This is a genomic window from Hylemonella sp. P2_B10 (assembly GCF_056404875.1).
In genome coordinates this window covers 897243-994854 of the sequence record NZ_JBFUDE010000002.1, presented here as the reverse complement: position 1 = coordinate 994854, position 97612 = coordinate 897243, and the positions used below count along the sequence as shown (strand labels likewise).

At 66.0% G+C, this 97612-nt stretch carries 93 protein-coding genes, 2 tRNA genes and 1 pseudogene (1 of these 96 running past the window's edge); 60 read left to right on the top strand and 36 right to left on the bottom strand.

Annotated features, from left to right (window positions below):
- Together AC1DX2_RS12465 and AC1DX2_RS12460 are read right to left on the bottom strand one after the other, a co-directional pair.
- Positions 1 to 809: pseudogene (locus AC1DX2_RS12465) on the bottom strand (hypothetical protein); the annotation flags it as partial.
- A 192-nt stretch (positions 810 to 1001) separates the two neighbouring features.
- Positions 1002 to 1373, bottom strand: coding sequence for a hypothetical protein (locus tag AC1DX2_RS12460; RefSeq protein WP_477196653.1), 372 nt, complete (start codon positions 1371 to 1373; stop codon positions 1002 to 1004).
- 238 nt (positions 1374 to 1611) lie between these two features.
- Between AC1DX2_RS12460 and ylqF the strand changes: the two genes are divergently transcribed.
- A complete protein-coding gene (ylqF, locus tag AC1DX2_RS12455) occupies positions 1612 to 2568 on the top strand; it encodes a ribosome biogenesis GTPase YlqF (protein WP_477196652.1) in 957 nt (318 codons plus the stop codon).
- On the opposite strand, the gene AC1DX2_RS12450 is transcribed toward ylqF, so the two are convergent.
- Positions 2565 to 2855 (bottom strand): 2Fe-2S iron-sulfur cluster-binding protein, encoded by a 291-nt coding sequence (locus AC1DX2_RS12450; protein WP_477196651.1) that lies wholly within the window; start codon positions 2853 to 2855, stop codon positions 2565 to 2567. The two genes, ylqF and AC1DX2_RS12450, sit on opposite strands and share 4 nt — an antisense overlap.
- Positions 2856 to 2975: 120 nt before the next feature.
- Here AC1DX2_RS12450 and AC1DX2_RS12445 point away from each other — a divergent pair, with 120 nt between their 5' ends.
- The gene (locus AC1DX2_RS12445) at positions 2976 to 3371 is read left to right on the top strand and encodes an MAPEG family protein (protein ID WP_477196650.1); all 396 of its coding nucleotides are present in this window, start codon (positions 2976 to 2978) and stop codon (positions 3369 to 3371) included.
- A gap of 23 nt (positions 3372 to 3394) precedes the next feature.
- Here the strand turns inward: AC1DX2_RS12445 and AC1DX2_RS12440 are convergent, their stop codons facing one another.
- Positions 3395 to 5605 carry a DUF6600 domain-containing protein gene (locus AC1DX2_RS12440; RefSeq protein ID WP_477196649.1) on the bottom strand — a complete coding sequence of 737 codons (2211 nt, stop codon included), beginning with the start codon at positions 5603 to 5605 and terminating at the stop codon, positions 3395 to 3397.
- A gap of 196 nt (positions 5606 to 5801) precedes the next feature.
- Between AC1DX2_RS12440 and AC1DX2_RS12435 the strand changes: the two genes are divergently transcribed.
- The 3 genes from AC1DX2_RS12435 (at position 5802) to AC1DX2_RS12425 (ending at position 7673) form a co-directional block, all read left to right on the top strand.
- A complete protein-coding gene (locus AC1DX2_RS12435) occupies positions 5802 to 6002 on the top strand; it encodes a hypothetical protein (protein ID WP_477196648.1) in 201 nt (66 codons plus the stop codon).
- Positions 6003 to 6141: 139 nt separating this feature from the next.
- Positions 6142 to 6534 (top strand): YXWGXW repeat-containing protein, encoded by a 393-nt coding sequence (locus tag AC1DX2_RS12430; protein ID WP_477196647.1) that lies wholly within the window; start codon positions 6142 to 6144, stop codon positions 6532 to 6534.
- Positions 6535 to 6722: 188 nt separating this feature from the next.
- The gene (locus AC1DX2_RS12425) at positions 6723 to 7673 is read left to right on the top strand and encodes a Bug family tripartite tricarboxylate transporter substrate binding protein (RefSeq protein WP_477196646.1); all 951 of its coding nucleotides are present in this window, start codon (positions 6723 to 6725) and stop codon (positions 7671 to 7673) included.
- A 140-nt stretch (positions 7674 to 7813) separates the two neighbouring features.
- Here the strand turns inward: AC1DX2_RS12425 and AC1DX2_RS12420 are convergent.
- Positions 7814 to 7898 (bottom strand) — tRNA-Leu (locus tag AC1DX2_RS12420).
- Positions 7899 to 7953: 55 nt separating this feature from the next.
- Here AC1DX2_RS12420 and cysM point away from each other — a divergent pair.
- The 3 genes from cysM to AC1DX2_RS12405 all read left to right on the top strand — a co-directional run bounded on the left by cysM (position 7954) and on the right by AC1DX2_RS12405 (position 9722).
- A complete protein-coding gene (gene cysM, locus AC1DX2_RS12415; protein ID WP_477196645.1) occupies positions 7954 to 8856 on the top strand; it encodes a cysteine synthase CysM in 903 nt (300 codons plus the stop codon).
- Between the two features lie 17 nt (positions 8857 to 8873).
- Complete coding sequence (locus AC1DX2_RS12410; protein WP_477196644.1) at positions 8874 to 9404, top strand: NUDIX hydrolase; 531 nt, start codon at positions 8874 to 8876, stop codon at positions 9402 to 9404.
- Between the two features lie 90 nt (positions 9405 to 9494).
- Positions 9495 to 9722 carry a sulfurtransferase TusA family protein gene (locus AC1DX2_RS12405; protein WP_477196643.1) on the top strand — a complete coding sequence of 76 codons (228 nt, stop codon included), beginning with the start codon at positions 9495 to 9497 and terminating at the stop codon, positions 9720 to 9722.
- Positions 9723 to 9801: 79 nt separating this feature from the next.
- Here the strand turns inward: AC1DX2_RS12405 and AC1DX2_RS12400 are convergent, their stop codons facing one another.
- Complete coding sequence (locus AC1DX2_RS12400; protein ID WP_477196642.1) at positions 9802 to 12723, bottom strand: valine--tRNA ligase; 2922 nt, start codon at positions 12721 to 12723, stop codon at positions 9802 to 9804.
- Between the two features lie 369 nt (positions 12724 to 13092).
- Between AC1DX2_RS12400 and AC1DX2_RS12395 the strand changes: the two genes are divergently transcribed.
- Positions 13093 to 13257 (top strand): hypothetical protein, encoded by a 165-nt coding sequence (locus AC1DX2_RS12395; RefSeq protein ID WP_477196641.1) that lies wholly within the window; start codon positions 13093 to 13095, stop codon positions 13255 to 13257.
- A 127-nt stretch (positions 13258 to 13384) separates the two neighbouring features.
- Here the strand turns inward: AC1DX2_RS12395 and AC1DX2_RS12390 are convergent, their stop codons facing one another.
- Genes AC1DX2_RS12390 through AC1DX2_RS12375 form a run of 4 tightly spaced genes read right to left on the bottom strand, consistent with a single transcriptional unit; the run spans position 13385 to position 17565 of the window.
- The gene (locus tag AC1DX2_RS12390; RefSeq protein ID WP_477196640.1) at positions 13385 to 14938 is read right to left on the bottom strand and encodes a hypothetical protein; all 1554 of its coding nucleotides are present in this window, start codon (positions 14936 to 14938) and stop codon (positions 13385 to 13387) included.
- Positions 14939 to 14946: 8 nt separating this feature from the next.
- Positions 14947 to 15162 (bottom strand): DUF2783 domain-containing protein, encoded by a 216-nt coding sequence (locus AC1DX2_RS12385; RefSeq protein WP_477196639.1) that lies wholly within the window; start codon positions 15160 to 15162, stop codon positions 14947 to 14949.
- Positions 15163 to 15204: 42 nt separating this feature from the next.
- Complete coding sequence (locus AC1DX2_RS12380) at positions 15205 to 16923, bottom strand: FAD-dependent monooxygenase (RefSeq protein ID WP_477196638.1); 1719 nt, start codon at positions 16921 to 16923, stop codon at positions 15205 to 15207.
- Positions 16924 to 16935: 12 nt separating this feature from the next.
- Positions 16936 to 17565, bottom strand: a complete 630-nt coding sequence (locus AC1DX2_RS12375) for a VOC family protein (RefSeq protein WP_477196637.1) — start codon at positions 17563 to 17565, stop codon at positions 16936 to 16938.
- A gap of 284 nt (positions 17566 to 17849) precedes the next feature.
- Between AC1DX2_RS12375 and AC1DX2_RS12370 the strand changes: the two genes are divergently transcribed.
- From AC1DX2_RS12370 to AC1DX2_RS12325, 10 genes are all read left to right on the top strand, one after another.
- On the top strand, positions 17850 to 18272 hold the full coding sequence (locus AC1DX2_RS12370; protein WP_477196636.1) for a rubrerythrin family protein: 423 nt from the start codon (positions 17850 to 17852) through the stop codon (positions 18270 to 18272).
- A 142-nt stretch (positions 18273 to 18414) separates the two neighbouring features.
- On the top strand, positions 18415 to 19767 hold the full coding sequence (locus AC1DX2_RS12365; protein ID WP_477196635.1) for a (Fe-S)-binding protein: 1353 nt from the start codon (positions 18415 to 18417) through the stop codon (positions 19765 to 19767).
- Positions 19768 to 19794: 27 nt separating this feature from the next.
- Entirely contained in the window at positions 19795 to 20370 is a 576-nt protein-coding gene (locus AC1DX2_RS12360) for a DUF3501 family protein (RefSeq protein ID WP_477196634.1), read from the top strand.
- 67 nt (positions 20371 to 20437) lie between these two features.
- Complete coding sequence (gene yaaA / locus AC1DX2_RS12355) at positions 20438 to 21211, top strand: peroxide stress protein YaaA (protein WP_477196633.1); 774 nt, start codon at positions 20438 to 20440, stop codon at positions 21209 to 21211.
- A gap of 29 nt (positions 21212 to 21240) precedes the next feature.
- On the top strand, positions 21241 to 22092 hold the full coding sequence (locus AC1DX2_RS12350) for a 2OG-Fe(II) oxygenase (RefSeq protein WP_477196683.1): 852 nt from the start codon (positions 21241 to 21243) through the stop codon (positions 22090 to 22092).
- 13 nt (positions 22093 to 22105) lie between these two features.
- On the top strand, positions 22106 to 23014 hold the full coding sequence (locus AC1DX2_RS12345) for an alpha/beta fold hydrolase (protein WP_477196632.1): 909 nt from the start codon (positions 22106 to 22108) through the stop codon (positions 23012 to 23014).
- Entirely contained in the window at positions 23011 to 23856 is an 846-nt protein-coding gene (gene queF, locus AC1DX2_RS12340; RefSeq protein WP_477196631.1) for an NADPH-dependent 7-cyano-7-deazaguanine reductase QueF, read from the top strand. The genes AC1DX2_RS12345 and queF overlap by 4 nt, the downstream gene beginning before the upstream one ends.
- Positions 23857 to 23877: 21 nt before the next feature.
- Complete coding sequence (locus AC1DX2_RS12335) at positions 23878 to 24714, top strand: phytanoyl-CoA dioxygenase family protein (protein WP_477196630.1); 837 nt, start codon at positions 23878 to 23880, stop codon at positions 24712 to 24714.
- A 376-nt stretch (positions 24715 to 25090) separates the two neighbouring features.
- The gene (locus AC1DX2_RS12330) at positions 25091 to 25624 is read left to right on the top strand and encodes a chemotaxis protein CheW (protein WP_477196629.1); all 534 of its coding nucleotides are present in this window, start codon (positions 25091 to 25093) and stop codon (positions 25622 to 25624) included.
- A 10-nt stretch (positions 25625 to 25634) separates the two neighbouring features.
- Complete coding sequence (locus AC1DX2_RS12325) at positions 25635 to 27419, top strand: methyl-accepting chemotaxis protein (protein ID WP_477196628.1); 1785 nt, start codon at positions 25635 to 25637, stop codon at positions 27417 to 27419.
- A 77-nt stretch (positions 27420 to 27496) separates the two neighbouring features.
- On the opposite strand, the gene AC1DX2_RS12320 is transcribed toward AC1DX2_RS12325, so the two are convergent.
- From AC1DX2_RS12320 to AC1DX2_RS12310, 3 genes are read right to left on the bottom strand one after another with little or no spacing between them, the layout of a single operon-like run.
- On the bottom strand, positions 27497 to 28453 hold the full coding sequence (locus tag AC1DX2_RS12320) for a LysR family transcriptional regulator (RefSeq protein WP_477196627.1): 957 nt from the start codon (positions 28451 to 28453) through the stop codon (positions 27497 to 27499).
- A gap of 22 nt (positions 28454 to 28475) precedes the next feature.
- Positions 28476 to 30068, bottom strand: a complete 1593-nt coding sequence (locus tag AC1DX2_RS12315) for a sensor histidine kinase (protein ID WP_477196626.1) — start codon at positions 30066 to 30068, stop codon at positions 28476 to 28478.
- A gap of 55 nt (positions 30069 to 30123) precedes the next feature.
- Positions 30124 to 30621: a hypothetical protein gene (locus tag AC1DX2_RS12310; protein WP_477196625.1), complete on the bottom strand. Its 498-nt coding sequence runs from the start codon at positions 30619 to 30621 to the stop codon at positions 30124 to 30126.
- 85 nt (positions 30622 to 30706) lie between these two features.
- Here AC1DX2_RS12310 and AC1DX2_RS12305 point away from each other — a divergent pair, with 85 nt between their 5' ends.
- The 24 genes from AC1DX2_RS12305 (at position 30707) to AC1DX2_RS12190 (ending at position 53329) form a co-directional block, all read left to right on the top strand.
- Positions 30707 to 31882, top strand: coding sequence for a pyridoxal phosphate-dependent aminotransferase (locus AC1DX2_RS12305; protein WP_477196624.1), 1176 nt, complete (start codon positions 30707 to 30709; stop codon positions 31880 to 31882).
- Between the two features lie 207 nt (positions 31883 to 32089).
- Entirely contained in the window at positions 32090 to 32356 is a 267-nt protein-coding gene (rpsO, locus tag AC1DX2_RS12300) for a 30S ribosomal protein S15 (RefSeq protein WP_477196623.1), read from the top strand.
- Between the two features lie 226 nt (positions 32357 to 32582).
- The gene (gene pnp / locus AC1DX2_RS12295) at positions 32583 to 34700 is read left to right on the top strand and encodes a polyribonucleotide nucleotidyltransferase (protein WP_477196622.1); all 2118 of its coding nucleotides are present in this window, start codon (positions 32583 to 32585) and stop codon (positions 34698 to 34700) included.
- 8 nt (positions 34701 to 34708) lie between these two features.
- Positions 34709 to 35728: an NAD(P)H-quinone oxidoreductase gene (locus tag AC1DX2_RS12290; RefSeq protein ID WP_477196621.1), complete on the top strand. Its 1020-nt coding sequence runs from the start codon at positions 34709 to 34711 to the stop codon at positions 35726 to 35728.
- Complete coding sequence (gene tpiA, locus AC1DX2_RS12285) at positions 35725 to 36474, top strand: triose-phosphate isomerase (RefSeq protein ID WP_477196620.1); 750 nt, start codon at positions 35725 to 35727, stop codon at positions 36472 to 36474. Before AC1DX2_RS12290 ends, tpiA begins: the two co-directional genes overlap by 4 nt.
- A 38-nt stretch (positions 36475 to 36512) precedes the next feature.
- Complete coding sequence (gene secG, locus AC1DX2_RS12280) at positions 36513 to 36902, top strand: preprotein translocase subunit SecG (RefSeq protein ID WP_477196619.1); 390 nt, start codon at positions 36513 to 36515, stop codon at positions 36900 to 36902.
- Positions 36903 to 37090: 188 nt separating this feature from the next.
- A tRNA-Leu gene (locus AC1DX2_RS12275) sits at positions 37091 to 37175 on the top strand.
- Between the two features lie 59 nt (positions 37176 to 37234).
- Positions 37235 to 37594, top strand: coding sequence for an NADH-quinone oxidoreductase subunit A (locus AC1DX2_RS12270; protein ID WP_477196618.1), 360 nt, complete (start codon positions 37235 to 37237; stop codon positions 37592 to 37594).
- Between the two features lie 12 nt (positions 37595 to 37606).
- Positions 37607 to 38083 (top strand): NuoB/complex I 20 kDa subunit family protein, encoded by a 477-nt coding sequence (locus AC1DX2_RS12265; RefSeq protein WP_477196617.1) that lies wholly within the window; start codon positions 37607 to 37609, stop codon positions 38081 to 38083.
- 13 nt (positions 38084 to 38096) lie between these two features.
- Positions 38097 to 38705, top strand: a complete 609-nt coding sequence (locus tag AC1DX2_RS12260; RefSeq protein WP_477196616.1) for an NADH-quinone oxidoreductase subunit C — start codon at positions 38097 to 38099, stop codon at positions 38703 to 38705.
- 28 nt (positions 38706 to 38733) lie between these two features.
- The gene (locus tag AC1DX2_RS12255) at positions 38734 to 39987 is read left to right on the top strand and encodes an NADH-quinone oxidoreductase subunit D (RefSeq protein ID WP_477196615.1); all 1254 of its coding nucleotides are present in this window, start codon (positions 38734 to 38736) and stop codon (positions 39985 to 39987) included.
- Entirely contained in the window at positions 39984 to 40478 is a 495-nt protein-coding gene (gene nuoE / locus AC1DX2_RS12250; RefSeq protein ID WP_477196614.1) for an NADH-quinone oxidoreductase subunit NuoE, read from the top strand. The genes AC1DX2_RS12255 and nuoE overlap by 4 nt, the downstream gene beginning before the upstream one ends.
- Positions 40478 to 41857, top strand: a complete 1380-nt coding sequence (nuoF, locus tag AC1DX2_RS12245) for an NADH-quinone oxidoreductase subunit NuoF (RefSeq protein WP_477196682.1) — start codon at positions 40478 to 40480, stop codon at positions 41855 to 41857. The genes nuoE and nuoF overlap by 1 nt, the downstream gene beginning before the upstream one ends.
- 15 nt (positions 41858 to 41872) lie before the next feature.
- Positions 41873 to 44020: an NADH-quinone oxidoreductase subunit NuoG gene (nuoG, locus tag AC1DX2_RS12240; protein WP_477196613.1), complete on the top strand. Its 2148-nt coding sequence runs from the start codon at positions 41873 to 41875 to the stop codon at positions 44018 to 44020.
- The gene (gene nuoH, locus AC1DX2_RS12235) at positions 44017 to 45093 is read left to right on the top strand and encodes an NADH-quinone oxidoreductase subunit NuoH (protein ID WP_477196612.1); all 1077 of its coding nucleotides are present in this window, start codon (positions 44017 to 44019) and stop codon (positions 45091 to 45093) included. Before nuoG ends, nuoH begins: the two co-directional genes overlap by 4 nt.
- A gap of 11 nt (positions 45094 to 45104) precedes the next feature.
- Positions 45105 to 45623: an NADH-quinone oxidoreductase subunit NuoI gene (nuoI, locus tag AC1DX2_RS12230; RefSeq protein WP_477196611.1), complete on the top strand. Its 519-nt coding sequence runs from the start codon at positions 45105 to 45107 to the stop codon at positions 45621 to 45623.
- A 39-nt stretch (positions 45624 to 45662) separates the two neighbouring features.
- The gene (locus AC1DX2_RS12225) at positions 45663 to 46364 is read left to right on the top strand and encodes an NADH-quinone oxidoreductase subunit J (RefSeq protein ID WP_477196610.1); all 702 of its coding nucleotides are present in this window, start codon (positions 45663 to 45665) and stop codon (positions 46362 to 46364) included.
- On the top strand, positions 46361 to 46669 hold the full coding sequence (gene nuoK, locus AC1DX2_RS12220) for an NADH-quinone oxidoreductase subunit NuoK (protein WP_477196609.1): 309 nt from the start codon (positions 46361 to 46363) through the stop codon (positions 46667 to 46669). Before AC1DX2_RS12225 ends, nuoK begins: the two co-directional genes overlap by 4 nt.
- 7 nt (positions 46670 to 46676) lie before the next feature.
- On the top strand, positions 46677 to 48740 hold the full coding sequence (nuoL, locus tag AC1DX2_RS12215) for an NADH-quinone oxidoreductase subunit L (RefSeq protein WP_477196608.1): 2064 nt from the start codon (positions 46677 to 46679) through the stop codon (positions 48738 to 48740).
- Between the two features lie 18 nt (positions 48741 to 48758).
- Positions 48759 to 50234, top strand: a complete 1476-nt coding sequence (locus AC1DX2_RS12210; RefSeq protein ID WP_477196607.1) for an NADH-quinone oxidoreductase subunit M — start codon at positions 48759 to 48761, stop codon at positions 50232 to 50234.
- Positions 50235 to 50250: 16 nt separating this feature from the next.
- Positions 50251 to 51738, top strand: a complete 1488-nt coding sequence (gene nuoN, locus AC1DX2_RS12205; RefSeq protein WP_477196606.1) for an NADH-quinone oxidoreductase subunit NuoN — start codon at positions 50251 to 50253, stop codon at positions 51736 to 51738.
- 47 nt (positions 51739 to 51785) lie between these two features.
- Positions 51786 to 52091: a DUF2818 family protein gene (locus AC1DX2_RS12200; protein WP_477196605.1), complete on the top strand. Its 306-nt coding sequence runs from the start codon at positions 51786 to 51788 to the stop codon at positions 52089 to 52091.
- Positions 52092 to 52172: 81 nt separating this feature from the next.
- Entirely contained in the window at positions 52173 to 52634 is a 462-nt protein-coding gene (locus tag AC1DX2_RS12195; RefSeq protein ID WP_477196604.1) for a DUF1178 family protein, read from the top strand.
- 164 nt (positions 52635 to 52798) lie between these two features.
- Positions 52799 to 53329 carry a hypothetical protein gene (locus tag AC1DX2_RS12190; RefSeq protein ID WP_477196603.1) on the top strand — a complete coding sequence of 177 codons (531 nt, stop codon included), beginning with the start codon at positions 52799 to 52801 and terminating at the stop codon, positions 53327 to 53329.
- Positions 53330 to 53446: 117 nt separating this feature from the next.
- On the opposite strand, the gene AC1DX2_RS12185 is transcribed toward AC1DX2_RS12190, so the two are convergent.
- The 7 genes from AC1DX2_RS12185 to AC1DX2_RS12155 form a co-directional block, all read right to left on the bottom strand.
- Positions 53447 to 54790 carry a Glu/Leu/Phe/Val family dehydrogenase gene (locus AC1DX2_RS12185; RefSeq protein ID WP_477196602.1) on the bottom strand — a complete coding sequence of 448 codons (1344 nt, stop codon included), beginning with the start codon at positions 54788 to 54790 and terminating at the stop codon, positions 53447 to 53449.
- A gap of 275 nt (positions 54791 to 55065) precedes the next feature.
- Entirely contained in the window at positions 55066 to 55485 is a 420-nt protein-coding gene (locus AC1DX2_RS12180; protein WP_477196601.1) for a hypothetical protein, read from the bottom strand.
- 30 nt (positions 55486 to 55515) lie between these two features.
- Positions 55516 to 55710 carry a hypothetical protein gene (locus AC1DX2_RS12175; protein ID WP_477196600.1) on the bottom strand — a complete coding sequence of 65 codons (195 nt, stop codon included), beginning with the start codon at positions 55708 to 55710 and terminating at the stop codon, positions 55516 to 55518.
- Between the two features lie 131 nt (positions 55711 to 55841).
- On the bottom strand, positions 55842 to 57623 hold the full coding sequence (locus tag AC1DX2_RS12170) for an ABC transporter transmembrane domain-containing protein (RefSeq protein ID WP_477196599.1): 1782 nt from the start codon (positions 57621 to 57623) through the stop codon (positions 55842 to 55844).
- Positions 57624 to 57707: 84 nt separating this feature from the next.
- Entirely contained in the window at positions 57708 to 58766 is a 1059-nt protein-coding gene (locus tag AC1DX2_RS12165; RefSeq protein WP_477196598.1) for a lipocalin-like domain-containing protein, read from the bottom strand.
- Positions 58767 to 58906: 140 nt separating this feature from the next.
- Positions 58907 to 59620, bottom strand: a complete 714-nt coding sequence (locus AC1DX2_RS12160; protein WP_477196681.1) for an Hpt domain-containing protein — start codon at positions 59618 to 59620, stop codon at positions 58907 to 58909.
- A 20-nt stretch (positions 59621 to 59640) separates the two neighbouring features.
- Positions 59641 to 60315: a response regulator gene (locus AC1DX2_RS12155; RefSeq protein WP_477196597.1), complete on the bottom strand. Its 675-nt coding sequence runs from the start codon at positions 60313 to 60315 to the stop codon at positions 59641 to 59643.
- Between the two features lie 127 nt (positions 60316 to 60442).
- On the opposite strand from AC1DX2_RS12155, the gene AC1DX2_RS12150 reads away from it, so the two are divergent.
- The 9 genes from AC1DX2_RS12150 (at position 60443) to AC1DX2_RS12110 (ending at position 68631) form a co-directional block, all read left to right on the top strand.
- Complete coding sequence (locus tag AC1DX2_RS12150; RefSeq protein ID WP_477196596.1) at positions 60443 to 60808, top strand: response regulator transcription factor; 366 nt, start codon at positions 60443 to 60445, stop codon at positions 60806 to 60808.
- Positions 60805 to 61581: an HD-GYP domain-containing protein gene (locus AC1DX2_RS12145; protein ID WP_477196595.1), complete on the top strand. Its 777-nt coding sequence runs from the start codon at positions 60805 to 60807 to the stop codon at positions 61579 to 61581. Before AC1DX2_RS12150 ends, AC1DX2_RS12145 begins: the two co-directional genes overlap by 4 nt.
- Before the next feature lie 33 nt (positions 61582 to 61614).
- Positions 61615 to 62424, top strand: a complete 810-nt coding sequence (locus tag AC1DX2_RS12140) for an ABC transporter substrate-binding protein (RefSeq protein WP_477196594.1) — start codon at positions 61615 to 61617, stop codon at positions 62422 to 62424.
- Positions 62425 to 62440: 16 nt separating this feature from the next.
- On the top strand, positions 62441 to 64951 hold the full coding sequence (locus tag AC1DX2_RS12135) for a sensor histidine kinase (protein WP_477196680.1): 2511 nt from the start codon (positions 62441 to 62443) through the stop codon (positions 64949 to 64951).
- Positions 64952 to 64978: 27 nt separating this feature from the next.
- Complete coding sequence (locus AC1DX2_RS12130) at positions 64979 to 65533, top strand: DUF1697 domain-containing protein (RefSeq protein WP_477196593.1); 555 nt, start codon at positions 64979 to 64981, stop codon at positions 65531 to 65533.
- A gap of 174 nt (positions 65534 to 65707) precedes the next feature.
- The gene (locus tag AC1DX2_RS12125; RefSeq protein ID WP_477196592.1) at positions 65708 to 66502 is read left to right on the top strand and encodes a transporter substrate-binding domain-containing protein; all 795 of its coding nucleotides are present in this window, start codon (positions 65708 to 65710) and stop codon (positions 66500 to 66502) included.
- 50 nt (positions 66503 to 66552) lie between these two features.
- Positions 66553 to 67215, top strand: a complete 663-nt coding sequence (locus tag AC1DX2_RS12120) for an amino acid ABC transporter permease (RefSeq protein WP_477196591.1) — start codon at positions 66553 to 66555, stop codon at positions 67213 to 67215.
- A gap of 17 nt (positions 67216 to 67232) precedes the next feature.
- Positions 67233 to 67886: an amino acid ABC transporter permease gene (locus AC1DX2_RS12115; RefSeq protein WP_477196590.1), complete on the top strand. Its 654-nt coding sequence runs from the start codon at positions 67233 to 67235 to the stop codon at positions 67884 to 67886.
- On the top strand, positions 67870 to 68631 hold the full coding sequence (locus tag AC1DX2_RS12110) for an amino acid ABC transporter ATP-binding protein (protein WP_477196589.1): 762 nt from the start codon (positions 67870 to 67872) through the stop codon (positions 68629 to 68631). The genes AC1DX2_RS12115 and AC1DX2_RS12110 overlap by 17 nt, the downstream gene beginning before the upstream one ends.
- Positions 68632 to 68639: 8 nt before the next feature.
- Here AC1DX2_RS12110 and AC1DX2_RS12105 read toward each other — a convergent pair whose 3' ends face one another.
- From AC1DX2_RS12105 to AC1DX2_RS12090, 4 genes are read right to left on the bottom strand one after another with little or no spacing between them, the layout of a single operon-like run.
- A complete protein-coding gene (locus AC1DX2_RS12105; RefSeq protein WP_477196588.1) occupies positions 68640 to 71261 on the bottom strand; it encodes an FtsX-like permease family protein in 2622 nt (873 codons plus the stop codon).
- 25 nt (positions 71262 to 71286) lie between these two features.
- Entirely contained in the window at positions 71287 to 71979 is a 693-nt protein-coding gene (locus AC1DX2_RS12100) for an ABC transporter ATP-binding protein (RefSeq protein ID WP_477196587.1), read from the bottom strand.
- Complete coding sequence (miaA, locus tag AC1DX2_RS12095; RefSeq protein WP_477196586.1) at positions 71976 to 72941, bottom strand: tRNA (adenosine(37)-N6)-dimethylallyltransferase MiaA; 966 nt, start codon at positions 72939 to 72941, stop codon at positions 71976 to 71978. Before miaA ends, AC1DX2_RS12100 begins: the two co-directional genes overlap by 4 nt.
- On the bottom strand, positions 72922 to 74184 hold the full coding sequence (locus AC1DX2_RS12090) for a multidrug effflux MFS transporter (RefSeq protein WP_477196585.1): 1263 nt from the start codon (positions 74182 to 74184) through the stop codon (positions 72922 to 72924). Before AC1DX2_RS12090 ends, miaA begins: the two co-directional genes overlap by 20 nt.
- An 88-nt stretch (positions 74185 to 74272) precedes the next feature.
- On the opposite strand from AC1DX2_RS12090, the gene AC1DX2_RS12085 reads away from it, so the two are divergent.
- From AC1DX2_RS12085 to AC1DX2_RS12075, 3 genes are all read left to right on the top strand, one after another.
- Positions 74273 to 75256: an LLM class flavin-dependent oxidoreductase gene (locus AC1DX2_RS12085; protein WP_477196584.1), complete on the top strand. Its 984-nt coding sequence runs from the start codon at positions 74273 to 74275 to the stop codon at positions 75254 to 75256.
- A 61-nt stretch (positions 75257 to 75317) separates the two neighbouring features.
- The gene (locus tag AC1DX2_RS12080) at positions 75318 to 76907 is read left to right on the top strand and encodes an alpha/beta hydrolase family protein (protein WP_477196583.1); all 1590 of its coding nucleotides are present in this window, start codon (positions 75318 to 75320) and stop codon (positions 76905 to 76907) included.
- A gap of 71 nt (positions 76908 to 76978) precedes the next feature.
- Entirely contained in the window at positions 76979 to 78505 is a 1527-nt protein-coding gene (locus tag AC1DX2_RS12075; protein WP_477196582.1) for a methyl-accepting chemotaxis protein, read from the top strand.
- A gap of 329 nt (positions 78506 to 78834) precedes the next feature.
- On the opposite strand, the gene mutL is transcribed toward AC1DX2_RS12075, so the two are convergent.
- Positions 78835 to 80808 carry a DNA mismatch repair endonuclease MutL gene (gene mutL / locus AC1DX2_RS12070; protein ID WP_477196581.1) on the bottom strand — a complete coding sequence of 658 codons (1974 nt, stop codon included), beginning with the start codon at positions 80806 to 80808 and terminating at the stop codon, positions 78835 to 78837.
- Between the two features lie 70 nt (positions 80809 to 80878).
- On the opposite strand from mutL, the gene AC1DX2_RS12065 reads away from it, so the two are divergent.
- Positions 80879 to 81526, top strand: a complete 648-nt coding sequence (locus tag AC1DX2_RS12065) for a DedA family protein (protein WP_477196580.1) — start codon at positions 80879 to 80881, stop codon at positions 81524 to 81526.
- 84 nt (positions 81527 to 81610) lie between these two features.
- Here AC1DX2_RS12065 and AC1DX2_RS12060 read toward each other — a convergent pair whose 3' ends face one another.
- Together AC1DX2_RS12060 and tsaE are read right to left on the bottom strand one after the other, a co-directional pair.
- Positions 81611 to 83068 carry an N-acetylmuramoyl-L-alanine amidase gene (locus tag AC1DX2_RS12060; protein ID WP_477196579.1) on the bottom strand — a complete coding sequence of 486 codons (1458 nt, stop codon included), beginning with the start codon at positions 83066 to 83068 and terminating at the stop codon, positions 81611 to 81613.
- Positions 83065 to 83580: a tRNA (adenosine(37)-N6)-threonylcarbamoyltransferase complex ATPase subunit type 1 TsaE gene (gene tsaE, locus AC1DX2_RS12055; protein ID WP_477196578.1), complete on the bottom strand. Its 516-nt coding sequence runs from the start codon at positions 83578 to 83580 to the stop codon at positions 83065 to 83067. Before tsaE ends, AC1DX2_RS12060 begins: the two co-directional genes overlap by 4 nt.
- A gap of 275 nt (positions 83581 to 83855) precedes the next feature.
- On the opposite strand from tsaE, the gene queG reads away from it, so the two are divergent.
- The gene (queG, locus tag AC1DX2_RS12050; protein WP_477196679.1) at positions 83856 to 84917 is read left to right on the top strand and encodes a tRNA epoxyqueuosine(34) reductase QueG; all 1062 of its coding nucleotides are present in this window, start codon (positions 83856 to 83858) and stop codon (positions 84915 to 84917) included.
- Between the two features lie 76 nt (positions 84918 to 84993).
- Here queG and AC1DX2_RS12045 read toward each other — a convergent pair whose 3' ends face one another.
- Together AC1DX2_RS12045 and AC1DX2_RS12040 are read right to left on the bottom strand one after the other, a co-directional pair.
- Entirely contained in the window at positions 84994 to 85464 is a 471-nt protein-coding gene (locus AC1DX2_RS12045) for a YybH family protein (RefSeq protein ID WP_477196577.1), read from the bottom strand.
- Positions 85465 to 85615: 151 nt separating this feature from the next.
- Positions 85616 to 86518, bottom strand: a complete 903-nt coding sequence (locus AC1DX2_RS12040) for an AEC family transporter (protein WP_477196678.1) — start codon at positions 86516 to 86518, stop codon at positions 85616 to 85618.
- Between the two features lie 182 nt (positions 86519 to 86700).
- On the opposite strand from AC1DX2_RS12040, the gene AC1DX2_RS12035 reads away from it, so the two are divergent.
- Both AC1DX2_RS12035 and xerD read left to right on the top strand, forming a co-directional pair.
- Complete coding sequence (locus AC1DX2_RS12035) at positions 86701 to 87663, top strand: tripartite tricarboxylate transporter substrate binding protein BugE (protein ID WP_477196576.1); 963 nt, start codon at positions 86701 to 86703, stop codon at positions 87661 to 87663.
- On the top strand, positions 87663 to 88568 hold the full coding sequence (gene xerD / locus AC1DX2_RS12030; protein WP_477196575.1) for a site-specific tyrosine recombinase XerD: 906 nt from the start codon (positions 87663 to 87665) through the stop codon (positions 88566 to 88568). The genes AC1DX2_RS12035 and xerD overlap by 1 nt, the downstream gene beginning before the upstream one ends.
- On the opposite strand, the gene AC1DX2_RS12025 is transcribed toward xerD, so the two are convergent.
- From AC1DX2_RS12025 to AC1DX2_RS12015, 3 genes are all read right to left on the bottom strand, one after another.
- Entirely contained in the window at positions 88565 to 90427 is a 1863-nt protein-coding gene (locus tag AC1DX2_RS12025) for an Ig-like domain-containing protein (RefSeq protein WP_477196574.1), read from the bottom strand. The two genes, xerD and AC1DX2_RS12025, sit on opposite strands and share 4 nt — an antisense overlap.
- A 173-nt stretch (positions 90428 to 90600) precedes the next feature.
- A complete protein-coding gene (locus tag AC1DX2_RS12020; protein WP_477196573.1) occupies positions 90601 to 91365 on the bottom strand; it encodes an SDR family NAD(P)-dependent oxidoreductase in 765 nt (254 codons plus the stop codon).
- A 43-nt stretch (positions 91366 to 91408) separates the two neighbouring features.
- Positions 91409 to 92977 carry a class I adenylate-forming enzyme family protein gene (locus AC1DX2_RS12015; protein ID WP_477196572.1) on the bottom strand — a complete coding sequence of 523 codons (1569 nt, stop codon included), beginning with the start codon at positions 92975 to 92977 and terminating at the stop codon, positions 91409 to 91411.
- 34 nt (positions 92978 to 93011) lie between these two features.
- Between AC1DX2_RS12015 and greB the strand changes: the two genes are divergently transcribed.
- Complete coding sequence (gene greB / locus AC1DX2_RS12010) at positions 93012 to 93566, top strand: transcription elongation factor GreB (protein ID WP_477196571.1); 555 nt, start codon at positions 93012 to 93014, stop codon at positions 93564 to 93566.
- A 310-nt stretch (positions 93567 to 93876) separates the two neighbouring features.
- Here the strand turns inward: greB and AC1DX2_RS12005 are convergent, their stop codons facing one another.
- The 4 genes from AC1DX2_RS12005 to AC1DX2_RS11990 form a co-directional block, all read right to left on the bottom strand.
- A complete protein-coding gene (locus AC1DX2_RS12005; protein WP_477196677.1) occupies positions 93877 to 96099 on the bottom strand; it encodes a RelA/SpoT family protein in 2223 nt (740 codons plus the stop codon).
- A gap of 224 nt (positions 96100 to 96323) precedes the next feature.
- Positions 96324 to 96527, bottom strand: coding sequence for a DNA-directed RNA polymerase subunit omega (rpoZ, locus tag AC1DX2_RS12000; RefSeq protein ID WP_477196570.1), 204 nt, complete (start codon positions 96525 to 96527; stop codon positions 96324 to 96326).
- Between the two features lie 58 nt (positions 96528 to 96585).
- Positions 96586 to 97206, bottom strand: a complete 621-nt coding sequence (gmk, locus tag AC1DX2_RS11995) for a guanylate kinase (RefSeq protein WP_477196569.1) — start codon at positions 97204 to 97206, stop codon at positions 96586 to 96588.
- Between the two features lie 30 nt (positions 97207 to 97236).
- Positions 97237 to 97612: the 3' portion of a YicC/YloC family endoribonuclease gene (locus tag AC1DX2_RS11990; RefSeq protein WP_477196568.1), read on the bottom strand. The gene runs 542 nt beyond the window's last position; 376 of the gene's 918 nt are visible here — the last part of the coding sequence; its start codon lies off the right edge, out of view — the gene reads right to left on this strand; the stop codon is at positions 97237 to 97239.

Below are 97612 nucleotides of genomic sequence, written 5' to 3'. Positions count from 1 at the left end.
GCCGGCGTGGGTGCCACCGCGGTGGCCGGCGAAGGCGCGGCTGCCGGGACCGGTGCCGGCGCAGCCGGGGCGGGCGCAGGGGGGGCCGGGGCCGGTGCAGGTGCCGGTGGTGCGGGAACCGGTGCCGGGGCGGGCGGTGCCGGCACAGGGGCGGGTGCCGGCGGGGCGGGCACGGGTGCTGGAGGCGCAGGTACCGGTGCGGGTGCTGGCGGTGCAGGAACGGGAGCCGGTGGGGCCGGCACAGGCGCGGGGGCGGGTGCAGGGGGAGCAGGCACCGGCGCGGGTGCTGGCGGGGCTGGCACGGGCGGCGGCGGTGGTGCCGGCACGGGCACTGGCGCGGGTGTGGGCGAGGGTGCGGGCGGGGCTGGCGGCTCAGGCGGCGGCACCGGCTCGGGCGGCGGTGGCAAGGGCACCGGCTTGGGCGGCTCCACCTTCGGCGGGCGGGTTTCCTGCACGATCACCGGCGGCGGTGGCAGCGGTTGGGGTTCGGGCTTGGGCTCGGGGGGCTGGATGGGTGCGGGCTTTTGCACCACGTCGATCGCCCGCGTGGGCAGCACTGGCGTCACCGGCGCCGGTTCGCGCAGCGGTGGCGTGGTGGCGGGCGTGGTTACCGGCGCGCCCGGCGGCTTGTCCGGAATGCGGGTGATGGGCGCCAGGAATTGGTAGACCACCTGGCGCGCGGTGTGCACCGCCGGCACGGCCTGCAGGATGGCCCACAGCAGTGCGATGTGGAACACGCCGGTGCTCACCAGCGCCGGCATGGACATGCGCGGTGGGGGCGGCAGCGTGTTCGACAGCGGATCTATCATCGTCGTGGAGATCGTCGCAAAGGGCCAGACCGCAGGGGCACCCTGTGGGCGCCTCCTCCTGTGTCGGCAGCAGTGTAACCCTGGCCTGCGACTTCTCCTCACCCCGCTTGTGCAGGGTGTAACAGCAACCTGACCACGGCCGGGGCCGGGCCACGCCTTCCGCTCAGAGGGCGTGGCCGACCCCGGCGCGGTTCAGCGCATGGCGACCATCAGCTTGTCGAACTGGCGCACCGCCACCTGGTTGCCGTCCTCGCTGAACTCCAGCGTGGCGCCCGGTGCTGCATTGAAGCGCCCGGCCGCCGTGGCCTGCAACTGGTGGGCCGCCTGCTTGTTCAACTGGCTGTAGTAGCGTGTGCCGCGTTGCCACACCTTCATCACATCGCCCGAGTCAAAGCGGTAGGTGCCCACGTAGTTGTCAAACTCGTGGGGCGCCAGCTTGTACTCGGTTTTCCCTCTCACTTCCACCTGCGTGATACCAGCGTCGGCGCTCTGCGGAGCCGCTTGGGCGCTGGAAAAGCCGCTCAAGGCGGCGGCTGTCAGAATGGCCCAATAGGATGTGCGCATGATGTCTTACTCCAATGACGTTGACTGAACTGGGTACACGGCCGGCATCAGCGGGTTGTCTGTTGTTCGATGCCGGTGCCGCCACGTTAGCGGTGCGCAGTGACCTGCGGGTGGGTCGAGTGACCATCCCACGGCATCGGGTGATGAACGGCGGGGCCGGTGTCAGCGCGCGAACACCGGCCTGCTAAGCTCAGGCGGTTGTTGTTGCGAAAAAAGACAAGAGAAAGACTTCCACCCCATGGCCATCCAATGGTTTCCCGGTCACATGCATGCGACCAAGAAGGCCATCACCGAGCGCGTCAAGGACATCGACGTGGTGATCGAGCTGCTGGACGCCCGCCTGCCCGGCTCCAGCGCCAACCCGCTGCTGGCCGAGCTGACCAGCGGCCGCCCGTCGCTGAAGGTGCTGAACAAGCAGGATCTGGCCGATGCCGCGCGCACGGAGCTGTGGCTGGCCCACTACAACGCGCTGGCGGACACCCGCGCCATCGCGCTGGATGCTGGTGCGACTGCGCCGGCCAAGGCGCTGATCGCCGGCTGCCAGCAGTTGGCACCCAAGCGGGGTGGCATGGCCAAACCCATGCGGGTGCTGATCTGCGGCATCCCCAACGTCGGCAAGTCCACGCTGATCAACACGCTGACCGGCCGGCGCGCCGCCAAGACCGGCGACGAGGCCGGCATCACCAAGCTGGAGCAGCGCATCACGCTGGCCGACGACTTCTACCTGTATGACACGCCAGGCATGCTGTGGCCGCGCATCATCGTGCCGCAAAGTGGCTACAACCTGGCCGCCAGCGGCGCCGTGGGTCGCAATGCCTACGATGACCAGGAGGTGGCGCTGGAGCTGGTGGAGTACCTGGCGCGCCACTACGCCGCACTGCTGCAGGAGCGCTACAAGCTCAAGGCGGTGGAAGGCCAAAAAAGCGAACAGTTGTTGGCCGACATTGGCCGCAAGCGCGGCGCCTTGCGCAGCGGCGCGTCGGTGGACCTGCACAAGGCCGCCGAGGTGTTGATTGCCGATTTCCGCACCGCCAAGCTGGGCCGCCTGACGCTTGAGACGCCGGACGAATACGCCCAGTGGCTGGCTGCCGGCCAGGCGCAGGACGCGCTGCGCCAGGTGAAGAAGGACGCGATTGCGCTGGACCGCAAGGTGCGCTTCAAGCAGATCCCGCGCCCGCCGAGGGAAGAAAGCTAGCCGATCACTTCCAGGTCTGAGCAGGGATAGGCCACGCAGGGCAGGATGTAGCCCTCCTGCTTTTCCTCCGCGCTCAGGCCCGGCCATTCGATCTCATAGCGCACCTGGCCGCTGGCCAATTGGGCGATGCAGGTGCGGCAGTTGCCGTTGCGGCAGGAGCTGGGCCAATCGACCCCGCCCATTTCCAAAGCCACCAGCACCGGCTGGTCGGGCCAGGTGTCCACCTGCATGTCGCGCTGGGGCAGTTTGGCGATGAATTGGTCGGGCAGGGCAGTGGCTTGGCTCATGCCTGATTTATACCCGGTGTCGGACCAACGCTGCTGCGCTGCGGCACAGGAAACGCTGGCGTGCGGAGATGGCACCGCCTAGACTGCGGCCACCCAAACCGTCACTTCGGAGCGCACACCATGAACTCGCCCTTCGCCATGCTCGCCGCCACCACCGTGCTGACCTGGCTCAGCCTGATGGCGGCCAGCCTGGTTCGGGTCCAGGCGTGGACGCCACAAGGCCTGCTGCTGGCCTTTGGCAACCGCGACAACCTGCCGCCCGCCACGCCGCTGGCCGGCCGCGCCCAGCGCTGCGCGGCCAATACGCTGGAGAACTTTGTGCTGTTCGCGGGGCTGCTGCTGGCGGCGCAACTCAAAGGCGGCGATGCGGGGCAGGTGCTGCTGGGCGCCACATTGTTTTTCTGGTCGCGGTTGATCTACATCCCGGTCTACTACGCCGGCATCATCTACCTGCGCACCGCCGTCTGGACGGTCGGTGCGGTGGGCATGGTGCTGATCCTGCTGACCTTGTTTTAGTCAACGCGTCGGCTCGCGGCGGCTCAGCTCCTGTTCTTGTCGTCCTGCGCGCGGCGGCGTTCTTCCTCGATCTTGCGCTCGGCGCCGGGATTCGGGCGCGGGCTGGGCTCGGTGCGTGCCGGCGCGGGCGCCGGTGCCGGCGCTTGTACCGCCGGCCGCTGAGGGGCTGCCTGTTGCGGCGCGGGCTGCGCAGGGGCCGGCTGGGCACTGCGGGTGGGTGCCTCGGGCGGCGTCACCCGGGCGCGGGGTTGCGGCTGCGGTTCAGGCGCCCGCTGGGCCTCCGGTTGGCGCTGCTGCGGGGCCTCACGGGCAGGCGCTTCGCGTTGGGGTGTGTCTGTCTGGTTGCGCCGTTCACGGTCCATGCCACGGCGTTCGACCGGGGGCGGTGATGGCTCCACAGGGCGCACAGCAGGTGGCGCAGCTTCCAGGGGCCGGTTGATCGGCATGTCTGCGCGCGGCCGGGCAGGCTGGGGCTGTGGTTGGGCCTGCGTGGGCGGCGGTGCCATCGGGCCGACCACAGGGGGTTGTGGCTGCGGCTGAGGTGCCACCTGGTTTTGCGGCGCGCGCTCACGCTCGTCGGGCCGGCCGCGCCGCGAGCGGTCGTTGTCGGCACTGGGAGCGGGACTGGCCGGGTTGCCCTGGAGGACCGCAGTCGGTTGCCGCGGCGCTGGCCCCGGGCCGGTAGCAGCGGGCGCGACGGGGCCGACCGGTCCGACGAGGGGCGCCGCTGTTGCCGGGCCTGGTGCCGGGCCGGTGGTGGGCGCTGCGGTGGCAGGTGCGTTGGGCGCAGGCCGGTGGGCGGCGCCCGGCCATGCCATGGCGGGCGGTGGGGTGCGTGTCACCACCGGGCGCTCGCGCACGGATTCGGGGGGCTGCGGCCGGTGCCCGCCACCTTGCCCTGGCCCGGCACCACGGGGTGGCGCCACCGGCGGGGGCGCCCCCACCTGGCCCTGGGCCGCCACTTCTGGCGACACGCGCATGATGCCGCGCGTGGGCCCGTGCGCCTGGCCGAAAGCCGTGGCCGGCAACGCCGCCACGGCACCCGGCACGCGCCGGTTCACATACACCGTGTTGGCGGGATTGGGGTGGTCGTAATGGTTGCTGATCTGCGTCACGTTGATGTGCGTGTTGCTGGTGTTGACACGGGTGAAGTAACCCCGGCTGCTGTGGTAGGGCGGCCGGTACACATCACGCGGCCCCAGCGGGAACCAGGCCACGCCCGGGCCGCCTACGCCCACACGCAGCCCTGAGCCGCCAATGAAGGCCACCAGCGCCGGTGCGTACACCGGCCGCACATGGCGCGGCCCCGGCACCCAGCACCAATGGCCACGCAAGGAGACCCAACGGCCGTAATGCGAGGGTGCGAAGCCCCAGGGTGCGTTGTCCACCCAGGTCCAGCCCCACGGCCGCACCCAGACCCAGCGGCCGTCGTGGTAGGGCGCCCAATCCACCGCCACGCGGGTGGGGGTCCACACATTGCCGTACTCGGGGTCCTGGCGCCAGCTGCCATAGGCGTCCAGCTCCTGGTAGCCGATCACCACCGGTGACACGTAGCGCGCCGAAGCCGAGCGCGTCAGCGCGCGCTCGCGCTCGTTGGACCAGCGGTCGAAATCGGTCTCTGCCGGCAGCGCTGACAGCAGGTAATTGCTCAGGTTGTTGCCGACAAAGCGGTAGGACTGGCCGGGTTTGACCAGGTAGGCACCGCCCTCGCCGGTGACTTCGGCTTCGCCGCTGCGCACCGCCACCGAGGTGGCGCCGCTGGCGTCCACGCTGATGCGGTAGCTGCCGGCCTGGCGCAGCGTAACGGCCAGGTTGGGTGTGTCGATTTCAACCAGCTCGCCTTGCAGCAACTCACGCACCGCCAGGTTCACGGTGCCCTGGGCCAGCTGGAACTGGGCCACGCGTTCGCCCAGGTTCAGGATGTTCAGGCTGGTCTGGCCGTCCACCCGCAGCGCGGCGCTGCCGGTGTCCAGTTCGGCGCGGGCGGCGTTGTCGGTCCACAGCTTGTCGCCCTGGGTCAGCGGGCGGTTGACGTCGGCGTTGGTCCACTCGTCATCGCCGGCGGGGGAGAAGCTGACCATGCCGGTGGCCAGGCTCAGGCGTGCCACGCGGTCGGGCGGGTCGTCCTGGGCGTGGGCGGGCAGCGCCGCCATGCACAGTGCCAGCACGGGCAGCAACAGGGCCTGGCGCAGCAGGCGGACGGGACGGGAGGCGCGCGGGTTCCAAGACGTCATGACGGCTTCCTGAGTGTGACCAGGGTTTAACGCCCCATGTTAGGGCGCCGATGACAGTCGCGCCCAGGGGTTTACGCCCTGTTACCTGCGCAAGAAAACTGAAAGGAACTGAAAAGAACGGGACTGCGCCTGAGCTGCCGCGCGGGTCACAGTCCTGTGACAGTTTTCGGTGCGACCGGACCTAAGCTTGGCACCCATGGAACTCGTACCGCACTACATCTGGAACATGCCGTCGCGGTTGACAGGCAAGGACACCTGGCAGACCCGCGACAAGCTCACCGCCGAGCAGGCCCTGGCCTGCAACCCGGACGCCTGGCCGGTGTACCGGTCGGTGGAGTTGCGGCCGGTTGGCCGCAGTGGGGCGCCGGCTTCCAGGGCAGCGCACGCGTTCAGCTGAACTCTTGCGCCACCCAGGCGCGGCAACGCGTGCGCTGGCGCACAGACGCCGCGTGAACGGTGGCCCTAACCTGTGCAGCGTGATCGAGGTGGATTTGCTGAAATCTGCTCCGCACGCTCCAATTTACAAGGGGTCTTTCATGCGCGCTCTCTCACTGCTCCGTCCGTCCCTGTTGGCCGCCGCCATGGCCATCGCAGCCCTGGGGGCCGTCACCTTGCCCACCAGCGCCAGTGCCCAGGTGGGTGTGTATTTCGATGTTGCGCCGCCGCCGCCGCGCCACGAAGTGGTGCCAGCGCCGCGGCGCGGCTATGTGTGGGCACCGGGTTACTGGGACTTGAAAGGCCGCCGTCACGTCTGGCGGCCGGGCCATTGGGAGCGTGTGCGGCGCGGCTACCACTACGCCGAACCGACGTGGGCGCAGCGTGATGGCCGCTGGTACCTGGAGCGTGGCCGCTGGGCCCGCGGCGACCGTGACGGTGACGGTGTGCCCAACGCGGTGGACCGCCGGCCCAACGACCCGACACGGCGCTGAGGCCGACTGCAGCGCGGGTAGCCGCGCCTGAGTTGTGGTTCAACACCAAGGGCCTGCAGATGTCCATCTGCGGGCCCTTTTTCTTTGCCCGTGCCTTGATGAATCTGCTTGCCAATCCTTGACGTCGTGTTGGCTTATGCTTTCAGTCCATCCTGTCGACAAGGGGTAACGTGCGCAGAAGACATTTCATGGGTCTGGTTTCGGCCTTGACTGGCCTGGCCGGCCCCGGCGCATTCGCAGCCACCCCGGCCTACCCGGTGAAGCCGATCCGGTTGTTGGTTCCGTATGCGCCGGGTGGCGCCGGCGACATCGTGGCGCGCCTGGTGGCGAAGCAACTGGGCGAGCGCATGGGCCAACCGGTGATCGTGGACAACCGGCCCGGCCCCCTGGTCGCGATGGCCACGGTGGCCAGGGCACCGGCCGATGGTTACACCCTGGTGATGACCACCAGTGGCACGGCCCTGAGCTCGGTGCTGTTCAAGGCAGTACCGTATGACTTGATGGGCGACTTCATCCACGTCTCGACACTGGCCTCGTTTGACCTCGTGCTGCTGACCGGCAGCCAGTCAGGCTTGCAGTCCGCGGCGCAGGTGCTGGCCTATGCCAAGGCCAATCCGGGCCAGTTGAACATCGCCACCATCCAGCCGGGCAGCACGCAGCACCTGGCGGCGGAGTTGTTCAAGGCCATGGCCGGCATCAGCGCTGTCGTCGTGCCCTACAAGTCCACCGCCGATGTGGTCCTGGCCTTGCGCTCTGGGCAGGTGCAAGTGGCGCTGGAGATCCTGCCGCCGGTGCTGGGTCAAATCGCCGGCCAGGAGATCAAGGCTTTGGCGTTGACCTCAGCACACCGGTTTGCGGGCTTGCCCGATGTGCCGACCTTGGCCGAAGGCGCCGTCCCGGGCTTTGATGCCAGCTCGTGGAATGGCATCAGCGTGCCCGGCAAGACGCCGCCGGCCATCGTGTCACGGCTGGCCACCGACATCAAGGCGGTGATGGGCATGCCCGACGTGCAACAGACGCTGCATGCCATGGGCATGGTGGCGCGGGCCAGCTCGCCCGATCAAATGGCGGCACATGTGAAGGCCGAGGTTGCGAAGTGGAAGGGCGTGATCGACAAAGCGGGCATCCCATTTCAATGACGACGAACGACTGCTGGAGCCGCTCGGCCTGGCAAAGACCCGACGGGGTCGCCGGGACGGCCCAGGTGGTACAGTCTTTTTGCGGAAAGCGTGCGAAATGGGAAACGGACAGGCTACGCAAGGCGTAGCGGCAAAAGAGGTGGTGCCCGGGGCCGGACTCGAACCGGCACGCCTTGCGGCGGGGGATTTTGAGTCCCCTACGTCTACCAATTTCATCACCCGGGCATCGTTCGCGCACGGAGCGCGAAAGACGAAAATTATCGCACAGATCACAGCAGCCATGAAATACCAGAGCATTGAAGACGTCATTGGAAAAACCCCGCTGGTGGCCTTGCAGCGCATCGCCGCGCAGGACAACGCCGCGCGCGGCAACGTGATCCTGGGCAAGCTGGAGGGCAACAACCCGGCCGGCTCGGTGAAGGACAGGCCGGCCGTGTCCATGATCAAGCGCGCGCAGGAGCGTGGCGACATCAAGCCGGGCGACACGCTGATCGAGGCCACGTCGGGCAATACCGGCATCGCGCTGGCCATGGCGGCGGCCATCAAGGGCTACCGCATGGTGTTGATCATGCCGGAAGACCTGTCGGTGGAGCGCGCCCAGACCATGAAGGCCTTTGGCGCTGAGCTGATCCTGACGCCCAAGAGCGGCGGCATGGAGTACGCGCGCGACCTGGCCGAGCAGATGCAAAAGGACGGCAAGGGCCGGGTGCTGGACCAGTTCGCCAACGCGGATAACCCGCGCATCCACTACGAGACCACCGGCCCCGAGATCTGGGCCGACACCGGCGGGCGCGTGACCCACTTTGTCAGCGCCATGGGCACCACCGGCACCATCACCGGGGTGTCGAAGTTCTTGAAAGAGAAGAACCCGGACGTGCGCATCATCGGCGCCCAGCCCAGCGAGGGCTCGCGCATCCCCGGCATTCGCAAGTGGCCGCAGGAATACCTGCCCAAGATTTACGACGCGAGCCGGGTGGATGACCTGGTGCTGGTCAGCCAGGCCGATGCCGAGGAGACTTGCCGCCGCCTGGCGCGCGAAGAGGGCATCTTCGGCGGCATCTCGGCCGCCGGCGCTTGCTGGGTGGCGCTGCAACTGGCCAAGACGGTGGAGAACGCGACCATCGTCTTCGTGGTCTGCGACCGCGGCGACCGCTACCTGTCCACCGGCGTGTTCCCCGCCTGAGGCCACCAGGAGTGGACATGACACACGAATTCAAGTTCTGCCCCAACTGCGCCAACCCGCTGGAGTTCATCGCCCGGCTGGAGGACGGCGGCGAGAAGGAGCGCCTGCGCTGCGTGGCCTGCGGCTACACGCACTGGAACAACCCCACGCCGGTGCTGGCGGCGGTGATCGAATACCAGGGCCAGATACTGCTGGCGCGCAACGCCGCCTGGCCGGGCAAGATGTACGCGCTGATCACCGGCTTCATGGAGGCCGGTGAGACGCCGCAAGAGGGCATAGCGCGTGAGATTCTTGAGGAGACCAGCCTGCGCACAGATGCGCTGGACCTGATCGGCGTCTACGACTTCCAGCGCATGAACCAGATCATCATCGCCTACCACGCGGTGTGCAGCGGCGAGGTCAGCCTGTCGCCCGAGCTGGCCGATTACCGGCTCTACACGCCCGAGACCGTCAAGTGCTGGCCCGCCGGCACGGGCTATGCGCTGGCCGACTGGCTGAAGTCGCGCGGGTACACGCCGCAATTCGTGGAATTCCCCAAGCGAGCCTGATACCTTGCGGGACAGACCGTAGCGAAGCGGAGCTCTGTCTTCAACACGTTGATGGCGGCGGCCTTAGAATCCGGCAACCGAGGAAACACCATGAACATCGACCAAGAAATCGACACCCGCGGCCTGAACTGCCCGTTGCCCATCCTGAAGGCCAAGAAGGCGCTGGCGGCCATGCAAAGCGGCCAGACGCTGAAGGTGGTGGCCACCGACGCCGGCTCGGTGCGCGATTTCCAGGCGTTTGCCAAGCAGACCGGCAACGAACTGGTGGACCAGCAGACCATTGGCAACGAGTTCGTGCACGTGATGCGCCGGCGCTAAGCTGCCTTTCCGCTCAGGCAGCGGTCAAGCAAAAAAGGGCTACGGCATGCCGTAGCCCTTTTGCTTTGGGCGAGAGTGCTCAGCCCAGGCGGTTCAACTGCTCTTTAAGCTTCGCCAGTGTGGCTTCAAAATCCGCCAGCCTCTTGCGCTCCTGGTCAAGCACGGCCGGAGGCGCCTTGGCCACGAAAGCTTCATTTGACAACTTGGCCTTGCACTTGGCTATCTCACCTTCGATGCGCGCAATCTCTTTGGTTACTCGGGCTTTTTCGGCGGCCTTGTCGACCTCAACGTACAAGCACAAGCGCGTCTCGCCGACCACGGCGACCGGGGCTGTCTCAGCGGCAGCCGCCCAGGCTGCCTCCTCGTCAAACACCTTGACCTCGCTGAGCTTGGCAAGCGCTTGCAGCACCGCGCCGGAGTCTTTCAGAAACTGCCCTTCGGCCGCGCTGGCCGCGACTGCATACAGCGGCAGCTTGATGGCCGGCGAAACCTTCATCTCACCCCGCAGGTTGCGGCAAGCATCCACCAACTGCTTCAACTTGTTGATCTTGGCAATGGCGCTTTCGTCGATCTTCTCTGGCTGGCTGACCGGGTACTTGGCCACGCTGATGGAAGTATCCGGGCCACCCAGACCCGCGACGGGGGCTACCGTCTGCCACAAATCCTCGGTGATGAAGGGAATCAGCGGGTGGGCCAGCCGCAGGATGGCTTCCAGCGTGCGGATCAGCGTGCGGCGGGTGGCGCGTTGCGCGGCATCGTCGCCGGTCTGGATCTGCACCTTGGCGATTTCCAGGTACCAGTCGCAGAACTCGTCCCACACGAACTGGTAGATGGTGTTGGCCACATTGTCCAGGCGGAAGTCAGCGAAGCCCTGGGCCACCTCGGCCTCGGTCTTTTGCAGCAGCGATGAGATCCAGCGGTCGGCCGCGCTGAAGCGCATGTAACCATGGAACGGCCCGCCTGGCTGGCATTCATCCTTGGTGTGCTCTTTCAGGCCGCAGTCGTTGCCTTCGCAATTCATCAGCACAAAGCGGGTGGCGTTCCACAGCTTGTTGCAGAAATTGCGGTAGCCCTCGCAGCGCTTGGTGTCGAAGTTGATGTTGCGGCCCAGGCTGGCGTAGCTGGCCATGGTGAAGCGCAATGCATCGGCACCGTAGGCCGGCATGCCGGTGGGGAATTCCTTGCGCACGCGCGCTGCCACCTTGGGTGCGGTCTCGGGCTTGCGCAGGCCCACGGTGGATTTTTTCACCAGCGTTTCGATGTCCACGCCGTCCATCAGGTCCACCGGGTCCAGCACGTTGCCCTCGGACTTGCTCATCTTCTTGCCTTCGCTGTCGCGCACCATGCCGTGGATGTACACGGTCTTGAACGGCACGCGCCCGGTGAAGTGCGTTGTCATCATGATCATCCGCGCCACCCAGAAGAAGATGATCTCGTAGCCCGTCACCAGCACGCTGGACGGCAGGTACAGGTCCATGTCTTCCGTCGGCTTCTCACCGGCTTTCCAGCCGAGCGTGGAGAAGGGCACCAGGGCAGACGAGTACCAGGTGTCCAGCACGTCCTCGTCGCGCGTCAGCGTCTTGCCGGGCGCCTTGGCCTGCGCCTGCGCCTCGCTCTCGGCCACGTAGACCTTGCCGTCCTCGTCGTACCAGGCCGGGATCTGGTGGCCCCACCACAGCTGGCGGCTGATGCACCAGTCCTGGATGTTGTTCATCCACTGGTTGTAGGTGTTGACCCAGTTCTCGGGCACGAACTTCACGTCGCCGCTGGCCACCGCATCCACCGCTTTCTGCGCGATGGATTTGCCCGTGGGGTCTTGCGGGCTGACCTTGGTGGTGGCGACGAACCATTGGTCGGTCAACATCGGCTCCACCACCTGGCCGGTGCGGGCGCACACCGGCACCATGTGCTTGTGTGGCACGGCTTTTTCCAGGAAGCCCTGAGCCTCCAGGTCGGCCAACACCGCCTTGCGGGCGACGTAGCGGTCCATGCCACGGTAGGCCACCGGGCCGTTGTCGTTGATCTTCGCGTCCAGCGTGAAGATGGTGATCATCGGCAGGTTGTGCCGTTGTGCGCAGGCGTAGTCGTTGAAATCGTGCGCGCCGGTGATCTTGACGCAGCCGCTGCCGAATTCGCGGTCCACGAAGTCGTCGGCGATGATGGGAATCTGCCGGTCGCACAGCGGCAGGTCCACCATCTTGCCGATCAGGTGCTTGTAACGGTCGTCTTCCGGGTGTACGGCCAGCGCGCCGTCGGCCAGCATGGTTTCGGGCCGGGTGGTGGCGATGTGCATGCCGCGCATCTCGCTGCCGTCAGCGGCCTTCTGCGGGCCGTCGCTGAACGGGTACAGGATGTGCCACATGTGGCCGTCGCGCTCTTCGCTTTCCACCTCCAGGTCGGAGACGGCGCTTTTCAGCACCGGGTCCCAGTTGACCAGGCGCTTGCCACGGTAGATCAGGCCTTGCTCGTACAGCTGCACGAAGGTAGCCGTCACCGTGGCGGACAGCTTGTCGTCCATGGTGAAGTACTCGCGCTCCCAGTCCACGCTGGCGCCCATGCGGCGCATCTGTTGTGTGATGGTGTCGCCGGACTGCTTCTTCCACTCCCACACCTTGCTGACGAAGTTGGGTCGGCCAAGGTCGTAGCGGCTCAGCTTCTGGTCCTGCAACTGGCGTTCCACCACGATCTGGGTGGCGATGCCGGCGTGGTCGGTGCCCGGTACCCACACCGTGTTGTGGCCCAGCATGCGGTGGTAGCGCGTCAGCGAGTCCATGATGGTCTGGTTGAACGCGTGGCCCATGTGCAGCGTGCCGGTCACATTGGGCGGCGGCAGCTGGATCGCGAACGAAGGCTGATCGGCCTTGGCCGCATGCGTGCCCCGGTGGCCCGCCGCGCCATAGCCGCGCTGCTCCCATACCGGGCCCCAGTGGGCTTCCAGGGCGGCGGGTTCAAACGACTTGGACAGGCTGTTCAGGCCGGGTTGTTGCAGTGGGTCGGTCATGGTCTCTAGCGAGGGGTCGGTCAGGGCCTTTATGGGCAACTGACGGGCATGCCGCCAGCCTTCTCAAGCGAGGCCGGAAGCGGTTTATCGGGCCGGGAAGCTTCCATTTTATTCGACGACCACCGGTGAACCTGGCCGGTACGGATTTGTCCTACAGAGGAACGCGACTTATACGCGCAGACGGCAGCGTTGACCAAGCCTACATTCAGTCCCACGGTGAAGCGAAGTGTTGGTTGCAAGTCACCTTCAATTGCTTCCAGATGTCTCCGAACTCATTGGTTGAAACACCTGGACACAAGTGGTGACAGCACCGGCCCCGCATCGCCGATGCTTGCAACCGTGAACTCACGAAAAGGAAAAGGACGTCGTATGAAGCGCTTCGCAGTTTTCTCGCTGGCCATGGGCCTGTTCATGGCCCTGGGCATCACTGCTTGCAGCGGCAACACGGTGGACAGCGCCCTGGCGTTCAGCGCGGCGATGGAAGCCAGTGATGCGCCGGCGGGCAATTCGCCTTTGACCAAAGCCATGCCTTAGCCACGCGGATGGTCCCGCGTTTGGCGTCCCTGTGGGGCGCATCCCGCCGCCCTGCGTAAGCCTGTCGTTCCACTGACGTCGGTGACGCAATGGAGCTGTATATGGAAACAGCTGCGCCGCCGCTTGTTCAGGCCGTGTGCTTTGTCCCTTTGCCCGGCGCCAGAAACCCCATCATCGCCGCCAGCGGCAGCGCCGAGCGCGGCAGGTAGCCCATGCGCCACAGACCACCATGGTTGGCGGCGGCGCTGAACTGCTCCAGCGGGTGCGCCAGCGGGGTGGCCGGGTTGGCCACGCTGCCGGCGTAGCGCAGGTCGTGCACCCACATGGCGGCCATCAACGCGTTGGTGGTTTCGGGCGCGAACACCTCAATGCCAAAGCGGTGCGCGCCGTCAAAGCCGGCCTTCAGCGCCGCGTTCTTGGTGACGGACGTGGTGGTGGTGGATGGTGCCACATTAAAGCTGACGCGTTGCCCCTGTGCCCGCGCCACCAGCGCGCGCCATTGCTGCAGCCGCTTGGCCAGCGCGTAGTTGGGACCTTGCTCCACCACGAGCGCGTCCACCAGGCCATAGCGGCGGCCCTGGTCGCCGGTGATCAGCTCGGTGATGTGCGGGCGCAGCCAGCGCCCGGCGCTCAAGGCGCGCACCGGCGACAGCGCGGTCTGGCGCAAGGTGCTGCGCTGTGCATAGCGCAGCATCACGGCGTTGGCGATGCTTTCGGGCACGACGAAGATGTCGGTGGGCGTGGCCATGAACATGCGGCCGGTGTCGCCCTTGGCGGCGCTGACGGTCTGGGCAATGGCGTCCATGGCCAGTACCACGCGCACATGGCGCTCGCCGTCCAGGTAGGCCAGCGCGGCAATGTCCAGCGTGGGCGCAATGCCGGCCAGCCAGGCGGCGATGTCGGGTGTATCGGTCAATAGGTTGGCGCCGGCATGTTCCTGCCAGTCGGCCGGCTTGCCGGCTGACTTGCCGTGCGGTATGGGGGCCAGCAGCCGGGCGTTGCCCTGGTCCACCAGCGTGGTGATCTTCTTCCACGCCGCGGTGTTGGGCAGGTCCACCGCCACCAGGTTGGCGCGCCATTTGGCCAGCCAGGCCAGGGGGCCGGCTTCGGAGCCGGCGCCCAGCAGCACCAGGTGGCGGTCTGACAAATCCAGCCACTGCGGGTTGTCCAGCACGCGCAGCAGCGCCTGGGCATGTCCGGGCTCCACCACGCCCTGCTCCTGCCAGCGGGCGATCACATCGCGCAGTGCATTGCCTTGCAGCAGTTGGCCGCGGTAGGGTAAAGCCCAGGGCTGTACCTTGGCCGGGCCGCGGCCCTTGTGCTCATGGGTGGCCAGGCGGCGCTGCGGCGTCGCCATGGCAGCGGCCAACTCCAGTGGCTGCTTGCCGCGCACGAAATGCAACTGGCGCCAGGCCTCGTCCAGCCCCGCCTGGGCGCTGGCGACGGCGAACGCCGCATTGGCCGCACCGGCGGCGCTGAGCGCGCGCAGATGCTGCGGGTAGCCGCGCCGCCAATTGCCCTCAGCCGCCAGCGCCTGCTGGGCGGCTTCCAGCTCGGGTGTGCTGCCGGCTTCCAGCGCGGCGCCGAAGATGGCCTTGGCGGTGCGCGTGGTGCTGTGGGCGGCACCCCCCTCGCGCGGGTACTGGATGCCTTCGGTGGCGGCGGGGCTGCTTGGGGCCATGGCCGGGCTCAGGCGGCAGTGGTGCTGTCTGCTGCTGCCGGCGGCAATTTGGCGGCGGCGTCCACACATTGCTTCAACACACCGGCATCGCCCACCTGGTTGGCCAACAGCAGGATCAGCCGTGCATTCAACAACTCGGATTGTTCGCGGCTCAGGCCGGTGTGGGCGTCCAGCAGCTGTTCATAAAAGCTGTCGGAATCCTGGAAGTTCAGGCTGGTTTTCATGCTGCGCATTGTGGCTGCTTTGCCATCTTCCTCAAAGTGCCATCACAACGCGAGCGCCCGCTCGGCGGCGTGCACCAGCGCGGCATCCACGTCTTCGCCGACTGCGGCCAGGTAGCTGTCGGGGCGCAGCAGGGCCCAGCGCAGGCCGAACACGTGGGCAGCACGTTTGAGCTTGTCGTCGGGGTCTAGTACCTGCTCGCGCGCCAGTGCTGGCGTGCCCGGCGCCACCACCTGCACGCAACGCAAGGGCGCGTGCGCGGTCAGCAGGCGCAGCCGTTGCATCTCGTTGGCGCTCACTTCGCCGAACACCAACAGCAACAGATGCCCGCCGGCCCAGGCCAGCAAGTCGTTCAGCGTGCCGGGTGTGCCGTCGGCCCAGGCCAGCGCGGTGTTTTGCACCGACACACCGCCTTCGGGCTCGCACACGGCGGAGCGGTGGTAGCTGTTGGCGGTGGCCATGCGGCCGGTGTTGACCAGCTGGCGGGCGAACGGGTATTGCCGCGCCAGGCCGATGGTGGCGTCGCGAAACAGCGTTTCCACGCCAGCGGCCGGCCGCAGGAAGCGCGTGGTGCGGCTGGTCACTTTGACGTTCTCGCGGGCAGCTTGAACGCGCTCCTGGTGGTAGCTGTCCAGCAGCGTGGGCGGCGCCAGGCCCTTGTGCACGGCGGCCAGCTTCCAGGCCAGGTTGTCGGCGTCGGCAATGCCGCTGTTACCGCCACGGGCGCCAAAGGGGCTGACGATCTTGGCCGCATCGCCCATGAAGAACACACTGCCATGGCGCAACTGGTGCAGCAGCTGGCTGCGGTAGGCATAGGGCCCCACCCACACGATGTCAAAGCGCGCGTCGGGGCCAAACTGGCGGTGCAGACGCTCGCGCACCACGTCTTCGCGGCTGACTTCCTTGGGGTCGCTGTTGGCGGCCATCTGGTAGTCGATGCGCCAGACGTCATCGGCCATCAGGTGCTGCCAGACCGCGCGGTTGTCGTTGAAGGGGGCCTCTATCCAGGTGTGCCGTTCCAACGGCGGGTGCTCGTCAAAGCGCACGTCGGCAATGCACCAGCGGTCGTCGCCCAGCCGGGTGGTCTTTTCCACACCGCACCAGGCGTGGAAGGGGCTGGCCGAGCCGGTGGCATCCACCACGTGGTCGGCCTGCAGCGTGTAGCGGCCGGCCGGTGTGTCCACCTCCAGTGTGGCGTAACCGTCGTGCTGGCTGAAGCCCACCACGCGCGATTTCCAGCGCAGGTCGATCTGGCCCAGCTCGGCAATGCGCTCCACCAGGAAGCCCTCGATGTAGAACTGCTGGATGTTGATGAAGGGCGGCTGGCTGGACAGGCCAAACGCGTCCTGCTGGCGCAGGTCGAACGCGTACACCTCGTCGTTGCCGGCGAAGGTGCGGCCCACGCTCCATTGCACGCCGCGCGCGGCGATGCGCTCATACAACCCCAGGCGGTGGAAGATCTCCAGCGACTTTTGCGTGTAGCAGATGCCGCGCGAAGCCGCTCCGCGCACGCCCACGGTGTCGTCTTCGTCCAGCAGCACCGCTGGCACGCCGAGCTTGGCCAGCGCGCAGGCCAGCGTCAGCCCGCTGATGCCGGCGCCGACGATGACGATGGGCGCGCGCTGCACCTGCCCGTTGCGCAGCACCTCGGGCGCCACGAAGGGGTAGCGCGGCAGCTCATAGGCGCTGCCCTGCGCGAACTCGTAGCCGTTGGTGTAGGCGGCGTCCCTGTAGTCCCGCTCGCCGGTGGTGGCCTGTGCCATCTGTACCGGCCCTCAGTGCGCCTGCTTGGCGGCTGTCACCTCGGGGCGGTCGTTCTGCTGCGGCTTCAGCGGTGCCGTGGCCTTGCCGGCGGCGCGGTCCGCTCGCCATTGCTCCTTGCGCGCATTCCATTCCTTCAGGCGGCTGTGGGCCACCTTGCTTTCCTCCAGCATCTCGAACTCATCGGCGACCTGGGCTGACAGCTCCAGCCGTATGCCGTTGGGGTCGAAAAAATAGATGCTCTTGAAGACGTGGTGGTCGGTCACGCCCAGCACCTCGATGCCGTGCGCCTGCAGCCGCGCCTTCATGCTGTCCAGCTCGGCGATGGAATTGACGCGAAAGGCAACGTGGTTGACCCACAGCGGCGTGTTGGGTGACGGCTCGGCGGCCTGATCGTCACCCAGGTCAAAGAAGGCGATGAAGGAGCCGTCCTGCAGGCGGAAGAAGAAGTGCGTATAGGGGCAGTACTCGCCGGTGCTGGGCACATGGTCGCTCTGGATGATGTGGTACAGCGGCAGCCCCAGGATGTCTTCGTAGAAGTGCCGGGTCTCCTCGGCGTCGCGGGCGCGGTAGGCGTAGTGGTGCAACTGCTGTATGGGCGGCGGCGCCGGCAGCGCATTGGCGATGGAGGAGGGGGTGGTCATGGTCTGAGTCTCTTTGTGAGGTCGGCTTTTTTGCAGCCGTGGCGTCAACTGTACCTCTGCCGGCGCCGTGCTTGCCACGGAAGTTCTTTCGGGCTTGACGGGGATCAGGGAATATGGATTAATGATAAGCATTGACTTATATAAGTCGATAGTTAAAGACAATGCGTTGCATTGAAGCAGCCAATTAGACGTTGGCCGGTTTCAGGACTAGGCTGTTCCTGTCTTTGGCATGGCCCAAGGCATGTGTCCGTTCCCATCCACGCTTTCACTCCAAGGAGATTTCCATGGCTGCACTCAAAGGCTCGAAGACGGAAGAAAACCTGAAAGCCGCCTTCGCGGGCGAGTCTCAGGCCAACCGCCGCTACCTGTACTTCGCGAACAAGGCCGACATTGAAGGCCAGAACGACGTCGCGGCCCTGTTCCGTTCCACCGCCGAAGGCGAGACCGGCCATGCCCATGGCCACCTGGAATGGCTGGAGCAGTGCGGTGACCCGGCCACCGGCCTGCCCATCGGCCCCACCCGCGACAACCTGAAGGCGGCGGTGGCGGGCGAGACGCACGAGTACACCGACATGTACCCTGGCATGGCCAAGACCGCGCGCGAAGAAGGCCACGACGAGATCGCCGACTGGTTCGAAACCCTGGCCAAGGCCGAGCGTTCGCACGCCAACCGCTACGCCAAGGCGCTGGCCGAGCTGGTGGACTGACCGCTCACCTGGCGCGTCGCGGCGCGCCACAGCGTCATCAACGCTGCGTGTTGGGCATTGCCAGACCGGCAGTGCCCAATGCGAAGCCTTGAGTTTCTCCGGCCTTGTTTCCCCTTCAGACACCCGCCAGAAAGAACCAGCCATGTCTGTACGCGAAGGTAATCTGGACGCCCCCACACGCCACCCCATAGACTGGAAGGGCGCTGACTACTACAACGAAGAAGCCACCTTCAAGGAGCTGGAGCGCATCTTCGACATCTGCCACGGCTGCCGGCGTTGCGTCAGCCTGTGCGGCTCCTTCCCCACGCTGTTCGACCTGGTGGACGAGAGCAAGACGATGGAGGTGGACGGTGTCGCCAAGCAGGACTACTGGAAGGTGGTGGACCAGTGCTACCTGTGCGACCTGTGCTACATGACCAAGTGCCCCTATGTGCCGCCGCATCCGTGGAACCTGGACTTTCCGCACACCATGCTGCGTGCCAAGGCCATCAAGTTCAAGAAGGGCGAGGTCAAGGCCGGCGAGCGGTTTTTGGCCTCTACCGATGTGCACGGCCAGTTCGCCGGCATTCCCGTCGTGGTGCAGGTGGCCAATGCGGTGAACAAGACCAAGCCGGCCCGTGCGGCGATGGAAAGTTTGCTGGGTGTGGACCGCAATGCCTGGTTGCCGGCGCTGGCCACGCGCAAGTTTCGTTCGGGCGCGGCGAAATCGGCGCCGCACCCGGTGAAGGACGGCGAGAAGACCCCCGGCAAAGTGGCCATCTACGCCACCTGCTATGTCAACTACAACGAGCCGGGCATAGGGCAGGACCTGCTGAAGATCCTGGACCACAACGCCATCCCCTATGTGTTGGTGGACAAGGAAAGCTGCTGCGGCATGCCCAAGCTGGAGCTGGGCGACCTGGATGCGGTGGACAGCCATAAGCAGACCAACGTGCCCGTGTTGGCGCGCTACGCGAAAGAGGGTTACGCCATCCTGGCCGCCGTGCCCAGCTGCGCGCTGATGTTCAAGCAGGAACTGCCGCTGATGTACCCGCAGGACGCTGATGTGCAGTTGGTCAAGGAAGCCATGTGGGACCCGTTCGAGTACCTGATGGCGCGCAAGCGCGATGGTCTGTTGAAGGTGGAGTTTTCGCAGCCGCTGGGCAAGGTCAGCTACCAGATTCCCTGCCACGGCCGGGTGCAGAACATTGGCAAGAAGACCGAGGAGATGCTGAAGATGGTGCCCGGCACCAGCGTGCACACGCACGAGCGCTGCTCGGGCCATGCCGGCACCTTCGGCGTGAAGAAGGCCACACACCAGCAAGCCATGAAGATTGGCAAACCCTTGTTCAAGGCCATGGCCAACCACAAGGACGGTGGCCTGCCGGACGTGATCAGCAGTGATTGTCCGCTGGGCGGCCACCACATCGCCCAGGGCTTTGAAGTCAACGCGCTGGGCAATCCGCCGCAAAAGCATCCGCTGACGCTGGTGCGCGAAGCGTATGGACTGAAATAACACCGGAAATTGGACTCTGACCCCAAGATGATTACCCGCGACAGCCTGATGACGCTGGAGGCCTACAGCAAGTACCGCAAGGAACACAAGGCCGAGATCATTGCGCACCGCAAGCTGCGCAGTGTGGCCTTGGGCGAGCACGTGCATGTGCAGTTCGAGAGCGAAAACACCATGCGCTACCAGATCCAGGAGATGCTGCGCATCGAGAAGATCTTCGAGGAAGAAGGCATACAGCAGGAGATCGACGCCTATGCGCCGCTGGTGCCCGATGGCAGCAACTGGAAAGCCACCATGATGATCGAGTACCCCGACGTCAACCAGCGCAAGCGCGAGCTGGCCCGGCTGATCGGGGTGGAGGACCGCATGTTTGTCGAGGTAGAGGGGCACGCCAGGGTCTATGCCATCGCCGACGAGGACCTGGCGCGCGAGAACGACGAGAAAACATCCGCGGTGCACTTCCTGCGCTTCGAGTTCTCGCCACCCATGCGCGCCGCCATCGAGGCCGGCGCAGCGGTGACGCTGGGCTGTGACCACACCCACTACCCGGCCCATGTGAGCATCCGGGACGACACGCTGGCCTCTCTGGCCGGGGATTTCCGGTAGCGCCGCAGGGCTGGCCCCGCAGTTTCTGGATAATCAAGGCTTCTACGAGAAGCCCGTCTGACCTTGCATGCTGTTCCTGATTTCCCCGGCCAAAGCGCTGGACTATGACACCCCGGTGCCGGCCGAGTTGCCGCACACCCGGCCGCTCTTCGCTCGGCAGTCGGCCGAGCTGATTGGCGTCATGCGCCAGAAGACCTCCGCGCAGGTGGCCCAGATGATGGAACTGAGCGAGTCACTGGCGGATCTGAATGTGAAGCGCTACAAGGCCTGGTCCAGCCGCTTCACCGCGAAGAACTCGCGCCAGGCGGTGCTGGCCTTTGACGGTGATGTCTACGGCGGCCTGCAGGCGCGCAGTCTGGGTGCAGAAGACCTGGATTGGGCGCAGCAACACCTGTGCATCCTGAGCGGCCTGTACGGCGTGTTGCGGCCGCTGGACTGGATACAGCCTTACCGGCTGGAGATGGGCGTGCGCGTGGCGACGACCAAGGCCAAGGATCTGTACGGCTACTGGAACCCGATGCTGACCGACTACCTGAACCAGCGCCTGAAGGCGGACGCCTCGCCGGTGCTGGTGAACCTGGCTTCGACCGAATACTTCGGCGCGGTGCAGCGCAAGGCCTTGAAAGCCCGGGTGGTGGAGTGCCGCTTTGAGGACTTTCATGGTGGCAGCTACAAGGTCATCAGCTTCAACGCCAAACGGGCCCGCGGCCTGATGGCACGCTATGCGGTTCAACAACGCGCGATGACGCCCAAGTCGCTGGAGAATTTCACCGCCGAAGGCTTTGCCTTCGCGCCTGCGGTGTCCCAGCCAGACCAGTTGGTGTTTCGGCGCAAGCTTTGAGGGGCAAGACCGTGAGCCAGAACAAACCCATGCTGCACCAGGTGGTGACCTCCGAGCTGAGGGCCTGGATCATCGCCCAGGCCCAGGCTGGCCAGCACCCCGACGTGGTGCTCAAGGCCATGCTGGCCTCCGGCTGGCAGCAAGACGTGGCCATCGCCGCGATGGAAAAGACCATGCAGGAGTATGTGGACGAGCAGCAGCTGATGGCCAAGCTGCCGCCGCAGGTGCCGGTGCCGCAGCCGGCCATGGAACCGTCGGCGCTGTACGCGGATGCCGGCGACCGCCGGGTGCACGTGGTCAGCAGCGTGGCCGAGCCGCACGTGGTGGTGTTTGGCAACCTGCTCAGCGACGAGGAGTGCGATGCGCTGATCGCCGCCGCCAAGCCGCGCATGGTGCGCTCCATGACGGTGGCCACGCAGACCGGCGGCGAAGAGGTCCATGTGGACCGCACCAGCATGGGCATGTTCTTCGAGCGCGGCGAGAACGAGGTGGTCAAGCGGGTGGAGGCGCGCATCGCCAAGCTGCTGAACTGGCCGGTGGAGCATGGCGAGGGCCTGCAGATCCTGCACTACAAGCCGGGTGCCGAGTACAAGCCGCATTACGACTATTTCGACCCCAACGAGCCCGGCACGCCCAAGATCGTGCAGCGTGGCGGCCAGCGTGTGGCCACGCTGATCATGTACCTGGCCGAGCCCGAGCGCGGCGGCGGCACCACCTTCCCCGACATCAAGCTGGAAGTGGCGCCCAAGCGCGGCCACGGCGTGTTCTTCAGCTATGCGCGGCCGCACCCCTCCACGCTGACGCTGCACGGCGGCGCACCGGTGCTGCAGGGCGAGAAGTGGATCGCCACCAAATGGCTGCGCGAGCGGGTCTTTAAATGAACGGAAACTGACTATGAAGGTCCGCGCCAATGGCATAGACATCGAGGTGGAAGACACCGGCCCCGGCGCGCCTGGCGAGCAGCGCCCGGTGGTGCTGTTGATCATGGGCCTGGGCATGCAGCTGATCGCCTGGCCGCAGTCCCTGGTGCAGGCGCTGGTGGATGCCGGCTACCGCGTGGTGCGCCATGACAACCGCGACATCGGCCTGTCCCAGCATTTCGACCACCTGGGCAAGCCCAAGCTGTTGTGGCAACTGCTGAAGCACAAGCTGGGCCTGCCGCTGCGCGCGCCCTACACACTGCACGACATGGCACTGGACGCCCTGGGCGCGCTGGATGCCTTGGGCGTGGACAAGGCGCACATCGTGGGCGTCAGCATGGGCGGCATGATTGCCCAGCGCGTGGCGCTGGCCGCCCCTGAGCGCGTGCTCAGCCTGACCAGCATCATGAGTTCCAGCGGCGCGCGCGGCCTGCCGCAGGCACGCCCGGAGGTGCTGGCAGCGCTGATGGGCCGCCCGGCCAGCACCAGTGCGCAGGACATCCTGGCCCATTACGTGAAGTTGTTCAAGGTGATCGGCAGCCCCGGCTTCCCCCTGAGCGAGGACGAGATGCGCGAACGCATCCTGGTCGGCGTGCAGCGCAGCTTCCACCCGGTGGGCACGCTGCGCCAGATGGTGGCCATCGCCGCCGACACGCGCCGCGCTGCCGAGCTGGCGACACTGCGCTGCCGCACGCTGGTGCTGCATGGCCGCGCCGACCCGCTGGTGCCCTTTGCCTGCGGCGAAGACACGGCGCGGCGCATCCCCGGTGCCGCCTTGATCGGCATTGAGGGCATGGGGCACGACCTGCCGCCCGGCGTGGTGCAGCGGCTGCTGGTGCCCATGCTGGCGCACATGGGGCTGACGCGAGCGGGCGCAACATGAACACGGCCGAACAATCCCAGCTGGGCAAGGTTTCGGCCTATGTGGACCGTTACGACGCCAGCCTGCTGTTTCCCATTCCGCGCGCGCCCAAGCGCGCCGAGATCGGCTTGGGCAGCGCCGTGCCGTTCTTCGGTGCCGACCTGTGGACGGCGTTTGAGCTCAGCTGGCTGAACCCGCGCGGCAAGCCGCAGGTGGCGCTGGCCCAGTTTGTGGTGCCCTGCGAGAGCCTGAACATTGTCGAGAGCAAGTCCTTCAAGCTGTACCTGAACAGCTTCAACAACAGCACGTTTGCCGACGCCCAGGCGGTGCGCGACAGGCTGCGCGCCGACATCTCCGAGGCGGTGTGGCGCGGTGCGCCGGCGCCGGCGGGCGTCGGTGTGAAGCTGCTGCTGCCCGAAGAGTTCGACAAAAGTGCCGTGCACGAGCTCGATGGTCTGAGCCTGGACCGGCTGGACATTGAGTGCACCCATTACACGCCCGCGCCCGAGCTGTTGCGTGCCGCCGTTGGCGATCAGCCGGTCACCGAAGTGCTGACCAGCAACCTGCTGAAGAGCAATTGCCTGGTGACCGGCCAACCCGACTGGGGCAGCGTGCAGATCGCCTACAGTGGAGCGCAGATCGACCAGGAGGGCCTGCTGCAATACCTGGTGAGTTTTCGCAACCACAACGAGTTCCATGAGCAGTGCGTGGAGCGCATCTTCATGGACATCTGGAACCGCTGCCAGCCCGCCAAGCTCGCCGTCTATGCCCGCTACACCCGCCGCGGCGGGTTGGACATCAACCCCTACCGCACCAGCCACCCGGTGGCGCTGCCCGCCAACGTGCGCACCGCGCGCCAATGAACCCACTGCTCGCTCACGCCCATGCTCACCCCCCAGCAACAACAGCAATTCCAGCAAGACGGCTACCTGGTGCTGCCCGATTTCAAGTCTGCCGATGAAGTGGCCGCGCTGCGTCAGCAGGCCATGGCCATCGTCGATGCCTTCGATCCTCGTGAGAGCATCAGCATCTTCACCACCCAGGAGCAGGCGCGCAAGGTGGACACCTACTTCATGGAGTCCGCCGACAAGGTGCGCTGTTTTTTCGAGGAAGAGGCGTTCGATGAGCGAGGTCAGCTGAAGCAGGCCAAGGCGTTGTCCATCAACAAGATAGGCCACGCCATGCACGACCTGGACCCGGTGTTCGCGCAGTTCTCGCGCGGCGACAAGCTGGCCGCACTGGCGGCCGACCTGGGGCTGGCACAGCCGCAAATCTGGCAGTCCATGTACATCTTCAAGCAGCCGGGCATAGGCGGTGAAGTCAACTGGCACCAGGACGCCACCTTCTTCGACACCACGCCCATCAGCGTCACCACCTTCTGGTTCGCGTTGGAAGACGCCACGCGCGACAACGGCTGCCTATGGGCCGAGCCGGGCGGCCACCGTGGCCCGCTGCGCGAGCGTTTCGTCAAGGCTGGTGACGGCGCCGCGATGGAAAAGCTCGACGCCACGCCCTGGCCCGACAACCGCACTGCCGTGCCGCTGGAGGTGCGTGCCGGCGCGTTGGTGGTGTTCCACGGCCTGTTGCCGCACTACAGCGCGCCTAACCGGTCAGCGGTATCACGCCATGCCTACACGCTGCATGTGACGGATGCGCGCACGCAGTACTCGCCGCGCAACTGGTTGCAACGCGATGCGCACTTGCCGGTGCGCGGTTTCTAACACCGTTGGAGCACGCTGCTGTGAGCGACGCCACGTTCGAACAGCAGTTGAAGAACTTCATAGCGCCCTCGCCAGCCCGTTTGACGGCCGATAGGACGGCCGGGATTGTGGCCGGATTGTGACGCCAGCTTTGATCGGGATCTGACAAGCAGGCCCGCAGCCAGGTCCGCGCGACCCATGTTTCACTCTTGCAGTGGCTTCAAATTGCCCGGGCTGCAGGCTGAACCCAGCCGCGTCCGCGTGTGACTTAGTTCACGCTCTCATCACACTCTTTGGAGTGCACTCCCTACCATTCAAACCATGGCGGCAAGGGTCCTCGCGCCGTCAAACTCCGGCGAACAGCCGGGCCATTGGTTCAACTTTCAGGGAGCTGGGCATGCAACTACAAACCGTCGAAACAATCAGCCAGTTACCTGGCCCGGCCGGCATGCTGGCCGACCCCGGAGCGGATGGCGCCGGCGAATACCTGGCCTTTCGCCTGAGGGGACAGGAATACGCCGCCGACATCCTGGACGTGCAGGAAATCCGCCACTTCGAGCAGCCCACCCGCATGTTGGGCGCTGCCGACTTCGTGCTGGGCGTGCAAAACCTGCGCGGCGCCATCGTTCCCATTCTGGACTTGCGCTTGCGGCTGGGTCTGCCCGCCAGTTATGACAGCCAGACGGTCACGGTGTTGCTGAACCTGGCCGCCGGCACGGTGGGGCTGGTGGTGGATTCGGTGTCCGATGTGGTGACGCTGGCTGGCGAAGATATTCAACCCATGCCGGCGCTGAATGACAGCGCCGACGTGCGCTTGTTCCAGGGCCTGGCCAGCACCTGCCAGGGTGAGCTGGCGCGCACCCTGGTGCTGGTGAATTTCGAGGCCCTGCTGCCTGCCGGCAAGCCACTGTCCAAACTGTCTGTTGAATAAGGGGATGACCATGAATTTGCGCAATGTGAGCATTCGTTCCCGGCTTAGCCTGGCGTTTGTCGGCCTGTCGCTGGTGGTGGTGGGGGTGTCGGCGCTGGCGCTGACGGCCCTGTCCGATGCCAATGCCCGCTTTACCAACTACACCGGTGGCCTGAACGCCCGCGCCGCTATGGTGGCCCACCTGCGCGCCGCGGTGGACGACCGTGCCATTGCCGCCCGCAACCTGGTGCTGGTGACCAAGGATGCCGACCTCGCGGTGGAGAAGGCCGCCGTGGTGCGTGCCCACCAGGACGTGCAGGACAGCCTGGCCCAGTTGAACAAGATGATGGCCAATGGCGTGGGCGTGTCCGAACAGGGCCGCAAGCTGGTGGCCGAGATCGACAAGGTGGAGCAGGCCTATGGCCCGGTGGCGCTGGCCATTGTGGACCTGGCACTGAAGCAGCAGCGCGAGCAGGCCATCGCGCGCATGAACACGGACTGCCGGCCGCTGCTGGCGGCGCTCGTCAAGGCCACCAACGACTATGCCCAGTTCACCGCCGTGCGCACCCGCGATCTGGAAGCTGCCGCCGCCGCCGACTACGAGGGCCAGCGCAACCTGATGGGTGGGCTGTGCCTGGCCGCCGTGGCCGCTGCCTTGTTGGCTGGCTGGCTGATCACCCGTTCCATCACCCGTCCGCTGGCTCGTGCGGTGGTGGCCGCTGACCGCATCGCCGATGGCGAGCTCGGCGCAGCCATTGTGGTGAATTCCACGGACGAGACCGGCCGCCTGCTGGGCAGCCTGCAACGCATGCAGCAAAGCCTGGTGGACACCGTGAGCGCCGTGCGCCGCAATGCCGACAGCGTGTCGGTGGCCAGCCGCGAGATTGCACAAGGCAACAACGACCTGAGCCAGCGCACCGAGCAGCAAGCTTCTGCCCTGCAGCAGACCGCCGCGTCGATGGAGGAACTGGGCAGCACCGTACGCACCAACGCCGGTCATGCGCAGCAGGCAGGTCAGCTGGCCATCGTGGCCTCGCAGGTCGCCGTCAAGGGCGGTGATGTGGTGGGCCAGGTGGTGCAGACCATGAAAGGCATCACCGACAGCTCGCAGCAGATTTCCGAGATCATCAGTGTCATTGATGGTATTGCCTTCCAGACCAACATCCTGGCCTTGAACGCCGCCGTGGAAGCGGCGCGGGCCGGTGACCAGGGGCGCGGCTTTGCCGTGGTGGCTGCCGAGGTGCGCAACCTGGCGCAGCGCAGTGCCCAGGCCGCCAAGGAGATCAAGGGCCTGATCACCGCCAGCGTGCAGCGGGTGGAGCAGGGCAGCACGCTGGTGGACCAGGCCGGCAGCACCATGCAGGAGCTGGTGGCCTCGGTCAAGCGCGTGTCGGACATCATGGGTGAGATCAGTGCAGCCAGCGACGCGCAAAGCCAGGCCGTGTCGCAGGTGGGTGCCGCCGTCAGCCAGATGGACCAGGCGACGCAGCAAAACGCCGCGTTGGTGGAAGAGAGCGCCGCTGCAGCCACCAGCTTGAGCACCCAGGCCGAGCAGTTGGTGCAGGCTGTGGCCGTGTTCCGCTGCGAGGACCAGCCGGCCGCCGTCGCCGCCCGGCCAGCCCGTGCTGAAGCACCGGTGACCCCGACCGCGCCGGTGGCTGCTGCCAGCAAGCCCACGGTGGAGCGCCGCAGCCCCAACCGGGCCACCAATGTGCGCCGCCTGCCCGCGACCGACAAGGTCGCCGTACCGCTGGCTTCCGCCAACGTGGTGCAGCCAGTGGCCCGCACCGGCACTGACGACTGGGCTGCTTTCTAAGGGAGCCGGCCACACCACCGGCGGGCAACCTGCCGGTGAGTCATGCACAAACAGGGGCGGTTCTCAACCGCCCCTTTTCATGGTCTGGCGGGCTTCTTGCGGCGCGTTGCAGCTACCGGCTTTGCGCCGGGCACAGCGGCCATCTGCCGGCGCAAGAAGTCCACCGCGAATTCGGCCGTGGGTGAGTAGCTGCGCCCTTTCAGCGACACCACGCCCAGCTCCGAGTACTGCTGCGGCATGCCCACCACCTCCAGCAGCAGCATGTCGCCGCTGGCGACCTCATTCACCACCACGTCGGTGACGGCGGCCATCACCGTGTCGGTGGTCAGCGCCACGCGCTTGAGCAGGTGCAGGTCGTCACACTCCACCGCGATGGGCAGGCGCTGGCCATCGTCCAGCCCGAACATGCCGGTCAGCACCCGCGTCACCTCCGGCGGCAGGCGCACGCTGGCCAGGCCGTAGGGCAGCAAGTCGGCCGGCAGCAGGCCTCTTGTCAGCGCCAGCACCGGGTGGCCGCGGCGGACGTAGAAACCGGCGCTCTGGTGGCCGATGTGCTCGATGCTCAGGTCATGCGCCGGTGGCACATTGCGCACATCGGCAACAAAAAAATCCAGCTCTTCGGCGCGCAGGTGCTCCAGCAGATAGCGCCAGTTGTTGACCTCTACCCGGCTGTTGATGCCGGGGTAGCGGGTGCGCAGCTCGGTGATCAGCCGCGGCACCAGCGCCACCGCCGGGAACGGCCCGACGCCGAAGGCCAGGTCACCCATCAACCGCTCGCGGTACAGGTCCACGTCGCGCTCCAGGCAACGGCTGTCGAACAGCAGCTTGCGCGCCCGCTCGATGACGAACTGCCCGGCCGAGGTGCAGGTGACCTCGGGCATGCCGCGGTCGAACAGCTGCAGGCCCAGTTCGGCCTCGGCGGCCTGGATGCTGCGGCTGAAGGCCGGCTGGCTCAGGTGCACGCGGCTGGCCGCGCGGCCGAAGTGGCGCTCATCGGCCAGGGCCACCAGGTGCTTGAGCCGTCTCAGGTCCATGCCGGTGTCGGGCCCACGCCGTTCAGGCCGCCTTCTTGGCGCGCCGCCGGGCGATTTGGGCCTGCTTGGGCAGCGTCACGGTGAAACGCGCGCCATGCGGTTGCTCTTCATCCAGTTGCACGCTGCCGCCCAGGCGCTTGGTGACCAGGTTGTGCACGATGTTCAGTCCCAGCCCGGTGCCGCCTCGGCCCATGCGGGTGGTGAAGAAGGGGTCAAACACCTTGCCGCGGTGTTCCACCGGAATGCCGTTGCCATTGTCGCGCACCACCAGATGCACCACGCCGTCGCCATCGCTGGCTTCCACGCTGACCAGGCCCTCACTGAGGCCCTCAAAGGCGTGGATCTGGGCGTTGACCACCAGGTTGGACACCACCTGCCCCAGCATGCCGGGGTAGCTGTCCATGGCTATGCCGGGGGCGGCCACCAGTTGCAGCCGCACGCCGCCGCTCTTGAAGCGCGGCTGCAGCGTGGAGATGATCTCAGTGAGCGTCTGCGCCAGGTCGAACGGGCGGCGCTGCTCGGAGATCTGGTCGGCCGCCACCTGCTTGAAGTTCTTGATCAGCTCGGCGGCACGGAACAACGAGCGCTCCATGATCTCGAAACCGTCCTGGCTGGTGGTGGCGTAGTCCATCAGGAAGGACTTGCGCACCTGGTTGGAGTCGGCCGCTGCGCGCAGCGTTTTCAACTGCTCTTTCAGCGCCGTGCCTATGGTCAGCGCGTTGCCTATGGGGGTGTTGAGCTCGTGCGCGATGCCGGCCACCATGCGGCCCAGCGAGGCCAGCTTCTCGCTGTTGACCAGCTCCTGCTGGGCCTGCTTCAGGTCGTTGAGCGCGTTGCTCAGCTCGGCGGTGCGCTCGGCCACGCTGGCCTCCAGCCGCTCGTTGTGCAGCTCCAGCGTGGCCTCGGCGCGCCGGCGCACCTCGATCTCCACCTTCAGCTCGCCGATCAGGGACTTCAGCGCCTCGCGCGTCTTGTCCAGGCTCTGGCCCAGGCGGCCCAACTCATCCGTGCGCTCCCACACCAGCGGCTGGTCCAGGCGCCCGGCGGCGATGGCCTCGGACTGGTTCACCAGCTTGTCGATGGGCGCTGTCATGCGCCATTGCAGCGTGAAGACGATCAGCAGCAGCGTCACCACCGTGGACAGGCTGGTGCGCAGCAGGAAGTCGGCACGCGCGCTGTGGCTGCTGATGGCCAGCGCCGCCTTGCTGATGGTCAGCGTCAGGCCGCCCACCACTTCGGAGCCCACCCGCACCTCGCGTTCGGATTGCACGATGTCGGCGTTGGCCGTCTGGTGCTGGGCAATGCGCTCGAAGAAAATCTTGCCCGAGGGCAGGTTGCGCAGCGTCACGCGCAGCATGCGCGGGTCGCTCATCACCGCGTCCACCATGGGCTCGATCAGCTTGGGCTGCACCTGCCAGATGGGGTCGCGCGCGCCGGCAGCCAGCAGGTCGGCGTAGCGGTTGACGTCGCTGAGCAGCTCGCGGTTCATGCGCTCTTCCACCTGCGCGGTCTCGATCTGGTAGGAGAACCAGGCGGGCACGAATAAGCCCAGCAGTACGGCCAGGATCACCGTGACGCGCAGCGAAAAGGGTCGCGTGGATTGGAGCAACGGCATGCAAATGCAAGAGTTGGCGCATCTTACCGAGCTTTCGGCCGCTCGGTGCTTCGGCTTACCTGAACAGCCGCACGCTGGCCCACCAGGCGCGCACCGAGGCCTTGGCCCGCAACACGGCCAGCCACGGCGGCGAGGCCCGCACCTTGCGCAGCAGATCGTCCTTCCAGGCCTTCCAGCGCGGGTACCAGCGGGCAAACCAGGGCAATTGCATCAACGCCGGTTGGAGCAGATGGAACAAGCGCGCCAGCAGGGCTGTGCCCGCCAGCTTGGCCGACAGTGCCACGATCAGGCCCAGCGTGACGTGGCCGTGGGCAAACAGGAACAAGGCCAGCACCTTGAACGGCAGCAGCGCCACGAACGGGATGCCGAAGGCCAGCAAGGCGGCCCATGGTGGCAAACGCGCCAGCCAGCCTTCCAGCTTGGCCCACAGTGGCAGCCGCGCCAGGCGGCCCAGCAGCGCCTGCAATGGCTCCCACCCCCACTCCTCGAACAGCAGGACCAGGACCAGCACGCTCAAGACCAGGTAGCGCAGGGCCTTCTTGATGGTTTGCATGTGAGGGCATTGTGACGGCTTTTGGTGCGCCTGCGCCAGGGGCTATACACTGCCTGCACCTCTTTTTCACCGCACTGTTTCCGCCATGCGCATTGCCATCCAGAACCTGGAAGAGTCGAAGATCCGTGAAGTCGCCAACGCCGGCCTGGGCCGCGACGATGTGTTGCCGTTCTGGTTTGGCGAGAGCGACGAGGTCACGCCCGAGTTCATACGCCAGGCGGCCATGGATTCCTTGCAGCGCGGCGAAACTTTCTACGCGCACAACCTGGGCCTGCCCGAACTGCGCCAGGCCATTGCCAGCTACACCAGTGGCTTGCACGGTGGCGTGGGCATGGAGCGCATCGCCGTCACCGCTGGCGGCGTCAATGCGCTGATGCTGGCCATGCAGGCGTTGGTGGATGCCGGCGACCGCGTGGTGGCGGTGACGCCGGTGTGGCCCAACCTGACCTCGCAGCCGCTGATCATGGGCGCGCAGGTGACCTGTGTGCCGCTGAAACCCAAGGCCGGCGCCTGGGCGCTGGACATGGACGCGCTGCTGGCCGCCATCACCCCGGCCACCAAGGTGCTGGTGGTCAATTCACCCAACAACCCCACCGGCTGGACGCTGAGCCGGGATGAGCAGCAGGCCATCCTGGCGCATTGCCGGCGCACCGGCACCTGGGTGCTGGCCGATGAGGTGTACGAGCGCCTGTATTACGGCGCCAGCCCCAACGGCTGCGCGCCCAGCTTCCTGGACGTGGCCGCGCCGGACGAGCGGCTGGTGGTGGTGCACAGCTTTTCCAAGAGCTTCCTGATGACCGGCTGGCGCCTGGGCTGGCTGGTGATGCCCGCCAGCATGACGCACCACATGGGCAAGCTGATCGAGTTCAACACCTCGTGCGCCAGCGTGTTCACCCAGCGCGCCGGGGTGGCGGCGGTGACGCGCACCGCCGAGGTGACGCCGCGCGTGGTGGCACACCTGAAATCCTGCCGCGACACCCTGGTGCCGCTGCTGCAGGCCGTGCCCGGCGTGGATGTGGCACCAGCCAATGGCGGCATGTATGCCTTCTTCCGGTTGGCCGGCTTCGACGATTCACTGGCCACCGCCAAGCGGCTGGTGCTGGAGGCCGGCCTGGGCCTGGCGCCTGGCGCCGCCTTCGACCCCGACCCGGCGGCCGCCAGCGCGGCCTGGCTGCGCTGGTGCTTTGCCTCCAAGGACGCCGCGCGCCTGGGCCAAGGGGTTGATCGGCTGCGAGGTTGGCTGGCCAGTGCCCGGCCGTAGCCGCTGCCGGCCCCAATTGACTGGCCGGTTGGCGGCCTCATGAATTCGGGTTATAATTCCAAGGCTTTGCATTCCACAGTGATTGCATGAGCGCACGTTGTGGGCAGTTCCAGCCCGCATCGCAAGTTGTACCAACCTGGGACGCTCACCAATTCAACGCGCCATCGTGTTGAATGGCCGCGTACCCGACTTACAGGAAACTGAAGAATGATCGCTTCCAGCATCAAAGCCGCTGTCGTCAAAGACAACGCACGCCAAGCCGGTGACACGGGCAGCCCCGAAGTGCAAGTGGCACTGCTGACCGCCCGCATCAACGAGCTGACCCCCCATTTCAAGACCCACGCCAAGGACCACCACGGTCGTCGTGGCCTGCTGCGCATGGTGAGCCGCCGCCGCAAGCTGCTGGACTACCTGAAGGGCAAGGACGCGGACCGTTACACCGCGTTGATCGCCAAGCTGGGCCTGCGCAAGTAAGCGCCTGATTGAACGAGGAACGCCTGAGTTAGCACGCTGACTCGGGCGTTTTTTACTTCGGAGCCGGCAAAAACAGAGCGAAGCTGTGTCATTCCAACGTGGTTCGGTGGCCAACAGGCCGGGCGAATCCCTCTGGAATGGCATCGTGTTCTGTGATGTTGTCTCCGGGCCTGAGGTGGGGTGGGCCAAACCCCCCAATGCAAGCTTCCCACACCTGGAGATAACAATGAGCATTTTCAACAAAGTCACCAAGACCTTCCAATGGGGCCAGCACAAGGTCGTCATGGAAACCGGCGAAATCGCTCGCCAGTCCACCGGCGCTGTGCTGCTGGACATCGAAGGCACCGTGGTGCTGGCCACCGTGGTCGCCAAGACCGAAGGCAAGGCCGGCCAGGACTTTTTCCCGCTGACCGTTGACTACCTGGAAAAGACCTATGCCGCCGGCAAGATCCCCGGCAGCTTCTTCAAGCGCGAAGGTCGCCCCAGCGAGTTCGAGACGCTGACCAGCCGCCTGATCGACCGCCCGATCCGTCCGCTGTTCCCCGAAGGCTTCTTCAACGAAGTGCATGTGGTGATCCACACGCTGTCGCTGAACCCCGAGGTGGACGCCGACATTGCCGCCATGATCGCCGTCAGCGCCGCGCTGTCGGTCAGCGGCGTGCCGTTTGCCGGCCCGATTGGCGCCGCGCGGGTGGGCTACATCAATGGTGAATACGTGCTGAACCCCGGCCAGACTGCCCGCAAGGACTCGGTGCTGGACCTGGTGGTGGCAGGCACCGAAGCCGCCGTGCTGATGGTGGAATCCGAAGCCAAGCAACTGTCCGAAGAAATCATGCTGGGCGCCGTGGTGTTCGGCCATGAGCAAGGCAACATCGCCATCAACGCCATCCACGAACTGGTGCGTGAAGCCGGCAAGCCGGTGTGGGACTGGAAGGCCCCGGCCAAGGACGAGCCGCTGATCGCCAAGATCAACGACCTGGCCCGCGACAAGCTGGTGGCTGCCTACCAGATCCGCAACAAGCAAGCCCGCACGCAAGCCTGCCGCGCTGCTTATGCCGACGTGATGGCCGCGCTGAAGGCTGAAGGCGCTGCATTCGACAGCGTGGCCGTGGAAGGCCTGCTGTTCGACATCGAAGCCAAGATCGTGCGCAGCCAGATCCTGGCCGGCGAACCCCGCATTGACGGCCGCGACACCCGCACCGTGCGTGCCATCGAAATCCGCAACAGCGTGCTGCCGCGCACCCACGGCTCGGCGCTGTTCACGCGTGGCGAAACCCAGGCGCTGGTGGTGACCACGCTGGGCACTGAGCGCGACGCGCAACGCATCGACGCACTGGCCGGCGAGTATGAAGACCGCTTCATGCTGCACTACAACATGCCTCCCTTCGCCACCGGCGAAACCGGCCGCGTGGGCACGCCCAAGCGGCGCGAAATCGGCCACGGCCGCCTGGCCAAGCGCGCCCTGGTGGCGGTGCTGCCGACCAAGGAAGAGTTCCCCTACACCATGCGCGTGGTCAGCGAGATCACCGAGTCCAACGGCTCCTCGTCGATGGCATCGGTCTGCGGCGGCTGCCTGTCGCTGATGGACGCCGGCGTGCCCATGAAGGCACACGTAGCCGGCATCGCCATGGGCCTGATCAAGGAAGACAACCGCTTCGCCGTGCTGACCGACATCCTGGGTGACGAAGATCACCTGGGCGACATGGACTTCAAGGTGGCCGGCACCACCAACGGCATCACCGCGCTGCAGATGGACATCAAGATCCAGGGCATCACGCGCGAGATCATGCAGGTCGCATTGGCTCAAGCCAAGGAAGCGCGCATGCACATCCTGGGCAAGATGCAGGAAGCCATGAGCGAGGCCAAGACCGAAGTGTCCAACTTCGCGCCGCGCCTGTTCAGCATGAAGATCAACCCCGAGAAGATCCGCGACGTCATCGGCAAGGGCGGCTCGGTGATCCGCGCGCTGACCGAAGAAACCGGCACGCAGATCAACATCGAGGAAGACGGCACCATCACCATCGCCTCCACCGATCCGGCCAAGGCCGAAGAAGCCAAGCGCCGCATCGAGCAGATCACTGCTGAAGTGGAAATCGGCAAGGTCTACGAAGGCCCGATCACCAAGATCCTGGACTTCGGCGCGCTGGTCAACCTGCTGCCCGGCAAGGACGGCCTGCTGCACATCAGCCAGATCGCCCACGAGCGCGTGGAAAAGGTCAGCGACTACCTGACCGAAGGCCAGATCATCAAGGTCAAGGTGCTGGAGACGGACGAGAAGGGCCGCGTCAAGCTGTCCATGAAGGCCTTGCTGGACCGTCCGGCACACGCCGACAACAACGGCTGAGCCACAGCGTGCGCGCGATAGAAATCAACGGCCATGGTGGCCCCGACGTGCTGCGTCTGGGCCAGCGACCCGACCCCCAGCCGGGGGCGGGCGAGCTGCTGATTCGCGTGGCGGCAAGCGGCGTCAACCGGCCCGACGTGCTGCAGCGCGCCGGCTTTTACCCGGTGCCGCCCGGCGCCTCCGACATTCCCGGCCTGGAAGTGGCCGGGACGGTGGTGGCGGGCGACGCCGCCGCGATGGCCGCGGCTGGCTTCAAGGTCGGCGACCGCGTCTGCGCGCTGGTGGCTGGTGGTGGCTATGCCGAATTGTGCACAGCCCCGGTGGCCCAGTGCCTGCCAGTGCCAAAGGGTTTGAGCGACGTCGAGGCGGCCTCGCTGCCCGAGACCTTCTTCACCGTGTGGAGCAATGTGTTCGACCGTGGCCGCCTGCAGGCCGGTGAAACCCTGCTGGTGCAGGGCGGTACCAGCGGCATAGGCGTCACCGCCATCCAGCTGGCCAAGGCCAGGGGGGCGACCGTGATCGCCACCGCCGGCAGCGACGACAAGTGCGCCGCCTGTCTGAAGCTGGGCGCCGACCATGCGATCAACTACAAGACCCAGAATTTCGCCGAGGAGGCCAAGCGCATCACCGGTGGCAAGGGCGTAGACGTGATCCTGGACATGGTGGCCGGCGATTACGTGGCCAAGGAAGTGGACTGCCTGGCCGAGGACGGCCGGCTGGTCATCATTGCGGTGCAAGGCGGTGTCCAGGCCCAGGTGAATGCCGGGCTGGTGCTGCGCCGCCGGCTGACCATCACCGGTTCCACGCTGCGGCCGCGGCCGGTGGCGTTCAAAGGCGCCATCGCCCAGGCGTTGCGCCAGCATGTCTGGCCGCTGCTGGAAGCCGGCAGCGTGAAGCCTGTGATCTTCAAGGAATTCGCCGCCGTGGATGCCGGCCAGCCCACGGGTGGCGGCGCCGCACCGGCGCATGTGCTGATGGAGTCCAACCAGCACATTGGCAAGATCGTGTTGACCTGGGGGCAAGCATGAGTGATAAGCGCAAGCTGATTGCCGGCAACTGGAAGATGAACGGCAGCCTGGCCGCCAACCAGGCGCTGGTGGAGGCCATGAAGGCCGGCTTGCCGGCCCAACCCTGCGAAGTGGCGCTGTGCGTGCCCGCGCCCTATCTGGCGCAGTTGCAGGGCCTACTGCAGGGCAGCCCCATCGCGCTGGGTTCGCAGGACGTGTCGGCCCAGGCCGGCGGTGCCTACACCGGCGAGGTGTCGGCCACCATGCTGAAGGATTTCGGCGTGCGTTACGCCATCGTGGGCCATTCCGAGCGCCGCCAGTACCATGGCGAGAGCGATGCGGTGGTTGCTGCGAAGGCGCAGCAGGCGCTGGCCAGCGGCATCACCCCCATCGTCTGCGTGGGCGAAACACTGGCCGAGCGTGAAGCGGGCCAGACCGAAGAGGTGGTCAAGCGCCAATTGGCAGCGGTGATCCACGTCAACGGGCATTGCATCAGCGAGATCGTGGTGGCGTATGAGCCCGTCTGGGCCATAGGCACCGGCAAGACCGCCAGCCCCGAGCAGGCGCAGCAGGTGCACGCGGTGTTGCGCGCCCAGCTGCATGCCGCCAGCACCAACGACAAGCGTATCCACATCCTGTATGGCGGCAGCATGAATGCCGCCAACGCGGCCCAGTTGCTGGCCCAGCCCGACATTGACGGCGGGCTGATAGGTGGCGCTTCGCTGAAGGCCGCTGACTTTTTGACCATCATCGCCGCGGCCGCCTGAGGCGTGCAACGGCATATCGCGAGTTTGAGGAGTATTTGATGAATATCGTGTTGACCATTGTGCTGGCTGTTCAGATGTTGACGGCCGTGGGCATGATTGGCCTGATCCTGGTGCAGCATGGCAAGGGCGCCGACATGGGCGCGGCCTTTGGCAGCGGCTCGTCGGGCAGCCTGTTCGGCGCCAGCGGCAGTGCCAACTTCCTGTCGCGCACCACGGCCATCCTGGCCAGCATCTTCTTTGCGTGCACGCTGGCGCTGGCCTATTTCGGCAACCTGCGCGCTGGCACTGGTCCGGCCACCAATTCCAACAGCGTGCTGGAGCGTTCCGCCGCCAGCGCGCCGGCCGCATCGGCACCTGCCGCTACGCTGCCCACACCCGCCGCACCGGCCCCTGCCGCTTCTGCCGCCGGCCAGATTCCGTCCAAGTGATGCGCCGGGCCCATGCCCGAGTGGATCAGGGGGAATTGGCGGCGTTGCGCGGGCTCAAGAGCGCGTAAAGCCGCCCTGAAAATGCCCTGTCTCCTCTGAGGCGGAGCATGAATTCAGGGTAAACTCTAAGTCTGTCCGGAGAGCCACACGCCGCAAGGCACCTCATGCCATCCGGGCACTTGAGAACCGCCGTCGTGGTGAAATTGGTAGACACGCTATCTTGAGGGGGTAGTGGCGAAAGCTGTGCGAGTTCGAGTCTCGCCGACGGCACCAGAACAACAAATGGCCGCATGGCGTAAGCTGTGCGGGTTGGATACCCATCAGAACTGACGATGAACCTCGATCAATACCTCCCCGTTTTGTTGTTCATCCTGGTGGGCATCGCCGTGGGCATCGCGCCCCAGGTGCTGGGTTATATCCTCGGCCCCAACCGGCCCGACGAGGCCAAGAATTCCCCCTACGAGTGCGGCTTCGAGGCTTTCGAGGACGCGCGCATGAAATTCGATGTGCGCTACTACCTGGTGGCCATCCTGTTCATTCTGTTCGACCTCGAAATCGCCTTCCTGTTTCCCTGGGCCGTGTCCATCAAGGACATCGGGCCGCTGGGTTTCTGGTCGGTGATGGTCTTCCTGGGCATTCTGGTCGTGGGCTTTATCTACGAGTGGAAAAAAGGCGCCCTGGATTGGGAATGACGGAGCAAAGACATGATTGAAGGCGTTCTGAAAGAGGGTTTCATCACCACCTCGTACGATTCGGTGATGAACTGGGCCAAGACCGGCTCGCTGTGGCCCATGGCCTTCGGCCTGGCTTGCTGCGCGGTGGAGATGATGCACTCGGCCACCTCGCGCTACGACACCGACCGCTTTGGCCTGGTGTACCGGCCCAGCCCGCGCCAGTCCGATCTGATGATCGTCGCCGGCACGCTGTGCAACAAGATGGCGCCGGCGCTGCGCAAGGTCTACGACCAGATGAGCGAGCCGCGCTGGGTGCTCTCCATGGGCTCCTGCGCCAACGGTGGCGGCTACTACCACTACAGCTACTCGGTGGTGCGCGGCTGCGACCGCATTGTGCCGGTGGACGTCTACGTGCCCGGCTGCCCACCCACTGCCGAAGCGCTGGTCTACGGCATCATCCAGCTGCAGCAGAAGATTCGCCGCACGCAGACCATCGCGCGCGCTTGAGGAACGGCCGACCATGACCACTTACGCCGTCAATCCCGAGCAACTTAAGGACACCATCGCCACCGCCCTGGGCGACAAGGCCAAGAGCGTCAGCCTCAAATGGGGCGAGGTCACCGTGGTGGTGGCCGCTGCCGACTACCTGGCGGCTGCGCAGACCCTGCGCGACGCGCCCACCTGCAAGTTCGAACTGCTGGTGGACTTGTGCGGCGTGGACTACTCCGATTTCCGCGAAGGCACCTATGAAGGCCCGCGTTTTTGCGCCGTCAGCCACCTGCTGTCGGTGACGCTGAACCAGCGCGTGCGCCTGAAGGTGTTCGCGCCCGAGGACGAGCTGCCGGTGGTGCCCTCGGTCACCGACATCTGGAGTTCGGCCAACTGGTTCGAGCGCGAGGCGTTCGATCTCTATGGCATCGTCTTCGAAGGCCACCAGGACTTGCGCCGCATCCTGACCGACTACGGCTTCATCGGCCACCCGTTCCGCAAGGATTTCCCCACCTCCGGGCATGTGGAAATGCGCTACGACGCCGAGCAGCAGCGCGTGGTGTACCAGCCGGTCAGCATCGAGCCGCGCGAGATCACGCCCCGCATCATCCGTGAGGACAACTACGGAGGCCTGCACTGAGCCCAGGCTCCGTTCGAAGCAAAACCCCATGGCAGAAATCAAGAACTACACGCTGAACTTCGGTCCCCAGCACCCGGCTGCGCACGGCGTGCTGCGCCTGGTGCTGGAGCTGGACGGCGAGGTGATCCAGCGCGCCGACCCGCACATCGGCCTGTTGCACCGCGCCACCGAAAAGCTGGCCGAGAGCAAGACCTACATCCAGTCGCTGCCCTACATGGACCGGCTGGACTATGTGTCCATGATGTGCAACGAGCACGCCTACTGCCTGGCCATCGAGAAGATGCTGGGCCTGGAGGTGCCGATACGCGCGCAGTACATCCGCGTGATGTTCGCCGAGATCACCCGCTTGCTGAACCACCTGATGTGGGTCGGCGCGCACGGGCTGGACTGCGGCGCCATGACCATGCTGTTGTATGCCTTCCGCGAGCGCGAGGACCTGTTCGACATGTACGAGGCGGTCAGCGGCGCGCGCATGCACGCCGCCTACTTCCGCCCCGGTGGCGTCTACCGCGACCTGCCCGACAGCATGCCGCAGTACAAGGCCAACAAGATCCGCAATGCCGCCGCGCTGGCGCACATGAACACCAACCGCCAGGGTTCACTGCTGGATTTCATCGACGACTTCACCCAGCGCTTCCCCACCTACCTGGGCGAATACCACGCGCTGCTGACCGACAACCGCATCTGGAAGCAGCGCACCGTTGGCATTGGCGTGGTGACGCCTGAGCGGGCCATGAACCTGGGCTTCACCGGCCCCATGCTGCGCGGCTCCGGCATCGCCTGGGACCTGCGCAAGCAGCAGCCCTACGACGTCTACGACAAGATGGATTTCGACGTCCCCCTGGGCAAGACCGGCGATTGCTACGACCGCTACTTGGTGCGCATGGAGGAGATGAAGCAATCCAACCGCATCATCAAGCAGTGTGTGGACTGGTTGCGCGTCAACCCCGGCCCGGTCATCACCGACAACCACAAGGTGGCCCCGCCCAGCCGCGAATCCATGAAGACCAACATGGAAGAGCTGATCCACCACTTCAAGCTGTTCACTGAAGGCTTCCGTGTGCCCGAGGGCGAGGCCTATGCCGCGGTGGAACACCCCAAGGGCGAGTTCGGCATCTACATCGTCAGCGATGGCGCCAACAAGCCCTACCGCCTGAAGATTCGCCCGCCGGGTTTCGTGCACCTGTCCGGCATGGACGAAATGGCACGCGGCCACATGCTGGCCGACGCGGTGGCCATCATTGGCACCATGGATATCGTGTTTGGAGAGATTGACCGATGATCTCTGAAGCTACCAAAGCGCGCTTCGCCAAGGAAACGGCGAAGTACCCGCCCGAGCAGGCGCAGTCCGCCGTGATGGCCTGCCTGGCCATCGTGCAGCAGGAGCAGGGCTACATCAGCGCCGACGCCGAGCGCGACGTCGCCGACTACCTGGGCATGCCGCCCATCGCCGTGCGCGAGGTTTCCACCTTCTACAACATGTACAACACCAAGCCCTGTGGCAAGTACAAGTTGAACGTGTGCACCAACCTGCCGTGCCAGCTGCGTGACGGCGCCAAGGCACTGGCGCACCTGGAACACAAGCTGGGCATCCACATGGGCGAAACCACTGCCGACGGCCTGTTCACACTGCAGCAAAGCGAGTGCCTGGGCGCCTGCGCCGATTCGCCGGTGATGCTGGTCAACGACCGCACCATGTGCAGCTTCATGAGCAACGACAAGCTGGACCAACTGGTCGACGGCTTGCGCGCTGCCGCCTCGGAGGGCAAATGATGACGTCAGCGGACAAGATCCTGGCGCAGTTCCAGGCCACCGGGGTGCAGACCTGCTTCCATGGCCGCCACATCGAGCCGCAGATCTACGCCGGCCTGGATGGCACCAATTGGCGCCTGAAGGACTACGAGGCGCGCGGTGGCTACCAGGCGCTGCGCAAGATCCTGGGCAAGGACGGCGCTGCCCCGCACCCGGAAACGGGCGCCATCGGCATGACGCAGGACCAGGTGATCGCCACCGTCAAGGAGTCCGCGCTGCGCGGGCGGGGCGGCGCCGGCTTTCCCACCGGCCTGAAGTGGAGCTTCATGCCGCGCCAGTTCCCGGGGCAGAAGTACCTGGTGTGCAACTCCGATGAGGGCGAGCCCGGCACCTGCAAGGACCGCGACATCCTGATGTACAACCCGCACATCGTCATCGAGGGCATGATCATTGCCGCCTATGCGATGGGCATTTCGGTGGGTTACAACTACATCCACGGCGAGATCTTCAACGCCTACGACCGTTTCGAGGAAGCGCTGGAAGAAGCGCGTGCCGCCGGCTACCTGGGTAACCAGATTTTGGGCAGTGGCTTCACGTTTCAGCTGCACGCCGCCCACGGCTTCGGCGCCTACATCTGCGGCGAAGAAACCGCGTTGCTGGAGTCGCTGGAAGGCAAGAAGGGCCAGCCGCGCTTCAAGCCGCCGTTCCCGGCCAGCTTTGGCGTTTATGGCAAGCCCACCACCATCAACAACACCGAGACCTTCGCGGCGGTGCCCTGGATCATCCGCAACGGTGGCCAGGCCTACCTGGCCTGCGGCAAGCCCAACAACGGCGGCACCAAGATCTACTCGGTCAGCGGCGACGTCGAGCGCCCGGGCAACTACGAAATCCCCATGGGCACGCCGTTTGCCAAGCTGCTGGAGCTGGCCGGCGGTGTGCGCAAGGGGCGCACGCTGAAGGCCGTCATCCCCGGCGGCTCGTCGGCCCCGGTGCTGCCGGCCGACATCATGATGCAGTGCACCATGGACTACGACTCCATCGCCAAGGCCGGCTCCATGCTGGGCTCGGGCGCCGTCATCGTGATGGACGACACGCGCTGCATGGTCGAGGCGCTGAAACGCCTGAGCTACTTCTACATGCACGAGTCCTGCGGCCAGTGCACGCCCTGCCGCGAAGGCACGGGCTGGCTGTCGCGCATGGTGGACCGCATCGACAACGGCGAGGGCAAACGCGCCGATATCGACCTGCTGGACAACGTGTCCGAGAACATCATGGGCCGCACCATCTGCGCCTTGGGCGACGCGGCGGCGATGCCGGTGCGCGCGATGATCAAGCACTTCCGCCACGAATTTGAACACCACATCGAGCACAAGACCTGCCCGGTCACTGTGTCCGCTTGAAGAGCCACACGCACCATGGTTGAAATCGAACTCGACGGCAAGAAGGTCGACATCGTCGAAGGCAGCATGATCATGCATGCCGCCGACAAGGCCGGCACCTACATCCCGCACTTCTGCTACCACAAGAAGCTCAGCATCGCGGCCAACTGCCGCATGTGCCTGGTGGACGTGGAAAAGATGCCCAAGCCCATGCCCGCCTGCGCCACCCCGGTGACGCAGGGCATGATCGTGCGCACCAAGAGCGACAAGGCGCTGAAGGCGCAGAAGTCGGTGATGGAATTCCTGCTGATCAACCACCCGCTGGACTGCCCCATTTGCGACCAGGGTGGCGAGTGCCAGTTGCAAGATCTGGCGGTCGGCTACGGCAGCTCTTCCTCGCGCTACGAGGAAGAGAAGCGCGTGGTATTCCACAAGGACGTTGGCCCGCTGATCTCCATGGAAGAGATGAGCCGCTGCATCCACTGCACCCGTTGCGTGCGCTTCGGCCAGGAAGTGGCCGGCGTGATGGAGCTGGGCATGACGCAGCGCGGCGAGCATTCCGAGATCGAAACCTTCCTGGGCGAGTCGGTGGATTCCGAGCTGTCGGGCAACATGATCGACATCTGCCCGGTGGGCGCGCTGACCAGCAAGCCCTTCCGCTACAGTGCCCGCACCTGGGAGCTGTCGCGCCGCAAGTCGGTCAGCCCGCACGATTCCACCGGCGCCAACCTGGTGGTGCAGGTGAAGAACAACAAGGTCCTGCGCGTGGTGCCGCTGGAGAACGAAGACGTCAACGAGTGCTGGATCGCCGACCGCGACCGCTTCTCGTACGAGGCCCTGAACAGCGATGAGCGCCTGACCGCCCCGATGATCAAGCAGGGTGGCCAGTGGGCCACCGTGGACTGGCAGACCGCGCTGGAATACGTGGCCAACGGTCTGAAGCAGATCAAGACCAACCACGGCGCCGCTGCCATTGGCGCGCTGGTCAGCCCGCACAGCACGCTGGAAGAGTTGCAACTGGCCGGCGCCCTGGTGCGCGGCCTGGGCAGCGAGAACATCGACTACCGCCTGCGCAATGCGCAATTCGGCAAGATGGAGGGCGTGCGCTGGCTGGGCACCTCTATCGCCTCGCTGACGCAATTGCAGCGCGTGCTGGTGGTGGGTTCCAACCTGCGCAAGGACCACCCGCTGTTCGCGCAGCGCATACGCCAGGCCGCGCGCAAGGGCTGCAAGGTCAGCGCCGTCAATTCCGCCGCCGAGCAGACCGGCAACTGGGCGCTGCCCGTGGCCTACACGCTGCTGGCGGACGCCGGCGGCTGGGCACAGGCGCTGGCCGATGTGGCCGCAGCCATCGCCGCCGACAAGGGTGTGGCCGCGCCGGCCGCCGGCACCGCCACCGATGCCGCCCGGGCCATTGCCAAGTCGCTGCAAGGCGGCGAACGCAAGGCCGTGCTGCTGGGCAATGGCGCCGCGCACCATGCCCAGGCCGACAGCCTGTTGGCGTTGGCCAACTGGATTGGCGCGCAAACCGGCGCCAGCGTGGGTTACCTGACCGAAGCCGCCAACACCGTGGGCGCGCAATGGGTCAACGCCGTGCCGGGTGCCGGCGGTTTGAACGCCGGGCAGATGCTGGCTGCAGGGGGCCTGAAAGCCGCGCTGCTGCTGAACAACGAACCCGAATTCGACAGCGCCGCCGGCCAGGCTGCCGCCGCCGCGCTGGACGCTTGCGACATGGTGGTGTCGCTGAGCCCATTCAAGGCCAACATGGCCTTTGCCGACGTGCTGCTGCCCATCGCGCCGTTCAGCGAAACCTCCGGTACCTTTGTCAACGCCGAAGGCCGCCTGCAAAGTTTCCACGCGGTCGTCAAGCCGCTGGGCGAAACCCGCCCGGCCTGGAAAGTGCTGCGCGTGCTGGGCAACCTGCTGGGCTTGGCTGGTTTCGACCAGGAGTCGTCGCAAGACGTGCTCAAGCAGGTCCGCGCCGACATGGCCAGTGATGCCGCCTTCGTGCCGGCCGACAAGCTGAGCAATGCGGGCAGCGCCGCCATCGACGTCGCCGGCACCGCCGGTGTGCCGGTGTCGGCTTCCATCTACGCGCTGGACGGCCTGGTGCGCCGTTCCACGTCTCTGCAACTCACCGCCGATGCCCGCAAAGCGGCCGGCACCCTGGAGGTGGCGGCATGATTGACGGTATTTACGGATTCGGCCAGGGCCTGATTGGCGCCCCCTGGTGGACCAGCATGGGCTGGCCGGTGCTGTGGACGCTGATCAAGATCATGGTCATCGTGCTGCCGCTGATGGGCGCCGTGGCCTACCTGACGCTGTGGGAGCGCAAGGTGATCGGCTGGATGCAGGTGCGCCTGGGGCCGAATCGCGTTGGTCCCTTTGGCCTGCTGCAGCCCATTGCCGACGCACTGAAGCTGTTGTCCAAGGAAATCATCACGCCTTCGGCGGCCAGCAAGGGCCTGTTCTTCCTCGGCCCCATCATGACCATCATGCCGGCACTCGCCGCCTGGGCCGTGGTGCCTTTCGGCCCCGACGTGGCACTGGCCAATGTCAATGCCGGCCTGCTGTTCCTGATGGCCATCACCTCGCTGGAGGTCTATGGCGTCATCATCGCCGGCTGGGCCTCCAATTCCAAATACGCCTTCCTGGGCGCGCTGCGCGCTTCGGCACAGATGGTCAGCTATGAAATCGCCATGGGCTTCTGTCTGGTGGTGGTGCTGATGGTGGCCGGCAGCATGAACATCACCGAGATCGTGCTGGGCCAGGGCAAGGGCATGTTCGCCGAGCAGGGCGTGGGCTTCCTGTCGTGGAACTGGCTGCCGCTGCTGCCGATCTTCTTCGTCTATTTCATCTCCGGCCTGGCCGAGACCAACCGCCACCCGTTCGACGTCGTCGAGGGCGAATCCGAAATCGTGGCTGGCCATATGGTCGAGTACTCCGGCATGTCGTTCGCCATGTTCTTCCTGGCCGAATACGCCAACATGTGGCTGGTGTCGGTGATGTGCGCCATCATGTTCCTGGGCGGCTGGTTGTCGCCGGTGGCCTTCCTGAGCTTCATCCCCGGCTGGATCTGGCTGGGCATCAAGACGCTGGCGGTCGTCACCATGTTCCTGTGGGTGCGTGCCACCTTCCCGCGCTTCCGTTATGACCAGATCATGCGTCTGGGCTGGAAGATCTTCATTCCGGTCACGCTGGTGTGGCTGGTGGTGGTGGGCGCCTGGATGCAGACCCCGTTCAATATCTGGAAGTAATGGAGCAAGCCATGTCCACCCACACTTCTGTCGCGCCCGCGCCCTTCTCCTTGAAGGATTTCCTCAGCAGCTTCATGCTGGTGGAGCTGTTCAAGGGCCTGGCCCTGACCGGCCGCTACGCCTTCAAGCGCAAGGTCACTGTGCAGTTCCCCGAGGAAAAGACGCCGCTGTCGCCGCGTTTCCGCGGCCTGCATGCGCTGCGCCGCTATGAGAATGGCGAAGAGCGTTGCATCGCCTGCAAGCTGTGCGAGGCGGTGTGCCCGGCGATGGCCATCACCATCGAGTCCGAGGTGCGCGACGACGGCAGCCGCCGCACCACCCGCTACGACATCGACCTCACAAAATGCATCTTCTGCGGCTTTTGCGAAGAGAGCTGCCCGGTGGATTCGATCGTGGAGACCCACATCTTCGAATACCACGGCGAAAAGCGTGGCGACCTGTACTTCACCAAGGACATGTTGCTGGCCGTGGGCGACCGCTACGAGGCCGAGATCACCGCCAACAAGGCGGCCGATGCCAAGTACCGCTGATCCGTTGGACGACAAGACCTAGAAAGACGAGCCGACAACATGGATGTCAAGACCGGTTTCTTTTACCTTTTTTCGCTGGTGCTGCTGTTCGCCGCGTTTCGCGTCATCACGGCGCGCAACCCGGTGCACGCCGTGCTGTTCCTGGTGCTGGCCTTCTTCCAGGCCTCCATGGTGTGGATGCTGCTGAAGGCTGAATTCCTGGCCATCACGCTGTCGCTGGTGTACGTGGGCGCGGTGATGGTGCTGTTCCTGTTCGTGGTGATGATGCTGGACATCAACGTGGACAGCCTGCGCCAAGGCTTCTGGAAGCATTTCCCGCTGGCCGCCACGCTGGGCGCGCTGGTGGCACTCGAAATGGCCACCGTGCTGATGGGCGGTTTCCGCCTGAACGAACCCAAGCCGACCGTGGCTGGCGCCATTCAGGCCGCTGCCGGCCCCGAGTTTTCCAACACCCGTGAGCTGGGTAAGCTGCTGTACACCCAGTACACCTACCCGCTGGAGATTGCCGCCGTCATCCTGCTGGTGGCCATCATCGCCGCCATCGCGCTGACGCTGCGTGACCGCAAGCTGACCAAGCACATCGGCGCCGAAGCGCAGATCCGCGTCAAGTCCGGCGACCGCCTGCAGGTGGTGAAGCTGGCCGCCACGCAGGCCGCGCCGGCCCCGGTGCCCGCGCCGGTGGAGCCGCCTGTGGCCGCGCCCACCACGCCCATTGCCGCCGCTCCGGAGAAAAAAGCATGACGCTGACCCTGGGACACTTTCTTTCGCTGGGCGCGGTGCTGTTCGCGCTGTCCGTCATCGGCATCTTCCTGAACCGCAAGAACCTGATCGTGCTGCTGATGGCCATCGAGCTGATGCTGCTGGCGGTCAACATGAACTTCGTCGCCTTCTCGTACTACCTGAACGACATGCACGGCCAGGTTTTCGTGTTCTTCATCCTGACGGTGGCGGCCGCCGAGTCGGCCATTGGCCTGGCCATCCTGGTGCTGCTGTTCCGCAACAAGTCCAGCATCAACGTGGACGAACTCAACACGCTCAAGGGTTAACAACAACATGAGCCAGACCCTTTCCGCATCCACCCTGCTGGCCGTGCCGCTGGCGCCACTGGTCGGCGCCGCCATCGCCGGCATCTTCGGCACCGCCTTCGGCGGCAACGTCATAGGCCGGCGCCTGTCGCACACCCTGACCATCCTGGGCGTGCTGGTGTCCTTCATCATCTCGGCCATGACGCTCAAGAGCGTGGCCGGCGAGGGCGCGCACTTCAACGAAACGCTGTACACCTGGATGTCGGTGGGCGGCCTGAAGATGGAGGTGGGCTTCCTGGTTGACGGCCTGACCGCCATGATGATGTGCGTGGTGACCTTCGTCTCGCTGATGGTGCACATCTACACCATTGGCTACATGGAAGAGGACGACGGCTACAACCGCTTCTTCGCCTACATCTCGCTGTTCACCTTCTCCATGCTGATGCTGGTGATGAGCAACAACCTGCTGCAGTTGTTCTTCGGCTGGGAGGCGGTGGGCCTGGTGTCCTACCTGCTGATCGGCTTCTGGTTCAACAAGCCCACGGCCATCTTCGCCAACATGAAGGCCTTCCTGGTCAACCGCGTGGGCGATTTCGGCTTCATCCTCGGCATCGGCCTGATCGTCGCCTTCGCCGGCACGCTGAATTACACCGAGCTGTTCGGCAAGGCCGGTGAGCTGGTCAAGATCGGCGTGCTGCCGCACACCGACTGGGCGCTGATCACCGTCATCTGCATCTGCCTGTTCATCGGCGCCATGGGCAAGTCGGCCCAGTTCCCGCTGCACGTGTGGCTGCCCGACTCCATGGAAGGCCCCACGCCGATCTCGGCGCTGATCCACGCCGCCACCATGGTGACGGCCGGCATCTTCATGGTGGCGCGCATGTCACCGCTGTTCGAGTTGAGCGACACGGCATTGAATTTCGTGCTGGTCATCGGCGCCATCACCGCGCTGTTCATGGGCTTCCTGGGCATCATCCAGAACGACATCAAGCGCGTGGTGGCCTATTCCACGCTGTCGCAGCTGGGTTACATGACGGTGGCGCTGGGCGCCTCGGCCTACTCGGTGGCGGTGTTCCACCTGATGACGCACGCCTTCTTCAAGGCGCTGCTGTTCCTGGGTGCCGGCTCGGTCATCATGGGCATGCACCACAACCAGGACATCCGCTGGATGGGCAACGTACGCAAGTACATGCCCATCACCTGGATCACCTCGCTGCTGGGCTCCCTCGCTTTGATCGGCACGCCGCTGTTTGCCGGTTTCTACTCCAAGGACAGCATCATCGAGGCGGTGCATGAGAGCCACCTGCCCGGCGCCGGCTTCGCGCACTTCGCCGTGCTGGCTGGCGTGTTCGTCACCGCGTTCTACTCGTTCCGCATGTACTTCCTGGTGTTCCACGGCAAGGAGCGCTACGACCAGAACCCGGATGCGCACCATGATGCCCACGACGACCATGCCCACGGCCACGACGACCATGGCCACGGCCATGAGCCGCACGAGTCGCCCTGGGTGGTGACGGTGCCGCTGATCCTGCTGGCCATCCCGTCGGTGGTGATCGGTTTCATGACCATTCAGCCCATGCTGTTCGGCGAGTTCTTCAAGGGCGCCATCGTCATCGACCATGAGAAACACCAGGCCATGGAAGAGCTGGCCAAGGCCTTCCACGGCCCGGCGCAGATGGCGTTGCATGCGCTGACCAGCGCGCCGTTCTGGCTGGCGCTGGCCGGCGTGGCAACGGCGTATTACATGTACATGGTCAACCCGGCGTTGCCGGCCGCCATCAAGCGCGCGGCGCAGCCCATCTTCACGCTGCTGGACAACAAGTATTACCTGGACTGGTTCAACGAGAACGTGCTGGCGCGTGGCGCCCGCGCCTTGGGCGTGGGCCTGTGGAAGGGCGGCGACCAGGCCATCATCGACGGTGCGGTGGTCAACGGCTCCTGGAAAGTGGTGGGCTGGGTCTCCAGCGTGGTGCGCTGGGCGCAGACCGGTTACCTGTACCACTATGCGTTTGCAATGATCGTGGGCGTGTTCGTGCTGCTGACCTGGTTCGTCTGGCACGACCAATTCATGGCCCTCATCAACATCAAATAACAACAAAGGAAGCCGCAAATGGGATTGTTGAGCCTCGCCATCTGGATGCCGATCGCGTTTGGCGTCATCTTGCTGGCGCTCGGTCGGGATGACCAGGCGCATGTGGTGCGCTGGGTCGCGCTGATCGGCGCGCTGGCCAGTTTCCTGGTCACGCTGCCGCTGTACGACGGCTTCAAGCTGGGCACCGCCGCCATGCAGTTCGTCGAGAACGGCGCCTGGATCGAGCGCTTCCATGCCAACTACCACCTGGGCGTGGACGGCATCTCGCTGTGGTTCGTGATACTCACCGCCTTCATCAACCTGGTGGTGGTGATTGCCGGCTGGGAAGTCATCACCTCGCGCGTCAACCAGTACATGGGCGCCTTCCTGATTCTCAGCGGCCTGATGATCGGCGTCTTCAGCGCGCTGGACGGCCTGCTGTTCTATGTCTTTTTCGAAGCCACGTTGATCCCGATGTACCTGATCATCGGCATCTGGGGCGGCCCGAACAAGATCTACGCGGCCTTCAAGTTCTTCCTGTACACACTGCTGGGCTCGCTGCTGCTGCTGATCGCGCTGATCTACCTGTACGTGGCGTCTGGCTCCAGCTTTGACCTGCAGGTCTGGTACAAGCTGCCGCTGTCCAGCACCGCGCAGACGCTGATCTTCTTCGCTTTCTTCGCCGCCTTTGCCGTCAAGGTGCCGATGTGGCCGGTGCACACCTGGCTGCCCGACGTGCACGTGGAAGCGCCCACCGGTGGCTCGGCCGTGCTGGCCGCCATCATGCTGAAGCTGGGCGCCTACGGTTTCCTGCGTTTCTCGTTGCCCATTGCGCCGGATGCGGCGCACGAATGGGCGGGGCTGATCATCGGCCTGTCGCTGATCGCGGTGATCTACGTCGGCCTGGTGGCCATGGTGCAGCAGGACATGAAGAAGCTGGTGGCCTACTCGTCGGTGGCGCACATGGGCTTCGTCACTTTAGGCTTCTTCATCTTCAACGACCTCGGCATGTCCGGCGGCCTGGTGCAGATGATTGCGCACGGCTTCGTCTCCGGCGCCATGTTCCTGGGCATAGGCGTGCTGTACGACCGCGTGCATTCGCGTGAAATCTCTGCCTATGGCGGCGTGGTGAACACCATGCCCAAGTTCGCCGCCTTCGCGCTGTTCTTTTCCATGGCCAATTGCGGCCTGCCGGGCACCGCCGGCTTCGTCGGCGAGTGGATGGTGATCCTGGGCGCGGTCAAGTACAACTTCTGGACCGGGCTGGCGGCCGCCACCGCGCTGATCTTCGGCGCCGCCTACACGCTGTGGATGTTCAAGCGCGTCTACCTGGGCCCGGTGGCCAACGACGACGTGCGTGCGCTGAAGGACATCAATGCGCGCGAATTCCTGGTCATGAGCCTGCTGGCCGCCGCCGTTCTGTACATGGGCATTTATCCCAAGCCATTCACCGATGTGATGGACAGCTCGGTGGCCGAGCTGCTGGCGCATGTGAAGGTCTCCAAACTGAACTGAGCATTGCGAGAAAAAGATGATAGACAAACTCAGTTGGATCTCGGTTTACCCTGAGCTGGTGCTGCTGGTCATGGCCTGCGTGATCTTGCTGGTCGACCTGGGCGTGACCACCAAGAAGCGCACGCTGACGTACGCGTTGACCATGGCAACTCTGATCGGCGTGGCCTGGGTGCAGGCGGTGTACGCCAGTGGCGGCGAAACGGTCTATGGCTTTGGCCACATGGTGGTCAGCGACCAGATGGGCAACTGGCTGAAGTGCTTCGCCACCATCGCGGTGATGGTCACGCTGGTCTACGGCCGGCCCTATGCCAGCGAGCGCGACATGTTGCGCGGCGGTGAGCTGTTCAGCTTGAGCATGTTCGCGCTGCTGGGCATCTTCACGATGATCTCGGGCAACAACTTCCTGGTCATCTACCTGGGCCTGGAGCTGCTGACGCTGTCCAGCTATGCGCTGGTGGCGCTGCGGCGCGACAACGCCACCGCCACCGAGGCGGCCATGAAGTACTTCGTGCTGGGCGCCATGGCCTCGGGCTTCCTGCTGTATGGCCTGTCCATGCTGTATGGCGCCACCGGCACGCTGGACATCAACGCCTGCGCCAAGGTCATCGCCTCTGGCCAGGTCAACCACCAGGTGCTGATCTTCGGCCTGGTGTTCGTGGTGGCTGGCCTGGCCTTCAAGCTGGGTGTGGCGCCGTTCCACATGTGGATTCCCGACGTCTACCAGGGCGCGCCCACGGCCGTCACGCTGATGATTGGCGGCGCACCCAAGCTGGCGGCATTCGCCATCTGCATACGCCTGCTGGTCGAGGGCATGATCCCGTTGGCCATCGACTGGCAGCAGATGCTGGCCGTGCTGTCCATTGCCTCGCTGCTGATCGGCAACCTGGCGGCCATCGCCCAGACCAACCTTAAGCGCATGCTGGCCTTCTCCACCATCGCGCAGATGGGCTTCGTGCTGCTGGGGCTGATGTCCGGCGTCATCGACGGCAAGGCCATGTCCGGCGGCGACGCCTACGGCTCGGCCATGTTTTACGTCGTGTCCTATGTGCTGACCACGCTGGCCAGCTTCGGCGTCATCCTGCTGCTGGCGCGCGAGGGTTTCGAGAGCGAGGAGATCGCTGACTTCGCCGGCCTGAACCAGCGCAGTCCGCTGTACGCCGGCGTCATGGCCATCTGCCTGTTTTCGCTGGCCGGCATCCCGCCCATGGTGGGCTTCTATGCCAAGCTGTCGGTGCTGCAGGCGCTGCTGAACTCGGGGCACACGGCGCACATCGTGCTGGCGGTGTTCGCCGTCATGATGTCGCTGATAGGCGCCTTCTACTACCTGCGCGTGGTCAAGGTCATGTACTTTGACGCACCCATCACCGCCACCACCGTGTCTGCCGGCATGGACGTGCGTGCCGTGCTGGCCGTCAATGGCGCGCTGGTGCTGATCCTGGGCCTGTTCCCCGGTGGCCTGGTGACGTTGTGCGCCAATGCCGTGGCCAAGATGATGAGCACCTGATGGGCGCTGTGCCAGCGTTCATCAGGCTCTCATAGTTTCGTTTCCGCGTGTCTCCGCAAACCGCGTCCGTCTGGCTGGTGCTGCTGGTTGCGCTGGTCGCGGCCAACCTGCCGTTTGTCAGCCAGCGTTTGCTGGTGCTGATCCCGTTGAAGAGCCCCAAGAACCTGGCCACCCGCCTGGTCGAGTTGATGGTTTTCTACTGGGTGGCCATTGGCCTGGGGTGGCTGCTTGAGCATCGGGCCGGGCAGATGGCACCGCAGGGGTGGGAGTTCTACGCCATCACCGGCGCCTTGTTCATCACCTTCGCCTTTCCCGGCTTTGCGTACCGCTACCTGCTGAAGCACCGGGATTAGAGCCTGTTGGCAGGCCCTGGATCTGGCAATTTAGGCCTGACGCGACGCCGGCCATCCAAGTTGCGGATAATCGATCGGACCATGAAAGTTCTGGACCTGCAATGTGACCAACGCCACCGCTTTGAGGGCTGGTTTGCGTCCGAGCAGGATTTCACCGACCAGCTGGCGCGTGACCTGGTGGAATGCCCGGTGTGCGCCAGCCGCGCCATCACCAAGCTGCTGAGCGCGCCGCGCCTGAGCCTGGGCCACCACCGTGACCCTGCCCAGGCGACGCAGGGCAGCAAGCAGGCTGTCGTGGCACCTGCCTCGCCCGAGATGGCCTTGCAGGCGGCCTGGCTGGCCATGGCCAAGCGCGTGGTGGCCAACACCGACGACGTGGGCGACGCCTTTGCCGAAGAGGCGCGCAAGATGCACTATGGCGAGACCGAGCAGCGTGGCATACGCGGCCAGGCCACACCCGAGCAGACCGAGGCGTTGATGGAAGAGGGCATTGAGGTGATGCCGCTGCCGTTGCCCGAGGCTTTCAAGCGCCAGCTTCAATAACTCGCCAGAAGCGGTCAAATTTCACGGAATTTGCCGCAAATTGCGTGCAGATGTGGTGCGGACGACGTTGGCGGCTGCAGCTGGCGGTGGAACTTGGCGCTACGCTGGGGTGTCCAACCCCACATCAACAGCCACCGGACCATCCGCCTCGCAAGGACCACATCATGGGCGCCGCTTTTCCCACCCACGCGCAACCGCGCCAAGCCGACCTCAGCCGCTCATCCGAGAGCATGGGCGGCGTGGAAGTCACCCTGTCCGACCCGGAAACCGCCTGGGGTATGTGGAACAGTGCCATGGCCGATATGGATGCCGCCGTGTCGCGCGGCAACGCGTCCACGCGGCCCGCTGCGCTGGAGGAAGCCGGGGACGCCACCCGACCCATGGGGCTGGAGGAAAAGAGCCCCGAACAGCGCAGGAACGATGCCCTGGCCCTGCTGGACGCCCAGCACCCCCGCATTGCCGTAGCCGTGCGGGCGGTCTGGGGCTTCCCCGAGTGCCTGGGCTACTTGAACCGGCTGATGCTGGAGGGCTGCGACGGTACCGGGCGCACCCGCGTGGGCTTCAACCCGCGCGTGATCGATGCGCTGATGAACTTGGCCAGCCTGCATGAGGCGCTGTTTGGCGCCGCCCGTCAGAGCGACGAATTGGGCTTTGCCGACAGCACCGTGCGCGCCGGGTTGGACGGCGCCAGGTAGCTGAAGTGCTGAAGACAGAGCACCGCTTCGCGGTGGTCTGTCCCGCAAGGACAGCCGGACATCCGACAAAGTGTTGAGGACAGAGCAACGCTACGCGTTGGTCTGTCCCGCAAGGTTTCAAGGATACAGGCCGCGCATCTCGCGCGCATGCAGAATGCGCGTGCAGGCCACGATGAAGGTGGCGGTGCGCAAGCTGACCTTGTGCTGTTGCGCCACTTGCCAGACGGCCGCAAAGGCCTCCTTCATGATGCGCACCAGGCGGGCGTTGATCTCGTCCTCGCTCCAGAAGAAGCTGGAAAAGTCCTGCACCCACTCGAAGTAGCTGACCGTCACGCCGCCGGCGTTGGCAATCACGTCGGGCAACACCAGCACATTGCGCTCCTGCAGGATGTCATCCGCCGCCGGCGTGGTCGGGCCGTTGGCGCCTTCGATGATCATCTTCGCCTTGATGCGCCCGGCATTGGCCTCGGTAATCTGGCGCTCCAGCGCCGCCGGGATCAGGATGTCGCAGTCCACGTCCCAGAACTTGTCGTTCGCCAGCACTTCGGCTTTCTCAAAGCCGGCCACGCTGCCGTACTGCGCCACGTGGGCCAGCAACGCCGGCACGTCCAAGCCGGCGCCGTTGTACAGCGTGCCGCCGTGGTCCTGCACCGCCACCACCTTGGCGCCGGCCTCGGCGAACAAGCGGCCGGCCACGCCGCCCACGTTGCCAAAGCCCTGCACCGCAATGCGTGCCTTGCTGATGTCCATGCCAATGTGCTTGGCGGCTTCCACGCCGACGGTGAAAACGCCGCGCCCGGTGGCGTCCTGGCGGCCCAGCGAGCCGCCCAGGTCCACCGGCTTGCCGGTCACCACGCCGGTGGAGGTGGCGCCCTCGTTCATGGAGTAGGTGTCCATCATCCAGGCCATGATCTGGCCATTGGTGTTGACGTCGGGCGCCGGGATATCCTTGGTCGGGCCGATGATGATGCCGATTTCGCTGGTGTAGCGGCGCGTCATGCGCTCCAGCTCGCCCATGGACAGCTTTTTCGGGTCCACGCGTATGCCGCCCTTGGCGCCGCCATAGGGCACGTTGACGGCGGCGTTCTTCACCGACATCCAGGCCGACAGCGCCATCACCTCGGACAGCGTCACGTCCTGGTGGAAGCGCACGCCGCCCTTGCCGGGGCCGCGCGAGGTGTTGTGCTGCACGCGGTAGCCCTCGAAATGGGCCACGGTGCCGTTGTCCATGTTGATGGGCACGTCCACCACCAGGATGCGCTTGGGGCGCTTCAGCGTCTCCACCCAGCGCGCCAGGTGGCCCAGATAGGGCGTGACGCGGTCCACCTGCTGCAGGTAGTCGCCCCAGGGGCCGAGCTGGTCGGCTTGCAGGTAGGAGGGGATGTGGGAGGAGGTCAGCGAGGCGCCGGCCGGGGAATTCGGGGAAAGGGCAGCGGACGGTAGTCCGTTGGGGGTCGTCATCAACAAATCCTTATGGGAACAGTCAAGCGCCGCACTGTAGGCCTGGCCCGGTGCTTTGTCCAAGGCCGAGTTTTTGCAAAACTATGCAAAAATTTTATAACTTCGACTGAAGATGTTTTGCCGCCGGGCCGCCCCAAGGCAAAACGCGGCCCCGAGGGGCTGAAGCCCGCGGCTCCGAGCCTGCCTGCGCAGGCTTGGACGGGCTGAAGAGCCTTGGCCTCTGGCCAGGGCCTGTCCAGGGAGCTACACGAAGTGCGCGACCGTGGGGGTCACATTCAGGCCGTCACGCTGACGATGCGCCCGGTGTTTTGCCCTTGGGTATTGACGAACAGCTGCGCCGTCGGCCCGCTTTGCAATTTGAAGCCTTGGCGTGCCGCATCGTCGGCCAGCTTCACATAGGCGCCTATGGCCGGTGAAGGTGACTTGGCCAACAGGCTCTTGACCTCTGTGGACACTTGGTTGACGTTGTCCACGCTGGCCTGGGTTTGCACTTGCTGCGATTGGCCTTGCAGCGATGCCACATTGCGCTGCGACGTCTCGGCCTGGCGCTGGGCCTCTTCGGTCTGGTCCTGCAGGCTGGCCAGGTTGTCCTCGGCGCGCGCGGCCTCTTGCCGCGCCTGCTGCAGCTTGGACTGCAGCGCGCTCAGGTTGACGCCGGGTGTGGTGGCGCCGGTGGCGGATGAGACGGCGGCCATGCGTGACCTGCCTTCTTCTGCGGCCGCCCTTCAGGCGGTGGTGTTGACCAGGCGGCCCGTGGTCTGGCCCTGGGTGTTCACCACAGGCTTGTTCGGGCGTTGTTCAGCCTGCTGCGGTTGTTCCTGCTTGGCCTGCGCCTTTTTTTGCTCGGGCGTGGGTTCCTGCACCTGTTTGGCCTTGGGGGGCGGCGTAGGGGCGCTGTAGGTGGCGGATTTGACGTCCATGGCAATCTCCAGAAATAGGCTGCTTTTGCAGTCTACTCTCTTCGATTGCGGGCTTCAAGGAAGGCCATCGGCCTTTGCAAATGCGCAGCCCTCAGCCCGCTGCATTGCCAGGTAAGGGCGACGCCACAAACTCAGATGTTGAATTGCAGCGCCGCCAGTCCGGCGTACACGCCGCCCTGGGCCACCAGTTGCGCATGCGTGCCCTGTTCCACCAGCCGGCCGTGGTCCAGCACCACGATGTGGTCGGCCTTCTGCACCGTGGCCAGCCGGTGCGCGATGACCAGCGTGGTGCGCCCGCGCATGGCCGACTCCAGCGCCGCCTGCACCATGCGCTCGCTCTCGGCGTCCAGCGCGCTGGTGGCTTCGTCCAGCAGCAGCAGCGGCGGGTTCTTCAACATGGCGCGGGCGATGGCGATGCGCTGGCGCTGGCCGCCCGACAGGCGCACGCCGCGCTCGCCCAGGAAAGTGTCGTAACTCTCAGGCAGGGCGGTGATGAAGTCGTGCGCGAAGGCCGCCTGCGCGGCGGCCTTGACCTCGTCGTCCGTGGCCTCGGGCTTGCCGTAGCGGATGTTCTCCAGCGCGCTGCTGGAGAAGATCACCGCGTCCTGCGGCACGATGCCCACGCGCTGACGCAGGTCGTGCAAGGCCATGTCGCGCGTGGCCACGCCGTCCAGCACGATGTCGCCGGCTTGCGGGTCGTAAAAGCGCAGCAGCAACTGGAACACGGTGCTCTTGCCCGCCCCGCTGGGGCCGACGATGGCCACCGTCTGACCAGGCTGAACGGCCAGTGAGAAGTCGCTCAGCGCCGCCTGGTTGGGACGCGACGGGTAGTTGAAGCGGATGCGTTCAAACCGCACCGAGCTGCCGCCTTGCAGCGGCGGCGGCGCCACCGGCCGGGCGGGCGAGGTGATGGGCGACTGGCTGCCCAGCAGCTCCATCAGCCGCTCGGTGGCGCCGGCGGCGCGCAGCAGGTCGCCATACACCTCGCCCAGCACTGCGAAGGCACCGGACAGGATGATGACGTAGATCACCGTCTGCCCCAGGTGGCCGGCGGTGATGCGCCCGGCCATCACCGCTTGCGTGCCCTGGTACAGGCCCCACAGCAGCGCCGCGCTGGTGGCGATCATGATGAAGGAGATCAGCGCCGAGCGGGTGGTGGCACGGCGCATGGCGGTGGCGAAGGCGTTGCGGGTGGAGGCCTCGAAGCGCGCCGCCTCGCGGCCTTCGGCGGTGTAGCTCTGCACCACGGGGATGGCGTTGAGCACCTCGGCGGCGATGGCGCTGGAGTCGGCCACGCGGTCCTGGCTGGCCCTTGAGAGCTTGCGCACGCGGCGGCCAAACCAGATGCTGGGCAACACGATCAGCACCAGCCCGCCCAGCACCTGAAACATCACATAGGGATTGGTCCACACCAGGATGCCCAAGGCGCCCACGCCCATCACCAGGTTGCGCAGCCCCATGGACAGCGAGGAGCCCACCACGGTCTGCACCAGCGTGGTGTCCACGGTGAGGCGAGACAGCACCTCACCGGTCTGCGTGGTCTCGAAGAACTCAGGGCTTTGCTTCAGCACATGGGCATACAGTGCATTGCGGATGTCGGTGGTGACGCGTTCGCCCAGCCAGCTGACGGTGTAGAAGCGTGCGGCGGAAAACACCCCCAGCGCCACCGCCACCGCGAACAGGAAGCCGAAATGCTCGCGCATGGCCATCACCTGGGCGCCTTTGTCGGGCGTGGCCAGGCCACCGTCGATCAACCCGCGCAGCGCCAGCGGAAACACCAGCGTGGCGGCGGCCGCCAGCAGCAGGAACAGCCCGGCGAGGAAGATGCGACCGTGGTAGGGCCGCAGGAAGGGCAACAGGCCGCTGAGAGATTGGGGGGAGGCGGCCTTGGCGCGTTCGGAACTGGAGCTCATGGATGGCGATATGGGGGTGATGTGGCCAGTCTGCAAGCCGGCCTATGTCGAGTTATGTCGTGCGAGCGGCGCGAGGCTCAAGGCTCACAGCGTCAGCGGCTTGGCGTAGCCGGTCATTTCCAGGTAGCCACGGCCCACGGGCCGGCCCTGGCTGTCCAGCAGGTCGCTCAGGCCTTCCCAATAGATGGCGCCGGTGGAGCTGCGGCTGTCCAGCTCCTGGTCGTCCACCAGCGCGCGCACGGTGTAGAAGTCGGCCGGCGTGCGCACCAGCCACTCCACCGGGTATTTCGCGCCGCTGTGCGGGCTGGTCCAGTGGCGCTGGGGCTTGAAGTCGGTCTCGCCGCGCGAGAAGATGTAGTTGCTCTGGCCGGCGGCCTTCATGGGGCCGCGGAACGAACCGCCGTCCCACACCGGGTTGCCCTTGGCGTCGCGCAGGCGAAAGGCGGTCAGCGCGCTGCCGTCGAACAGGTTCATGCCCAGCCAGTCCCAGCCCACGGCGCCGGGTGGCATCAGCGTGTCGCTCCATTCATGGTCCAGCCAGGCGCTGCCGGTCGACAGCGCGATGTCGCGGCCTTGGCAGTTGGCCTTGCCGCTGACGGCCAGCTGCGGTTCGCTGTAGTAGCCGCTGACGTGCTCGGGGCCAGGCCCCTTGCGCGACCAGCCTTGCTGGCCTTGCAGCAGCGGCGCCTGTTGCGCCGTCAATTGCAGGTCCAGCGCGAATTGCGCGGTGCCCAGCTTGGCCAGGTAGCGCGGCGTGCGCCGGCCGTCGCCGCCGTCGCGCGTCAGCGACCAATCGCCCAGGCGCACCCGGGTGTCGCCTTCCTCGGCCAGCGCACCGTCAAAGCCGGCCAGGCCGGCCGAGCGGGCGATGCGCTGGTCATGCCAGAACCGCTTGCCCTGCACATCCGTCAGCGCCGCGTGCGCGAACACCAGGTGCTTGGCGGCAAAGCGCGACTTCAGTGCCTGTGTGGCCGCCACCCGCGAGCGGAAGAAGGTGATCTGAAAGCCCCAGTCCCGGCCGTCGCCGCGCGCGTGGCCGGTCAGGTACCACCACTCGGTCTGACTGTCCGGGTGGGCGCCCATGTCCTGCGGAAACTGCAGTGCGCGGCCAGCTTGCACTGCCGCAGCCGGGCTGCCGAGCACGGTAACTGCGGATCCTGCCGCCGCCTGCAACAGCCGCCTGCGCAGCGGTGTGAAGGCGCCGGTTGTGGCCGGTAAGGACGTGCGGAGTGTCACTGTAACGCCATTTTTATCAATTCTAGAGTTAACCCACCGAATACGCATCAAACGGACGCTTCGTGCAGCAGCGCCGATCTCAGGGCCTGCCACAAATCGCCAGCCGGCGGTGCCAGCCCGGTCGTGGCGCAGGCCTGTTCCAGGTCCCGGGCCTGTGCGCTCATCCCAGGGCAGCCGATGGACTGCAATACGGCTTTCAAGCTATGGGCGATGCGCCGCAAGGTCGCCGCGTCTCCCGCGATCAGCGCTGCGTCTGCCGCCGTCACATCGTGTGGGAACTGTGCTCGACAAGCGGCCAGATAGGTGGTGAACAAAGCATTGTCGCTGCCGAAGTACAGCCGGACAGCCTCCAGCTGCGATGTGGACAGGCGTGAGGCGTCCGGGACTGCTGGCGTGCTCATGGTCATCCCGACGGCTGCCAACGCGTCGCGCACACAAGCCCGCAGGTCGGTGAGCGACACTGGCTTTTGCAACTGGCGCCAGACGTCGAACGGGCGCAACTGCTCGCGCATCTCGGCGGTGAGGCCGGCGCTCATCACCACCACGTGTGCGCCGGCGCGCAGCAACGGTTGCCGCTGCAGATGGCGCAACAGATCCAGCCCGGATTCGCCTGGCATCATCAAGTCCGTGATGATCAAATGCACGGGTTCGGCAGCCAGCAGTTGCAGCGCGACCGCCACGGTGTCAGCCTGCAGCAGTTGCAGCGGTTGCTCTTCCAGCGCCATACCCACGAAGCGCCGCAGGGAGGCATCGTCCTCCACCAGCAACACCCGGGGTCTGTTCATGCCGGGGAGACCGTTGCCAGCCGTGGGCTGGCTTGCAGGCACTGGTTCAGCAGGCCCGGCAGTTGTGCCACCAGGGATGGCTTGTGGATGACCGGTACGCCTTGTAGCGCAAAGCTGTAGGGCTTGCGCTGGTCTTCATCCAGTGAGGTGATGACGATCAGCTGCAGGTGTTCAAACTGTGGGTGAGTGCGCAGGCTCGTGATCAGCGTGGCGCCGTCTATGCCGGGCAGCAGGATGTCCACGATCAGCACGTCGGGCTGAAAGCGCCCTGCCGTGGCCAGACCGGCGATGGCATCGCTGGCGATCTCCAGCACCACTTGCGGGAACTGCTGGCGCACCAGCAGGCTGACCAGGTTTTGAAAATGCACCGAGTCCTCGATCAACAGCACCCGCGCAGGCCCCACGGATGCCACCAACGGGATGTCGCTTGACACGACGGGATGTGCAGGGGCCACACCCAGCACGCCTGGTCGCGTCACCTGAGCCGCCTGTGCATCGCTGCGCTCCCCATCACGCCATCGCAGCACCGACTCCCGGGTGATGCGGCGATGCCCTCCAGGCGTTTTCCAGGCCTGCAATTCACCCCTGTCCACCATCAGTTGAACCGATCTCACGGCCAACCCCAGCAACCGGGCGGCCTCCAATGTGCTCAGGTCGGTCGTTTCAGGCATGGGGGTGTCGCTTCAAATTCATGCGTCAATCTTACTAAATTCATCAACTTTTCAAAAAAAGCTTGTAATTGATTAAATTGATATATATGATACATGAAATTGGATCGATGTTGTCCGTGGAGCGTTTGTGAAGAAGATTTTGATCATTGAAGACCACGGTGACATTCGCCGGCTGATACGTATGACCTTGGAGCTGGAGTCGTGCCAGGTATTCGAGGCCAAGAATGGCGACGAAGGTTTGGACATGGCACTTCTGCTGTCGCCGCAATTGGTTTTGCTTGATGTGATGATGCCGGGCAAGCTCAATGGGCTGGACTTGTGCCGCATCCTGAAGAGCGGCGCACCCAGGCCACGGGTGATCCTGCTGTCTGCGCGAGGGCGCAGCGAGGACCTGGAGGCCGGCATGAACGCCGGTGCCGATGCCTACATGGTCAAGCCGTTCAGTCCCTTGCAGTTGATCGAACAGGTCAACCGGCAGCTGGAGGCGACATGAGTGATTTTCTGGCCACTGCCGCCGCACCGCTGGGCGAACCGGGCAGCAACAGCTTCTCCGAGGCCGCCAGTCGGCAGATGGAGTGCATGATTGACGACTTCGGTCGCATGTACCGGGAACGCAATGAGGCCCTGGAGGAGGTGGCACACGCCCACCATGAGGCCTTGTTCCGCCTGTCGCTGGCCGCAGACCTGAAGGATGACGACACCGGCGTGCACATCATCCGCATCGGCTATCTGAGCGAGGCGCTGGCGCTGCTTCTGGGTCAGAACCGCCAGGCGGCGCAGATGCTGCGCAAGGCCGCGCCCATGCATGACATCGGCAAGATCGGCATACCCGACAACGTGCTGAAAAAGCCGGGTGGCTTCACGCCTGACGAGCGTCAGATCATGGATCAGCATGCCCAGATGGGCGCCGACATACTCGGGCGCTCGCGCATTCCGCTGTTCCAATTGGCCGCCGAGGTGGCGCTGTCCCACCATGAGCGTTGGGACGGCAAGGGCTACCCGAACAAACTCAAGGGTGAGGACATTCCGTTGTCGGGCCGCATTGTGGCGGTGGCCGATTACTTCGATGCACTGACCATGGACCGCTGCTACCGCCCTGCTTTTGCCGACGAGGTGGCGCTGAGCATGATGACGGAGCAGCGCGGCCATGCCTTTGACCCGTTGGTCGTGGACACCTTCTTGCGCAACGCCTCCGAACTGATCGCGCTTCGCCAACATGTGACCCACACCCGTCCCAGCTTTGCCGATCTGGCCCGCGGTGGTTGACGGCGATCTGCCCCCTCACAGAAAGATTTCTCGATGAGTTTCAATTTGCGCCTTGGATTTCAGGCGGCCGTGCTCGCAGCCATTGCTGCCCTGTCGTTCGCTGGGCCGGCGTCGGCCGGCGCGGTCGCCGAACGGGTCAAATCCTCAGGTGTTTTGCGCGTATGCATCTGGCCTGACTACTATGGCGTCACCCATCGCAACCCCCACACCCGGCAGTTGGAGGGTGTGGACATTGACCTGTCGGTCGAGCTGGCACGCGAGCTGAAGCTCAAGCTGGAGCACGTGGATTCCTCGTTCGTCACTTTGGTGGATGACCTCAAGGGTGACCGTTGTGATGTTGCGATGTTCGCGGTGGGCATCCTGCCGGCGCGCGCGCAACAACTGCGCTTCACGCGGCCTTATATGCAAAGCGACATTTACGCGGTCAGCACCAAGAGCAACCGGGCGGTCCGCCAGTGGGCCGATATCGACAAGCCCGGCGTGTTGGTGGGTGTGCAGGCTGGCACCTTCATGGAACCGGTGATGAAAGCCGCGTTGAAGCAGGCGCAGATGGTTGTGATCAAGCCGCCGATCACCCGCGAGGCCGAACTGGAGGCCGGTCGCATCGATGTCTTCATGACGGATTACCCGTACAGCCGCCGTCTGCTGAGCAATGCCGACTGGGCCACCCTGATCGCGCCGCCCTCGCCATTCCACGTGCTGCCCTATGGCTATGCCATCAAGCCTGGCGATGAGGCTTGGCTGGCACAGCTGGATGAGTTCGTGGCACGCATCAAGCGTGATGGTCGCCTGCGACAGGCCGCCCAGCGCCACGGCCTGCTGCCCATCGTCGTGTCGGACTGAGGCCAGGGCTTTGGTGATGCCGCACACGGTGCTCAAGCGCGCGCGTTCGCACAGCCTGTCCCGGGCCGCTGCTGTGGTCGGTGGCCTGTTGTCTGTGGCGGTGCTGGCTGTTGTGGCCTTGCTGGCCTGGCATGAATACCGTTTGACCCTGGATGCCGATCGCAACCAGGGCGAACTGCAGGCCCGGGTGCTCGCCGACCATGCGTCGCGCAGCGTGGGCGCCGCATCGGTGCTGCTGGCGTATTTGTCTGGTCAGCTGGTGTACACGGAATCGGACTATGCCAGCCCGCGAACCGAGACACTGATGACGCAGGCCCTGGTTGCCTTGCCGTTTGTCCGTGAAATAGACCTGTTGGATGCCGACGGGCGCATCGTGGCCAGCTCCCTGCCGACCAACACCGGCACCGTGCTTGATCCGTCGCGTCTGGGCCGCCTGCCGGGTACGGGGCAGGAGGCGCTGGGGGGGTTCACACCGGGGCGTAGCCTGCAGTCCCTGGCTGCTCCCGCCACCGGCAAGCCGATGGCGGGCGTGGGTTTCATCCCCATCATCCGCGGAATCGGCGCTCCAAATGGCAAGCTGCTGTACCTGGTGGCCTTGCTGAATCCCGATTCGTTCTCCAGCTTCCAGGTACTGACGGTGAACGATCCGCACAGTGCCGCCTACATGACGGACTACCAGGGACAGGTGCTGGCCAGCAGCGGACCGAATTCCCTGGCGCCAGGTGCGTCGCTGGCTGCGCACCCGGTTTTTTCCCGCTACCTGCCGCGTGTTGAGCATGCGAGCTATGTGGGGCAGGGTGTGGCGCCGGCCGTTCAGGTGGTGGCCTTCCGATTGGCCAAGGACCGCCCTGTGCTCGTGCTGGTGGAGCAGCCTTATGAAGACAGCGTGGCCACCTGGTGGGAAGCCGTGCGCTGGTTCGTGTTGGCCGCCGGTTTGGTGGTCCTGTTCCTGGTGGGGGTGACGTGGATGGCGCACCGCAGCTTCCGCTCACGTGAGGCTGCGGAGCAGGAGCTAGACGAAGCCCGTATGGATGTGGCGCGCCGCGAGCAGGAGTTGCGCGTCCTCGTCAAGAGCGTGCAGGAGTTGCTCTTTCGCACCGACAGCCAGGGCCGCATCAGCTATGTGAATGACCGCTGGGCTGCTTTGCGTGGCGAGGGTGCGCAGCAGGCGCAGGGCCACGCATTGCAGGATATGGTGGAGCCCGTTGACCGTGCCGCCGTGGCTGCCTTGTTCAGCCTGGACAGTGGCCAGGGTGTGCGCACCACCACCGCCGCGATGTTGTCAGCCCAGGGGCAATTGCATCGCTTTGACATTGCCGTGGTGCCGTTGCGCAATGGCGAAGGCATCACCGGCTTTGCCGGCAGCGCAGTGGATGTGACAGGGCGCATTGCCGCCCAGCACGGACTGCAGCGGCAGTTGCGCTTTGTCGCCTTGCTGCAGGAAATCAGCCCACAGCCTGTGGCAACGATGGACCGTGAAGGACACTACCTGACGATGAATCGCGCCTGGGAAGAGTTCATGGGCCGCAAGCGCGAGGACGTGGTGGGCCGACGCGGCGAGCACTTCATGTCGGCAGCCGACGCTGCCCTGCATGCGCAGCGCGATGCCCAACTGTGGCGCGACGGCGGCAGCCTGCGCTACGAAGCGGCGGTCCGGCACCGTGATGGTTCGGTGCGCGATGTGGTGGTGACCAAGGTGTTGGTGGCTGGTGACGAGGAGAACCCGCCCAGCCTGCTCAGCACCATGATGGACGTCAGTGAATTCCGCGAGGCTGAGCGGGCCACCCGCGAGGCGCGTGATGCGGCCGAAGAATCCTCGCGCGCCAAGTCTGAATTCATTGCCAACATCAGCCACGAACTGCGCACGCCATTGCAGTCCATCCTGGGCTTTTCGGAGTTGGGCATGGCGCGCGGGCAGGACCAACCCAGGCTATTGGGCATGTTCAACGACATCCACGCCGCTGGTCAGCGCATGCTGGCGCTGGTCAACGATCTGCTGGACGTGTCAAAGATCGAGAGCGCGGTGGGCGCCATCAGCCTGGAACGTGCCGATGTGCGTGCGCTGGTGCAGGCAGTACTGCAGGAGTTTCGCCCTCAGTTGGCCGGACGGCAATTGCGTCTGGAGATCGATCTGGGTCCGGGCGCCCTGGTTGCCAAAGTGGATCCGGTGCGCTTTGGCCAAGTGGTGCGCAATGTCGTTGCCAATGCAGTGAGATTCTCACCTGATGGGGGCGTCATCGAGGTGCGGGGCCGCCTGTTGGTTAGCCACAGGCAGGTGTGCATCAGCGTGCGCGACCATGGTGTGGGCATTCCCATTGCAGAGACGGAAAAAATCTTCGATGCCTTCGTGCAATCCAGCATCACCAAAGATGGCTCAGGCGGCACAGGCTTGGGCCTTGCCATCTCCCGCAAGATCATGGATGCCCATGGCGGGCGCATCGTGGCGGACAATATGTCCGATGGCGGCGCAATCTTTTCCATCTTTCTGCCGGCCCGCGTGCACCTGGATCGCGAAACCACCTTCTGACATGCCCGGTGACGGGCATCTGGTGGCATGAAATACGCCGTCTTCTTTCGCAATGTCAACCTGGGCCGTCCCCATTGCCCCAGCCGGGCGCAGCTGGAGGATGCCTTCCTGCAGGCCGGTGCCGCCACCGCGACCTCTTTCCTGACCAATGGCACCCTGGTGTTCGAAGCCCCAGGGGGTCGCGCCCGTGCGCGGCGGCTGCTGCGTGACGCGCACCAGCGCTTGACCCATGTGTGCGGCCTGAAGGAGCCGGCCTTCCTGCGCACCCTGGACGAATTGGCCCGACATGTCGAGAGCCAACCGTTTGCGGGTATTGACGTCGACAGCGTCTACGCCTGCTGCGTCAGTTTCCTGGGTGACGGTGTGCAAGTGCCCGAGCAGGTGCCGCGTGTCTCCAACCGCCAGGACGTGGAACTGCTGCAGGTCGTGGGCAGCGACGTGTTCAGCGTGGCGCGCAAGCTGAGCAAGACGCCCGGCAGCCCGAACGCCTACCTGGAGCGCCAACTGGGCTGCCCGGCCAGCACACGGGTCTGGAACACCGTGGTCAGGCTGGTGGCCAAACACGGCCGGGTTGGGGTTTAGCCCTCGGCGCGGCGGGCCCGGTTTTGGCGCCCTCACGGCGCTGCTTGTGCGGGCGAACCATTTTGGTGCATAGCAGGCGGCATGCCTTTTGCGTCTACCTGCCACAGGCGCTTTGCCGGCTTGGTGGCCATGCTCAAGCGCCTCAATCATTTTCCATTTGTCAGGAGACAGGTCATGCGAATTTCCAAGCGTTTGCCAGGTTGGCTGTTGTCATTGGCCGCGCTGGCGGCAGTCACCATTCCGGCCCAGGCGCAGAACGCGCTGGACGACATCCTGAAGGCCAAGAAGATCACCATCGCCATCCCCACCGACTACCCGCCCTACGGCTTTGTCGGCACCGACCTGAAGCCGCAGGGCCTGGACATCGCCATGGCCGAGTTGATCGCCGCCAAGCTGGGCGTGGCGGTGGAGCTGGCCCCGGTGAGCAGCGCCAACCGCATCCCTTATCTGCAAACGCGCAAGGCCGACCTGGTGATCTCCACGCTGGGCAAGAATGCGGAGCGCGAAAAGGTGATCGACTTCACGTTTGCCTACTCGCCATTTTTCCAGGCGGTGTTTGCCGCCAAGAGCCTGCCCATCAAGGGTTTTGGCGACCTGGCGGGAAAAAGCGTGGCGGTGACGCGCGGTGCCATGGAAGACCAGGAGCTGACCAAGCTGGTGCCATCTGGCGTGGACATCAAGCGCTTTGAGGACAACAACGCCACCGTGGCAGCCTTCCTCGCCGGCCAGACGCAACTGATCGCCACGGGCGCTTCGGTGGCCGGCAACATGATGGCGCGCAACCCGCAACTGGGCACCGAGTACAAGCTGCTGCTGAAAGACAGCCCCAACTTCATCGGCGTGGCCAAGGGTGAAGACAAGCTGCGTCTGAAGGTCAACGACATCATCCTGGACGCCAAGAAGAGCGGCGAACTGGACAAGCTGGCGCTGCGCTGGCTGGGACGCCCGGCGGGTGACCTGCCGCAGTGAAACTGACGCATCACGCCACACGCACTGCTGACTGAGCGCTCACCTCGCCCATGCGCATCCAACTGGACTTCCTGGCCGTGCTGGCCCAGTGGCCGCTGCTGCTGGCCGGGCTGGTGTGGACCTTGGGGCTGACGGCGGTGGCCACCGTCATTGGCGTGGTGGTGGGTGTGGCCTGCGCCTGGGCGCGCGCCAGTGGCCCGGCCTGGCTGAAATGGGTGGTGGGGTTGTATGTGGAACTGGTGCGCAACACGCCCTTCATCGTGCAGCTGTTCTTCGTCTTCTTCGGCCTGCCGGCGGCCGGGGTGCGCCTGTCGCCCGAGGCGGCATCCATCATTGCCATGGTGGTCAACCTGGGGGCTTACGCCACCGAGATCATCCGCGCCGGCATTGAGGCCACGCCCAAGGGCCAGGTGGAGGCCGCGCTCAGCCTGGCGCTGACGCGTGCCCAGGTGTTCATTCGCGTGGTGCTGCCGCCGGCGCTGCGCAAGGTGTGGCCGTCGCTGGTCAGCCAGATCATCATCGTGATGCTGGGCTCGGCGGTGTGCGGGCAGATCTCCACGCCCGAACTCAGCCATGCGGCCAACCTGATTCAAAGCCGCAATTTCCGCGCCTTCGAGGCCTTCATCATCGTCACCGGCATGTACCTGCTGCTGGCTGTCGGCGTGCGCCGGTTGCTGAACTGGGCCGGCCCGCGTTTCATCTTCGGCAGATAGCCACAAGGACGCAGGCGATGGTCGACTTCTCACTCTGGGACATCTTTCGCAACCTGTTGCTGGCGCTGCGCTGGACGGTGGCGCTGTCCTTGATCGCCTTCGTTGGCGGCGGCATCGTCGGTGCACTGCTGCTGGTGGCGCGGCTGGCCGGTGGGCGCGTGGTGCAAACGGTGCTGGGCGGCTACGTGCAGGTGTTCCAGGGCACGCCGTTGCTGATGCAGTTGTTCCTGGCGTACTTCGGCATTGCGCTGTTCGGCATCAACACCTCGGCCTGGGTGGCGGCGTCGGTGGCGTTGACGCTGTACACCAGTGCCTACCTGACCGAGATCTGGCGCGGCTGCGTCGCTGCCATTCCCAAAGGCCAGTGGGAGGCGGCGCAGAGCCTGGCGATGAGTTTTGGCGAGCAGCTGCGTTACGTGGTGCTGCCGCAGGCTTTGAAAATCGCCATCCCGCCCACCGTGGGCTTCCTGGTGCAGGTGATCAAGGGCACGGCGCTGGCCTCGGTGATTGGCTTCATCGAGCTGACCAAGGCCGGCACCATGATCACCAACGCCACCTTCGCACCTTTCACGGTGTACGCCTGCGTGGCCGCGCTGTACTTCGTGCTGTGCTACCCCATCAGCTATTTCGCCAAGACCCTGGAGAGGAGGCAGCATGCAGCCCATGGCTGAACCGCGCGCGCGCCACATCGTGGAGATCGCGCAACTGCGCAAGAGCTTCGGCGCCAACGAGGTGCTCAAGGGCATCGACCTGCAGGTGCGCGCCGGGGAGGTGATCGCCATCATCGGCAAGAGCGGCTCGGGCAAGAGCACGCTGCTGCGTTGCATCAATGGGCTGGAGACCTTCCAGGCTGGCACGCTGACGGTGGACGGCAAGCCGCTGCTGCACGACAAACCCGAAGCCATGCGCGAGTTGCGCCAGCACGTGGGCATGATCTTCCAAAGCTTCAACCTGTTTCCGCACCTGACGGTGGGCAAAAACGTCATGCTGGCACCCAAGCTGGTGAAGCAACGGGCTGCGGCCGAAGGTGAGGAGCAGGCGCGCAAGCTGCTGGCGCGCGTGGGCCTGGCCGAGAAGTTTGACGCCTGGCCGGACCAGCTCTCCGGCGGCCAGCAGCAGCGCGTGGCCATCGCCCGTGCATTGGCGATGGAGCCCCAGGTGCTGCTGTGCGACGAGATCACTTCCGCGCTGGACCCGGAACTGGTGGGCGAGGTGCTGCGCGTGGTGGAAAGCCTGGCGGTGGAAGGCATGACGCTGCTGATGGTCACGCACGAGATGAACTTTGCCCGCAAGGTCAGCGACCGCCTGATTTTCATGCACCAGGGCCGTGTGCATGAGATGGGGCCGCCGGAGCAGCTGTTTGGCAATCCGCAGACGGCGGAGCTGAAGCAGTTCCTGAAGTCGCTGGGCGATTGAGGGCAGGCCTACCAGTCCTCTTTCACCGCCAACACCGCATCGCGCCCCGCCGCCGCACGGCCCGCCAACCAGGCGGTCAGCGTGCCCGCCACCACCACCGCCGCGCACAGCGCCGCCAGCCGCGCCCAGGGCAGCACCAGGTCCATGCTCCAGTGGAAGCTCTGCGGGTTGACCACCTTCACCAGCACCAGCGACACCATCAAGCCCAGGCCCAGGCCGGCCAACGCGCCCATTGCGGTCCAGGCGGCGCCTTCGCCTGCCACCACGGTCAGCACCTGTGCGCGGGTCAGCCCCAGATGGGCCAGCAGGCCGAATTCCTTGCGCCGCGCCAGCACCTGGGCGCTGAAGCTGGCCGCGACGCCGAACAGGCCAATGCCGATGGCCACGGCCTGCAGCCAGTAGGTGACGGCAAAGCTGCGGTCGAAGATGCGCAGCGACACCGCGCGCAACTGGGCGGTGCTGGCCAGCTCCAGTTCGCCACCGGGCAAGGGCGACTGCGCCGCCAGCGCGCGTATCGCCTGCTGCACGGCTGAAGCGCTAGCACCCTCGGCCAGCCAAATGGCCAGCTCGTTGTTGCTGGGGTCGCCAGTGAGCGCGTGGTAGTCAGGCTGCGCCAGCGCAATGGCGCCAAACTGGCGGGCATAGTCGCGCCAGACGCCAGCGACGAAGAACACCGGCGGTGCCTCGCCCGCGCGCTGCGCCAATGCCTGCATGGGCGGGGCCAGCGGGGCGAAGTCGCTGCCAACGCGGGCGCCATACAGGTCCAGCATGGGTTCGCTGACGTAGATGGCGGTCTTGCCCGCCGGCGCTGGCAATGCGGGTGCCCGCAGCGGCAGCGTGGTGGCCGGCTCGGGCCGGCTCAGCAGCCACACGGCCGGTTGTGTGGGGCTCAGCAACAGTGCGCGGCTTTGCTGGGCGCTGATGCGCTGCACGCCAGAGATGCCGCCGATGGCCTGCACCAGTTCCGGCGGCAGCGCGGGCCGATCCAGGCCACCGGCGGGCTGCGTGCGCACGTACAGGTCGGCCGGCAGCACGCTGTCCAGCCAGTGCACCACCGAGTCGCGAAAACTCGCCACCATCACCGTCAGCGCCACCGCCAGGCTGAGCGCGGCCACCACACCGCTGATGGCCACTGCGGCGCTGTGGCGCACGCGCCGCGCCCGCTCCAGCGCCAGCATGGCCAGCACATGACGGCCGGCCGGCGCGGCCAGGCGCTGCAGCACGCCGGCTACGCCCCAGGGCAGCAGCGCAATGCCGCCCAGCAGCAGCAAGCCCACCGACAGGTAGGCCGCCAGCGGCAGGCCGCCCACTGGCGGCAGTTGCGACAGCACGGCGGCGGCAGCCACCAGCAGCAGGCCCAAGCGCGCATCGCCTTCGCCGGCCTGTGCCAGGCCCACGCCTTTCAAGGTTTGCGCTGGCGGCAGCGTCTGTGCCTGTTGGGCTGGCCACCAGCCGCCAAACAGTGCCGCCTGCACGCCCAGCAGGCCGTACAGCACGGCGGCCTGGCTGCTCCATTGCAGCGCTGGCGCGGCGCCGCTGAAGTAGCCACCGCCCAGGTCGCCGCCCAACTGCTGCAAGGCCACAGCCGCCAGCAGCGTGCCCAGCCCCAGACCCAGCACGCTGCCTACGGCGCCCAGCACGGCGGACTCGATCAGCACCAGGCGCAGGCGCTCGTTGCCCGACAGGCCCAGCACCCCCAGCAGCGCGAACTGCTGCGCGCGCTTGGCGACACTGAGCGAGATCACCGAAAACACCAGGAAGGAGCCGGTGAACAGCGCCACCAGCGCCAGCACGGTGAGGTTGACGCGGTAGGCGCGCGACAGGTTGCCCAGGCGGGTATCGGTGTCACCCGGTCGCGTGGCCAGCCAGTGGGTCGGCCATTGCGGCGAGGCCTGCAACTGCGCCAGCGCTTCGTGCGTGGAGACGCCGGTTTTCAGCCGCAGCGCGACGCGCGACAGCGTGCCCAGCTTGCCAAACAGGTCCTGCGCCGCGCCGATGTCCATCACCAGCAGCGCCGCACCTGGTGCGGCCACCGTGCCGGCGAACCGCAGCTCACGCCATTGGCCGTTCACTTGCAATGCAATGGTCCCGGCACCTGGGCCTCCACCGGCATCCACCCCCAGCGCCTGGTGCGCGGCGGCGTTCAGGAACACGCTGTCGGGTGCGAACAACTGGCCAGGGCTGGGTAGGCCGCCCGCGGGCTGCTGCGCCAACCGGGGCAGCAAGGCCGGCGCCACGGCGGCCACCTTGAGCGCGTCCACGCCCAGCACGCGCACGGGCAGGGCGCTGTTGGCGGTGCTGATCGTCGTGTCGGGTGCTGTGCTGGTCACCTGTCGCCGCGCCAGCGTGTTGAGCTCCAGCACCGGGCTGGCCAGCGCCACCTGTTCCTGGCTTTCCAGCCAGGGGAACAGTTGTTCGTCCAGCGTGCCCAGGCTGGAGCGCAGTTCCAGGTCCGGTTCACCGCTGACGCCGTGAGCCGCGCTGGCGAATTCGCTCAGCGCCGAGGCATTGATCAGTTGCACCGCGAAGGCCAGCGCCACACCCAGCATCACCGCCAACACGGCGGCACCACTGCGCCAGGGGTGCTGGCGCAGTTCCTGCCAGGAAAAGGTCAGCAGCAGGGCGCGCATGGGGGCATGTGCTGGGGCAGGCGGGTCAGCGCACGCCTTGTGCGCTCAGATGCAGCACGCGGTCGGCGCGCGCGGCGGCGGCCTCGGAATGGGTCACCAGCACCAGCGTGGCGCCGTGTTCGCGGGTCTGGGCAATCAGCGCGTCCATCACCAGCTTGGCGGTGCGTGGGTCCAGGTTGCCGGTGGGCTCGTCGGCCAGCAGCAGGTTGGGCTGGTGCACCAGCGCGCGGGCGATGGCCACGCGCTGCAACTGGCCGCCGCTCAGTTGCCCGGGCAGGCGCTCGCCCAGGCCCTCCAGCCCCACGGCGGCCAGCATCTGCGCCACGCGCTCGCTGCGCGCCCATTGGCGGCCAGGCCTGCGCGTGCGGCCATCGTCGCCGCGCAGCGGGCGGTCCAGCAGCATCAGCGGCAGGGCCACGTTCTGCGCCACATCCAGGTGCGGCAGCACATGGAAGGCCTGGAACACGAAGCCCAGCTTCTGCCGCCGCAGCATGGCGCGCGCCACCTCGTCCAGTTCGCCCAGGTCAATGCCGTCCAGGTGCACCGTGCCCTGGTCCCAGGTGTCCAGCGCGGCCATGCAGTTCAGCAGCGTGGACTTGCCCACGCCCGATTCGCCCACGATGGCGACGAACTCGCCTGGCGCCACGGTCAGCGTGACGTTGGCGAACACCGTGGTGTCGCCGTAGCGCTTGGCTAAATCGCGCACCTGCAAGCTCATGCGTGGGCTCCTTGCGATGCTTGCACCAGCGCATCCACTTGGGTCAGCACCTGTTGCAGCGCATCCGGCGCGTCGCAAGCCACCACTTGGCGCTGCGGCATGCTGCGCAGCCAGGTGATCTGGCGCTTGGCCAATTGGCGGGTGGCGTAGATGCCGCGCTCGCGCAGTTCGCTCATGGGCATGCTGCCATCCAGCGCCTCCCAGGCCTGGCGGTAACCCACGCAACGCATGGAAGGCAGGTCGGCATGCAGGTCGCCGCGTGCGCGCAAGCGCCGCACCTCGTCCAGCAGACCCATCTGCAGCATGGCGTCAAAGCGCTGGGCGATGCGCGCATGCAGCCAGGCGCGTTCCTGAGGTTCCAACGAAATCAGCGGCATGTCGGCCAGCGGCTTGGCCGTGCCACCGGTGTGGAAGCCCGACAGCGGTTGGCCCGAGATGCGGAACACCTCCAGCGCACGGCTGATGCGCTGCGAGTCGGTCGGGTGCAGGCGCGCCGCCGTCACAGTGTCCACCCGTGCCAGCTCGGCGTGCAGCGCGGGCCAGCCAAGCGCAAGTGCTTGCGCCTCGATGCCTGCGCGCACGGCGGGGTCGGCGGCGGGCATGTCGTCCATGCCGTGCATCAGCGCCTTGAGGTACAGCATGGTGCCGCCGACCAGCAGCGGCAGCTTGCCGCGCGCGCGGATGTCGGCCATCAGCGTGGTGGCGTCACGCGCGAACTCGGCGGCGCTGTAGGCTTGCAGCGGGTCGCGGATGTCGATCAGGTGGTGTGGCACCTGTGCCAGTTCAGCGGCACTGGGCTTGGCGGTGCCGATGTCCATGCCACGGTAGACCAGCGCCGAGTCCACGCTGATGATCTCCACCGCATGGCGCTGGGCAATGGCCAGCGCCGCCGCCGTCTTGCCGGATGCGGTGGGGCCGGCCAGTGCGATGCAGGCCAGCGGTTCAGTGCGCGGGTTCGCCATAGCGTTGCACGCCCAACCAAGCCACCGCGCTGACCACCACGCTCCAGAAGCACACGCCCATGGTCAGCGGCAGCACGCTGCCGTCCATGTGCCGGCCCAGCCAGCCGCCCATCAGGAAGGCCACTGTCATCATCAGGAAGCCGCTGAGCGCCGAGGCGGCGCCAGCCGATTGCGGAAAGGGCATCACCGCGCCGCTCTGGCCGCAGGGCTGGTGGATACCATGGCCCAGCATGAACAGGTAGAACGGCAGCATGATGGCCCAGCCGTTGTGCCAGCCGGCCCAGGCCAGGCCGCCTACCAGCAGCCCGCCACTGAGCGACAGCACCGCCGCCAGCGCCACGGTGCGGCGCAGGCCGAAGCGCGTCAGCAGGCGCCGGCACAGGATGGTGCCCAGCACATAGGCAAAGGCCATGGAGAACATCAGCAGGCCGTACACCGTCTTGGACAGACCCAGCACGTTGATGAACACGAAGGACGACGAAGCCAGGAAGGTGAACAGCCCGCCGTACGACGCGCTGGCCAGCAACGCATAGCTCCAGAAGGCAGGGTTGCGCACGATGTGCGCCCAGTTGCCCACCAGCACGGCGGGCTGCAGTGCTTGCGGGTTCTTGCGCGCCAGCGTTTCCTCAAAGCGCAGCGCCACCAGGCCCAGCGTGACGGCGCCAAAGATGCCCAGCATGGCCATGGCGGCGCGCCAGTTGCCCAGGTCTGACACCAGGCCGCCTAACGGCGGGCTCAGACAGGCAATGATGCCCAGACCGGTCAGCGCGCGCGACATCACGCGTGCGCCCTGGGCCGGCGTGTACAGGTCGCGCACGATGGCGCGCGCGCACATCACGCTGGCGCCCAAGGCGGCGCCTTGCAGGGTGCGCCAGACGATCAGCATGTCCATGCTGGGGGCCAGCACGCAGCCCACGGCAGCCACCACATAGCAGCTTAAACCCAGCAGCAGCACCGGCCGGCGGCCGAAGCGGTCCGACAGCGGGCCCCACACCAGTTGCGAGCAGCCAAAGGCCAGCAGCAACGCGGCCAAGGTCAGTTGGGCCTGTGCCATGCTGGCGCCAAAGCCGGCCGTCAGTGCCGGCAGCGCTGGCAGGTACAGGTCGGTGGTGACCGGCTGCAAACCCATGGCCAGCGCCAGCAGCAGCACGATCAGGCCCGGCTGCATGGCGGTGACGGCTGGTGCCGCATGCGCTGCGGCGGCAGCCGGCGCGGCCAGCGGTTGAGGGGAGGCATCGGACATGGGGTGAGCGTAGCAGATGGCCGCCAGAGCCAGGGGTTATGCAGCAGCGTCACCATGGCACGGCGGGGTTTGGCCCACAATCCGCGCCATGGTTGCTTTGTCTGTGCTGGATCTGTCCCCCATCCTGGAGGGCAGCGATGCTGCCCAATCTTTCCGCAACACCCGTGACCTGGCCCAGCGTGCTGAAGCCTGGGGCTACCAGCGTTACTGGCTGGCCGAACACCATGGCATGCCCGGCGTCGCCAGTGCCGCCACCGCAGTGTTGATTGGCCATGTGGCGGCTGCCACCTCCACGATCAGGGTGGGTGCGGGCGGCATCATGCTGCCCAACCACGCGCCGCTGGTGATTGCCGAGCAGTTTGGCACGCTGGCCTCCTTGTTCCCCGGCCGCATCGATCTGGGCTTGGGCCGCGCCCCTGGTTCCGACCCGGTGACGGCGCGCGCGCTGCGGCGCACGCTGGCGTCGGACGCCGACGAGTTTCCACAGGACGTGGTGGAGCTGATGGGCTATTTCTCCGGCCAACCGCCGCAGGCCGTGCGCGCCGTGCCGGGGCTGGGCCTGGACGTTCCCATCTGGATACTGGGCTCCAGCCTGTTTGGCGCCCAATTGGCGGCGGCCATGGGGCTGCCGTTCGCCTTTGCCTCGCATTTCGCGCCGACCATGATGATGCAGGCCATGGACATCTACCGCGACAGTTTCCGACCCTCCAAGCAGCTGGCCAAGCCGTATGTGATGCTGGGCTTCAACGTGTTTGCCGCCGACACCGACGAGGAGGCGCAGTTCCGCGCCACCTCCATGCAACAGGCCTTTGTCAACCTGCGCAGTGGTCGGCCCAGCAAACTGCCGCCGCCGGTGGCGGGCTACCGCGAGCGGCTGGACGGCCCATTGAAGACGATGCTGGAGCAGGTTCTTTCCTGCTCAGCCGTGGGCGGGCCCGACGCCGTGCGCGAGGCCATGCGGGCCTTTGTGCAGCGCACCGGCGCCGATGAGCTGATGGTCACGTGCCAGATGTTCGACCACGCCGCCAGGTTGCGCTCCTATGAACTGGCGGCAACAGTTTGTAACGGGTAGGCTTTTCGGGGCACCGCTGCGTTGAATTCGGGTCATCATCCGATCTCCCTAGTCTCACACCATGAAGCCCAATCCCCGTTTCGTACCCACCAAGAACCTGACCGCCGGCCTGGCCACGGCCCTGCTGCTGGCTGCCTGCGGTGGCGGCGGGGACAAGGGCGGCGGCAACACGCCGACCGAGCCGCCTTGGGCGCGTGGCACGCTGTTGTCCAGTGCCCGCACCATGCAGTTCACCGCCGCCACGCTGAAAGACAGGCTCAACGGCAGCAGCGTGCGTGACCAGGCGCTGCTGCTGATGACCGGCGACCCGGTGTGCGGCGTGGACGTTGCCGCCATCCAATACACCACGGTGGGCGGCCTCTCTGAGCAGACCAATGGCTCCGCCGCGGTGATGGTGCCCACCGGCACCGATTCCCGCTGCACCGGTGCGCGCGCCGTCGTGCTGTATGCGCACGGCACCAACCCGGCCAAAACCTACAACCTGGCCAGCATGGCCACCACCAGCAACGACGCCTATGGCGAGGCGCTGATGCTGGCCGCCTTCTATGCGGCGCAGGGCTTCATCGTGGTGGCACCGAATTACGTGGGCTACGACGTGTCCACGCTGGGTTACCACCCTTTCCTGGTGGCTGACCAGCAGTCCAAAGACATGATCGACGCGCTGACCGCCGCGAAAAAGGCGCTGCCGGCCTTGGCCACGCCAGCCACGGCCAGCGCCAAGCTGTTCATCACCGGTTATTCGCAGGGTGGCCACGTGGCCATGGCCACGCACCGCGCCATGCAGCAGCTGGGCACGGTGGTGACGGCCAGCGCACCGATGTCGGGTCCCTATGCGCTGGCGGCGCAGACCGACGAGCCCTTCCTGGGCCGCGTGGGCATTGGCGCCACGCTGTTCGGCCCGCTGATCGGCGTGGCCTACCAGAAGGTCTACAAGAACATCTACACCACGCCCACCGACCTGTTTGAGTCGCGCTATGCCAGCGGCATTGAAACCCTGCTGCCGGGGGCAAATGCCGCCGGCTTGGCCAGTGCCGGCAAGCTGCCGTCCAACGCATTGTTCAGCAGCACACCGCCCCAGGTACCCGGCAACGCCAGCCTGCAGGCGCTGCTGAATGCGTCCACTCCCCCCAAGGGCACCGCGCGCGACAAGGTGTTTGCGCTGGGCTTTGGCAGCGCCAACCTGTTCACCAACAGCTACCGCCTGGCCTATGTGCAGGATGCCGCGGCCAACCCCGATGGCGCCACGTCCAACACGAATGCCTTGCAGCCTGCCGGGGCGCCCCAGCACCCGCTGCGCGCGGACGCCAAGCTGAACGACCTACGTGGTTGGACGCCCACCAACCCGGTGCTGCTGTGCGGCGGCAATGAGGACTCCACCGTCTCCTACACCGTCAACACCCTGGTGATGGCTCAGCTGTGGGCTGGCCTGCCCGCCGGCATGCTGACGGTGGTGGACGTGGATTCGCGCATCAGCGGCCTGAGCGACCCCTACCGCGCCGAAAAGCTGGGCTTTGCAGTGGTGAAGAACGCCATCATTGCCGACGCCCAGCTGTCGGGCCACGACCCGGACATCGACGTGGCCAACAACTACCACGCCGGTGTGGCGCCGTTTTGCATGTCGGCGGCGCGCACTTTCTTTCAGAAGTATTGACTGATATTTGACTCGTTTCACGCATAATGCCCGTGCCGGTATGGCATGGCTTGGCAGTGGAGGACGGGTCAATGAAATTCAGTACGCGTATCGTGATGTGTTCGGCGTTGCCGGTGGTGCTGGCCATCGTCGGCCTGTTCAGCAGCATAGGCTCGCTGATGAACACGCAGCAGGAATTCGGCAAGTACATTGCCACCGAACAGGCGCTGGACCGCGGCCTGTCCGAGCTGTATGCCCAGGGCCTGCAAATGGGCCAGGCACTGCGCAACGTGGTGCTGGACAAGTCCAACCCCAAGGCCTTTGAGAACCTGACGGCCGCGCAGGCCGCCTACGACAAGGTGCTGGCGCAGACGCGCCAGGCCGCCAAGGGCACGCCCTACGAGGCGGCATTGGACAAGCTGACGCCGCTGCGCGCCACCCACGCCAAGTCGCAGGAGAAGGTGCTGGGCCTGATCAAGGCCGACAACAACGCCGAAGCCACGCGTGTGCTCAACGCGGAGGAAACCCCGGCCTGGCGTGCGTTGCGCGGCGAGTTGCTGCAACAGCGCGAGTCCGCGGCCAAGACTTCGGAAGAAGCACACCAGCGCGTCAACGCCAAGGCTGACTGGGCAGTGCGACTGGCCCTTGGGCTGGCGGTGCTGGCGGTGCTGGTGGCGGTGGCGCTGAACGTGCTGCTGCAGGCCACGCTGCGCCGCGAGCTGGGCGGCGATTTGGCCGAGGCACGGCAAACCTTGTCGCGCATCGCCCAGGGCGACCTGACCTCGCGCATTGATGATGGCGGCAACGGCAGCAGTCTGATGGGCATGCTGCGGCAGATGCAGGGCTCGCTGCAGCAACTGGTGCGCGGCGTGCGCAACTCGGCCAACGGCATTTCCACCGCCACCGGCGAGATCGCCGCCGGCAGCCAGGACTTGAGCAACCGCACCGAAAGCCAGGCCAGCGCCCTTGAAGAAACCGCTGCCAGCATGGAAGAGCTGGGCAGCACGGTGAACCAGAACGCCGACAGCGCGCGCCAGGCCAACCAGCTGGCGACGAATGCGTCTAACGTGGCGGTGCAGGGCGGCGAAGTGGTGGGCCAGGTGGTGCAGACCATGAAGGGCATCAACGAGGCCTCGCGCAAGATTTCGGACATCATTGGCGTCATCGACGGCATTGCCTTCCAGACCAACATCCTGGCATTGAACGCCGCGGTGGAAGCTGCGCGTGCCGGCGAGCAAGGGCGGGGCTTTGCCGTGGTGGCCAGTGAGGTGCGGTCCCTGGCCGGCCGCAGCGCCGAAGCCGCGAAAGAGATCAAGAGCCTGATCAGCACCAGCGTAGAGCGGGTGGAGCAGGGCACTGCCTTGGTGGACCAGGCTGGCACCACCATGACGGAGGTCGTGGCCTCGATACGTCGGGTGACCGACATCATGGGTGAGATCAACGCCTCCAGCGCCGAGCAGGCGTCTGGCGTGTTTCAGGTGGGTGAGGCGGTGGCGCACATGGACCAGACCACGCAGCAGAACGCCGCGTTGGTGGAACAGATGGCGGCCGCTGCTGGCAGCCTGAACAGCCAGGCCAGTGAACTGGTGCAGGCTGTGGCGGTGTTCAAGCTGGGGTGATTTTTCGTTGCTGCACGTGGCTGTGCATGGCGGCAACGGTGATGCAGAGTCACGAAGTTTGGCTTGGGGATCAGGCCGCCACGGCGCTCAGCTCCGCGGCTGTCCCCCGGGCCTGCGGCCCTCCTCCTTGATGCCGCTGCGCTGAACGCCATGACGACCTGATCTTGCGAACCTGGGTGGCATGCCAACGTTGGTATTCCAGCGTCACGCTACCCATTGACCCGATGTCGCTGGGGCGCGTGGCGGAGCGGAATCAAGGAGGAGGCCGCAGGCCGGGGGACATCCGCGTAGCTACGCGCACCAGCGGCGTCGGCAGCTAAAAGCTTTGGTCAGCGTCCGCGCAGGAACAAAGCGTCCAGATCCTTCAGCGTCACCTGGCGCCACGTCGGCCGCCCATGGTTGCATTGGTCAGAACGCTCGGTTTCTTCCATCTGGCGCAACAGTGCGTTCATTTCTTCCAGTGTCAGCCGGCGGTTGGCGCGCACGGCGCCGTGGCAGGCCATGGTGGCCAGCAGTTCGTTCTGGGCGCGCTGCACCACCGTGCTGGCGTCGTGCTGGGCCAGTTCGGCCAGCACGCTGCGGGCCAGCTCCACCGCGTCCCCCTGGGCCAGTGAGGTGGGTACCGCGCGCACGGCCAATGTCTTGGGTGAGAACGGCGTGATCTCCAGGCCCAGCAGCGCCAGCGTGGTGGCGCTGGCCTCAGTCGTGGCCACTTCCTGCGGCGTGGCGGCAAAGGTGGCGGGGATCAGCAGCGGCTGGCTGGACAGGCCCGGGCCACTGCCGATGGCCTCCATCTGCGTCTTCAGACGCTCGTAGACGATGCGCTCGTGCGCCGCGTGCATGTCCACGATCACCAGGCCCTGGGCGTTCTCTGCCAGGATGTACACGCCTTGCAATTGCGCGATGGCGCGGCCCAGCGGCCAGCTACCGGCGTCGGCCGCCGCCGCGTTGTCTTGCTGCGGGGTCAGTGTCGGGCCGGACGAGGTGGCCTCGCGCTGGGGCTGCCACAGGGCTTGCAGCGTCGCCATGCTGCGGTCCGCACTGCCGGTGCCTGCACTGTCGCGGCTGAAGGGGATGCCCGATTGCGTCCAGCGCGACGGTGTTGCCGAAGGGAACAGCGCGGGTGCGCCGGCCTCGGCGGCAATCAGCGGCGGCGCGGGCGTGTGCTCGGCATAACGCATCAAGCCGTCGGCGCCCACCACCGCGCTGCTGCCGGCGCGCGGCGCGGCCAGTGCGGCTTCCAGCGCGTGACGCACGGCCTGGTGCACCTCGCGGCTGTCGCGAAAACGTACCTCGATCTTGGTCGGGTGCACGTTGACGTCCACCCGCGCCGGATCCATTTCGATGTACAGCGCATACACCGGCTGGCGATGGCCGTGCAGCACGTCCTCATACGCGCTGCGCGCCGCGTGCGTCAGCACCTTGTCGCGCACGAAACGGCCGTTGACATAGCAGAACTGCTGGTCGGCGCGCGAGCGCGCCGCGTCCGGAATGCCGGCGCGGCCCCACACCCGCACCTGCGGGCCGTGGCCGAGTTGGGCCAGCGCGCTGCCCGCAGCCGCCGCCGGGCCACCGGCCTGAAACTCGACCAACACCGACTGCGTGCTGAAGTCGTCGCCCAGCACGTCCTGCAGGCGCTGGGCCAGCGCCTGGGGATCTTGCGCACTGGCGCCGCAGGCGCGCCACTGCTCCAGCAGCTTGCCCTCGTGCCAGATGGCAAAGCTGACATCCGGCCGCGCCAGCGCGTGGCGGCGCACCGCCTCCACGCAATGGGCCAGCTCGGTGGCATCGGTCTTCAAGAACTTGCGCCGTGCCGGCGTGCTGAAAAACAGCTCCTTCACCTCCACCGTGGTGCCGGTGGCACGGGCCACCGGGCGCAGCTCGCCGGTGCGGCCTTCCAGCAGCCAGGCCTGGGCCTGGCCGGCAGCGCGCGAGGCGATGGCACAGTCGGCAATGGCGTTGATGGCGGCCAATGCCTCGCCACGAAAGCCCATGGTGCCCACGGCTTCGAGTTCCTGCAGGTTGCTGATCTTGCTGGTGGCGTGGCGGCGCAGCGCCATGGGCAGCTCTTCGCGCGGAATGCCCTGGCCGTCGTCTTCCACAGCGATCAGCCGCACGCCGCCAGCCAGCAGGCGCAGCGTGACACTGCGCGCACCGGCGTCCAGCGCGTTGTCCACCAGCTCGCGCACCACCGAGGCCGGGCGCTCCACCACTTCACCGGCGGCGATCTGGCTGATCAGCTCGTCGGGCAGTTCGCGTATCGGGCGGCGCGGGGCGGTATCGGGGGATGGGGAGGGGGACAAAACGGCATTCACCCGTCCATTCTAGGACTTGCCCCGGAAACGACACCCTGCCCGGTGATAATCCCCAGCCATGGAACTAATCAGCTACCTGATCGACTTCATCCTCCATGTGGACAAGCACCTGGAGATGTTCGTGCGCAACTACGGCCCCTGGGTGTACGCGCTGCTGTTTCTCATCATCTTTGTCGAAACCGGCCTGGTGGTGATGCCCTTTTTGCCGGGCGATTCGCTGCTGTTCGTGGTCGGCGCCATGTGCGGCGTGGGGCTGATGAGCTATCCGTTGTCGGTCGGGCTGCTGTTCGCCGCTGCGGTGCTGGGCAACCAGTCCAACTACACGGTGGGGCGGTTCTTTGGCCCCAAGGTGTTCCAGTGGGAGGATTCGCGCTTTTTCAACAAACGCGCCTTTGACCAGGCGCATGAGTTCTATGAGCGCTATGGCGGCATCACCATCGTGCTGGCGCGTTTCATGCCCTTCTTGCGCACCTTCGCCCCCTTCGTGGCCGGCGTGGCGCAGATGACGCGCAGCAAATTCACCTTCTTCGACATCACCGGCGGCGCCCTGTGGGTGTTTGGCGTCATCACGGCGGGCTACTTCTTCGGCAACATCCCCTTCGTCAAGACGCACCTGGACAAGATCATCTGGGCGATGATCCTGATCCCTGGGTTGATCGTTCTCTACGGCAGCTGGAAGGCCAGCCGCTCGGCCAAGAAGGCCTGAGTCACCGCCGGGCCGCCTCAAGGTGACTTGCGGCCCCCTCGGGGGGCAGCGAGCTACACGGAGTGAGCGAGCGTGGGGGCCACTTCAAGCAGTGCGGACCCGCGCCAACGGGGGGTTCTTGCCGAAATAGGCGTCTATGCCCCGCATCAGCGCCTGCGCCAACTGCTCCTGGTAGACCTCGCTGTTGAGCTTGGTTTCTTCCTCAGGGTTGCTGATGAAGGCGGCCTCCACCAGCACGCTGGGGATGTCAGGCGCTTTCAGCACCGCAAAGCCGGCTTGCTCCACCTTGCCCTTGTGCAGCTTGCCCACGCGGCTGATCTCGCCCAGCATGGCGCCACCCAGCTTCAGGCTGTCGTTGATCTGTGCGGTGGTGCTCATCTCCAGCAGTGCGTGCTGCACCTGCAGGTCCTTGGCCTTGACGTTGAGGCCGCCAATCAGGTCGGCCTTGTTTTCCTTGGCTGCCATCCAGCGCGCCGCGCTGCTGGAGGCGCCGCCCTGGCTGAGCGCGAACACGCTGGCCCCCTGCGGGCGCGGCGTGAAGAAGGCGTCGGCATGCAGGCTGATGAACAGGTCGGCCTGCACCCGGCGCGCCTTCTGCACCCGGGTCTGCAGCGGCACGAAGAAATCTTCGTCGCGCGTCATGTAGGCGCGCATGGCCAGCGTGCCGCCGGCCGTGTTGACGGTGGTGGCGTTGATGTGCTCGCGCAGCCGGTGCGCCAGGCGCAGCACCACGTCCTTCTCCTTGGTGCCGCCGGGGCCGATGGCGCCGGGGTCCTCGCCGCCGTGGCCGGGATCCAGCGCGATGACGATCAGCCGGTCGGTGCGGCTGGGTGGCGGGCCGCCGCCGTCCGCGCCCCGGTTCAGCAGCAGGCCGGGCGCGCCGATGGTGGTCGGGGGCGTGCCTTTGGCAGCCACGGCCACCGCGATGGAGGCTGGCGCAGCAGGCCCTGTGACCGACGTGCCGGCGTTGCCCTTGCGGGCGTGTTGTGAAATCAAGTCGCCCAGCGGGTCGCCGGCCGTGCCGATGGCGGGCGTTGGTGCCGCAGCCACCGCAGTCACTGGGGGCGCCAGGGCCATTGGCGGTTTCTCTTTCAGGCGCTCACTGATCAGCGTTTCCAGCGGGTCTATGGCCTGGGTGGGGTACAGGTCCAACACCAGCCGGTATTGGTAAGGCGCCACCGGCGCCAGCGTGAAGACCTGCGGCGCGGCGGGCTGCTTCAGGTCCAGCACCAGCCGCACCACACCGGGCGCGAACTGGCCCACCCGCACGCCGGCGATGTTGGGGTCGTCGGCGCGCACCTTGGCCACCAGTTCCTTCAAAGCTGGGCTCAGGTCGATGCCCTCGATGTCCACCGCCAGCCGGGGCGGGCTGGCCACGAACACCTGGCGGGTTTTCAACTCGGCGTCGGACTCGATGGTCACGCGCGAGTAGTCCGGCGCCGGCCACACCCGCACCGCCACGATGGTGGCGCCACGGGCGATCTGCGCGCGCTGCAGCAGCAGCACCAGCGTGCCGGCCTGCAGCAGGTGGCGGCGCTTCATGGGCTTGCCCCCTGCAACAGGGCCTGGCCGGTGGCGGTCTGCGCCAGCAGGGTGACCTCGCGTTGCTCATCGTCCCGTGCCACCAGGCGCACCACCAGGTCGGCCTGCGGCAGGAAGCTGGCGGCCTTTTGCGGCCATTCGGCCAGCTTCAGGCCGGGGCTGGCGAAGATGTCGCGAAAGCCGGCGTCTTCCCACTCGCGTGGGTCGCTGAAGCGGTAGAAGTCGAAATGCCAGATCGGCAACTGCACCCCTGCGCCGCCTTGCGGCCAGGGCACCTCATAGGGCTCCACCACCGCATAGGTGGGGCTCTTGATGCGCCCCTGCACACCCAGTGTCTGCAGCAGGTGGCGCACCAGCGTGGTCTTGCCGGCGCCCAGGTCGCCTTGCAGCTCGATGTAGGCATGGTCCAGTGCGGCCTGCCCGGCCAGCGCCTGCGCGAACCGGTGGGTGTCCAGTTCACTGGACCAGAGCAGGTTTCTGGTGGTGGGAGGTGTTTGCGGCCCGCTGGTCACAGCAGGCGCTCCGCGCGGTGGCGGCGAAACAGCGGCAAGGCCAGCGGTAGCGGGAGCTTTTTCAGGTTCGTCACCGGGTCGGCGTCAAGGTGGTTTTCAGGGCGTATTTTGACACGGCCGGACCTGCCGTGCCAGAGGAAGGCAGGTCCATAACGCCAGGCCTGCCCAGCTGGTTGACCAAGTGTTGCCAAGCGGCGCTTGCGTGGCACCCACATTCATACAATGCGCGGGTGAACGAAGCCTCGCCCGCCCAAGACCTGTCCGCGTTGCCAGCCATGGCTGCGCAATGGGCGCGCGAGTTGGGTTTTTCGCAACTGGGCATCAGCGGCGTGGACCTGTCCGCTGCCGAACCGGGCCTGCTGGCCTGGCTGGCCCAGGGTTTTCACGGTGACATGGCCTACATGCAGGCGCACGGGCTGAAGCGGGCGCGGCCGGCCGAGCTGGTGCCGGGCACCGTCAGCGTGCTGACCGCGCGCATGGACTACCTGGGCGCGGCCACGACTACAGATTGGCAGACGGTAGAGTTCTCGCGCCTGCAGCGGCCCGGCGAGGGCATCATTTCGCTGTACGCCCGCGGGCGGGATTACCACAAGGTGCTGCGCCAGCGCCTGCAAAAGCTCAGCGACCGGTTGGCTGCGCACCTGGGGCCGTTCGGTCACCGGGTGTTCACCGATTCGGCACCGGTGCTGGAGGTGGAGCTGGCCGCGCGCAGCGGCCAGGGCTGGCGCGGCAAGCACACGCTGGTGCTGAACCGCGAGGCCGGTTCCATGTTCTTCCTGGGCGAGATCTACCTGGATCTGGCGCTGGCGCCCACCGAGCCGGTCAGCGACCACTGCGGGAGCTGCCAGGCCTGCATCACCGCCTGTCCCTCGGCGGCCATCGTGGCGCCCTACCGGCTGGATGCCAGGCGCTGCATTTCCTACCAGACGATAGAGCATGCGGGTGCCATTCCCGAAGAACTGCGGCCGCTGATGGGCAACCGCATCTACGGCTGCGACGACTGCCAGCTGGCCTGCCCCTGGAACAAGTTCGCCCAGCGCAATGCCTTGGCGGACTTTGACGAGCGCGCGGGCTTGAGCGGCCAGCAGCTGGTGCAGCTGTTCAGCTGGAGCGAGGCGGACTTTCTGCGCCTGACCGAGGGCAGCGCCATACGCCGCATCGGCCACGAGCGTTGGCTGCGCAATGTGGCGGTGGCGCTGGGCAATGCGCTGCGGTCGGACGCGCTGGATGCGCCGGCCAAGGCTGCGCTGCGCGCTGCGCTGGCGGCGCGGCTGGACGACGCTGCCAGCAGCGCGCTGCTGCGCGAGCACTTCCAGTGGGCGCTGGCGGCGCCCTGAGGCAGCGGCCCCAACTGAACAGCTACAAAATGTTGAGGACAGAGCACCGCTTCGCGGTGGTCTGCCCCGCAAACTCTCATGACTTCTTGTCAGCGCAATCGCACACCGGGTCGCCCTTGTCAAAGATGATGCGCCAGGTGCCGGGTGCCTCCAGCCGCCAGGTCGAGGTGAAGGTGTTGACGACCTTGCCCTGCGGGTTGTAGGCCGGGCCGGTGCTCAGTGCCAGCGTGCCGGAATCCAGCACCTCCACCTCCCTGGGTTCCCAGGAGAACGGTGGCGGCTTGGCCTTGTCGTAAAAGCGCTTCCAGAACTCACCCACCTGCTGCTTGCCGCGCAGGGGTTTGGGCCCGTTGAGGAACACGGCCTCTTCGGACAGGAAGGACATGAAGGCCGCATGGTCGCGGTCGGCCATGGTCTTGGCGAAGGCGCGCTCGGTGTCGGCCACCTGTTGTTGCAGCTCCTGCACGGAAGCGGCCGCCTGGGCGGTCTGCACGGTGGCCATGGGGGCGGCGGCGAGGGCGGCAAGGAAGCGTCGGCGGGCTGGCATGCAGGGGTCCTTTCAGGGGCCGGTGTCACGGGGCCGGCGGCCCCATCGCGCGCATTGTGGCGCAGCCAGCGCCGCCCGGGGCGCCGGCGCCCGCGTGCCGCCCGGGGCCAGCACCCGAAAGGGACCAAATGCCGGCGTGGTGGGATCAAACTCAGCGCAACACACCCAGCGCAAACGGCAGGCTGACCACCCCCAACAGCGTGGACAGCGTCACCAGCCCGGCCACATAGCTGCCCTCATAGCCCATGCGGGCGGCCAGCACGTAGCAACTGGACGCCGTGGGCAAGGCTGAAAAGGCCAGCAGCACGGTGGCCTGCGTGGGCGTGAGCTCGAACAGCCGGCACAGGCACCAGGCCCACAGCGGCGTCAGGAAGTGGCGTATGGACAGCACCGCCACCATCAGCCGCTTGGCGCTGGCCAGCGTGCCGATCTGCAGACCAGCGCCGGCGGCCATCAGCCCCAGCGCGATGGAGGCCGCGCCTATGCGCGACAGCGTGGGGTCCAGCCACACCGGCACGCGCACCTCCGCCAGCGCGCACACCAGGCCGGAGCCGGTGGCGATGATCAGCGGGTTGCGCACCAGTTCCCCGACGAAGCCGCGGTTGGCATGGCGCGCCATCGGCCAGACCGAGGCGACATTGAACAGCGGCACGCACACCCCCACCAACACCGCGAACAGCTGCAGCCCGGCCGCCCCGGCCAGCCGGTCGGCCAGCGCCAGGCCGATGAAGGAGTTGAAGCGGAACGCCACCTGGGCGCTGGCGGCATGCTGGCGCCGGTCCACGTGGCGCAGCCCGGGCAGGAAGGGAATGGCGTAGGCCATGGCGATGGCGCCCAGGCCCATGGCCCAGGCGGCGCCTATCAGCTGCGAGGCGGCACCCAGGTCCAGCGGGTTCCTGACGATGGAATGGAACAGCAGCACCGGGAACAGGAAGTAGTACACCAGCGCCTCCACCTGCGCCCACACCGTGCGGTTCAACGCGGTGAAGCGGCACACCAGGTAGCCGCACAGGATCAGCGAAAAATCGGGGAACAGCAGTTGGGCGTAGTTCACCATCTGAGAATACCAGCGAGCGGCCTGGCCGGCACGGTGGCGGCGCTGCAGCTTGCGGGTTTGCCCTTGGGTAGTATCCGCAGGTTGGCCGGCGTGGCAACGCGCTACCATTGGTGCACGGCAGCATGCCCGTGCCGGGCGTTGGCCCCCTCCATTTCCCCACTTTCAGGAGCATTCACACCATGCGATTGCGTACCCTCTTTGCACTGAGTCTGTTGGCTGCGGCTTGCTCGGCACAGGCGCAGAGCTACCCGAACAAAGTCATCAAGCTGCAAGTGCCGTTCGCGGCCGGCGGCACCACCGACATCGTGGCCCGTGTCATCGCCGAGGGCCTGGGCAAGGCCCTGGGTCAGACCGTGGTGGTGGAGAACAAGGCCGGCGGCGGCGGCGTGGTGGGCGCCTCGGAAACGGCGCACGCTGTGCCCGACGGTTACTCGCTGGGCATGGCCACCGTGTCTACCACGGCGGCCAACCCGGCCATCAACCCCAAGATTCCGTACAACCCGCTGACGGATTTCACGCCCATCATCAACATCGCCGCCACGCCCAACATCATCGCGGTGCATCCCAGCTTCCCGGCCAAGGATTACAAGGCATTCCTGGCCGAGGTGAAGAAGAGCCCCGGCAAATACTCTTACGCCACATCGGGCACCGGCGGCATTGGCCACCTGCAGATGGAGCTGTACAAGAACCTGGCCGGTGTGTTCATCACCCACATTCCCTACCGCGGCGCCGGCCCGGCGCTGAACGACACCGTGGCCGGCCAAGTGCCCATGATCTTTGACAACATGCCCTCGGCCATGCCTTTTGTGCAAGCCGGCCGGCTGGTGCCCATCGTGGTGGCCGCGCCGCAGCGCCTGGCGCAACTACCCAACGTGCCCACGTTCAAGGAAGTGGGGCTGGAAGCTGTGAACCGCATGGCCTTCTACGGCATCTATGGCCCCAAGGGCCTGCCCAAGGAAGTGGTGGACAAGGTCAACGCCGGCGTGCGCAAGGCGCTGGAAGACCCTGCGGTGCGCAAGCGCATCGAGGACACCGGCTCCATCATCGTCGCCAACACGCCCGAGCAGTTCGCCGAGCAGATCAAGGCCGAGTACCAGGTCTACAAGAAAGTGGTGGACACCGCCAAGCTGAAGCTGGAGTGATGGACCAGGAGTCAGCCCGGCGCATCGATGAATTCATCGACGCGCTGTGGCTGGAAGAGGGCCTGTCCAGGAACACGCTGGCGGCCTACCGGCGTGACCTGACGCTGTATGTGCAGTGGCTGGGCCAGCAGGGGCGCGCGCTGCTTGACACGGCCGAGGCCGACATCAACGGCTATTTCGCCGCTCGCCACGCCGCTACCCGGGCCACCACGGCCAACCGGCGGCTGACCGTGCTGAAGCGCTATTTCCGCTGGGCGCTGCGCGAGGGCATGGTGGGTGCCGACCCGACCTTGAAACTGCAGGCCGCCAAGCAGGCGCTGCGCGTGCCCAAGACGCTGAGCGAGGCCCAGGTGGAGGCGTTGCTGGCCGCGCCCGACGTGGCCACCCCCTTGGGCCTGCGCGACCACGCGATGCTGGAGCTGATGTACGCCAGCGGCCTGCGCGTCAGCGAGCTGGTGACGCTGAAGGTGTTCAACGTCAGCATGAGCGAGCATGTGCTGCGGGTGTTCGGCAAGGGCGGCAAAGAGCGGCTGATCCCCTTTGGCGAAGTGGCCAGTGTCTGGCTGCGCCAGTACCTGGCCGAGGCGCGGCCCGAGTTGCTAGGCCCGAAGCAAACCGACGACCTGTTCATCACCTATCGTGGCAAGAATGCGGGCAGCGCGATGACGCGGGTGATGTTCTGGATGATCGTGAAGAAATACGCGCAGCAGGCCGGCATCACGGTGCCCCTGTCCCCCCACACGCTGCGCCACGCCTTCGCCACCCATCTGCTGAACCACGGCGCCGACCTGCGCGCGGTGCAGATGCTGCTGGGCCATGCGGACATATCCACCACCACCATCTACACCCACGTGGCGCGCGAGCGGCTGAAGGCGCTGCATGCGCAGCACCATCCAAGAGGTTAGACCAGGTATTCCAGCCCGCTCTGCACCAAGCCCGTAAGCCCCACGTGCGTCTGATTGGCTGTTGACAAGGCCATGTTGGCCATCCACTGTGCCTGGGTGATGCTGCCAGCATTCAGCGGCGCCAGCAGGCTGGCCAATGTGGCGGCGTCGGGCGCGTTGCCATAGACATTGGTGTAGACCAGCTTGACGATGGCCGCGTTGTCGCTGCCGCCGGCGATGGCCTGCATGATGCCGGTGGCAAACAGCAGCGTGGTGCCGTCCAGCGCCGAGGCGCCGCTGTCGAAATACTTCAGGAAGGTGCCGGCCCAGTCCTTCTGGCGCGGGAAAAAACTGCCCAGCGTGGCGGCCATCACCAGCACCGTCTTGCCGGCGGCCTGCGTGGCGGCGAGGTCGAAGGCCACGCCCTGGTTGGAGAACAGCAGGCGCTCCACATTGGTCAGGCTGTCGCTGCCCTCGCCCCCGCTGCCCGCTGCGCGTTGGTCCGCCAGGGTGTACACCGGCGCCGCGCCGCTGACATTGGCGCTGAGCTTGTAGTCGCTGAACTTGCCGCTGTACTGCGCGGTGTCGAAGCCTGCGCCGCCGTCCAGCGTGTCGTTGCCACCCAGGCCCTTGAGCATGTTGTTGCCGTCGTTGCCGCTCAGCACATTGTTCAGGTCGTTGCCGGTGCCTGAAAGGTTGCCGGCGGCGGTGGCGATGGACAGGTTTTCGACGAAGTTGCCCAGCGTGTAGTTGATGCTGGCGATCACCTTGTCCACCGAGCGGCCCAGGTCGCCGCGCGGGTCGGCCAGCTGCGAGGCGTTGGAATTTGTTTCTATCACCAGGTCGCCAGCATCCTCCACGTAATAGATGTCGCCGCCAGCGCCACCCGCCATGGTGTCGTTGCCAGCGCCGCCAATCAGCGTGTCGTCACCCGCGCCGGCGTCCAGGTTGTCGTTGCCGGTGCCGCCGTCCAGCACGTTGTCGCCGGCACTGCCGATCAGCTTGTCGTTGCCGGCGCCGCCGATCAGCGTGTCGTTGCCGGGGCCGGCGGTCAGCGTGTCGTCACTGTCCGTGCCCTGTTGCACCGGGCCGCCGTTGGCGCCCACGGTGGTGAAGTGGTATTGCGGGTTGCCGGTGAAGGCGTTGCCCGACAGGTCGGTTACCGCGCCGGGTGTCACTTCCACCGTGTAGCTGCTGCTGTAGCCTAGGGTGGCGCTGGGCTGTATCACCAGCGTGCTGCCGGCCACCACCAGGTGGCTGTTGTTGGCGGTGCTGAAGGTCTCGACGACCTTGCCCGTGGCGTCTTTCAGCGTGATGGTGCCGCTGCCCAGCTTCACCGATTCGCTGAACAGGATGGCGATGGTGGTGTCCACCGGCACGCCGACCAGGCCGTCGCCCGGCACGAAGTACAGCACGGTGGGCGGTGTGGTGTCGGGCGCAGTGCCGCCTTTCAACTGGTCGGCGGTGAAGTAGCCATCAATGAACAGGAACTGCTCCACGTTGCTCACCAGGTCGGTGCCATCGCGTTGCCCGGTCTTGTCCACCAAGGTGAAGGTGTTGGTGGCGCTGTTGTAGGTGATGGTGTAGTCGGAGCGCGGGTTGATGTAGAAGGCGGTGTCATTGCCGGTGCCGCCGTCCAGCGTGTCATTGCCCGCGTAGCCATAAAGCGTGTCGTTGCCGGCGCCGCCGTCCATGGAATCATTGCCGCCGGCGTCATACAGGATGTCGTCGCCGGCGCCGCCCAGCAGCGTGTCGTTGCCCAGCAGGCCGTACAGATAGTCGTTGCCGCCCAGGCCGTCTATCAGGTTGTCGCCGGTGGGATTGGTGGTGGGGTAGAGAACGTCGTCGCCGGGTGTGCCGGTCAGGGTGGTTACAGGCATGGTCTTTTCCGTTGCAAGCGGGGCTCAGGGCGCCCGGTGTGATGGAGCAGCCTCGTGACAGCAAGGCCAGCGCCAATATACTGCCACCGCGCGCGGGCGGGTGTGCAAATTGTCACACCCAGCCCGTATTTCGTCGCCTGGCCGTGGGTGGCCATGCCTTGGTCAGCCCTTGCTCAGCCCTTTGTCAGGCGCAGGCCAGCGTCCACCAGCAGCACCTCGCCCGTGGTCTTGTGGGCGCTGGCACCCAGGTACCAAGCGGTTTCGGCAATGTCTTCGGGCTGCATCACGTCTTCCAGCGCGGCCCGGCCGGTGTAGGCTTGGCGGGAAGCGGCGTAACGTTCCGCGCCCAGGCCTTGCTGCAGCCAGGGTGTTTCCACCAGGCCGGGAGCGATGGCGTTGACGCGCACCTCCGGGCCCAGCGCGCGCGCCAGACCTGCGGTCAGCGCGTTCAAGGCGCCCTTGGACGCCATGTAGGCCAGCGACGAGCCCATACCCATGGAGCCTGCTATCGACGAGATGTTGACCACCGCGCTGCCAGGGTGCTTTTTCAACAGTGGCACGAACGCCCGTGTCATCTGGTAGGTGCCCACTACATTGACGCCGTAGATCTTGTGAAAGTCCTCAGCCGTAAGGCCATCCAGATCCTTCAGGCCGACGAACTTGGTGGTGCCGGCGTTGTTGACCAGCACGTCGGCGCGGCCCCAGCGCGCCTGCACTTCGGCGGCCAGGCGCAGGCAGTCGTCGTTGCTGGCGATGTCGGCCTTGCTGAGCAGCACATCCGCGCCCAGCGCACGGCATTCGTCCGCCACAACCTGGGCCGGTGCCGGGTCGCGCGAGTAGTTGACGACCACATTCCAGCCGTTCCTGGCATACAGCCGGGCGGTGGCCGCGCCTATGCCGGATGAGGAACCGGTGGTGACGCAGACTTTTCGGTCCATGGGGGTCTCCTGTTGAATGGGGGGAGAAAAGCTGCCTGCGTGTTCAGTCCAGCACGCCGACGTCTTGAACGAATTGGTCGCGCAGTTCGCGCTTCAACACCTTGCCAATCGGGCTGCGCGGCAACTCATCCACCAGCAGCAGCCGGGCCAGGCGCTGCGTCTTGCCAACCTGCGCATTGACCCATTGCAGCAGCTCGGCGCCGTCCACCCGGTGGCCGGGCTGCAGCACCACGTAGGCTACCGGTGTCTCGCCCCATTGGGTGGATGGGACGCCCACCACCGCCGCCTCCAGCAACTCGGTGCGCTGGCGCAGCAGCGCTTCCAGGTCGCTGGGGTAGATGTTGAAGCCGCCGGAGATGATCATGTCCTTCTTGCGGTCAAACAGCGTCAGGAAGCCGTCGGCGTCAAAACGGCCGATGTCGCCGGTGCGTATGAAACGCTTGCCCGTGGGGTCAAACCACTCGGCCTCGCGCGTCTTCTGCGGCTGGCGGTGGTAGCCGTTCATCATGCCGGGCGAGTGGCCCACCACCTCACCGGCCTCGCCGGCTGGCACTTCGTGTCCCTGGTCGTCGATCAGGCGTATGTCATGCCCTTCGGCCGGCTGGCCCACGGTGTGCAGCTTGTCGGGAAAGTTGTGCGCCTCCAGGATGCAGGTGCCACCGCCCTCGGTCATGCCGTAAAACTCCACCAGGCCGCCCGGCCAGCGCTTCAGCACGTCGGCTTTCAGCGCCGCGCCGAAAGGCGCGCTGGTGGAGAACTTGGCCTGGTAGCTGGAGAGATCGAAATCGTCAAAGTTGGGCACTGCCATCAGCCGCTGGTACTGCACCGGCACCAGCATGGTGTGCGTCACGCGGTGTTGTTGCGCCAGTTGCAGGTAAGCGGTGGCGTTGAATTTGGGCATCAGCAGCACGCTGCCGCCAAAGCTCAGCGTGGGGAAGAACACCACCAGCGTGGTGTTGGAATACAGCGGCGTGGACAGCAGCGTGACAGTGTCCGGGCTGTAGTTGTAGTTGGCGCCCCGGCGCACATGGCTCCAGCGCATGCCGTGCGGCTGCACGATGCCCTTGGGCTCGCCGGTGGTGCCGGAGGAATAGATGATGTTGAACGGCGCCGAGGGCTGCAGCACCACTGGTTGCGGTTGCCGGCCGGCGGGTGCCAGCCAGTCTTGCAGCGCCATGCCGCAGCCACTGCCGTCCAATGCGATGCGTGCTGGTTCGCCGTCTTGCGCCGGCCCCAGCGGTGCCACGCTGGCGGCGTCGGTGAACAACAGCCGCGCCTCGGCGTCTTTCATCATGCGGCGCAAGCTGTCGGGTGTGGAACCGGGCGCCAGCGGCGCCACCACCACGCCGGTACGCAGCGCGCCCAGGAACACGGCGGCGTAGGCAATGCCCATGCCAGCGCAGATGGCAATGGCGTCGCCCGGCTGCAGCCCGTCGCGCTGCAGCGCGCAGGCCACCCGGTCCATCTGCACATCCAGCTCGCCATAGCTGAGCTCGGGCGGGTGGCCCTGCGGCACAGCTTCCATCAGCGCGCGGCGCTGCGGCGCACGGGCCGCGTGCTGGCGAATCAGGTCTGCGATCAGGCCGAAGTCTTGCGAAGTCCAGTCGTTCATGGTGGTTTCATCATAATGGTGGGAACGGGACACCATGAACAAAGCTTTCACCAAAGAGACAGACGCGCCGGACGACGACGACGGCCCCCAACTGCCCGCGCTGCCGGCCAACGGCAAGAACTACATCACGCCCCAGGGCTACGCGCGGCTGCGCGCCGAGCTGATGGAGCTGATGGACGTGGAGCGGCCCAAGGTGGTGGAGATCGTGCACTGGGCAGCCAGCAATGGCGACCGCTCGGAAAACGGCGACTACATCTACGGCAAAAAGCGCCTGCGCGAGATCGACCGCCGCATCCGCTTCCTGACCAAGCGCCTGGAAATCGCCGAGGTGACCGACCCCAGCCTGCACCACGGCAACGACCAGGTGTTCTTCGGCGCCACCGTGACCTATGCCGACAACGACGGTCGCGAGACCACCGTGACCATCCTGGGCATAGACGAGGCCGACAGCGCCCAGGGCCAGGTCAGCTGGGTGTCGCCCATCGCCCGCACGCTGTTGAAGGCCCGCGAAGGGGATGTGCTGAACCTGGTGACGCCAGTGAAAGTCGAGGAGATCGAGGTGCTGCGCGTGGCTTATCCATCACCCTAGCTTCCTGAACCACGATGCCTAGTTTGCAAGGATCAGGCCGCCACGGCACTCCGCTCCGCGGCTGTCCCCCGGCCCTTCGGGCCTCCTCCTAGATGCCGCTGCGCAGAGTGCCATGACGACCTGATCCTGCGGGTTGGTGTGCGGGTGTTCTGCATTCAAGCGTGCGCGTGCCAATTGACCCGATGTCGCTGGGGCGCGTGACGTAGCGAAATCAAGGAGGAGGGCCGYAGGCCCGGGGGACATTCGCGGAGTCACGCGCACCAGCGGCGTCGGTAGCCAGCGAATCAGGCCAGTAGAGTTGGTGGAGGGACTAGCTGGAAGCGACCCGAGTGCGCCGCGCCCGCAATACAGAAGGCGTGCGTTTCAGGTTCTTCAGCGCGGTATCCAGATGCGCCTTGTCGCGCACGGCGATGACGAAGCGCAGGTCCGTGGCTTCCTGGGCTTCTTCGTTGCCCATGTCGATGTGGATGATGTCGGCCTCGGCCGAGGCCAGCGCGGCGGCCACGCGGGCCAGCACGCCCTTGCCGTTGTTCACCGTCACCAGCACACCGGTCTCGAACAGGCGCACCGGCTCGTCCGACCAATCCACGGCGATGAAGCGCTCGGCGTCCTTGTGCAGCAGCTTCTTGGCCACCGGGCAATCGGCAATGTGCACCATCAGGCCTTCGCCACGGCCCAGGTAGCCCACGATGGCGTCGCCCGGCACCGCGCGGCAGCACTGGGCGAACTGCACCGAGGCGTTTTCGCTGCCGTCCAGCGTCACCGCCCCTTGCGACAGCGTGGCGTCCGGGCTGGTGAAGCGCTCGCGCGTCAGCAGCAGGGCGTCGGGCTTCTCGCCGGCCTCGGCCAGCAGCGACACCAGCCGCTTGGCCACGATGCCGGCAATGCGCTTGCCCAACCCAATGTCCACCAGCAGCTCGCCACGGCCCTTGTTGCCGGTGAAGCGCAGCAGCCGCTCCCACAGTTCGCGCCCGACCTCGTCGCCGCTGCTGGGCAGCCGGTCTATGCCCTCGGCGCGCAGCGCCTGCAGCAGCAGGCGCTCGCCCAGGTTTTCAGACTCGGTCTGCGCCATCGTCTTCAGGTGGTGGCGTATCTTGGAGCGCGCCCGCCCGGTGCGCACAAAGCTCAGCCAGCCGGGGTTGGGGGTGGATTCGGGCGAGGTGATGACCTCCACCACGTCGCCGTTCTTCAGCTCGCTGCGCAGCGGCACCTGCTCGCCATTGATGCGCGCGGCGGTGGTGCGGTCGCCCACGCTGCTGTGGATGGCATAGGCAAAGTCCACCACCGTGGCGCCGCGCGGCATGGCCATGATCTGGCTCTTGGGCGTGAACACGTAGACGGCGTCGGGGAACAGGTCCACCTTCACGTGGTCCCAGAACTCGGTGGCGTCGCGGGTTTCGTTCTGGATGTCCAGCAGCGACTGCAGCCACTTGGTGCCCAGCCGGTCGGAGGTGGCGCCGGAGGGGTCCTTGGCCTTGTACAGCCAGTGCGCGGCCACGCCGCTCTCTGCCACCACGTGCATCGCCTCGGTGCGGGTCTGGAATTCGACGTTCACCCCCGATGGCCCCACCAGCGTGGTGTGCAGCGACTGGTAGCCGTTGAGCTTGGGAATGGCGATGTGGTCCTTGAACTTGCCCGGCAGCGGGTTGTACAGCTGGTGCAGCACGCCCAGGGCGGTGTAGCAGTCCAGCACCTGGGGCACCAGCACGCGAAAGCCGTAGATGTCCAGCACCTGGGCAAAGCTCAGGTGTTTGTCGCGCATCTTGCGGTAGATCGAATACAGCGACTTCTCGCGCCCGTACAGGCGCACGGGCACCTTGGTGTCGGCAAAGGCCGCTTCCACCTCGCGCTGCACCTTCTGGATCAGGTCGCGGCGGCGGCTGCGCGCCTTGCCCACCGCCTTGGTCAGGATGCTGTAGCGCCACGGCGACAGGTGGGCAAAGGCCAGGTCCTGCAGCTCGCGGTAGGTCTGGTTCAGGCCCAGCCGGTGGGCGATGGGGGCGTAGATTTCCAGCGTTTCGCTGGAGATGCGTGCCCACTTGTCCTTGGGCGCGTCCGACAGCGTGCGCATGTTGTGCGAACGGTCGGCCAGCTTGACCAGGATGACGCGCACGTCGCGCGCCATCGCCAGCAGCATCTTGCGGAAGGACTCGGCCTGGTTCTCCTCGCGCGTGGTGAACTGCAGCTTGTCCAGCTTGGTCAGGCCGTCCACCAGCTCGGCCACCGAGGAGCCGAAGCGCTCTATCAGCTCGGGCTTGGTGACGCCGCAGTCTTCGATGGCGTCGTGCAGCAGCGCGGCCATCAGCGCCTGGGCGTCCAGCTTCCATTCGGCGCACTGGGCGGCCACGGCGATGGGGTGGGTGATGTAGGGCTCGCCGCTGTTGCGCAACTGGCCCAGGTGCGCCTCGTCGGCGAACTTGTAGGCCTGGCGCACCTGCTCCAGGTCGCTGGGCGACAGGTAGTCCAGCCTGGCCGTCAGCGCGGCAAAGCTGGCGGCTGCCGCATTGGCCGCCGCCGGGCTGGGCGCACCCATGGTCTGGCCGTGCGTGGGCTGGGCCTTGCGGGTGGGGGCGGGGTTCAGCGTGGTGCTCACCCCTGGAATATAGCTCGGTGGGCTTTTCTTGCGGAAAGGGCCGGGTAATTCTCCTAGGGCGCCTTTGGCGCTGTCCAGAGCGCCTTCGGCGCGGGCCACCAACAAAAAAGCACCCCGCAGGGTGCTTTTGAGTCAGAAAACCGGTGAAAACCAATGAAACTGGCTTACAGCGGCACTTTCTTCAGCATTTCGATGCCCACCTTGCCGGCGGCGATTTCACGCAGCGCGGTCACGCCGGGCTTGTTCTTGCTCTCGATCTTGGCCGTGTGGCCCTGGCTCAGCATGCGGGCACGGTAGGTGGCCGCCAGCACCAGCTGGAAGCGGTTGGGGATGTGTTGCAGGCAGTCTTCAACGGTGATGCGGGCCATGGTCAGGAGTGCTCCGGAAGGAAAAATCGAACGAACGGGCGGTGTCAGAGGCAGTGGGTCAGACGATGTTCAGTGCCTTGAACACATCGGCACGCGCGCGGCGCTGTGCCGATAACTTCAACCGCTGGGCGTGAGCGATAGCTTTCAAGTCGAACAACGCGCGGTCAAATAACTCGTTGATTATAACGAAATCGAATTTGTCGATCTGCGCCATCTCCTCGGCGGCGTTTTTCAGGCGCAATTCAATCACCTCGGGCGAGTCCTCGCCGCGGCGCTGCAGCCGGCCGCGCAGCTCTTCCCAACTGGGCGGCAGGATGAAGATGGTGATGGCGTTGGCGAACACGTTCTTGATCTGCACCGCGCCCTGGAAGTCGATTTCCAGCACCACGTCACCCCCTTGGGCGACGCGCTCCTGAATGGCCTTGCGCGAGGTGCCGTAGCGGTTGCCGTGCACATGGGCCCACTCGACAAAGCCGTCGGCGGCGACCATGGCGTCGAATTCGGCGTTGGAGACGAAGAAATACTCCCGCCCGTCCTTTTCCTGGCCGCGCGGCGCGCGCGTGGTGTGCGACACCGAGGGCTGCACATGCGAGTCCAGCTCCAACAACGCCTTGACCAGGCTGGATTTGCCGGCCCCGCTGGGGGCTGCGACGACGAACAGGTTTCCGGGGTAGTCCATAAACGGGGCTGGGGGTGGCTGGCGTAGCCGCTATTCTAGATTCTGCACCTGCTCCCGCATCTGCTCGATCAGCACCTTCATGTCCACCGAAATGTGCGTCAGCTCCAGCGCGGCGGACTTGGAGCCCAGCGTGTTGGCTTCGCGGTGTAACTCCTGTATCAAAAAGTCCAGCCGTTTGCCCACTTCGCCGCCTTTTTTCAGCAGCCGCTCGATTTCTTCCAGGTGCGAGTCCAGCCGGGTGATCTCCTCGGCCACATCGATCCGGATGGCAAAGGCAGTGGCCTCGGTCAGCGCACGGTCCTGGGCTGATTCGGGGGTGGCCGCGCCTTCGCCCAGCGCCATGGCCTCTTTCCAGCGCTCCACGAAGCGATTGCGCTGTTGCTCCACCAGCTTGGGCACCAGCGGC

Excerpts from the sequence above, each read along its gene's own strand:
- pnp (WP_477196622.1), top strand. The coding sequence starts at position 32,583 with ATGAGCATTTTCAACAAAGTCACCAAGACCTTCCAATGGGGCCAGCAC.
- AC1DX2_RS12345 (WP_477196632.1), top strand. The coding sequence starts at position 22,106 with ATGAAGGTCCGCGCCAATGGCATAGACATCGAGGTGGAAGACACCGGC.
- nuoI (WP_477196611.1), top strand. The coding sequence starts at position 45,105 with ATGTCCACCCACACTTCTGTCGCGCCCGCGCCCTTCTCCTTGAAGGAT.
- AC1DX2_RS12060 (WP_477196579.1), bottom strand. The coding sequence starts at position 83,068 with ATGAAGCGCCGCCACCTGCTGCAGGCCGGCACGCTGGTGCTGCTGCTG.
- ylqF (WP_477196652.1), top strand. The coding sequence starts at position 1,612 with ATGGCCATCCAATGGTTTCCCGGTCACATGCATGCGACCAAGAAGGCC.
- AC1DX2_RS12140 (WP_477196594.1), top strand. The coding sequence starts at position 61,615 with ATGAGTTTCAATTTGCGCCTTGGATTTCAGGCGGCCGTGCTCGCAGCC.
- AC1DX2_RS12130 (WP_477196593.1), top strand. The coding sequence starts at position 64,979 with ATGAAATACGCCGTCTTCTTTCGCAATGTCAACCTGGGCCGTCCCCAT.
- AC1DX2_RS12020 (WP_477196573.1), bottom strand. The coding sequence starts at position 91,365 with ATGGACCGAAAAGTCTGCGTCACCACCGGTTCCTCATCCGGCATAGGC.
- xerD (WP_477196575.1), top strand. The coding sequence starts at position 87,663 with ATGGACCAGGAGTCAGCCCGGCGCATCGATGAATTCATCGACGCGCTG.
- AC1DX2_RS12350 (WP_477196683.1), top strand. The coding sequence starts at position 21,241 with ATGCTGCACCAGGTGGTGACCTCCGAGCTGAGGGCCTGGATCATCGCC.
- AC1DX2_RS12410 (WP_477196644.1), top strand. The coding sequence starts at position 8,874 with ATGACACACGAATTCAAGTTCTGCCCCAACTGCGCCAACCCGCTGGAG.
- AC1DX2_RS12025 (WP_477196574.1), bottom strand. The coding sequence starts at position 90,427 with ATGCCTGTAACCACCCTGACCGGCACACCCGGCGACGACGTTCTCTAC.
- AC1DX2_RS12460 (WP_477196653.1), bottom strand. The coding sequence starts at position 1,373 with ATGCGCACATCCTATTGGGCCATTCTGACAGCCGCCGCCTTGAGCGGC.
- gmk (WP_477196569.1), bottom strand. The coding sequence starts at position 97,206 with ATGGACTACCCCGGAAACCTGTTCGTCGTCGCAGCCCCCAGCGGGGCC.
- queG (WP_477196679.1), top strand. The coding sequence starts at position 83,856 with ATGGCTGCGCAATGGGCGCGCGAGTTGGGTTTTTCGCAACTGGGCATC.
- AC1DX2_RS12330 (WP_477196629.1), top strand. The coding sequence starts at position 25,091 with ATGCAACTACAAACCGTCGAAACAATCAGCCAGTTACCTGGCCCGGCC.
- AC1DX2_RS12270 (WP_477196618.1), top strand. The coding sequence starts at position 37,235 with ATGAACCTCGATCAATACCTCCCCGTTTTGTTGTTCATCCTGGTGGGC.
- AC1DX2_RS12015 (WP_477196572.1), bottom strand. The coding sequence starts at position 92,977 with ATGAACGACTGGACTTCGCAAGACTTCGGCCTGATCGCAGACCTGATT.
- AC1DX2_RS12135 (WP_477196680.1), top strand. The coding sequence starts at position 62,441 with ATGCCGCACACGGTGCTCAAGCGCGCGCGTTCGCACAGCCTGTCCCGG.
- AC1DX2_RS12430 (WP_477196647.1), top strand. The coding sequence starts at position 6,142 with ATGCGCGCTCTCTCACTGCTCCGTCCGTCCCTGTTGGCCGCCGCCATG.
- nuoH (WP_477196612.1), top strand. The coding sequence starts at position 44,017 with ATGATTGACGGTATTTACGGATTCGGCCAGGGCCTGATTGGCGCCCCC.
- AC1DX2_RS12195 (WP_477196604.1), top strand. The coding sequence starts at position 52,173 with ATGAAAGTTCTGGACCTGCAATGTGACCAACGCCACCGCTTTGAGGGC.
- AC1DX2_RS12375 (WP_477196637.1), bottom strand. The coding sequence starts at position 17,565 with ATGACCACCCCCTCCTCCATCGCCAATGCGCTGCCGGCGCCGCCGCCC.
- AC1DX2_RS12100 (WP_477196587.1), bottom strand. The coding sequence starts at position 71,979 with ATGAGCTTGCAGGTGCGCGATTTAGCCAAGCGCTACGGCGACACCACG.
- AC1DX2_RS12125 (WP_477196592.1), top strand. The coding sequence starts at position 65,708 with ATGCGAATTTCCAAGCGTTTGCCAGGTTGGCTGTTGTCATTGGCCGCG.
- AC1DX2_RS12365 (WP_477196635.1), top strand. The coding sequence starts at position 18,415 with ATGTCTGTACGCGAAGGTAATCTGGACGCCCCCACACGCCACCCCATA.
- AC1DX2_RS12450 (WP_477196651.1), bottom strand. The coding sequence starts at position 2,855 with ATGAGCCAAGCCACTGCCCTGCCCGACCAATTCATCGCCAAACTGCCC.
- AC1DX2_RS12265 (WP_477196617.1), top strand. The coding sequence starts at position 37,607 with ATGATTGAAGGCGTTCTGAAAGAGGGTTTCATCACCACCTCGTACGAT.
- AC1DX2_RS12320 (WP_477196627.1), bottom strand. The coding sequence starts at position 28,453 with ATGGACCTGAGACGGCTCAAGCACCTGGTGGCCCTGGCCGATGAGCGC.
- AC1DX2_RS12065 (WP_477196580.1), top strand. The coding sequence starts at position 80,879 with ATGGAACTAATCAGCTACCTGATCGACTTCATCCTCCATGTGGACAAG.
- AC1DX2_RS12440 (WP_477196649.1), bottom strand. The coding sequence starts at position 5,605 with ATGACGTCTTGGAACCCGCGCGCCTCCCGTCCCGTCCGCCTGCTGCGC.
- AC1DX2_RS12115 (WP_477196590.1), top strand. The coding sequence starts at position 67,233 with ATGGTCGACTTCTCACTCTGGGACATCTTTCGCAACCTGTTGCTGGCG.
- queF (WP_477196631.1), top strand. The coding sequence starts at position 23,011 with ATGAACACGGCCGAACAATCCCAGCTGGGCAAGGTTTCGGCCTATGTG.
- rpoZ (WP_477196570.1), bottom strand. The coding sequence starts at position 96,527 with ATGGCCCGCATCACCGTTGAAGACTGCCTGCAACACATCCCCAACCGC.
- nuoE (WP_477196614.1), top strand. The coding sequence starts at position 39,984 with ATGATCTCTGAAGCTACCAAAGCGCGCTTCGCCAAGGAAACGGCGAAG.
- AC1DX2_RS12080 (WP_477196583.1), top strand. The coding sequence starts at position 75,318 with ATGAAGCCCAATCCCCGTTTCGTACCCACCAAGAACCTGACCGCCGGC.
- AC1DX2_RS12090 (WP_477196585.1), bottom strand. The coding sequence starts at position 74,184 with ATGTCCGATGCCTCCCCTCAACCGCTGGCCGCGCCGGCTGCCGCCGCA.
- AC1DX2_RS12385 (WP_477196639.1), bottom strand. The coding sequence starts at position 15,162 with ATGAAAACCAGCCTGAACTTCCAGGATTCCGACAGCTTTTATGAACAG.
- AC1DX2_RS12315 (WP_477196626.1), bottom strand. The coding sequence starts at position 30,068 with ATGCCGTTGCTCCAATCCACGCGACCCTTTTCGCTGCGCGTCACGGTG.
- AC1DX2_RS12370 (WP_477196636.1), top strand. The coding sequence starts at position 17,850 with ATGGCTGCACTCAAAGGCTCGAAGACGGAAGAAAACCTGAAAGCCGCC.
- AC1DX2_RS12075 (WP_477196582.1), top strand. The coding sequence starts at position 76,979 with ATGAAATTCAGTACGCGTATCGTGATGTGTTCGGCGTTGCCGGTGGTG.
- AC1DX2_RS12360 (WP_477196634.1), top strand. The coding sequence starts at position 19,795 with ATGATTACCCGCGACAGCCTGATGACGCTGGAGGCCTACAGCAAGTAC.
- AC1DX2_RS12400 (WP_477196642.1), bottom strand. The coding sequence starts at position 12,723 with ATGACCGACCCACTGCAACAACCCGGCCTGAACAGCCTGTCCAAGTCG.
- AC1DX2_RS12210 (WP_477196607.1), top strand. The coding sequence starts at position 48,759 with ATGGGATTGTTGAGCCTCGCCATCTGGATGCCGATCGCGTTTGGCGTC.
- AC1DX2_RS12395 (WP_477196641.1), top strand. The coding sequence starts at position 13,093 with ATGAAGCGCTTCGCAGTTTTCTCGCTGGCCATGGGCCTGTTCATGGCC.
- nuoF (WP_477196682.1), top strand. The coding sequence starts at position 40,478 with ATGACGTCAGCGGACAAGATCCTGGCGCAGTTCCAGGCCACCGGGGTG.
- AC1DX2_RS12145 (WP_477196595.1), top strand. The coding sequence starts at position 60,805 with ATGAGTGATTTTCTGGCCACTGCCGCCGCACCGCTGGGCGAACCGGGC.
- AC1DX2_RS12085 (WP_477196584.1), top strand. The coding sequence starts at position 74,273 with ATGGTTGCTTTGTCTGTGCTGGATCTGTCCCCCATCCTGGAGGGCAGC.
- AC1DX2_RS12045 (WP_477196577.1), bottom strand. The coding sequence starts at position 85,464 with ATGCCAGCCCGCCGACGCTTCCTTGCCGCCCTCGCCGCCGCCCCCATG.
- AC1DX2_RS12255 (WP_477196615.1), top strand. The coding sequence starts at position 38,734 with ATGGCAGAAATCAAGAACTACACGCTGAACTTCGGTCCCCAGCACCCG.
- AC1DX2_RS12225 (WP_477196610.1), top strand. The coding sequence starts at position 45,663 with ATGGATGTCAAGACCGGTTTCTTTTACCTTTTTTCGCTGGTGCTGCTG.
- AC1DX2_RS12390 (WP_477196640.1), bottom strand. The coding sequence starts at position 14,938 with ATGGCCCCAAGCAGCCCCGCCGCCACCGAAGGCATCCAGTACCCGCGC.
- AC1DX2_RS12190 (WP_477196603.1), top strand. The coding sequence starts at position 52,799 with ATGGGCGCCGCTTTTCCCACCCACGCGCAACCGCGCCAAGCCGACCTC.
- AC1DX2_RS12120 (WP_477196591.1), top strand. The coding sequence starts at position 66,553 with ATGCGCATCCAACTGGACTTCCTGGCCGTGCTGGCCCAGTGGCCGCTG.
- nuoK (WP_477196609.1), top strand. The coding sequence starts at position 46,361 with ATGACGCTGACCCTGGGACACTTTCTTTCGCTGGGCGCGGTGCTGTTC.
- AC1DX2_RS12155 (WP_477196597.1), bottom strand. The coding sequence starts at position 60,315 with ATGCCTGAAACGACCGACCTGAGCACATTGGAGGCCGCCCGGTTGCTG.
- AC1DX2_RS12425 (WP_477196646.1), top strand. The coding sequence starts at position 6,723 with ATGGGTCTGGTTTCGGCCTTGACTGGCCTGGCCGGCCCCGGCGCATTC.
- AC1DX2_RS12175 (WP_477196600.1), bottom strand. The coding sequence starts at position 55,710 with ATGGACGTCAAATCCGCCACCTACAGCGCCCCTACGCCGCCCCCCAAG.
- greB (WP_477196571.1), top strand. The coding sequence starts at position 93,012 with ATGAACAAAGCTTTCACCAAAGAGACAGACGCGCCGGACGACGACGAC.
- miaA (WP_477196586.1), bottom strand. The coding sequence starts at position 72,941 with ATGGCGAACCCGCGCACTGAACCGCTGGCCTGCATCGCACTGGCCGGC.
- nuoG (WP_477196613.1), top strand. The coding sequence starts at position 41,873 with ATGGTTGAAATCGAACTCGACGGCAAGAAGGTCGACATCGTCGAAGGC.
- AC1DX2_RS12170 (WP_477196599.1), bottom strand. The coding sequence starts at position 57,623 with ATGAGCTCCAGTTCCGAACGCGCCAAGGCCGCCTCCCCCCAATCTCTC.
- AC1DX2_RS12105 (WP_477196588.1), bottom strand. The coding sequence starts at position 71,261 with ATGCGCGCCCTGCTGCTGACCTTTTCCTGGCAGGAACTGCGCCAGCAC.
- cysM (WP_477196645.1), top strand. The coding sequence starts at position 7,954 with ATGAAATACCAGAGCATTGAAGACGTCATTGGAAAAACCCCGCTGGTG.
- tpiA (WP_477196620.1), top strand. The coding sequence starts at position 35,725 with ATGAGTGATAAGCGCAAGCTGATTGCCGGCAACTGGAAGATGAACGGC.
- AC1DX2_RS12325 (WP_477196628.1), top strand. The coding sequence starts at position 25,635 with ATGAATTTGCGCAATGTGAGCATTCGTTCCCGGCTTAGCCTGGCGTTT.
- AC1DX2_RS12445 (WP_477196650.1), top strand. The coding sequence starts at position 2,976 with ATGAACTCGCCCTTCGCCATGCTCGCCGCCACCACCGTGCTGACCTGG.
- AC1DX2_RS12005 (WP_477196677.1), bottom strand. The coding sequence starts at position 96,099 with ATGGGTGCGCCCAGCCCGGCGGCGGCCAATGCGGCAGCCGCCAGCTTT.
- secG (WP_477196619.1), top strand. The coding sequence starts at position 36,513 with ATGAATATCGTGTTGACCATTGTGCTGGCTGTTCAGATGTTGACGGCC.
- AC1DX2_RS12305 (WP_477196624.1), top strand. The coding sequence starts at position 30,707 with ATGCGCATTGCCATCCAGAACCTGGAAGAGTCGAAGATCCGTGAAGTC.
- AC1DX2_RS12335 (WP_477196630.1), top strand. The coding sequence starts at position 23,878 with ATGCTCACCCCCCAGCAACAACAGCAATTCCAGCAAGACGGCTACCTG.
- nuoN (WP_477196606.1), top strand. The coding sequence starts at position 50,251 with ATGATAGACAAACTCAGTTGGATCTCGGTTTACCCTGAGCTGGTGCTG.
- AC1DX2_RS12405 (WP_477196643.1), top strand. The coding sequence starts at position 9,495 with ATGAACATCGACCAAGAAATCGACACCCGCGGCCTGAACTGCCCGTTG.
- AC1DX2_RS12185 (WP_477196602.1), bottom strand. The coding sequence starts at position 54,790 with ATGACGACCCCCAACGGACTACCGTCCGCTGCCCTTTCCCCGAATTCC.
- AC1DX2_RS12435 (WP_477196648.1), top strand. The coding sequence starts at position 5,802 with ATGGAACTCGTACCGCACTACATCTGGAACATGCCGTCGCGGTTGACA.
- rpsO (WP_477196623.1), top strand. The coding sequence starts at position 32,090 with ATGATCGCTTCCAGCATCAAAGCCGCTGTCGTCAAAGACAACGCACGC.
- AC1DX2_RS12035 (WP_477196576.1), top strand. The coding sequence starts at position 86,701 with ATGCGATTGCGTACCCTCTTTGCACTGAGTCTGTTGGCTGCGGCTTGC.
- AC1DX2_RS12180 (WP_477196601.1), bottom strand. The coding sequence starts at position 55,485 with ATGGCCGCCGTCTCATCCGCCACCGGCGCCACCACACCCGGCGTCAAC.
- AC1DX2_RS12310 (WP_477196625.1), bottom strand. The coding sequence starts at position 30,621 with ATGCAAACCATCAAGAAGGCCCTGCGCTACCTGGTCTTGAGCGTGCTG.
- AC1DX2_RS12260 (WP_477196616.1), top strand. The coding sequence starts at position 38,097 with ATGACCACTTACGCCGTCAATCCCGAGCAACTTAAGGACACCATCGCC.
- nuoL (WP_477196608.1), top strand. The coding sequence starts at position 46,677 with ATGAGCCAGACCCTTTCCGCATCCACCCTGCTGGCCGTGCCGCTGGCG.
- yaaA (WP_477196633.1), top strand. The coding sequence starts at position 20,438 with ATGCTGTTCCTGATTTCCCCGGCCAAAGCGCTGGACTATGACACCCCG.
- AC1DX2_RS12110 (WP_477196589.1), top strand. The coding sequence starts at position 67,870 with ATGCAGCCCATGGCTGAACCGCGCGCGCGCCACATCGTGGAGATCGCG.
- AC1DX2_RS12380 (WP_477196638.1), bottom strand. The coding sequence starts at position 16,923 with ATGGCACAGGCCACCACCGGCGAGCGGGACTACAGGGACGCCGCCTAC.